The organism is Rhizobium sp. X9, assembly GCF_018873185.1.
GTDB lineage: Bacteria > Pseudomonadota > Alphaproteobacteria > Rhizobiales > Rhizobiaceae > Agrobacterium > Agrobacterium oryzihabitans.
This window is the reverse complement of the sequence record NZ_CP071312.1, coordinates 1368035-1483377: the sequence shown is the minus strand read 5'-3', so window position 1 is coordinate 1483377 and position 115343 is coordinate 1368035. Positions and strand designations below refer to the sequence as shown.

The following is a 115343-nucleotide window of genomic DNA, read 5'->3' as shown; positions in this document are numbered from 1 at the left end:
TACGTTCGGCAAGCGCCATGTCGCGACATTTTCCAGCGACCGGGCGGGCGGCTTTACGGAAGCGGAAATCCTCGCCTTGAAAAACCTGCTGCCGGCGCTTGCGCTGGTGAGCGAAATACGCCTGAAGAACCGCATGACTCGCACGCTGCTGGAGACCTATGTGGGTCCCCATGCGGGCGAAAAAATCCTCAATGGCGCAACGACGCGGGGCAGCGGCATGACGGTGGGCGCGGCGATCCTGATCTGCGACCTGCGCAACTTTACCCATATTTCCGACCTCTGGCCGCGCGACGACGTCATCGAACTTCTGAACGGCTATTTCGACGCCATGTGCGATCCGATCGAGGAGTTCGGCGGGGAAATCCTGAAATTCATGGGCGACGGGCTGCTGGCGGTTTTTCCGCTCAGCGATCCGCAGGCCTGTGAAAACCTGCTGAAAGCCATTGCCAGCGCCCAGAAAAGCCTCGTCGCGCTTAACGAAATCAATTGCCAGAAGGGCCACGATCCTCTGGGCTACGGCATCGGCGTCCATGTCGGCGATGTCATGTACGGCAATATCGGTTCCAAAACCCGTCTCGATTTCACCGTCATCGGCCCCGCCGTGAACATCGCCTCGCGGCTTGAAACCCTGACGAAGGAAACCGGCCGCAGCGTGCTTTTTTCCGAGGACTTCGTCCGTATGGCCGGATATCGGGACAAGCTGGAAAATCTGGGGCCATGGCTGCTGCGCGGCCTCGAAACCCCGGTCGAGGTTTATGCGCTTCCCCAAAATACGGTTACGGCGTCTACCACCGACTGATTGCCCCACCGCCTTCAACGCCTCGCGTTTTGTTTTTTCACCGCGACAGACCACCGTGGCGAGTGGCCCGTCGCGGAATGATTCCGGTCGTCTCGACCATCGTCAAAACGCTTGACACGCCTCCGATGTCGATCTAGCAAAATAGAACATATATTCCATATCGAAACATTGTTTGCGTTCATATTCTGCCTTTCTGGGAGTGGAAGGCGGGTGTGAGGAACCGGAGGAAAGATGGTTACGAAATTGGCACTGCTCGGCGCTGGACGGATCGGCAAGGTCCACGCCAAGGCGATTACCACCGACAGCCGCGCGAAGCTGGTTGCCGTCGTGGACGCCATGGCCGGTGCTGCGGAAGCAATCGCCCGCGAAGCGCAGTGCAAGGTCAGCACGATCGACGAGGTTCTGGCCGACAAGACGATCGATGCCGTCATCATCTGCACGCCGACAAACACCCATGCCGATCTGATCGAGCGCTTCGCCCGCGCCGGCAAGGCCATCTTCTGCGAAAAGCCCGTTGATCTGGATGTTGCCCGCGCGGAAGCCTGTGCCAAGGTGGTTGAAGAAACCGGCGCGAAGGTGATGCTCGGTTTCAACCGGCGTTTCGATCCGCATTTCCAGGCCGTGCACAAGGCAATAGAGGATGGCCGCATCGGCAAGGTTGAAATGGTGACCATTACCAGCCGCGATCCCGGCCCGCCGCCTGCCGAATATATCAAGGTTTCCGGCGGCATTTTCCGTGACATGACAATTCATGATTTCGACATGGCCCGTTTCCTGCTCGGTGAAGAAGTGGAAAGCGTGTTTGCGACAGGCTCCGTTCTGGTCAACCCGGAAATCGGCGCGCTTGGCGATTTCGACAGCGCCAGCATCATCCTGACGACGAAGAGCGGCAGGCAGGCGATCATCTCGAATTCGCGGCGCGCGACCTATGGTTACGACCAGCGTATCGAAGTGCATGGTTCGCTCGGTTCGGCAGCGGCCGAAAACCAGCGGCCTGTCTCCATCGAAATCGCCAATGCCGAAGGCTACACCCGTCCGCCGCTGCATGATTTCTTCATGACGCGTTATACGGCAGCCTATGCTGCGGAAATCACCGCTTTCATCGATAGCATCGAAAACAATGTCACACCGGCCCCCTCCATCAAGGATGGCTTGATCGCATTGAAACTGGCTGACGCCGCGCTGAAATCCGCGACTTCGAAGACGGCCGTGACGATCGGCTGAAGTCAGAACCGAGACGCTTTGGCGTCTTGCTGAACCCTCTGTCCGCCGCGCAATTGTTAACGGCGGACAGCCGCGCTTTTGTCCCAAGGCACCCCGGCAACAGGCCCACATCGTCTAGGCTTCAAGTCGACCTCAAGCGCGTCGCACCTTTCAGATTTCACCATAGGTCAGCGCCCCCACCACCTTCATTCCTGTGCTTGTCACAGGAATCCAGCCGACGCGCGTCTGCGCGGCGAGAAGAGTCCTTTCAGCCCAAGGGCTTGGGCTGGCTGGATCCCTGTGACAAGCACAGGGATGAGGAAGGAGAGCACACCACGCAAAAACACGCTTCAGAAATCTGCCTATCAAAAAGGCAGCCTCCGCACTTGCATAGCAGCCATTCGGAAAATAAGGTTGTCTGACAAGATGCGGCCGTAACATATGGCGGCTATCACCTCATTCACGCCGATTTCGCCGGCAACATCCCGACGGTTTCTTATGCCATCTCACAAGACCGGTTATCTTTATGCGCTTGTCGCCTTCACGATCTTTGCGGCGCAGGATGGCATATCGAAACACCTGGGCACCTTCTATCCGCCCGTCTTCGTCGCCATGCTGCGGTATTGGGCCTTCGCCGTCTTCGTTCTGCTGATGGCTGCAAGATCTTCTGGCGGCATCCGTGGCGCCGTCATGGCCAACCGTCCGTGGCTGCAAATAAGCCGCGGCGTCCTGCTTGCCGTTCAGATCGTTTTTTCCATCTTCACCTTTGCCGTAGTCGGGCTGGCGCACAGCCATTCCATCCTCGCCTCCGCCCCGCTGATCGTTGCGGCTCTTTCCGTGCCATTGCTGGGAGAACATGTGGGCTGGCGGCGCTGGTGCGCCATTTTTGTCGGCTTCATCGGCGTTCTCGTTATCCTGAAGCCGGATGGCGAGGGTTTCGACAACAGCCTGCTGATCACCTTTGTTGCCGTCTTCATGCTTGCGCTTTATAGCGTCCTGACCCGCCTCGGCAGCAAGAGCGACTCAGCGATGACGAGCTTTTTTTATACCGGCGTGGCCGGTGCGGCAGCACTGACGCTGGTCGGCCCGTTTTACTGGGTAAGCATCGCACCGCAGGATTGGGGATGGATGCTGGCGCTCTGCATTACCGGCATGAGCGGCCATTATTGCCTGATCAAGGCATTCGAACTGGCGGATGCGGCCTCGGTACAGCCCTTTTCCTATTACCAGCTGGTGCTTGTCTCCATCATCGGCGTCACCGTCTATGGCGAGGTCGTGACGTCGAATATGGTTCTGGGCGCAGCGATCGTGATTGCCGCCGGTCTCTTCACCATCTGGCGCGAACATGTGGTCGGCCGGAAGGAACGCCGGCAGGCGGACTAACGTCGTCCGCGCCGGACACCCCCTTAGACGAGAGCCGCCTCGCAACGCAGCAGCATTCCGAACAGGTCGCGCGGCTCGTCCGGATCGGCCAGCAAGTCAAGCTCGGTATAAAGCCCGGTCGCTGCCAGTTTCGAGCGCACATAACGCAGCGCCGAAAAATCCTCGGTCGCAAAACCGACGCTGTCGAAGAGCGTGATCTGCCTGTCGCTTACCCGCCCCTGTTTTTCCCCGGTCATGACCTGCCAAAGCTCGGTAACGGGATAGTCCGCCGGCAATTGCTGGATTTCGCCTTCGATGCGCGTCTGCGGCGGGTATTCGACGAAAATATCCGATCGCAGCAGAATATCCCGGTGTAATTCCGTCTTGCCGGGACAATCGCCGCCGACGGCATTGATGTGAATGCCGGGACCAACCATGTTGTCGGTGAGGATCGTTGCATATTGCTTGTCGGCCGTGACGGTGGTGATGATATCGGCACCTTCCACCGCGCTTTGCGCGCTATCGCAAATCTCGATGGTGAAGCCCCGCCCGGCAAGATTGCGGGCGCATTTTTCACTGGCGGAGCAGTCGATATCGAAAAGCCGCACCGTATCGATGCCAAGAATGGCCTTGAAGGCGCGCGCCTGAAACTCGCTCTGCGCACCATTGCCGATAATGGCCATCGAGCGGGCATTTTTACGGGCGAGATGTTTTGCAGCGACGGCGGAGGTGGCGGCGGTGCGCAGCGCCGTCAGGATCGTCATTTCGGTCAGAAGCAGCGGATAACCGTTGCCGACATCGGAAAGCACGCCGAATGCCGTCACCGTCTGGCGGCCTTCCTTCATGTTTTTTGGATGGCCGTTGACATATTTGAAGCCGTAAAGCGTCCCGTCACTGGTGGGCATCAACTCGATGACGCCCTCCTTGGAATGCGAGGCGATACGTGGCGTCTTGTCGAAGCTTTCCCAGCGGCGGAAATCTTCCTCCACCACATCCGCGAGCTCACGCAGGAACGTATCTATCCCCACCCGAAGCACGAGTTTCATCATATGATCGACGCTGACGAAAGGCACGATATTGAGGTTCGGTATTGCCGTCATCGGATCATCCCTTTCAGCCGGCCCGCGTGGGGCGGTCCATGACCCGCTTGCCCATGAGGCTGGCCGCGAGATCGACCATCAGGGTTGCGGTCCTGCCGCGCTCGTCGAGGAACGGATTGAGCTCCACCAGATCAAGACTGCACACCAGCCCGCTATCATGCAGCATTTCCATCACCAGATGCGCCTCACGGAATGTCGCGCCCCCCGGAACCGTGGTGCCGACCGCAGGGGCAATCGAAGGCTCAAGGAAATCGACATCGAGACTGACATGCAGCAGGCCGTTTGCCGCCTGCACCTTCGCCAGGAATGCGCGCAACAGCACGGCCACGCCATGTTCGTCTATGGATCGCATATCGTGAACGGTGATGCCGCTTTTTTCCAGCGCGGCCCTCTCGGCCGGATCAACGCTGCGGATACCGATCATGCCGATATTTTCTTCGGGAACCGCATGGGACAAAGGCGGGAAATAACCCGCAAACCCGTCGCGGCCGCTGAAATAGGCGACCGGCGTACCATGCAGATTGCCGCTGCGCGTCGTTTCCAGCGTGTGATAATCGGTATGGGCATCGAGCCAGAGCACGAAAAGCGGGCGGCCGGTTTCGGCCACCCGACGCGCCATGCCGGCAACCGTTCCGGCCGAAATCGCATGGTCGCCACCAAGAAAGATCGGCACGGCCGAAGCGCTCTCGCGATAGGCCGCGTCCGTCAGCGCCTCGGTCCAGGCCACAGTCTCAGCGAGGTGATGCACCGCTGGATTGGGGTGGGAAAATTCCTTGAGCGGCGCTGGCGTCACATTGCCGGTATCGACCACGCGATGGCCCAGATCTTCGAGAGCGCGTGTGAGACCGGCGATGCGATAGGCACTCGGCCCCATCTCACATCCCAGTTGCCCGGCACCGATTTGCAACGGCGCACCGATCAGCCTGATATCCATTTGAACCCTCGCTTTTCAATCGAACCTCAATAGACCACAGAGACATGGCGGAATGAACATCAAATATTGGCAATCTTATCGAAAAAGGCTATCAATTTGATAAAATCTATTTCTCAGAATGGCTATGTATGGATATTCTCGACGAACGGCTCGTGACCCTTTTGCGCCACAATGGCAGACGCAGCATTTCCGATCTGGCGATCGAGACGGAGACTTCGCGCGCGACGGTGCGGTCGCATATCGAAAAAATGGAAAATGACGGCACCATCATCGGTTACACCGTCATTCTGCGCGCCGATGCCGTGGAGGCAGCAATCCGCGGCATCATGATGATCGAGATTGAAGGCCATGTGACGGACCGCGTCATCCGCACGCTTGGCGGCTTCCCGGAAATATCCGAGATCCACACCACCAATGGGCGCTGGGATCTGATCGTGGAACTCAACGCCGCGACGCTCAGCGATTTCGACGCGGTGCTGCGCCGCATCCGCCTCGTGCCCGGCATCACCGGCAGCGAGACAAGCATTCTGCTCTCCACCCCGCGCTCCACCCGTGCGCGGCTGTAATCAACAGACGCAACACAAAAGAGCGGGTGAAAACGCATTTTTCGATTTTTTCGACTTGCGCGGCGCAATAAATCATCTATATGACGACCCACCAAAGCGAACGCGGCAACGCGCTTCGGGCTTTTGGGGAATAGTTCAATGGTAGAACGACGGACTCTGACTCCGTTAATCTTGGTTCGAATCCAGGTTCCCCAGCCAATTCTCCCTAAAAGCCCTTAATTCATTGTTTTTCCAGTCGTTCCGGATAGTGTTTTGGCATCATTGGCGACCTGATGCCCAAAACTGGTGCCCAGAGGTGATGCCCACGCCGTTCAAGCGCGAGGGACAAAGCTCCGGGCAAAGACAGGGCATTCGTCATGGCCGTGCGCCACGAAGTCGAGAATCTGATCCGCCGCGGAAACATCTTCTATTGGCGGCCACGCGTCCCGGCCGCTCTCATCAACTGCGGTCCCGGTAGCCGCCTTTCACTCAGCCTTCATTGTTCCGACCATAGAAGGGCTCAGATCATTGGCCGGAAGCTCAACACGCGACTGGCCGAATTGAAGTTGAACTCGAAGGAAACGATGTCCAAGCAACAGCTTCAGAAACTGTTCGAGCATGAGCGCGACAAAGAACTCGAGCGACTCGACGAGATCAATACGCTTGCCCGGCGCAACGGCCGTGGCGGGAATGTCGAGGAGATGGAACTCGATCTCGAGGCCGGTTGGGCCTGTCAGCTCGTCGCGAAGTTCGGGAGCCGGACGGAGCTGACGCTGGAGAGCGGTTGCGCGGGCCTAACCTATCTCCTCAACAACCGTGTCCCGATCTCGCACATCGACGCCATCAGGGCGAACTACCGGGGCGAACTGGCGATCGCGCGCAGCCCGGGGTTTGAAGACGGCATCCGGCGACTGATCTACAATTTCGAAATCGACGACACTGTCGCTAATCGTCAGCGCGCCATGTCGAAGATCTTTGAGGGTCGCGCTACTGCCCTCCTCGACATTGATGAGCGGCACGAGCTTGTTGACAGAAGCCAGAGCGAGTTCACGGGCGGCGAAAGAGCCATCATGCCGATTGCCGAGGTTCTCGTTCCTGAAACTGCAGCGCCTGAGCCGCCGACGCGGCACGATGAACAATCGTCCTTATCGGCTTTACAGATCATTTCAGGAGAGCCGGGCGTCGCTTATCTGGATCTCACACCGCGCCCAGAGAAAATCACGGCACAGCCGAAAGCTCCCAGTGCCGAGCAGAGGGTCGTTCCTATTGCCGACTTCGAGCAGGAGTGTGAGAAGCTCATCGACAACATGGGCGAGGATTGGACAACTGAAACCGGGCGGGATGCCATGGCGCTGGTTCGGATGTTCAAGTCGGTGCTTATCGAGCATGGGGTAGAGCATTCCGGGCAGATCGAACAATACCACATTGGGCAGTTGCGCCAGCACTTCAATCACATTCCGACGGATTGGGGCAGAAGCAGCAGGATGCGCGTCATGTCAGCGCCGGAACTTCGTGCGGAAGGCGACAGACTGCGTAAGGCTGCGGAGATTTCAGGAACCGAGGCGAAGGTTGGTCTGGCTCCGGGAACGATCCGAAAGCACTTCGGAAATCTACAGCACTTCCTGAAGCATCTGAAAGGCCACGGGTTCGAAATCGAAAACTGGACCTTTGAAGGCCTGCGTCCACGAAAGCCCAAAGCAGGAGACATCCGTCACCAGCAATACAAACCGAAACCGGAAGACATCGCTCCGATTTTCTCGAGCCCCGTCTACACTGGCTCTCTGGATCATCTGCGAGGAAAACGAAGAAAACCGGGCAGCCAAGTTTTCCACGATTCGCTTTATTATCTGCCGATCCTGTTCACTTACCTGGGGCCGCGACGCAAAGAGTTCGCAGGACTTTCCGTTGACGACATTGCAAAGGATGAGGACGGATATGTCATCCTCCTTCGCACCAATGGCATCAGGCGATTGAAGACCGCGCAATCAAAACGGCTGCTGCCCATGCCCGACGAATTGATCCGATTGGGCTTCCTCGATTACTATCAGGCGATCAAGGGACTAGGCTACGAAGCTCTCTTCCCAGACCTGTTCTCGGATAAGACGGATAACGATCCAGGAGACCGTTTCTACGACACTTTCATCCCTGTCATGCGGGGCGCGCTTGGCGAAAAAATGTGGGAGCGAGCCATTCATGCCCTTCGTCACGGGATGGCGGACACCCTGAAGCAGGCCGGAGTCTCATCTGAAGTGATCGATGACATCTCGGGGCGATTGAGCGAAGGCAGTGAAACGAATACCCGATACACGAACCCGGCCGGCCTTCCGCTGATGCGCAGCGCCCTCAAGCACTACCCAATCATTACGTCGACCGTCGAATCGAAGCCGCTGCAACTTCTTCCGTGGATCGAGAACAAGCAGCCGCCGCCATGGGCGCGAGAAGGCAAGAAATGAAGCCCGAGCGGAAATGATTTCCGGTCGGACTTTGTTCGGCTGGTAGTGCGACATCGGGCTGAGCTCGGTTTCGAACTCTGGAAATCCGATTCAGAATCAAACGGCGTTTTAAGAAGTAATGGGGGGAGCAGGTATCCAAAGAGCAAACGCCGTTTGGCGTGAGACCGTGGGAAGACGACGGTGGAGGGAGTCGCCGGGCCGATAGAGTGACGGCTCACGTCTCCCGTTCGTTTCGGTCCGGAAAGAGCAGATGGAGCTTCCTGCGGAAGGGAAGCCCACCGGATCGGTATTTGGCGACGAGGTCATCGAAGACGGCATCGCATTCGCGCTCATCAAAGCCCTGCTCGGTCAGCATGGAGACGATCACGCCCTGGAACGTCTCAAGCTCGGCCTCCTGGCCCTTGTCCACGGCGCGGCGGATCAACCAGAACAACGCCACCCTTGCCACGTCGTCCCGGTCAGGACGTCGTGCCTGCCTGTTGGCATCCCGAAGCGCCTTCTGCCGCTGCCTTGCCATCTTCATGCTCATGATCTCAACCCTCCCGCTCCTCGGCCTCCTTCATGGTCGAGGGACCGGCCGACCGGCGCAAGCGCCGTTTGGCGGAATCGGAATTCCAGAGTTGAGAATCGGCGGCCTGGAACCTTGAATCAAAAGAGCGCAATTTGGCTCAACGTGCGGGCACGTCATGTCGCATCGACACAAGTTACCCCGAGGCAAACGCCGTTGCTGAATCAGCGTCCTTGACCTTTGAATCAAAAATTCAGACCACGGAATCAAATGAGCGCAATTTGTCTCAGATTGCGGGCGACCTGAGACAAGTCGTCCGCAATTCAAGCCAACTCAAGCCAGATCAGGTCACATCATTGCCCTAGCACCGGGCGCCAGGCGCCGTTTGGTCGGACGGCATGCTGTCAGTTTCCAGCCGTCCGATCACCCTGCCTGAGAAGCTGCTTGACGGCACCGCCATCCAAAGCCTGGGCATCGAACAGGGCCTTGATGAGGGCATTGAGCTTGTCCCTGTTCTCGCCCAAAACCTCGACTGCCCGCGACAGCGCCTTTTCCAATCGTGCATGAATGCGCGCCGCGAGATCCGGATTGCTGTCGAGCACAGCGGTCGGGTCACGGTCTTCGCGATAAAGCAGTGGCTGGACGGCGCCGAAGCCGAGGGAGCGCTCCATGGCAAGCGCCAGCCTGGTTGCCCGGGCGAGATCGCTATCCTCGGTGCCGCCGGATCCTGCCGAGACCGCACCGACCACAATCTGTTCGGCTGCCCGTCCGGCCATCAACATCGCAAGCATATCCTCGCGATAGCCGAGCGTATCGCTCCCCGATGCCGTGAATCCGAGCTGGCTATAGCCACCGCCTCCGGATGTGTCGATGTTCAGGCCGTGGATCGTGCCGAGCCGCAGCGCATGATGGACGACCGCATGTCCGGCTTCGTGGATCGCGAAGCGCCAGCGCAGATCGTAAGGCACCTGCGGCCGATCCATCCGGATACCTTCCTCGAGATCTTCATAGCGGATCGGCCGCTTTTCCCGTCGGGCTTTCAGGCGCGCCTGGCGAACGATCCGCTCGATGTCGGCGCCAGTCAGGCCCATCGCCCTCGTTGCCAGCCGCTTTAGCACCAAAGCGGCAGCGTCAGGAGTGCCCGGTTCGATATGCTTCGATGTCGTTGTCATGTCGTCCTTCCTTTCCGGGTTTCACCTGAGCCGTGTGCATCGCTGGCTGTGTCAGCATCATTTTCTGGTGGCGGCGGGCCTTCCACATGCGTTCCCGCGGCGTCCGCCTCCACCTCGTCGTGAGCCTCGCCGTTCGGTTTTCCAGCATCGCCAACCAGCACCGCCATATCGTCACCGAGATGATGCATGAAGATGGCCGCAAGCGTTGCGACATCAGGCATGGGGATTTCGATATGGGTCTCCAGCCGCCCGGAGCGTTTGATCGCATCATCAATCTCCTGGGGCCTGTTCGTCGCACCGACGATGATCACGCCCGCGCTTTTCGCCGCCCCGTCCAACAGCTCCAGCGCCTTGTTGACGATCGTATTCCAATAGTCGGCATATTCCCGCTCTGCCGGCTGCCGCTTGCCGATGCCATCGATCTCGTCGATGAACAGAATGGACGGGGCAATCGCGCGGGCTTCGGCGAACGTCTTGGTCATCTTGGCGATGACATCGTTGAGGTGGCCGCCCTGCAGCCAGGTAGAAACAGAGGTCACGACCAGCGGCACTTGCAGGCTGTTGCACAGCGCCCGCGCAAACGTCGTCTTGCCGGTCCCGGGTGGACCGTGCAGCAATAGTTTGGTGCTCATGTCCGACCAGGCGAGAGCCCCTGCCCTGTGATCGGCCAGATCAGCCTTGAGATCCAGCGCCCAGGTCTTGGCCTTGCCGTATCCGGAGAGCGTCTCGACCATCAGCGACGGGTGGTCGTCTTCCCCCGGCCCCCAGAGCTCCGGCTGGATGATCTCGGCACCCGACGGCTTGTCACGTTTCCATCCGCCGCCACTGTCTTTTCCGGAGGAAGATTTCTCCGGCGACGTCCTATCCTGTTTCGACTTCGAGGATTTTCCGGTGGCCTTGGATGCTGGCTCGTCGTCGTCATCATCACCATCGCGAGCGGCCACACGATTGCGCTCGGTCAGTGAAGCCAGCACGTCGAGCACCTCGGACGCGCCGCGACCCGGCCGGAACGCCAGCACAACGTCATCGATGGTCAGATAATGCGCGTCATAGGCATTGGTCCATCGCGTGAGCGCCGCCAGACCGGTGTCACCATACATGGCTTCGAACATCATGCTGATGAAGGGGTAGTCGAGGAACCCGCCGACCAGGGCGACATCGGCAGCGATGCTGATTTCGGATGGGATGTGCTGCGCCGTCTCCGAGATGGCCACGACCGGATAATCCCGCGTCAGCGCATTGACCAGTCGCCGCTGCAGCGTGGCGCCTGTCAGGCGATGGACCGACTCGCCGATGAACTGAATGTACGGACGCCCCGTGCCTTCGGCGACCGCGAAGCTGCCATCGTCATAGACATAGTCACCGTCGATGCCGTTCGGAACAGCCCCGGGAAGAAAGCCCGGCAATTCGATCAACCGCCGCATGGCACGCTCGAAGCCGGGCACGGGTGCGTGCAGGCTGACCACGGGCGCCGCCATGGCAATCGTCTGGACGATCCTGGCAAGCGGCATGCGCGTATTCTCGATCGCGCGGGCCAGCACCAGAGCCGCCACGACGTTACTGACCAGCGGTGCCCGGCCCGCCCGGCCAACAAGACCGACGGCATAGGCACGGCGTCTGTGATCGGCTGCTGCGGCATGATCATCGGCTGTGGCTTGACCTGGCCGGTAGAGCGACGGCAGCAACGCTGTCGACGCCTTCCCCTCAGTCACCACAATGTCGGACTGCTGAGCCGGCGGCAAAAGATAGGCCGCGAAGGTGCGGCGGATCCAGGCGAGGTCACGATCCCGATCACCGCTCATGCGATCGGTATCGAATGCGGGACTGTAGCGGCGGAGAACATGACCATCGACCTCGACGATCTTCATGGCGAGAAGCCCATTGGCATGGGCGTTGCGCTGGGCGTCCCGACGGGCGACACGGTCGAGACGGCGCAGCAAAAGACGGGCGAGTTTATTCATCGATCCGGCCCTCCGTCATCGCGGCAATAATTGCCGTTTTGGGATCGGACGCCCCCGCCTTCTTTGATGTGTGTTTCTTCAAGCTCCCCGGCCCAGCGCGGCGACGCTCCCGGATCCGGCGACGAAGGGGACGGGGCTCGGCTGGACTCGGATCGCCCGCATCCGACTGTGGCTGAGCCACGAGATTGCCGTTGCGGTTACCGAGCCAGTCGAGCAGCAGGCGGCAGGCGGGATTGCCACGCCCGGCCTGCGCCTGCAGTCGGTTGATGACCGTGTCCGGCACGGTGCCGGTCAGACCATCGCCCTGCCGGACATGACCAAGCGCCAGTCCGATCAGGAAGGCCGGATCGTCAGCGGGCGGATCATGACGAGCAGGTCCGGGATAGCGGAGGACAGTGCCATGCGAACGATGGCAGGTAGGGTTCGGTGACGTCGAGGACGATGCGATCGGCTCGCAGCGGATGCGCGGCGGCACATCCGGGGTGATGTCGGAAGACATGGAAACTCCTTCGCCGAACCGCGCTCGGGTCCAGCGTCATTGGGAGATGGAAATGGAAAGCCGCAGCCTTGAGGACTGATGGGCACGCATGGCGGTCGACATCCGGCGCCTGACGGCAAGCGTCAGGGCGCGGCGGTCAGGCCATCAGGCAATAGGCATCAACGACAGTCGGATGACGTGCTCGATCAGTGCCGAGGGCGCCGGGCAAAGCCAACCCGAACAAACATGGGGACCGGCTCATCATCCTCGGTTTCATCGACGTCCCTGAAGCCGTCATCATCGATGCGATCGCACAGATCGTCGTCGTCGCAAGACCGGGCAGCCAGATCTTCTTCGTAACTCCGGCTCGGTCCATTGAGGTTGATCCGCGGATGGAGGACCGCAGTCGCGGCCGTTGTCATCACTGCCAGATCCATGACGGGCATCTTGTCCAAACCAAGCGCCTTGCGCGCCTCGGTTTCGAGAAGCTGCTGCACGCGGATGCCGAAGCGCAGGCGCAGTTCGGCCATGCAGTCGGCGACACCATCGATCTCCAGGAGGTCGTCGAGTTCGGAGAGCGCCCAGATGCCAGTGGCATGATCGCTCGGTCGGCTGGCTCCATCAACGATTGCCACCTCGACCGCATCGACCATCAGCCGCTTCTGGTTCTTGTAGAGCCAATCCGGCAGAACCATCGCCGACGCCATCATCTTCAGCTTCAACTCTTCGAGCCGGCTTGTGTCGCCATAGGACGCCAACGACCGCTTCAAGTCGAGGATATAGGCCGTGTGCCGGGCGCGGTTCACGACGATGAGGTCGGGCGTGTAGCTGCCCTTGGCCGGCGCCTCACAATCCAGCTTGATGCCGTCGAGGCTCGACCAGTTGTTTCCGGTCACCGCTTCCATCGCCGCCTTGACCAGTGGCAGCTTCAACGACTGGGTCAGGACGAGGATGTTCGGATTGGCTTTCGCCAGCCGTTCGACCGCCTGCTCCAGCAGCTTGCCTTCCCGGAACGAGACGGCCCGCACCAGCGAGGCGATGTGGACATAGTGGCCGAGGATCGCGTCCTCGATCGGTTCGCCGTCGGCAATGGCGGCAATGGCGCGATCGATCAGCAAATCGAGATCGGCTTCGACATCGGCGAAGCGCACCAGATGCGGATGGCGGCGCAGCACCGCCGGTTCGCGAACCGCAGTCGGAGCCGCGTTGCGGCCAAGGCCGAACGGGCGCAGGCGGGATCCGGACGCCGCAGCGGCATCAGCCGCGTTGATCGTGGAACGGAGAACTTCCCCATAGGGAACAGAAACGGTATTCGTGCTCATAGCCCGATTCCTTCTAACCAAGGTTGACGGTCAGGCCCTTTTCGATGTGTCCAGCATCGGCTTGGGCCGCTTTGTCCCGGCTGTCCGGAACAGCCGCAACCTGGCAGGACCCGAGACCGGGCTCAAGGTCCCGGACTGGAAAAAGAGAACAGGACCGGAACAAGGTTAACGCAGGGCTCACGGCTACTTCCAAACCGAGACCGACTGAGCGCCTGCGACAAGTACGAGGCAACCGCCTCGGCGATCATCGTGTCCGATCGACGCCACCAATGAGAAAGGGCCGACAAGCGGCCCTCTCGATGTTGATGGAAAGGCCGGACATCCGGCCCTCCAGTTCTCGTTGCCGCTTCATGCCGCGGTCGTCGGTGGCGAAGTCGGCTTGATCCTGTCGATGAACGCCGGGCGCTGAAAGCGCTTCTCAGGCTTGGCAAGCGCCTCGGCCACCGAAGGGATGGCGTCATCGTCAGATGCAGGCACCTTGAAGTCACCGGTCATGATGGCGGTCAATCCATCCGTGAGCCTCGCCAGGTTCTCCTCCAACGACGGCCTGCTCGGTGCCTTTGCCTTAGGCGAGGCCGAACTCTTGGCCGGGGTCGGAGTGTCCGCGACACCCTTGGCAGAAGCGACCACGCCCTTTGCAACATCAGCCTTGGCCTCCGGCCTGACCGGGTCGCCCTTTTCGGGAACCACCCAGTTCAGCAGCGGCACGACCTCGGTTTCCAGCCAGGTCCGAAGCTCGGCCTTGTCAGGCCAAGAAGTCTCGCTGCCCATCTTGTAGAGCAACCGGCTGACCTTTTCCCAACCAGATTTCGCCGGCAATTCGGTCGAGGTCATGGTGTGCCTGTCGTTCGGATGCGGCCGGACGAACTGCACCAGGCTTTCCAACTCGCGGTTTGCGAGGCGTGCCGTGAGGTGGATTTTCGCGGCGAGATCCTTCTTGACGATGTTGTTTTTCGGCAAGGCCTCCAGCACGTGGTTGCGGATCTCCTCGATATGCCCAACGAAAGATCTCATGCCGTCCCGTACCTTGATGGCGATGAGCGCCTTAAGCCCATCAGGTCCACCGACATCATAGGGATCAATTTCGGGCTTCTCCTCAACGTCCTGCTTCGATCCGGCGATGATCGCCGTGACGTCCTGAACGCGCAGCCGATCATGCGTGCTGGCAAAGCCGATGATCTGTTCGACCTGCTCGGGTGTGGCCGCACTCATCTTTCCAAGCACGGTCGGACCCACGGCAAGCGCAACCAGGATCTCCTTATAGGCCTGAAGGTTGCGGTGGACCGCACGCTTGGTGCGCACGTGCCGCGCGGTGTAGCCGCAACATTCTACCGCCCATTTCTCCAAGGTCCCTTCGGGCAGAAGCGTGGCGATCCTATCGAAACGCTCCCCCTCTTCGAATGCATCCTCCGTCGATCGGCGCCGCGCGCCGACAAGGTGCTTGGCCTCCTCCTCGAGCACGCTCTTCAGCTCATCGCTGATTTCGTGCTCCTCATAAAAGGGGCGGGCGCGGTGGGCCGATGCGGCCGCTTTGCTGATGATACCCATAGTCTATCTCCTTGTTTTCTTGAGATCGTAAGATTCAACGACCTTACAGAGAATATTATCGCACGCCGATCAAGCATTTCAACCAACCGGGAGTTTTGCAATAATTGCTAACCAAGAGATATGCTTCAAAATATACTATAAATACTTCCGAATCGACCGGTTTGCCTCCTCTGCGCCGGAATCTTGCTTTTCGTTGAAGCAAGTAAAATCCACACTTAATGCGTGTGTTATCCGGGGCGATTTCCGGCCTCTCACGGCCGCACTGGGGACGAGATCTGTCCCTCGACGACAACGCCATCCGATCTCGTTGAAGACGCACTCGCGCGGAAATAACTTCCGGATCGACGACGTCACCTCGGCACCCGTGGCGGGCTACCCGGATCAATCTTGCAATTTTGCGATGCGTGATGAATGTATCCTGCGACAGGGGGATGCATATGACAAAATCGTGGATGGTTCGCGCCGAACGCAACGGCCGCTTGTTCGATGCGTTCAAGGAAAAGTCGGTCGTTGCCATTGGTTGGCCGGCGCTGGGCGACCTGTCTGACGCCAAGAGCCGCAAAGCCATCGGCGAAGCGCTGGCAAAGGTCTACGCTGGCGCCAAGCCGCAGAGCCAGGCAATGGCAGCCGGGCAGCTCCATCGATTCGTCAATGAAATGACCATCGGCGATATGGTCGTGACCTACGATCCGTCGAGCCGGGTCTATCTGGTGGGGGAGATCGCCAGCGCCTATCGCCACGATGCTTCGATAGACCCGGAAGACACACAGGTTCGCTCGGTGCGATGGGATGGCGAAGTCAGCCGCGACCTGCTCTCTGTCGAAAGCCGCAATAGCCTAGGCTCCATATCGACCCTGTTCCGGCTATCCAACGATGTCGCGGCAGAACTGAAGAAAGCTTTATCCGGCAACATCACGACACCCGCCGAACTGTCTGCCCCAGTGGCCGAGGCTGCCGAGGAGGATCTTTTCGAATCCATGGCCAGCCGAGCCCATGAGTTCATCAAGGACAAAGTGAATGCTTGAGCTGGTCGGAAATGCAGGATCTCGTTGCGGGTCTGCTCCGCTCCCTCGGCTACAAGACACGCATTTCAGATGCCGGACCCGATCAAGGCAAGGATATCGTCGCCTCGCCAGATGGGTTCGGCTTCGAAGCACCCCGCATCGTGGTGGAAGTGAAGCATCGCAAAGGCGCCATGGGCGCGCCGGATCTGCGCAATTTCATCGCCGGACGACATGACCTCGACAAAGGCCTTTACGTCAGCACCGGCGGCTTTACCCGTGAGGCTCGCTATGAGGCCGAACGCGCCCGTATCCCGACTGCCCTTATGGATCTCGATGATCTGGTGAAAAGCCTGCTGGAGCAGTACGATAAGCTCGATCTCGAGACCCAGCAGCTCATTCCCCTGAAGCGCATTTTCATTCCGGCCTGGGCCTGACCGCACCGCCTGCAACGATAAGAAGAAGCCTGAACTTTCATGATGAACCCCACCGAAATTGCCGACGCCCTCGATGCCATCGCCAAGGCCAAGTTTGACCCCACCGAGTTTGGCTATGCCTTTGCGCAGGCAACCGATAATGCGCAGGCAACCGTCGCCAAGCTGCGGGCGGGCAGCACCAACAAGTCGGATATTGCGGGTGGCGTTCTGCTGACCGGCAAGTTTCACTATGCGCCCGCCCTTCCCGGCATGGCGGCTGACATGCTGGATGCGCTGAACACGACGACATCCCGGACTCGCTCGATGACATCTTTGCCGATGACGGTCTGGATGTTCAGCCGGACCTTGTTCAGCTCAAACACGTGACGCCGGCAGCGGAACGTCAGATGCCTGACCATCGGGCGGACGTCATCCCCTGCAAGGATTTCGATCAATTTGCGGGCCTGTTCGAGACCATGCAACAGGCTCTCGATAGCCGCGCACGCGAAGCCACGCTCATTGAGAAATGGGCCATTATCGAGCCTGTCGAAGGCGACTTTTTCATTCGCAATGGCCTTCTCGCATATATCGCGGAAAAGAGTGAAAGCACGCAGCGCGGTGGCGCGCGCGACCATCGCCTGCGGGTGATCTTTTCGAACGGCACCGAGAGCGACCCGCTGATGTCGTCGTTCCGCAAGTCCCTTAACGACGACAAAACCGCTCGGGTCATTCAGCGCCTCGGCCTCGGCCGCTCGACCCGGACAGGGAGACCGATAAGGTTGCGCTTTCCGGTACGATCTACGTGGCGCGCAGCCTCTCCGAAGACCCGGCAATCAAACCGCAACGCGACATCCTCTACCAGATCGGCGTAACCTCGCAAGACGTCCGGCGTCGCGTAGCTGACGCTCGGAATGATCCGACCTTCCTTCTAGCACCCGTCGAGATTGTCGCCACTTACGAGCTGCAGAACCTGTCGTGTTCCAAGGTCGAGAACTTGCTCTATCGGTTCTTTGACGCCGCCAGACCGGGTGAGCTTTTCATCATTGACCGCTTTGGCAAGAGAATTCGGCCGCGCGAGTGGTTCTATGTGCTGCCGGAACACGTCGCCCAGGCAGCCCAGCTCATCAGGGACGGGCAGCTACATCTGTACCGATATGACCGCGAGACGCAGACGATCGTTGGGAGATCGTAGGGCTGGGCCGCGGAAATTATTTCCTATTCCGGCAAGATATTCTGGCCAAAGGGTCGCTGTTTTCAATTTTGACTGCGGCACGATAACGCCAGCCGGAAGTCGTGATTGCTCGCTGAGCGTAATGACGGCCGCGTCTCCATTTTCGCCCGACGTCGGCTTTGGTACAGCAGCATCTGACGAAACGATGATGGAGGCACCGCCTCTGGCCGGCTTCACACGAATGGAGTTTTTGGCCAGTTTCTCAAAAGACATCCCCTCCAACCCTCAGCGAGAACTGCGCACAGGGGCGATGGCCCTATGGGCGAAGATCGCTCGGGCATGAACGGTTGGATGCGGCTGGCGTCGCACCTTTGCTTCTCGGTCGTTAACTTTACAATGCCCCATCGCCTGCCAGATTTCTTCGAAGGGCGTGAAGCGGTTGACGTGATGCATCTGGTAGAGGTCGATGTGAACCGTCCTGGCTTTACCGGAGACCGTTTGGCTTAAGTTATGCGGCCATGGCTGGTGCGTCCAGCATGGCGTAGTATCGTTCTTCGGCCTCGGCTGGCGGTATGTTGCCGATGGGCTCCAGAAGGCGGCGGTTGTTGAACCAATCGACCCATTCGAGCGTGGCGAACTCCACGGCTTCGAAGTTGCGCCATGGTCCCCGGCGATGGATGACCTCGGCTTTGTAAAGGCCGTTGATCGTTTCGGCGAGAGCGTTGTCATAGGAATCACCGACGCTCCCGACAGACGGCTCGATGCCCGCCTCCGCCAGCCGCTCAGAATAGCGAATGGACACATATGCGATCCGCGGACGCCCTTCTAAGAGTCAAGCCGCCATTTGGGTTTGGTTGATTTCCTTGTGCCGCCGCATAAGGATAGCGAATACTTCGTGGGCGATGTAGCGTTTGAGGCAGCGAATTGCCTCGAGCTTCGAGTTTCCGGCTGCGATCCCTCGGGCGAGGTAATCCTGTGTGCGTGCATCCAGTCGAAGCCTCCCGATAGCGATGATGTGGATGGCACTGTGTTGATTGCCACTGAGAAGTGACCCGGTAGCACAGGATATTTCCCATCGAGAATTGGCTCTGACTCATATCAGGCCGGACATATGACTGCACCGTCCGACGGAGATTCATGCTGCCAACGCCTTGCTAACCGGGCCGTTCCACATATGAGTCAGAGCCCCGTTACGACGCCGATTGACACGACGACCTGGCTATGAGGCCGACCCCCACATGCCTGGTGACGAAGCGAGCTGCGGTCCAAGATTCTGGCAGATCTTGCTACGCTCCAGGTTCGCTGCGCGTGCGCGGTCGGTCTTTGTGCTCCGGTCGTAGTCAGTATTTCCCAATTCGGGCCTGCGTCACCGAATAGTCCATGTTTTTGAGGTCAGTGAGCAAGCTGGGACCACCCGGCTGCCAACCTAGCTTCTGCCGCGTCAGCGCGCTCGAAGCCGTAATGTCCGCCGCTGCGATCATGGCGAACCATCCGAAATGGATCTCTGCTTCTTCTTTTTTGCTGTTCCGGCGTGGTTCTCAAGCTTCCATGCGCAACAAAGAAACGAGATCTCCGGAACCTCTTGCGCGCGAAATCCGGTATGCTGAGGTGTCAGACATGGTACGTTGGGTCACGGTGAAGACGCCGGCGGGCGCCCGTCGGGTACTAACGTTCTGGGCAAGCCTGAAGCAGTCGCCGCTGACATACAAGGCGGGCAGCAATCTCCAAGCCCGTCAATCGCTGGGCTACATGTCGGCCGCCCAGCGAGTGGTTGCAGGAAAGAGTAAACCGCGAAGGGTCTACGGTCGCGTTGAGAACCTGGGCGTTTTGGGACCGCTGTTTCCTGATCAGCGGAAATGAGGCCTGCCGCCTCCATTTTCCTGTTGCTCCAGAGAGTAAAAAACGTCCGCGACATTTTATATGCCGACCTCTCGCGGCGAGCATTTTCTCACAGATCAAGCACCCCACAGCGTGTCAGCGCTATCCGGCAAAGATATATATCAGAGCTTCGAAACCTGCTGCTCGGATGGAATGGTCCCATCTGGCGTCAGTTCATCGACAGCTTGCGGTAGATCCTTGCTAAGACGCGCCAATATCTCTTCCCGCGACAGACGTGTCTTCGCGGCCAATTCATCGAGAACCTCCGGCCCGATCGCCTCTGAGAGTTCGTCGGCGTTGATGTCGTCATTTGCCCCCGGCTTGATCCAGGACTCCGCCTTCTGCCCGAAGCCGTTTTGTTGGAACGTCTTGAGAAGGTCGCTCAGACCACCGCTTAAAGTTCCTCCTGAGGTGAGCCCGTCAAAAATAGATCCGATGCCTCCCGACTCCCTGCCGCCACCGAGCTTGCCGGGCAGGTCGCCACCGCTTGTCTGGTTGGAGGACGCTTCTTCATCCCGGTTAGCTCCGGAGGTCTGCTGCGTGTTCAACCCCCGCAGAAAATCCGCGATTTTCTCCCTGTTCTGATAGCCTGCTACCGCAAGTACACCCAGCAATGCTTTCAGTTGGCCGCTCACCATGATTTTTCTCCTTGTTTTCCTGGGCCCCGAGAAAACATGGCGACGTGGCCCTTTCGCGAGAACAAAACGATTGGTCGGCAATGAGGTTCCATGAGGTCAATGGATGGAGACTGGCTGCCGCTTCTTCTGATAAACGCGCTAATGAACGGGGTGAGAGAAGAGAGAGAACGGATGTCCGATAGCGGCACCATGCAGGTGGCGTCCCTAAGAGCAAGCTACCTTCCGCTCATGTCGTTCACTTCGTTCGGCGAGGTCGGGACGCCGTAAGATTGTCACCCAACTTGGATCATCCGGCAATGACGGCAGTCCTGCACCATGCCCGGGTTGAGCGGAGCTCTGGAAATCTTAAATGCAGGCGCGGGGAAATTTTTCATCATCGACAGGAGAGCGGCAGCGCGAAAATTAGTGGCGTTTTAGGCCGCGGCTGGCCTGGTGCGGTTTTGAGGATGTACCCGCATTCGGCGCGTCATGATGAACCCATTTGAAGAACGCGTAGACGGGATAAAAATGACAATCAGGGTGAGGATTGAGTCGAGCATCTGCATTCGACCTTCGCGAGACGGCAATGTCGCGATCGCAGTTAGAGCTTATAAGCTGTGCCAGGGGCGAGCGTTATTTTGCTGTCCCAACTCGCGATCCAATTTGTCTCTGCTGCAATCACTGCGATCAGCATGGCCGCGAATATTGTAGACAAGGTGACGATCAGGAAAAGTAAAATCTTTCGGAAAATGCGAGTGTCTCCGACGGGAACGCGCGGACGCTATACAAGCCGCGCCATATTATAATTGACGGCAATGGTTAAAACTTGGTTTGCGATATTCCCTGCGTGGACGGACGGTGCCGAAACGGGGCCCGCGCGGAGTTGCAAGCTTTTGCATGCCGATAGATTTCAGGCTTCAAACGGCTGACGAAGGGGCGAGGGGCTCTTACGGCCGGCTGGCTGTCCCGCTTACGAATTCTGCATACTAATTTGAGCGGGTGGAATGAAATCTATGTCGCAGACCGTTAAATTAATCGCGGCAATTGTCTTACAAACGAGATCTTTATCAAAGGCGGTATCGGGCGTCACTGAAGGGGCGCCACCGTGGCGCCCCTCCTGAAACTCTCACATACCATTGCGGCGATAGCGAAGCCGTTCCTGCTCGATCTGGTTGGCCTCGTAGGGCGAGAGCGTTTCGTCGAAATGCGTCCATCCTTGCTTTTCGTAGGCGGCGCGACGTTCTGTCGGATCGACCCAATTCGAGCGTTTGAGAATGGCTTCAGCCTCCGGCGCCAAGGCGTCATCCACTTTTGCGGTGACGAGGGTGCCACCCCGGCGGACGCCTTCGGCGTAGAAGTGGGCATCTCGTTCCGGGACGCCGGAGCTCGTCAGTGCGCCAATAATCCCACCAGCGGCCCCACCTGCAACCGCACCGGCTGCCGCGCCGGCTGCAGTCGCAGCAAGCCAGCCGGCTGCAACGACCGGACCGACGCCCGGAATGGCCATCAAGCCAAGGCCGGTGAGCAGGCCGCCCGCGCCGCCGACGACCGCACCGATCCCCGCGCCAGTTCCGGCCCCTTCTGCGGCATTCGACTCTTCGTGCCGCCGATCGGCGTTATTGGAAACGATACTGATATCGCTGGATGGTACGCCCAGAGTTTCGAGTTCACTGACGGCGGAACTTGCGTCTGCGTAATCGTCAAAAAGTCCGGTAACAGTTCTCATAACATCCTCCTAGGGGTTACTTGGCAACAACATTGCCCTGATAATCGAGAGCGATCGAAACAGTTTTGCCGTCCTTCATGCCGGTAGCATTCCAAACGCCCCTGTCGTCTTTCTTGAGATCCTTCAACCCCGTATAACCCGCTTTTTCGATCCGATCCTTTGCCTGGTCCTCAGTAAAACTGTTGGCGCCCTCTACCGGGGCCGTCGGGTTTTTCGTGTCGGGGGTCGCAATTGCCGGCGTGTTTCCGTCGCTGTTGGCCGCGGGCGCACCCTGGGCATGTGCTGTAAGGGCCGAGACACAAATGAAGGCGGCTGTGAGAATAGTGTTTTTCATGGTTTTCTCCCTAGCTCGGATCTGCGTAGATTGATCCGCCTGATTAACCCTTTTATGTTCTTTTGGTTCCAGCAGCGGAGGCAAGGTGCTCAACAAGCATGGCGGCGCGTCGGGCATACGAGTGACCATGCAAGGGTCTGGACAGTGGCGCAGGCGAACGGCCGAATAAGAGGGAGGTAGCAACTGAAGCGGTGGAGCGCCCGGAAAGCTACACGAGGCGATTGGCATCGGTAGTCAGGAAACCATAGAGATCGTCGATCGTGATCCCGTTGCGAACCTTCCGGACCTTTTTCATTTTGGCACGTGGATAGGGCAGAATATCGGCGATTTCGTCTCATCGCGGGCAAACCAGGCGTTAGGCACAGAGCCGCGTTCCTGTTTGTTCGTCGGATCCCGTTCGGCAGAGCTGATAACCGGACCACGAAAAGCACGGATACCTGGTTCTTCCAAAACCACGACGGAAAGACAGGCACTGCTGGTGCGACCAACGGCGATGTCTCAGGGTCGCCATCTGCGGCGACAAAAGAGCAGAAGGCCGGTTCGCAAGTGAACGTCGATGTCACGATCGAGCAGCGCACCGAAATCCGAAATGTCATTATCGAAAACAAGGTAGAACCCGTCCGCCCGATATTCAGCATTTTCGTTGGAACCGCGGTTCCAAGAACCGTTAGGCTTCACAGGCTCCCAGCGCGCGTGATCCAGATCGTTCCGCAGTACCGTAATTACGAATATATCGTTCTTGCTGACGAACGGATCGTCGTCATCGATCGTGCGACCTACGAGATCGTCTACGTTCTCACGATCTGATGACCCTCGTTGCCATTTGTCCTGTTGGTTGCACCGTGCAGTGCCGTTTCGCGCGCCGATGACAGCCACTGATCTTACAGGGTTCAATGACCCCCGCCTCGAATAACCGCGTCCGCGGTGTCCGGCCAGGGCGCCATACAGCTCCTGCACCACCTGACAACACCAAGGAGAAGAAGGCGGAGGGTACCAGACCGAGGTCGGGCCGGGAGCGGATTACTCGCTGATCGCCTGGAGTGTAATCTTCTGAAGGGCGATGAGACATCCTTGTTTGGATTATAGGCGTTCGCGGAGGATTTCGTAAGGTGCCTTTCCATTGAAAGCGCCATGCGGCCTTGCAAGGTTGTCGAACCTCTCCCACTCGCTGAGCTTTTGAACGAGGTCGGTGTCGTCTGTATATGACAAAAGCTGGTAGAACTCTTGATCATCAGTGCGGTGTGACCGTTCGACTTTTCCATCTAGTTGGGGCGACGCTGGCTTGATATAGGCGTGCCGGATGCCCTGGTCTTCGACGTGCCAGTGGAATTTGGCCTGGAACTCGTGCCCATTATCGGTTCGAATTTCGCGAATGCGGAACGGGAATTTGGCGACTACGGTGTCGATGAAGTCTATAGCGTTGGCCTGGGTGTGGCGATCATAGACCTTCAAGGCTCGGATGCGGGTGGCATCGTCGATTGCCGTGTATTGGAAACGCTTGACGATCTTACCGCTAACGTCTTCGAATTTAAGGAATTTTACGTCGACCTGTATCTGATGCCCCGGCACCCGCTGCTCGTATCTCTGAGTATGGATTTTCCTAACACGCGTACCGCCGGGAAGCCGACTGAGGCCATTTCGTTTCAGGATTCGATAGATGCAGGCATCGGAGATGGTGACGGCATGGTACCTGCTCATATACCAGGAAATGCGCATCGGACCGAGATGATATCTGGTGCGCAAATGCAAGACTTTCTCGATGACTTCTGCAGGCTTCTGGTTAGCGGGATTTTTTGGTGCGGAGGATCGGTTCTCAAGCCCGGCCTCGCCATAGCGCTCGAAAGCCGATTTCCATCGATAGAAACTGGCTCTGCCAATACCGAAATAGCGGCAGGTTTGCGATACGTCACCGTGACGCTCGGCATGTTGAAGAACGCGCAGCTTATGTGAAACTTCCCGTCGGAATGTCATCATCGCGATTAGCCTTGCATGAGGCTATCAAATAGCTTTTCTATTTGCTCGGGTTTCCAGACGAATTCGCGCTGGATGGCCGGTAGTACGTAGCTCTTACTCTGGATGCGCCCCAATGCATCCGCGATTGTTCCCCCAGGCTTATACAACTCCTACCCCTCCGAATCGATTCGCGCTAAACTTTTGCGATTTCATACCAACGACGCGTTCACTGGCCAATCGAAAGCAACGAAATATAGGGAGTTGCGGCAAGAAATGGGTTCCCCCAACATCGGCTTAAAGCAGGCGTCCCGACTAACTCAAATGAACGACGCCGACAGGCTGAATTTTCTTGCTGAGGGACTTCCCCATCTATTGGCATCTGCACAAAGTTTCTCAAAGGCTTCCGAACGTTTGCCCGAGGGCAGCCGCGAAGCTGACGTGCTTACGAGCCTCGCGATGGAGGAGGCCGCGAAGATCTTGGTAATATTAGATATCGTCCGCTGCCCCCCGAAACGTAGGGCACAACAAATCGGAAGGTTGTTGAAGCCCTTTTACAGCCATCTCGCTCGACTGATTTATGCTGAGGCGGCGGGATGGAATGCCGTAGATCTCTTCGAACTTCGGCGCTACGTCGATTTCGAGCGGCGGGCTCACTATGTCGATGGCCCTGTCAGCGAGTACATCTTTCCAAACTCGATTCTTCATAAAAGAGAGAGCCGGATGTACGTCGATATCGAGACGTATGAGGACGGTAAGCCTTTCTGGAGCTTCCCTACCGATACCGAATTCCACTTCTCGCCATCGCAGATAGCTTCACTGCAGGTCGCCGAGGCACTCGGCGCAGTTGGCGTCTTTTCAGAGTTGGGGCTGAATATTGTTTCCGACGTATGGGCTACCAAAGATTTCTGTGTCGAAGAGCCCTCGTTCAACGAAAGCCCACTGCAGCATCATGAAGCACAACGCCTAGTTAGACTAATGCTGGATCGACTTGAAGCCGTTGGATTGGTGCAACAGCACGCAACACACGGGCACGTAGCCTCTCTGCTCAGGAACTGGCAGTTGCCCATGTACGATCTGGACTTTGAACTTATCAAGGTCTCTCAGGAAGATCTCGACGCGGAACGCGACGCTGCCCACTGGTCTGAGGTTGGAATGGGTTGGGGCGATTATTGAGGCGCATGCTTTTTCAAAGTGATACCTGCGCGTACTTTGTCGAGCGCAAGTTGCGGAAATAATTTCCGCTCAGAACTGCTGCCGCCAACTGCGACCGCCGTAATGAGCTTGCGGAAATCCGTCACGGCAATCCCGTCCGCGCTTTCACTCCCGACGGGCGTCACGTAAAATTGTAATCTTCTGAAGGGCGATGAGACATCCTTATCTGGATTATAAGCGTTCTCGGAGGATTTCGTAAGGTGCCTTTCCATTGAAAGCGCCATGCGGCCTTGCAAGATTGTAGAACCTCTCCCACTCGCTGAGTTTTTGAATGAGGTCGATGTCATCTGTATAGGACAAAAGCTGATAGAACTCTTGATCATCGGTACGGTGTGACCGTTCGACTTTTCCATCTAGTTGGGGCGACGCTGGCTTGATATAGGCGTGCCGAATGCCCTGGTCTTCGACGTGCCAGTGGAACTTGGCCTGAAACTCGTGCCCATTATCGGTTCGAATTTCGCGAATGCGGAACGGGAATTTGGCGACTACGGTGTCGATGAATAGCGTTGGCCTGGGTGTGGCGATCATAGACCTTCAAGGCTCGGATGCGGGTGGCATCGTCGATTGCCGTGTATTGGAAACGCTTGACGATCTTACCGCTAACGTCTTCGAATTTAAGGAATTTTACGTCGACCTGTATCTGATGCCCCGGCACCCGCTGCTCGTATCTCTGAGTATGGATTTTCCTAACACGCGTACCGCCGGGAAGCCGACTGACGCCATTTCGTTTCAGGATTCGATAGATGCAGGCATCGGAGATGGTGACGGCATGGTACCTGCTCATATACCAAGAAATGCGCATCGGACCGAGATGATATCTGGTGCGCAAATGCAAGACTTTCTCGATGATTTCTGCAGGCTTCTGGTTAGCGGGATTTTTTGGTGCGGAGGATCGGTTCTCCAGCCCGGCTTCGCCATAGCGCTCGAAAGCCGATTTCCATCGATAGAAACTGGCTCTGCCAATACCGAAATAGCGGCAGGTTTGCGATACGTCACCGTGACGCTCGGCATGTTGAGAGCGGCGGTGGAAAAGTCGGCCACGGTAGCGGCGGAATAGTCCGTCCGCGGGCGGAGTAAAATCCGGCCACCTATTTCCTTTCTGCAATGATCGCAGGAGGGACAGGGGATCTACACCGTGGAACTTTATTTGAGGGTTCGCCTGGCTGTTTCCGAAGGGATGACGCAGCGTCAGGCAGCAAAGCATTTCAACGTATCGCGCGACAGCGTGGCCAAGATGCTGTCGTATTCGACACCGCCCGGCTATCAGCGACGTTCGCCGATCCGGCGTCCGAAGCTGGATGCATTCGTTTCGACGATCGAGCAGTGGCTGGAAGCTGACATGGTGATGCCGCGCAAGCAGCGGCATACTGCCAAACGGGTGTTCGACCGGCTTCGTGACGAGTGCGGCTTCACCGGCGGCTACACGATCATCAAGGATTATATGCGCGAGCGGGATCAACGCCGCCAGGAGGTGTTTGTGCCGCTGTCGCATCCACCGGGCCATGCGCAGGCCGATTTCGGCGAGGCGACGGTGGTGATCGGCGGCGTCGAGCAGAAAGCTCGCTTCTTTGTGCTGGATCTTCCTCATAGCGACGGATGTTATGTGCGTGCCTATCCGGCGGCAGTGGCCGAAGCCTGGGTGGATGGTCATGTCCACGCCTTTGCGTTCTTCGGGGCCGTGCCGCAGTCGATCGTCTATGACAACGACCGTTGCCTTGTCGCAAAGATCCTGCCCGACGGCACACGCAAGCGGGCAGCGCTGTTCAGCGGCTTCCTGTCCCACTACCTGATCCGGGATCGCTATGGGCGGCCGGGAAAGGGCAACGACAAGGGGAATGTCGAGGGTCTTGTCGGATATGCCCGACGCAACTTCATGGTGCCGATCCCGCGGTTTGCGACATGGGATGCGTTCAATGCTTTTCTGGAAGAGCAGTGCCGCAAACGCCAGCGCGACAAGCTGCGGGGCGAGAGCGAGACGATTGGCGAACGGCTGCAGCGCGATCTTGCGGCCATGCGTCCCTTGCCGGCGTCGCCGTTTGATGCCTGCGACCAGGCCAGCGCTGTTGTGACAGCCCAGTCGCTGGTGCGCTACAAGACGAACGACTATTCCGTACCGGTCGCCTACGGCCATCAGGACGTCTGGGTCCGGGGCTATGTCGATCAGGTGGTGATCGGCTGCCGCGGCGAGATCATCGCGCGTCATCCGCGATGCTGGGAACGGGAAGACGTCGTCTTCGATCCCGTCCATTACCTGCCGCTGATCGAGCGGAAGATCAATTCTCTGGATCAGGCGGCTCCATTGCAGGGCTGGGATCTGCCAGACGAGTTCGCGACGCTGCGCCGGCTGATGGAAGGCCGCATGGCCAAACATGGGCGGCGAGAATACGTGCAGGTTCTGCGCCTGCTGGAAAGCTTCGACCTTGCCGATCTACATGCAGCGGTGAAGCAGGCGATACAGCTCGGCGCGATCGGCTTCGATGCGGTCAAGCATCTGATCCTGTGCCGGGTCGAGCGCCGGCCGCCGCGGTTGGATCTGGCGATCTATCCCTACCTGCCGACGGCGACTGTCGAGAAGACGTCAGCAAAGGCGTATATGCGCCTCCTGTCATCTGATGCGGGAGAAGCGGCATGAGCAGCGACGCGCCAGAGATCCTGCTTGGCCACTATCTCAAAACCCTCAAGCTGCCGACCTTCCAGCGCGAGCACCAGAAGCTGGCCCGGCTATGCGCCACCGAAGGCGTCGATCATGTCGGCTACCTGTTCCGGCTTGCTGAACGGGAGATGATCGAGCGGGACCGCCGCAAGGTCGAACGTCGGATCAAGGCGGCCAAGTTCCCGGTCGTCAAAAGCCTCGACAGCTTCGACTTCACAGCCATCCCCAAGCTGAACAAGATGCAGGTGCTAGAGCTTTCCCGTTGCGAATGGATCGAGCGCCGCGAGAACGTCATTGCGCTGGGCCCGAGCGGCACGGGAAAGACGCATGTCGCACTCGGTCTCGGCCTGGCCGCCTGCCAGAAGGGCCTGTCCGTCGGCTTCACCACGGCGGCGGCCCTGGTCAGCGAGATGATGGAGGCGCGTGACGAGCGGCGTCTGCTCCGGTTCCAGAAGCAGATGGCCGCCTACAAGCTGCTGATCATCGATGAGCTGGGATTTGTGCCACTATCAAAGACCGGGGCGGAATTGCTGTTCGAGCTGATCTCGCAACGCTACGAGCGTGGTGCCACCCTGATCACCAGCAATCTGCCTTTCGACGAATGGACGGAAACACTGGGGTCCGAACGTCTCACCGGCGCACTGCTCGATCGCATCACCCACCACGTCAACATCCTCGAGATGAACGGCGAAAGCTATCGTCTCGCTCAAAGTCGCGCCCGAAAGGCCTGCTAAAACTCCCCTCAAAAAATCGCCGCGCCGGCCTAAGACCCCCGCTCGGGCTACGCCCTCCCGGCCGTCTCAGGCCGGCGCCATAGTGGCCGACTTTTGCTCCGCCCCATGGCCGGTTTTTACTCCGCCGTTGACACATTGCCGGTGCCGGTCCGGTCGGCCTGTTTCTCGCCTGCGAGCTGCGTCTCGCAAACCTCTCGGTGCTGGTGCTGGAGCAGGCGTCGGACCCTTACTCGCCGCTAAAGCAACTTCCCTTCGGCATGCGCGGTCTTTCCGCACCCACGATCGAAAGCTTTGACCGGCGCGGCCTGCTGGATGAGCTTACCGAACGGCAGCGCGCGAAAGAGCAATCCAGCACCGGCCAATCGGCCGCACACTGGATGCATCAGCAGCGCCGGCCGGGCGGCCACTTCGCCGGCATTCAGTTCTTCCACGACAATATCGACATTTCGAAATGGGCCTATCGCCTTGCGGATTCGACACCCGTCACCCTGGCTTCCAGCATGGAAGAAATCGAAGCCGTTCTGGAAAAACGAGCAACCGCCATGGGAGCCGAGATCAGGCGTGGCGCCGGTGTTGAGGGCTTCGGGCCGTCGGATGAGGCCGTGACCATTCGCGCCGGCGGCGAGACATTTCATGGGCGGTGGCTCGTTGGCTGCGATGGCGGCCGCAGCACCGTGCGCAAGGCTGGCGGTTTCGATTTCGTTGGCACCGATCCCGAATTCACGGGCTATTCCGCCGAGGTCGACATCGCGGATGCGGAAAAACTCACTTCCGGCCGCCACTACACGCCGACCGGCATGTACACCTATCAAAAACCCGGAACCATCGCGATGGTCGATTTTGATGGCGGCCGGTTTCACCGAACCCAGCCGATCACGCGTGAGCATGTGCAGGCCGTGCTGCGGCATGTTTCCGGCACCGACGTCACGGTCTCAAGCCTTCACATCGCAACCACCTGGACGGACCGAGCCTATCAGGCCACCGCATACCGCAAGGGCCGGGTATTGCTGGCGGGCGATGCCGCGCATATCCACTCTCCGCTCGGTGGGCAGGGGCTCAATCTCGGGCTGGGCGATGCGATCAATCTCGGCTGGAAGCTTGCAGCGACGATCCGTGGCGATGCACCGGACGGATTGCTGGACAGCTATACGAGCGAACGGCACCCATTGGGCGCACAGATCCTTGACTGGTCGCGTGCCCAGGTTGCACTCATGCGCCCAAGCCGGAGCACTCGAGCGCTCGCAGCCATCATTCGCGATCTCATAGAGACCCGTGATGGCGCGACATACTTCGCCGAACGCGTATGGGGCGTTTCCATCCGCTATGAGCTTGGCGGCGAACATCCGCTTGTCGGCCGCAGCGTTCCTGATTTCAAACTGGCAGACGGGAGGAGGACCGGAGAACTTCTAAGGGAAGGAAGCGGTCTGCTTTTGAACTTTGCCGCGGACGCATCGCTTGAAGCGCTGGCGCATCGCTGGAATGGACGGATCGCCTATGTCGCAGGCGATATCGAAGACCGGGTGGGATTGAGCGCTGTCCTGGTGCGACCCGACGGCATCGTCGCCTGGGCCACGGAGTCCATTCCTGACGAGGCGGAAATCGCGGAGGTAGCGGCCCGATGGTTCGGTGAAATTTGACGTTCAGCTGAAGCAGGAACTGGCTTTTGCGTAGCGATGCGAAATCGACAGGGATTTTGCATCGCTACATTTTCCGCGCCGGCAATTTGATCAATTTTTCCAGCGACTTGTCGATCCTGAGCTGAAACCGTCTACTGCCTCATCACTCGATCACTTCCCCTCGCATCAGAAACTTTGCGAGCGCGACTGTCGAAACGAAGCCGAGAACTGCAAGGATGAGAATAAAGGGGAGATAGAGGGCGTTTCCGGTTTTGATCGCCAGCACCAAGGCCTGCAATATTGCCAGATTGTAGATCGTGTCGACAGCCATGACGCGATCCTGCGCCCGTGGCCCCTTGATCAGGCGATATGTGACGAGTGCCATGGAAAGCAGAAGCATTCCCTGCGCAAAGGTGGTCGACCAGTAAATAATATCCGAACCCAACATCGCGAAACCGCTCAATGCGGTCGCGCGGGAGAAAAAAGGCAAATCTGCTCAGGGTAATTGCAGGGGATCATGGCTTTGCTCCTCGTGTTCTTTACACACGGGGCCGTCCCCTCTTGATCCGGATGGCGCAGGTCGTCCTGCACGGAAGTGTGCTATCATCAGCGGCACAGATCTTCAAGGCAGGCATTCCAGCACCATTGCCTTCAAGAACCCTGTCATGATATCGCTAGCGTAACTGCTTGACGAAGCTTCGTTCGGGACGACCCGAATGCGACAGATTGCCGGGGACGACCCCAGATGAGGTCGCCTGCAATGTCAGATACAAAATCTCCATCATTTATCCGGGGCGCCTGGCCCAAACTCGTCGTGGCCTGGCTGGTCGTCGTGGTCTTTCAGTTCGCCGGGACGTCGTGGCTTTCGCCGGATATGACCCCGACAGTTGCAATATCCTGCTTTCTCGTTCTCTTCGCCACCATTCTGATGGCGGCTTTCGGGGTTGTGAAAGAGGCCGATGAACTGGCCCATCAGTTGGGCGAACCCTACGGAACGCTCATTCTCACCCTCTCGATCGTTGCAATCGAGGTGATCCTGATTGCCGCCGTGATGCTCGGGCCAAACGAGGCCCCGACGATCGGAAGAGATTCCATATTCGCCGTGATGATGATCATCCTCAACCTCGTGACGGGTATCTGCCTGCTTGCGGGCGCGATACGGTATGGCGAGCAGGAATATAACGCGCCGGGTGCCGTCTCCTTCATCGCCATGACGGTCGTATTGGCCGGTGTCGCGCTTCTGGTTCCGAATACGCTGCCGGCTGGCGACGGCACGTTCACCGCTCTCCAGGCCGTCGTGGTTTCGGTCGTAACCGTGATTGTCTACGGCGGTTTCCTCGTGCTTCAGATGGGCCGTTACCGCAGCCATTTCATGCAGCCCGCGCCGGGTCGGATGTCGATCCGGCTGGCGGAGCCAATTGCTCGCCCGGCCCCGGAGGCCGATATTGCGGCGGGTGGCGGAGCCCGCAAAAAGAACATCGTTCACTCGGCGATGCTGATCGGGTTGATGTTGCCAATCGTGCTGCTCGCGCACGACCTTGCCATCGTCATCGATTTTGGCGTCGCCCGGGCCGGTGCTCCCGTTGCGGTTGGCGGCGTGCTCATCGCGATCATCGTCTTCACGCCGGAATCGATCACGGCCGTGAAGGCTGCGCTGAAAAACGAGACGCAACGGGCAATCAACCTGTGCCTTGGGGCATTTGTCTCCACTGTCGGGCTGACCGTGCCGGCGGTTCTGACGGTCGGCCTCCTGTCTGGCAAAATGGTGATCTTCGGAATTTCGCCCACGGAAACCATCCTCTTTGCGCTGACCATCGCGCTGACGACCCTGACATATCTGGGCAGGCGGACATCTGCGATGCAGGGGCTGCTGCATCTGATGCTGTTTGCGATCTTTGGGCTGCTCTTGTTTACAGCCTGAGAACGTCCGGCATCGCGGGACGACCTGCGCTCTGCAAACCCACACGGGGACGACCCCACAATCGTGAGATTCATGATGTGGAAAACGCAGCAGACGCTTTATCGAGACATTTCGAATACGGCCATGCGAAGTGCACACGAGCGCACTGCAAGCTGGAAAACGCTGATCTCATCGGCCGTGATCTTCATTCTTGTCGCCAACCACGCGGTCAGACTTTCCCGCGCCGATGCATTTGCCCGAAAGCCATTGCTACCCGCCGACGATTTGGCTAGAAAGCGCTCGCGCGGGACGACCCGCGCCTTGAAACGTTCCGGGGACGGCCCTGATTCTCAAACTTGGGATCAGGATGACCGACATAGCGAACACCCTCCTCATTTCTGATGCTCCACCACACACGCGGTCTTCCTGCGTCCGGCACAGCCGCGACCTGGAGCATCAGCATATCCCTGTCATTGCCGCAATTTACTGAAGGACCCTCCATGGCCGGCCCTATCGAGCAATTCGAAGTCAAACCTCTCGTTGAAATTACCATCGGTGATATCGATCTCAGCTTCACCAATGCCTCGGCATACATGTTCCTCACCGTCACCCTGGCGAGTTCGTTCCTGCTGCTTGCCACGAGCAGGGCGCGCCTCGTGCCCGGCCGGTGGCAATCCAGCGCGGAAATGCTTTACCTGTTCGTCGCCAAGACCCTGCGTGACAATGCCGGTGAACAGGGAATGCGGTTCTTCCCCTTCGTCTTCTCGCTTTTCATGTTCATTCTGTTTGCCAACATGATCGGCATGTTTCCTTACGCGTTCACGGTTACGAGCCAGATCATCGTCACATTTGGCTTGGCGATGATGGTGTTCGGCACCGTCACGCTGTATGGCATCTTCAAACACGGCATCCGTTTTCTCGGCCTGTTCAAACCGGCGGGAATACCGGCAATTCTCGCACCCATCATCGTGCCGATTGAAATCATCTCCTATATTTCGCGACCGGTCAGCCACTCCGTCCGCCTGTTCGCCGTCATGCTTGCCGGTCACATCACCCTGAAGGTCTTTGCCGGTTTTGTCGTGTCGCTGGCGAGCGTCAATGCTCTCGGCATGATCGGCGCCATCGCGCCGCTTTTCATGACGGTCGCAATCACGGCGCTGGAGTTTCTGATGGCCGCTATTCAGGCCTATGTGTTCACCATGCTGACCTGCATGTACCTCAATGACGCCCTGCATCCGGGGCACTAGAGCATCGATCTGGAAAACGGCCATCTCCTTGTCGACAATTCCGGGTGGAAAATTTAGCATTGCGTGACAACCAGACGACAGACGTATCTTTCGGCCCTCGCCGCGCGGAGCAAGCATGTCCCTTCCCCAAAAGATCGGTTTTATCGGAACCGGAGCGATCACCGATGCCATGGTAAGGGGCCTGCTCGGCAAGCCCGCCGCCGTGCCGCATGTCATGGTGTCCCAGCGCAGCGCAGATATCTCCGCCAAGCTTGCTGGCGATTTCCCGCAGGTGATCGTGTCCGGCGATAATCAGGTTATCATCGACGGCTGCGACACCGTCATGCTGGCGATCCGTCCGCAGATCGCCGAAGAGGTCATCCGCGCCTTGCGATTCCGGGAAGGGCAAAAGGTCATAAGCGTCGTTGCGGCGACAGACCGGCAGGCCCTTCTCGACTGGATCGACGCGGATGTGCGCCTCACGCAGGCGATCCCCCTGCCCTTCGTTGCCCGGCGCAAAGGCGTCACTGCCCTATATCCGCCCGATATGGACACGGCGGCGATCTTCAACGTGCTCGGCAATGCGGTGGAATGCGAAACCAAGGCGGAATACGACCTTCTCGCCGCCGCAAGCGCCCTGATGGCCACCTATTTCGGCATCATGCAGCACGCGACGGAGTGGCTCGTTGAAAACGGCCTTCCGGAAGAAAAGGGTCGCGCCTATCTTGCACCTCTCTTCGCCGGCCTCTCCGAAGTGGCGCTGAATGCCGGCAGGGACGCCGACTTCATCGATTTCAGCCGCGAATTCGCCACCAAAGGCGGGCTCAACGAGCAGGTCTTGAACGATTTCAACGACAATGGCGGTTCGGACGCGCTGAAGCAGGCTTTGAGCCGCGTTCTGGACCGAATTACGCAATAGGCGCAATTCGACGCCTACAGCGCCTTTGCCCACTCGTGGTCCGGGTGGAAGCGTCCGAGACAATCCCGCAGCCACCGACGCTCCGCCGCGGGCAACTTCGGCGCGGCGTATGCGAAATCTTCCTCGTCCTTGGGCCGGCGGTACTTTGCCTTGAACAGCAGCACGGCGGCGGGGTTGAGGTAAGGAATCCCGCCCGCGGTCCGCGCGACCATTTCGGTGCGGGGTCGGCTAATCTGCGGCTCCCTCTTATAGACCCAGCTTTCATCCGTTCCCGGCTCGATCATCATATCAACCCGCCAGCGGAGGGCGGCACGATCAAAACACCATATCTGGAAAATCTCCGTCGCCGGTTCCCGGTCGGCGGCCAACAGTTCAAGCACGCCGTCATTGACGGTATAAAATTCCATATCGTTCAATTCGCGCCGGAAAATGCCCAGATCCGCACGAAGGATCGTGAATTCCAGATCCTCGTGCTCGCGTGTCTTCTTCCCGTGCCAGAGATCGAGCGCCCAGCCGCCAACCACGCACCAGGGTCGCGATACACTGCTCAATCGCCGGAAAAGCTCGGCAGGGCTCCAGGCCTCCCAGGCATCCTGGTCCGGGACGGAGGTTTGATTATTCATGCTGGCAGGTCTCTTTATGCGGTTGTCATGGTGGTGAGTTTAGTCCCGGCGGCCGCCGGGATGTTATATGCATCGGGATGTGAGACAAGTTCGTTCGCACCGACGAAAGAAGCGGCTCGGGGCGGTCGCACCGCTGGATCGACTGCGGCGACGTCGCGATATCAAGACGATTATTCTGCTGCAGCATTTCGCTCTTCGGCTTTTACAGGAAAACGAGGGATCTGCAGACAATAAAAAGGGGCCTGTCGGCCCCTTTCCAATTCAAGCTTTCCCTGGACGATTGATTGTCAGGAAATGCCGCACGACCGGTCTTTCCAGCCCCGAGTGATAGGCGAGTACCTTGCCCTGGAGATCCGCATCGGCATTGGAGACCCGCTTGTGCTGGCGCAGGTGCTCCGCCCAGGATTCGACCATGAACCATTCAACGATCTTCTGCGGATCGGCGGAGTCTTCGGTCACACCCCACCCATAGGCGCCATCACGCCGACGCTCCTGGGAGAGTTCGTCAAGCGCATGCAGGAATGCGCTGCGGTGATGTTTTTCGACATTGTATTCGATCAATATCAGAACCGGGCCGCGGTCATGGGCCACCGGCTCGGCAATGAGCGGCTCCGGCCAATGGTTGGAAGGCACCATATCCGCATCACCGGTGGGCAACTTCAGGCGATGCATGACGAGACCGGCGACGAACAGACCGGCCGCGCCGATCAGCAAGGTTCCCGGCACGCCCGCCGCTTCGCCAACCGCACCCCAGCCGAGGCTGCCCGCCGTCATCGCGCCGTTAAAGACGGTGAGATAGACCGCAAGGCCACGGCCGCGGACCCAGTTGGGCAGGACGGCCTGCGCAGTGCCATTCAGCGTCGTTAGCGCCGTGATCCAAGCGCCACCGAGGAAGAGCAGGATGATGAGGGCCAGCCATTGGGGCGGAGCGAACGACAGCCCGGCCATGACGAGCGCAGTGATGAGGGCAGCCCCTAGAAGCAGGGCGTCGGCATCAAAACGTGCGCGCAGTTTCGGCATGATCAGCGCGCCGCCGATGGCGCCGGCACCGACGGCACCCAGCAATATGCCATAAAAGCTCGCATCTCCACCCAGCAACTGGCGGGCAACCAGAGGCAAAAGCGCCCAGACGGCACTGGCAAAAGCGAAGAAGATCGCGGCCCGCAGCAGGACGACATGCAGCGGACGGCTGGCACGTGTATAACGAAGGCCTGCCCGGAACGCGCCGAAGAAACCTTCGGCGAGCGCATCATTGGCATTCTTCGCCCTTGGCCACCACAGGAGCGCCGCGATAACGATGAAGTAACTTGCGACATCGGCACCATATGTGACGGCCGCACCGAAGGCTGCGAGCAGGATGCCGCCGACCGCAGGACCGATGGAACGGGCGATATTGATACCCAGCGAATTCAGAGCGACTGCGCTTTTAATGTCCTCACGTTTCACCAGTTCCGGCACGATGGCCTGCCATGTCGGCCCCATCAGCGCCGCACCGATACCGCCGAGGAATGTAAGCCCGATCAAGGCGCTGACTGACAGCATTCCAGTGTGCGCAAGAACCATGAGACTGACGCTTACCGAGGCCAGCAGCAGCTGGATGGCGATCAGGAACTTGCGGCGATCGAGAATATCGGTCAGCACACCGGCTGGGATGGCCAGCAGAAAGATCGGCAGGGTTCCGGCAGCCTGAACCATGGCGACCGCCGCCGGCGAGGCCGAGAGATCGGTCATCAGCCAGGAACTGGCGACATCGCGCATGAAACTGCCGGTATTTCCCAAAACCGTCGCCGCCCAAAGGACGGCGAAGACCGGCTGTGCAAGAGGAGCAAAGCTGCTGGTTGAGGATTTTGCGGCACTCATTTGCCCGTCCCTTTCGTGAGATCGATTGCGGCGACGACAATGAAGGCGCCGGCCAGGCCGAGATGTTCGAAGAAGGCATTGGTGGCCATCATGCGCTCCATGCCGGGCGCCATTTCCCAGAAACGAAGCGCGATGAAAGTGGCCAGAAGCGTGAAGCCTGCCAATGCCAGAGCACCGGCCCAGCGCAGGAACCCTGACACCACCATTGCGGAAGCGGTGAGCTCAAAGACGATGACGACGATAGCAAACGCGGCCGCCGGATGAAGGCCGAAGTGGTTCATCTCGGCGATCGCGCCGGGGAAGTCGAAGATCTTGGTGAGCGGGCCCTGAATATAGGCCGAACAAAGCGCCAGAAGCGCCAGCGTTTTTGTAGCAGGCGCGGCGACGATATCCGCAAGAAACCCGCGAAGGCGAAGCGTTGAAGATGGATCGGTCATTTTTTGCTCCCGTGATTCTGGCCGGTCGTTTCGAGCGGCGCTGCGTTCATCTGATGGAGCGATATTGGTCGAAACTATTATCGCCAACAATTGCATCAATAGTTTCTATATAATTGCGATATATGCAATATTAGAGACCTTCAGGTGGTCTGTCCGTTGCACCGCAGAAAACGGGCAGCGAAAAGCCGCTGCCCGCCGGATTTTGTATTCGTGGCGTAAACTCAGACCGCCCAGCAGGAGCAACCCAGCGCTCCGAAGAAACCCTTCAAGTCGGCGATCGGCAGTTTGGATGTCCAGGCGCCGGCATGATCGTGGCCATGGACACCGCAATCACTGGCACAGCCGCACGTCGAAATCGCCGTCCGGCGCAGCGAGCGAGCGCCGGCCCCTTGCGGCTCGCCCCAGGCGGCGTAACCACCGAAAGCGCGCACGGGAGACCAGTCGGGCATGGCCGGCGGAACGTCGTTTTCATCCAGCGACTTGAAGTCCCCGGCGCCATAGACGATTCTGCCGCCAACCATGGTCAGATCGGATGTGAGGAAGGAAATTTCATCCTCGGCGCAGGAGAAATAATCCTTGTCCGGCACAACGAGATCGGCGAACTGGCCCTTTTCAATGCGGCCCTTTTTGCCTTCCTCGTTCGAGAACCACGTGACCTTCTCCGTCCACATGCGCAGCGCCGTCTCGCGGTCGAGGCAATTGGCGCGCGGATAGAGCTGCATGCCGCCCACTGTCTTGCCCGTCACCATCCAGAACAGCGAAACCCATGGATTATAGGAGGCGACGCGCGTCGCATCCGTGCCGGCCGAAACATTGACGCCCTTCTCAAGCATGCGTTTGATCGGTGGGGTCGCTTCGGCAACGCCATGACCATAACGCTCAACAAAATATTCGCCCTGATAGGCCATGCGGTGCTGGGTCGCGATGCCGCCGCCCAGAGCCGCGATGCGGTCGATTGACCGTTCAGAGATCGTCTCGGCATGATCGAAGAACCAGTTCAGCCCTTCGAGCGGAATGTCCCGGTTGACCTTTTCGAAGACATCGAGAGCACGGGAGATCGTCTCGTCGTAGGTGGCGTGCAGACGCCAGGGCCAGCGGTTTTCCGCCAGAACCCGGACAACCTCTTCGAGTTCGCCCTCCATTTCCGGTGGCATGTCCGGTCGCGGCTGACGGAAATCCTCGAAATCGGCAGCGGAAAAGACCAGCATTTCGCCTGCGCCATTGTGCCGGAAATAGTCGTTGCCCTGTTTGTATTTCACCGACGAGGTCCAGTTGAGGAAGTCCTCCTTTTCCTGCTTGGGCTTCTGCGTGAAGAGGTTGTAGGCAAGACGCACGGTCATCTGGCCTTCGTCGGAAAGCTTCTGGATCACCTCGTAATCGTCAGGGTAGTTCTGGAAGCCGCCGCCCGCATCGATGACGCCGGTGACGCCCAGCCGGTTCAGCTCACGCATGAAATGGCGGGTGGAATTGACCTGATAGTCGAAGGGCAGCTTCGGCCCCTTGGCGAGCGTCGAATAGAGGATGCCAGCATTCGGCTTGGCCAGCAGCATTCCCGTGGGATTGCCGTTCACATCGCGAGTGATCTCACCGCCGGGTGGGTTCGGCGTATCCCTTGTGTAGCCGACGGCCCGAAGGGCTGCGCCATTCAGCAGCGCCCGGTCGTAAAGATGCAGCAGGAAGACCGGCGTGTCGGGCGCCACCGCATTGATTTCCTCGATGGTCGGCAGTCTTTTTTCGACAAATTGATGCTCGGTAAAACCACCGACGACGCGCACCCATTGCGGGGCGGGTGTGATCGCCACCTGGCGTTTCAGCATGTCCATGGCATCTGCGAGCGAACGCACGCCATCCCAGCGCAGTTCCATGTTGAAGTTCAAGCCGCCGCGAACGACGTGGGTATGGTTGTCGATCAGGCCCGGCAATACGCGCTTACCCTTCAGGTCGATGATCTTTGTCTCCGGTCCGGCGAGCGCCATGACATCGGTGTCCGTTCCCACCTCCATGAACAGGCCATCCTTGATGGCGACTGCGGTTGCATTCGGGTTGGCGCGATCGAGTGTCGTCAGGCGGCCATTATGAAGGATGGTATCGGGATACATGGAACGGGCTCCTGTCTGAATGGGGTCAGCCGCACTTGCGGGTGAAAACAGATGGGGGAAGGCGAGGCTCGATGCCGCGCCGAGAAAGGTGCGTCGCGTCGGCATCAGCTTCTCTCCCTGTCTGCAGGCCGTTCAGCCTTGGCGAGATCTGTGCGCTCTTCGCTACCCTTCGGCAAATGGCCGAACATATGCGGCTTGATCTGGTTGATCCACGAAACGACGGCCGGCTCCTTGCCGATGATCGTCCTTGCAAAGGGAATAATCTGTTCTCCAACCAATATGCCGAGCAGGCCGACCAGAGCAATGACGGGCGGTGCGGGCGAACGCACATTGAGCAGGCTGTAAACAATGCCGACCAGCAGACCGGCACCAAGGGACAGAAGATAGACTTTCATGGAAACCTCCTCGATCAATGAAGGCCGCACCGGACTGGATGTCATCCAGCCGGCACGGCACGGTTGAAAGCTTATTTGTTGGCCGGGTTCGGGCCGATGCGCTTGCCATGCTTGACGCGTTCCTCACCGCCATGGACATGGGTGACGGCGTAGTCGATGCCCATGCCGTAGGCGCCTGAATGTTCCTTCACGAGCGAGGTGACGGCATCGTAGGTTTCCTTGCGCGCCCAGTCGCGCTGCCATTCAAGCAGAACCTGCTGCCAGGTGACGGGAATGATGCCGGCCTGCACCATGCGGTCCATGGCATATTTGTGTGCATCGACAGAGGTGCCGCCGGAGGCGTCCGCCACCATGTAGATCTCGTAGTCCGCGACATCATGGAGCGCCGAGAGCGCGAAGGTGGTGTTGCACACTTCCGTCCAGAGGCCGGAGACGACGATCTTCTTGCGGCCGGCCGCGGCATTCTTCGCCAGCGCGTCGCGAACATTCTGGTCATCCCAGGAATTCATCGAGGTGCGCTCGAGAATGTCGTTCTCCGGGAAGACCGCGAGCAGTTCCGGAAAGGTGTTGCCAGAAAAGCTTTCCGTTTCAACCGTGGTGATGGTCGTCGGGATATTGAAAATCTTTGCCGCCTTTGCGAGGCCGACGACATTGTTCTTCAGTGTCTGCCGGTCTATCGACTGCACACCGAAAGCCATCTGCGGCTGCTGGTCGATGAAGATGAGCTGGCTGTTGGCGGGGGTAAGGACTTCGAGTTTGGACATTTTCAGTTCTCCGTTCAGGTGGTGATTGCCGATCTGCGGCGGTGGAAATTGAGAAGACTTCGCCTGTCGGCTGCCCGGCAGGGGCAGCCGTCTTGAAAAGCGCAAATCTGTTTCGGTCAGTGGATGCGGGTCAGCGGCCCGGTCTATGCCGCAAGGGGAGCGAGGTTCGCCTCGATCTGGTTGCGAAAAGGCTCGTAGCGGTTCGGAAGCTTGAGCGCTTCACCCAGATGCGCGGTATCCTCGTCCCGGTCGAAGCCGGGTTCGTTGGTTGCGATCTCGAACAGGACACCGCCCGGCGTGCGGAAATAGATCGCCCAGAAATAATCGCGGTCGATGACGGGGGTGACCTGATAGCCGGTATCCATCAGCGCCTTGCGCACTTCGAGCTGCTTTTCGCGGTTTTCGACTGCGAAAGCGATATGGTGGACCGAGCCTGCTCCCGGACGGGCAAAGGGGGTCTTCGGCAGGGCCGCAAGATCGATCGTATCTGCCCCGTTACCGCCGGGAATGACGAAACGCGTTACATTGCCTTCAACCTCAGTCCGCTCATATCCCATGAAACGCAGGAGTTCTTCGGTCGCAGCCGTATCATGCAGATTGAAGCGTGCGCCGGTGAAACCGCGTATGGCGTTGTCTTCGGAAATGCCTTCGGCGAGCCAGCCTTCACGGGCGTCATCGCCTGTTTCGATCAGTGCAAGGCCATCGCCGTCAGGACCGGTGAAGCGCAGGCGATTGGCGCCAAAGACCGTGTCGGCCTGAATGCCGGTGGCGCCTTTGGCAATGAGACGCTCTTTCCAGAAGCCAATTGCACCCTTGGGAATGGAGAACTGGGTCTCGCCCACTTCGCCGACGCCTGGACGGCCGGTCATCATTTGAGCGAAGGGAAAATAGGTCATCACCGTGCCCGGCGTTCCCTTTTCGTCACCGTAATAGAGGTGATAGACGCTGGGTTCGTCGAAGTTGACGGTCTTCTTTACCCGGCGAAGCCCAAGCGTTTCGGTGAAAAATCTGTTGTTCTGCCGCGCATCCGACGCCATTGACGTGACGTGGTGCAGACCCTTGATATCCTTGATCATGGCCGGAGCCTTTCTACTGGTTGTCCGTTTCGCTGGACAAAGATTTAACCCGCTTGATTGCATCGCGGAATTGCAATATTTTTCTCGAATGAATTGCGGATTTTGAAATAATCGAATGAACGACCACAAAGCTCTCAAAACGTTTCTGATGGCGGCCGAAAAGCGCAACTTCGCGCAGGTCGCACGCGAACTGGGCATGACGGCGGCTGCCGTTACCCGGGCCATCGCCGCGCTCGAAGATGACCTGGGTGTGCAACTGTTTGTCCGCACCACGCGTCAGGTGTCGCTGACAACGGACGGCGCCGTCTTTGCCGCCCAGATTCAACCGGCGGTCGAGGCACTCGAAAATGCGCGGCGCGATGTCCGCAATGCCCACAAGGCCGATGAAGGGCGGCTGAGGATCAGTGCGCCGACATGGCTCGGCAAGACGGTGCTGCCGCCGATCCTCTCCGGCTTCCGTGAATTATATCCGAAAATGTGCTTCGAGATTTCCCTTTCGGACGGCCTCGTCAACATCGTTGATGACGACTACGATCTCGCGATCCGCATCTCGTCCGCCCCCTCCGACAAATTCACCATCTGGCGCAAGATCAGGGCCGTGCCGCGAATATTGGTCGCGGCACCGGGCAGCCGGTTTGCGCAGATGGAGCATCCAGGCGAACTAACCCCTGACGATTGCCTTGCCTATAGCGGTGACAGCCGGCGGGAAAACTGGGCGCTCTCGGACGGCGGATCGAGCATCAGCATCGCGGCCGGCCGCGCATTCAGCGCCAATAATGGCGAGGTTCTGGCTGATATGGCTGCGGATGGTGCGGGTGTGGCCATGCTGCCGGGATTTCACATTGCCGAACATCTCCGCAGCGGCCGGCTCGTTCACGTTTTGCGCGGCTGGGCGCCGCCGGAACTCTGGCTGACGCTCTATTATCCGCCCTACCAGGCCCTGCCACCCCGCATCGCCACTTTCTCGAAATTCTTCGAGGAGCAGCTGCCGGCCTATATGGTTGCGCTCGAATAGGCCGCGCGCTGTCGCATGATCGTCGCACGTTACCAAAGGCCCGAGCAATAAATCGCGTTAGCACGGCGCCTAAGCCTCCACCCTTTTGATTGCAAAGCCGCATCTCGCCCCGAAATTGCTCGGGCGAGAGTTGGCTCACAATTGCAAGTTAAAGCCTTACGCTCCCCGCATTGCAGACCTCTCAAGCTGCATGAGAGCGCCGGCTCTTCGACAAAGACATCCACTGCTCCAGCGCTTGAGGCGAGGTCATTGCCCGTTCGCACAGATCGGCAGCAACTGCCACTTGACTCACCAAAACACAACAGATATATCATAACCATATCTGATATCTCAGTTTGGTAATTGATATGTCTAGCCCCATCGAATTTCCATCGCTGCCGCTGTCCGAACTCGTCACCCCGCAAGACCTGCCGGCTGAGGGGAACATGACCAATCGGATCCATGCCTTGCTTCGCAAACTGATTGTCGAGGTGAAGCTGCTTCCGGGGCGGGCGCTGTCGGAAAAGGAAATCGCGGCACTGCTGCATGTCAGCAAGACGCCCGTGCGCGAAGCGATCATTCGCCTTTCCGAAGAAGGTTTTGTGACCGTCGTGCCGCAGGGTGGCACTTACATCTCGCCGATCGACGTGCAGCGTTACATGGAAGCCTGCTTCATCCGGTTCAAGCTGGAAGAGGGCGCCGTCATCGAGGCGACCAAGCGGCATTCGCTGGAAGATATCGCCCGTCTGAAAACCTGCATTTCCCAGCAGCGCACCGCCGCCGAAGACGAGGAATTCACGGATTTCTTCCTGCTGGACGAAGAGTTCCACCGCACCATCTTTGCGGCCGCCCGCCTTCCCGGCGCCTGGAGCGTCGTCAATCAGGCGAAGGGCGAAATGGACCGGATGCGCCACCTGAAGCGCGTTTTTGCAGTGCGACGCACCGAAAAGGTGATCGAAGAGCACGAAGCGATCGTGAATGCCATCGAGTCGGGCGATGTCGAGGCCGCACGCGAGGCCGTCCAGCGCCATCTCGGATCCCTCGAAACCAAAATCGCAGAACTCTCCAAGAACCCGAAGATCTGGACCTTCATCGAGCAGGTCAACACGCGTGTCACGAGGAAGCGCGTTTCACGGGGGGCGAAGACGCCTGACTGAACATTCAAGGCTTTTGAGGAGGGGCCTTTCATGTCCGCAGTTCAAATCAACGATGTCGTCAAGCGCTACGGTGCTCTCGAAGTCGTCCATGGTATCAATCTTTCCATACAGCCGCAGGAATTCGTTGTCCTCGTTGGTCCTTCGGGATGCGGAAAATCCACCACGCTGCGCATGCTTGCAGGTCTGGAAGACATCTCGGACGGCACGGTTTCGATGGACGGCCGGGTGGTCAACAAGATCGCCCCTAAAGACCGCGATGTCGCCATGGTGTTCCAGAACTATGCGCTTTACCCGCATCTGAGTGTGGCCGATAACATCGCCTTCGGCCTGCGCGTCAGGGGCGAGAAACGAGCCGCCATCGACAAGGCGGTTGCGGAAGCTGCCCAGATTCTCGGGCTCACAGAATATCTGGCCCGCAAGCCGGCTGATCTTTCCGGTGGCCAGCGTCAGCGCGTCGCCATGGGCCGCGCCATCGTGCGCAGGCCGAAAATCTTCCTGTTCGATGAACCGCTCTCGAACCTCGACGCCAAGCTGCGCACCCATATGCGCGCCGAGATAAAGCTTCTCCACAAGCGGATGCATGCCACCAGCATCTACGTTACCCATGATCAGGTCGAAGCGATGACGCTCGCCGACCGCATCGTCATCATGAATGGCGGCCATATCGAACAGGTCGGCTCGCCGATGGAGGTCTTCCTCGAACCGGCAAATACGTTTGTCGCAAGCTTCATAGGCTCGCCGCCGATGAACCTTCTCGATGGGATCATCGAGAAGCGGGATGGCAGCGTGAAGGTTACGCTTACGGGCGGTTCCGGCCAGCACTTCAGCATTCCCGAAGCCTTCGCAAAGAACGCCACGGAAGGGCAGCCGGTCAAACTTGGCCTGCGACCGGAAATCATGTCGGTAGAGACCGAAGAGGGTCGTGAGGCATTAAATTGCAGCATCGACCTCGTGGAGCCGCTGGGTGCGGAAGCGCTCCTGCATGGCACCGCCGATGGCCAGCCATTTATCGCCAAGGCCGAAACGCTCTATGGCGATCATACACTCAACGGCGTCAGCCAGCTTAGCATCGATACCACCCGCGTCCACGTCTTCGATGCAGCGACCGGCAGGTCGCTGAAAGCCAAAGGCGGAGCGCGGGCATGAAACAGGGTTTTCAGGAACGTCTTGATGATCTCCAGGAAGATGTGCGCCGCGACTGGCAGCTCTACCTGCTGCTGGCGCCGATGATCATCTGGTTTGCGGTCTTCCTCTACAAACCCATGTACGGGCTGGTCATCGCATTCCAGGATTTCTCGATTTTTCGCGGCATCGGAAAAAGCCCCTGGGTCGGTTTTGCGAATTTCGTCGAACTCTTCCACAATGACATGTTCGTGCGCTCCTTCTGGAACACCATCAAGATCAGCGGCCTTGGTCTGATCTTCGCCTTTCCGGTCCCCATCATTCTGGCCCTGATGTTCAACGAGGTTCAAAATGGTGTCGCACGCCGCTGGGCTCAGACGGTCGTTTACCTGCCGCACTTTATTTCGGTGGTGATCGTTGCCGGCATCGTCATCAATTTCCTCTCGCCATCGATCGGCATCGTCAATCTTCTGCTGAAAGGCCTTGGATTCGAACCGATCTATTTTCTGACCCAGCCAGAATGGTTCCGTCCCATTTACATCGGCTCGTCCGTCTGGAAAGAGGCAGGCTTCGAATCCATCGTCTATCTCGCCGCCATCGCAGGCGTGAGCCCGACGCTTTACGAATCCGCCCGGGTGGACGGCGCGTCGCGCTGGCAGATGATGTGGCGCATTACCCTGCCCTGCATCCTGCCGACAATCGTGATCATGCTGATCATCCGCATCGGCAATCTGGTCGAGGTCGGGTTCGAATATATCATTCTGCTCTATCGCCCATCCACCTACGAGACGGCGGACGTCGTTTCCACCTTCATCTACCGCACCGGCCTGCAGGGCACCCAATATGACCTGGCCACGGCCGCCGGACTGTTCAACGCCGTCATCGCTTTCGTTCTCGTCTATTCGGCCAATCGCATCAGCCGAAAAGTCTCGTCGACATCGCTGTGGTGAGGAGCTGAAACATGGCAAACTTCAATCTGTATTCCCGCGGCGACCGGATTTTTGGCTGGGCAAACGCCATTCTTCTGGGCCTCTTCGTCCTGTCGACGCTTTATCCCTTTATCTATGTGCTGTCGGTCTCGCTGTCTTCGGGTGCCGCCGTCACCGCTGGCCGCGTCACCTTCTGGCCGGTCGATGTCACGCTTGCCGCTTACGACAGGGTATTGTCCGACAGGATGTTCTGGGTCGCCTATGGCAACACCTTCATCTACACCTTCGGCGGCACGCTGATGAGCCTGCTGATCATGATCCCCGGTGCATACGCCCTCTCGCGCAAGCGCCTGCGCGGCCGCACCTTCTTCAACATCGCCATCGCATTTACGCTCTGGTTCAACGCCGGCATGATCCCCTTCTTTCTGAACATGCGCGATCTTGGACTTCTCGACAGCCGTTTCGGCATCATCCTCGGCTTTGCTGCTAACGCCTTCAACGTCATTCTGCTGCGCAATTTCTTCGAGGCCGTTCCGAAGTCCTTCGAAGAAGCCGCCAAGATGGATGGCGCCAGCGAGTTGCAGCTGCTGTGGAAGGTGTTCATTCCGCTTTCCAAACCCGCCATCGTCACCGTCGCGCTGTTCTGCATCGTGTCGCGCTGGAACGGTTATTTCTGGGCCATGGTGCTGCTGCGCGGCGAGGAAAAGATCCCGCTTCAGGTCTATCTGAAGCGTGTGATCGTCGATCTGAATTCGAACGACGAATTCGCCTCGAGCCTGCTCACCGCCCACTATTCGTTCGAGACGGTGACGTCAGCGATCATGATCGCTTCCATCATTCCCGTCCTCATCATTTACCCCTACGCGCAGAAGTATTTCACCAAAGGAATTCTGCTGGGCGGAGTGAAAGAGTAGCAGCACAAGGGAGGAGAACCTGTGAGAGCACTACGAAAAGGCGCGCCCCTACTGGCGTTGATAACAGCCGCGACCCTGGCCTTGCCGGCATCGGCACAGGATTCAGGCAAGATCACCGAAGACCCGCTGGAACTGACGATCCATTTCCATTTCCGTGACAAATACGTCTATTCGGAAAAATGGCCGGTGGAGCAGAAGGCGGCGGAAATCACCAACATCCATGTCCGCAACGTGGCGTCGCTGGCAACCACCAGCAGCCGCGATGCCTTCAACCTTCTGATCGCCTCGGGCAACCTTCCCGACATCGTCGGCGGCGACGCCACAGGCGGGCTGAAGGAAGACTTCATTCGTTACGGGCTGGAGGGCGCATTCATTCCACTCGATGACCTGATCGAGGAAAACGCCCCCAACCTCAAGGCCTTCTTCGACAGCCACAAGGAAATCCGCAACGCGATCTCCGGACCGGACGGCAAGCTTTATTTCATTCCCTATGTGCCCGATGGCAAGTTCTCGCGCGGCTGGTTCATCCGCCAGGATTGGCTCGACAAGCTTGGCCTGAAGCAGCCGGAAACGCCGGAAGAAGTCTATGAGGTTCTCAAAGCCTTCCGCGACAAGGACCCGAACGGCAACGGCCTCAAGGATGAAGTTCCTTATTTTGCCCGTGAGGAAATCGATGCCGTCCGCCTCATCAATCTGTGGGATGCGCGCGTGTCCGGATCCGAACGTTATGGTGACTTTGCCGTCTATGACGGACAGCTGCGTCACCCCTGGGCGGAGGAAAACTACAAGACCGGCATTTCCAATGTGGCCAAGTGGTACAAGGAAGGCCTGATCGACAAGGAGATTTTCACCCGCGGCGCCCGCTCGCGTGAATATCTTCTGGGCAACAATCTCGGCGGCATGACGCATGACTGGTTCGCCAGTACCTCGACCTATAACGACGCCCTGTCGCCGAAGATCGACGGCTTCGCGCTGAAGCCGATGCTGCCGCCAAAGACGGTCTCCGGCCAGCGCTTCGAAGATTCCCGCCGCCTGCGTGTCCAGCCCGTCGGCTGGGCCATTTCGGCGACCAATGAGCACCCGGTCGAAACCATCAAATATTTCGATTTCTGGTTCTCGCAGCAGGGCCGCATCCTGTCGAATTTCGGCGTCGAAGGCCTGACCTACGAGATGGTCGACGGCAAGCCGCAGTTCAAGAAGGAAATCCTCGACAACAAGGATCCGGTCAATGCCCAGCTGTGGGCGGTCGGTGCGGCGATCCCGCGCGGATACTGGATGGACTACGAATATGAACGCCAGTGGACGAACAAGATCGCGCTCGAAGGCATCGACATGTACGAGAAGTGCAATTGCCTCAAGGACGAGTTCATGGGCGTTTCCCTGAACGCCGAGGAGAAGGCGACCTTCGACCGCTACTGGCCGAGCATCCTCACCTACATGACCGAGATGCAGCAGACCTGGATTCTCGGCGCGCAGGACGTCGATACCGGTTGGGACGCCTACAAAAAGCGCCTCACCGCCCTCGGTTACGACGAGGTCATCAAGATGATGCAATCGGCCTATGACCGCCAGTACAAGGCCGCGCAATAAACCCTTCGACCGTGATGGCGGCCTTGTCGCCGCCATCCTTTCCCCTCTGTTTTCATAGGAGTTAGAGCGCAATGCGTCCCTCTGCCCCGGCCATCTCCAGACAGACACTTCTCGATGAACCCCGGCCGGGTTCATTGACCATTGGCTACGAGCCGAGCGAAGAAGCACCACCAACGGAGAACCCCCCGCGCTTTTCATGGCTGCCCGACATCGACGACGGCGCGCGTTACGTGCTGCGCATTTCCACCGATCCCGGTTTCGCCGACAAAAAAACACTCGTTTTCGAAGATCTCGCCTGGAATTTCTTCACGCCGGATGAGGCCTTGCCGGAAGGCCGTTATCACTGGTGTTATGCGCTGTGGGACCAGACGTCCGCAACGCCGGAGTCCAACTGGAGCACCGTGCGCAGCTTCGAGATCGACGCTTCGCTGCCGAAAACGCCGCTGCCCGGCAGGCAGGCCCGTCATACAGCCTCCCATGCCAGCCATCCAAGGCTGTGGCTCAATCCCGAGCAGTTGAGCTCCTTCGCAGACACCGTGGCAAGGGACCCCAACCATTGCGGCTGGTCCGAATTCTACGAAAAATCGGTAAAGCCCTGGCTGGAGCGGCCGGTCATGCCGGAGCCACAGCCCTACCCCAATAATATGCGCGTCGCGTCGCTCTGGCGGCAAATGTATATCGACTGCCAGGAAGTGATCTATGCGATCCGGCACCTGGCGATTGCCGGCCGTGTGCTTGGGCGCGACGATCTGCTCGATGCATCCCGCAAGTGGCTGCTGGCCGTCGCCGGCTGGGATCCGAAAGGCGCGACCTCCCGGGCCTATAATGACGAGGCGGGGTTCCGTGTCGTCGTCGCACTCGCTTGGGGTTATGACTGGCTCTACGACCATCTGAGCGAGGACGAGCGCGAAACCGTGCGGTCGGTTCTTCTCGAACGAACGCGGGAGGTTGCCGACCACGTCATCGCGCATGCCCGCATCCACGTATTTCCCTATGACAGCCACGCGGTGCGTTCGCTTTCGGCAGTCCTGACACCGGCCTGTATCGCGCTTCAGGGCGAAAGCGACGAGGCGGGCGAATGGCTCGATTATACCGTTGAATTCCTTGCCACCCTCTATTCTCCCTGGGCTGGAACCGATGGCGGCTGGGCGGAAGGGCCGCATTACTGGATGACCGGCATGGCCTATCTCATCGAGGCCGCCAATCTTATCCGCTCCTATATCGGCTACGACCTCTATCAGCGGCCGTTTTTCCAGAGCACCGGGCGCTTCCCGCTTTACACCAAGGCGCCGGGAACCCGCCGCGCCAACTTTGGCGACGATTCCACGCTTGGCGATCTTCCCGGCCTGAAGCTGGGTTACAATGTTCGGCAATTTGCCGGCGTTACCGGCAACGGCCATTACCAATGGTATTTCGATCACATCAAGGCCGATGCGACGGGCACGGAAATGGCCTTCTATAATTACGGCTGGTGGGACCTGAACTTCGATGATCTCGTCTACCGCCACGATTATCAGCAGGTGGAAGCCGTCTCGCCTGCCGACCTGCCGGCACTCGCCGTTTTCGATGATATCGGCTGGGCGACCATCCAGAAACATATGGAAGACCCGGACCGGCATCTGCAATTCGTCTTCAAATCCAGCCCTTACGGTTCGCTGAGCCACAGCCATGGCGACCAGAATGCCTTTGTCCTCTATGCCCATGGTGAGGATCTGGCGATCCAGTCCGGTTATTACGTGGCGTTCAATTCGCAGATGCATCTGAACTGGCGCCGCCAGACACGGTCGAAGAACGCCATCCTGATCGGCGGCAAGGGGCAATATGCGGAAAAGGACAAGGCGCTCGCACGCCGCGCCGCCGGCCGCATCGTCGCGGTTGAGGAAAAGCCCGGACATATCCGGATCCTCGGCGATGCGACAGCCGCCTATCAGGTCGCGAACCCACTGGTCCTAAAGGCAGAGCGCGAAATTCACTTTGTCAACGACAGCTACTTCGTGATTGTCGATGAGGTGGAATGCTCCGAGCCCCAGGAACTGCAATGGCTTTGCCACACGACGGGGGCACCGCAGACCGGCAGGTCGAGCTTTCGCTACAATGGCCAAAAGGCGGGCTTTTACGGCCAGTTTGTCTTCTCGTCAGCCGGCACACCGCAGATCGCGGCCGTCGAGGGTTTTCCCGATATCGATCCCAAGGAATTCGAGGGTCTTGATATCCACCATCACGTCTGCGCCACGGTTCCGGCAGCCACCCGGCATCGGCTGGTCACCCTTCTCGTGCCTTACAGTTTGAAGGAGCCGAAGCGCATCTTCAGCTTCATCGACGACCAGGGTTTTTCGACCGACATCTATTTCAGCGATGTCGACGACGAGCGTTTCAAGCTCTCCCTTCCCAAGCAATTCTAACCATACGAGGTTTTTCAAATGCAGCGTTTTACCAACAGGACCGTTGTTGTCGCCGGTGCAGGCCGGGATATCGGCCGCGCATGCGCCATACGTTTTGCGCAGGAGGGCGCCAATGTCGTTCTCACCTATAATGGTGCGGCCGAGGGTGCAGCCACGGCGGTTGCCGAAATCGAAAAGCTTGGCCGTCCGGCTCTGGCAATCAAGGCGGATCTGACAAATGCAAGCGAAGTCGAGGCCGCGATTTCTGCTGCCGCAGACAAATTCGGCGAGATCCATGGCCTCGTCCATGTTGCCGGTGGCCTTATCGCCCGCAAGACAATCGCGGATATGGACGAAGCCTTCTGGCATCAGGTCCTCGACGTCAACCTGACGTCGCTGTTCCTGACAGCCAAGGCCGCACTGCCCAAAATGGCAAAGGGCGGGGCGATCGTTACCTTCTCGTCGCAGGCGGGCCGTGACGGCGGCGGTCCGGGTGCGCTTGCCTATGCCACCTCCAAAGGTGCCGTGATGACCTTCACCCGCGGACTTGCCAAGGAAGCCGGCCCGAATATCCGCGTCAATGCCGTCTGCCCGGGCATGATCTCGACCACCTTCCACGACACCTTCACCAAACCGGAAGTGCGTGAAAGGGTGGCAGGCGCCACATCGCTGAAGCGGGAAGGATCGAGCGAAGACGTTGCCGGTCTGGTGGCTTTCCTCGCGTCCGACGATGCCGCTTATATCACCGGCGCCTGCTACGACATCAATGGCGGCGTCCTGTTCTCCTGATATCCTGGTGAAAACCATGTCCGTATCGTTACCAAGGGCGAGCCGGATTGCCGTTCTCGGCACTTCGCTCGTCCAGCAGAACCATATTGGCGACGCAACCTCGCTTGCCACATCGGCACGCGGCTGGATGAGCTGGGCCGAGGTCCTGTCGCATGGCAGGCTTTGCTGCCCTGTCCACCACGATCCAGGCGTGCCGCCCGGCTGGGAGCCGAGCAATCGGCCGGGTGTCAGCCGGTTCTTTTCCGGCCTCAATTTCGGGGTTTCCGGCCAGAAGGCAATCGAGATCGAACGGCGGCTGCCGCGACTGCTGCAATCGGATTTCGACCTGATCATCGTCGATGCCGGCACCAACGACATGCTGGTGGAAACACGCCAGACGATTGCCGATACCCGGGCGCGGATCGTTTCGGTTCTGCTCGACGCGGGCAAGACCGTCATCCTGCTTCCGATCCTCGCCCGTGGCATCGGGAAATGGCCGGCTGGCGGTGCGGAGCGGGCAAAGGCGCATTGGATCAACCGGCAAAGCATCGAATTTGCCGCAGATCACGCCAATTGCCATGTCTTCGACTGGAACTCGGCTTGGGTCGATCCCGAAGGTGAATTCGGCGAGCCCTATCCGGGTTATTCGGACGACGGCACCCATTTTGCGGTGACCGGCGCCTTTGCTGTCGGAAAGCTGCTTGCGAACTATCTGCAGACGATCGTGCCGCGTGCGCCAGCCCGTATCCTTGCGAGAGACGATCGTTTTGACAAGGTGAACAATCCAGCCGGCAATCTGGCATCGGATTTTTCAGCCCTGACAGTCACGGAAATGCGTGAGCAGAGCCACCGTCTCGGCGGGCAGCTTGTCCATCCGGGCACAGGCTCCTGGGTGGAGGCCATATGCGATGTAGAGGTGCCGGCGCATAGCGACGTGCTCGGAATATCGCTCCGCCTGAAAGATGCTGCAGCCGAAGGGCAGGAGGCAGTCGCACTTGCGCCTTTCCGTGGAGAGGACGGCACATTTTTTCCTTTCCCAGCCACCCAATGGAGCGGCGCGCTTAGAACTCCCTCCCTGAAACTCAGGGCAGGTGAAGCCCCTCCCGAGCTTTTTCTCGATGTGATCCTGCGGCCCGGTTCTCGACCGATCGAAATCGACGTCACCCGTATCGAGCTTCGCCCCCTTTCAAGTCCGGTGCGCCCATGAGACAATATCAAGACAAGCCACGGCTGTTGATCGCCATGCGCAACGAGCTTCCCGAAGGTTTTTTCGGTTCGCGCGAATGGGCACGGTTGAATGCCGTAACCGACATTATCCCCGATTTCCCCTATACGGATTTCGACACGGAAGCGGGCGCCGAGGCGCTGGCCGAGGCGGATATTCTGCTGGCCGCCTGGGGCACGCCGTCCCTGACGCGCGCGCGCCTCGCCCGTGCGCCAAAGCTCAGGATGGTTGCCTATGCCGCATCCTCGGTGCGCACCGTCGCACCCGCCGAATTCTGGGACACATCCGATATCCTCATCACCACGGCGGCATCCGCCATGGCCGTTCCGGTTGCCGAATTTACCTATGCGGCAATCATCATGTGCGGCAAGGATGTGTTTCGTCTGCGAGACGAACATCGGGCAGAGCGCGGCACGGGCGGTTTTGGCAGCAGGCGTGGGATGAGCCTGCCCTATCTCGGCAATTATTCGCGCAAAGTCGGCATTGTCGGCGCATCAAGGATTGGCCGGCTGGTCATGGAGATGCTGGCGCGCGGAAAATTCGAGATCGCCGTCTACGACCCCTTTCTTTCGGCGGGGGACGCGGCCGCACTTGGTGCTACGAAAATGGAGCTCGACAAGCTTCTCGCCTGGTCCGATGTGGTCTCCCTGCACGCGCCGATCCTGCCCGAAACCCGTCACATGATTGGCGCCCGCGAACTGGCGCTGATGGCCGATCATGCAATCTTCATCAACACGGCACGCGGCTGGCTGGTCGATCACGACGCATTGTTCGCCGAGGCGCTTTCCGGACGGCTGCGTATTCTGATCGATACGCCGGAGCCGGAACCCTTGCCGACGGATAGCCCGTTCTACGATTTGCCCAATGTCGTGCTCACCCCCCACATTGCCGGGGCGCTGGGCAATGAATTGCGGGCACTTTCGGATCTCGCCATTACCGAGATCGAACGTTTCGTCGCGGGGCTTGCCCCACTTCACCCAGTCCATAAACGGGATATGGAGCGCATGGCATGAGCGCTTTCGATTATTGTTTTTCAACGCTTGGCTGCTCCGAACTCAGTCTGCATGAAACCGCCGATCTGGCACAGCGACACGGCATCGCGCATGTGGAGTTGCGCACGCTGTCCGGTACGGTCGACCTGATCCCGGCGCTCACGGCCGAGTTTGCCACTCCTTCCAGATTTGCAGCCTTTCTGGCCGAACGCGGTCTCAAGGTCGCCGCTCTCAACACGTCCATTCGGCTGTTCGGCAGCACCGATCTTTCCGCCGTCGAGCCCTTCATCGACTGGGCGGAAGCGGCAGACATTTCCTATCTGCGCATCTTCGACGGCGGCAAACAGGTGGGACTGGACGAGATGACACAGGCAGCGCGCCTGTTGGACGACTGGCGGGCGCTGCGACAATCACGCGGGCTGAATGTCGACCTGATGATCGAGACACACGACGCGCTGGCGGACCTCGAGCAGCTTCTCGCCTTCGTCACGCGCGTGCCGGCAGCCAGGATTTTGTGGGACACCCACCACACCTGGGCCAAAGGCAGCGATCTCAAAACCCTTTGGCAGCATATCGCACAAAATGTCGCGCATCTGCACGTCAAGGACAGCACCACGGACAGCGATGGCCGACGACGCTACGTTTTGCCGGGCCATGGTGATTTTCCCATGGCGCAACTGCTTTCGATTTTACAGTCGGATGAACGACAAATCCCCCTCAGTCTGGAATGGGAGCGCCACTGGCGTCCCGAACTGCCCCCGCTGGACGATGCGCTGAAGGCTGCGCGCGGCTGGTGGCGACAAGGAGCTTTTTGATGCGCATAGCCGAAATTCATCTCACGCCGGTCGCTATTCCCGACAGGCCGCTGCTGAACTGTAAAGGCGTGCATCAGCCCCACGCGCTGCGCACCGTCATCGAGGTCATAGGTGACGACGGCACGGTCGGCCTCGGGGAAAGTTACGGAAGCATCAAGGCGCTGGATGGGTTGCGACGCGCAGCCCCCGCTCTGATCGGGCTCGATCCGTTTCATCTTCACGAGCTAAAATCGCGCGTCCTCACCGCATTGCCCGGCAGCGGCGGCATCAATGCCAAATCGGCGGTGGCCGATCACAAGCTGACGGACGTGGTCGCCTCGGCCTTCGAAGTCCCCTGCCTCGACATTCAGGGCAAGCTTCTCGGGCGGCCGGTCTCAGACCTGCTTGGCGGTGCGGTCCGCGCCAGCGTTCCCTTCAGTGCCTATCTGTTTTTCAAATTCGCGGCCCATATGGGGGAAACCCCGGATGAATGGGGAGAGGTTCTAACACCCGATCAGATGGTTGGCGAAGCCCGCAGGATGGTCGATACATACGGCTTCCAGTCGCTGAAGCTGAAGGGAGGCGTGCTGCATCCCGATCTCGAAATCGAGACCATGCTGAAGCTTCGGGAAGCCTTTCCCAATCATCCGCTGCGGATCGATCCCAATGGCGGCTGGACCGTGGAAACTGCGATCTACATCGCCAGCAAGCTCGAAAACATTCTCGAATATCTCGAGGATCCGGTCATCGGCATGGACCAGATGGCGCAGGTCGCAGCCGCGACGTCGATCCCGCTCGCCACGAACATGATCGTTCTGGAATTCGACCAGATCGCCGCTGCCTTCCGCAAAAACGCGGTGCAGATCGTGCTGTCGGATCACCATTACTGGGGCGGGCTGCGCGCCTCGACCCATCTCGGAAAGATCTGCGAGACACTGGGGCTCGGCGTCTCCATGCATTCCAACTCGCATCTCGGCATCACCCTTGCGGCAATGATCCATGTGGCCGCCGCAACGCCGAACCTGAGCTTCGACTGCGACACACATTACCCCTGGACCGGCGTCGACGTGATCGAGGGCACGCCATTCACGTTCCGTGGCGGTCGCCTGGATGTACCCGAAGGGCCGGGACTTGGCGTTACGCTCGACCGGCGGAAACTCGCTGAACTCGCGGCTCTTTATGATCAGACCGCGATGAAAGAGCGGGATGATACAGCCTATATGAAGCTCTTCGATCCAGCCTATGAAAGGCAGGTGCCGCGCTGGTAACGAGAAGCCGTAGCCTATGTCCCACATCTGCGACCGGCTGCCTTCTTCTTATCCGCCGATTTGCAGAACGATCTTGCCGCGGGTCCGCCCACCTTCGGACAATTCCAGCGCCTCCTTAATGCTGGCAAGCGGCAGAACGGTCGCTACACAGGGCTTCACCTTCTCTTCTTCAACCAGTTTGCGGATGAATGCGAGCTGGTCCACATCGGGCTTGCACTGCACGCGCGCGACGCGGATGCCACGCTGCTTGTCCTCTTCCGTGGGAAAGGCGACGGCCGTTACCAGGAAGCCGCCCTCTTTGAGAACAGCAAATGCCCGCTTGAAAGTGTCGCCCCCGACTGTGTCGAACACGACGTCCATGCCGTCAGCGACCAGCTCGAAGGGCTGCTTCGTGTAGTCGATAAACTCGTCCGCGCCCAGGCTGCGGACGTAGGCCTCGTTCCGGCTGGACGCCATTGCGGTAACATGCACACCCCTCGCCTTGGCAAGCTGAACCGCAAGAGAACCGACACCGCCCGCACTGTTGGTGACAAGCAGCCGCTGGCCGCTTGAAAGCCCGGCCACGTCGAACATCGCCTGCCATGCCGTCAGGGCTCCGAGCGGTACCGCAGCCGTTTCGAGGAAGCCCAGATTGGATGGTTTGTGGGCAATATCCATCACCTTGGCGATCGCATATTCCGCAAACCCTCCAGCCTTGATGATACCGTAAACACCGTCGCCCGGATTGAATTCGCTGACGCCCGGCCCAAGCTTTTCGACAATGCCCGCGATCTCGCCGCCAAGATGGATCGGCAGGGTCATACCCATGCGCTGGCCGGCACCGCTGCGGATCTTCCAGTCGATGGGATTTACGCCCGCCGCATGGACCTTGACCAGCACCTCGCCGGCTCCCGGCTCCGGACGTTCAATGTCCGCCAATGTGAGCACGGCATTGTCGCCATATTCGTTAATGACTACTGATTTCATATCTTCACTCATGTTCGTTCGGGTTCCGATGATCCCTCGACCATCGACATCTCCCATGCTACTCAAACGCCTTGTCGATGTGTCGCCAATCCACATCGCGGAGATGCCAATCATGCCCGAACGTCCATTTACGTTCCAACGAGGTTTCAAGCAGCGTGGCGGCGGCTTGCCGATCCATGCCCATGACGAGGCGCAGCTAACCTTTGCCGCTTCCGGCATGGTGCGGGTCCATACCGAAGAGGGCCGGTGGTTGGTGCCCTCCCAGCTCGCTGTCTGGATTCCGGCCCGCGTTCCCCATCGCGTCGATGTCTTGACGGACGCCGAATTATGGATGGTTCACTGGGAGCCATCGGCGGCGCAGGCATGGGCGCCGCCTTTGCCTCTTGACCACACATTCGCCCTGCGTGTCACCCCGCTCATGCAATCTCTGCTCGACGCGGCTTTCGCAGCCGATATCGAAAATGAAAGGGCCGAACTCATCGCAAGGCTGATGCTGCACGAACTGATGTCGACCGCCCATGCACCCACATTCCTGCCGCTGCCAACGAGTACGATCGGGATACGTGTCGCCAACATGGCTCTCGACGACCACAAAAACAGATTGAGTATCGAGGAACTGGCTTCGAGGGCCGCGACATCCGTTAGGACCCTAAGCCGGTTGTTTCCGTCAGAGACAGGTCTGACGTTTAAAGCCTGGCGACAACGGGCCCGTATCGTGCAGGCCATGGATCGCCTTGCGAGAGGAAACGCGATCGCTGACGTCGCCGCCGAATTCGGCTTTTCCAGTACCGCCTCGTTCTCGCACGCTTTTCGGCAGGTTACGAATATGACGCCGACGAGCTTTCTTGGCATGGAAGATCAGCTGGCTTGAGGGCCGGATCGTTTCAGAACCACCTCCTGCAAACCGCTGTCTCTCCTTGCAGCCGACCAAAAAGCACCGGCTGCAACCGCAAACCTAGAATGAGCCTGCGAAGATTTCCGCCAGTCGTTCCATGCCGGCCTGATCGTCAGCATCAAACCGTGAAGGCAGCGGGCTATCGAGATCGATGACGCCGATCGTCTCACTACCTCGAAAAATCGGGACGACCAGTTCCGAGCGCGAGGCTGCGTCACAAGCGATGTGGCCAAGGAAGGCGTGGACATCCTCAACCAGGATTGATGACTTCCGCTCGACGGCGGCGCCGCAAACGCCACGGCCGACGGGGATGCGAACACAAGCAGGTTTGCCCTGGAACGGTCCGAGAACCAATTGGTCGCCCTTCAACAGGTAGACGCCCGCCCAATTGAGGTCAGGCATCGTCTGATAGATCAGCGCCGACATGTTGGCGGCATTGGCGATCATGTCCGTCTCTCCCTCTAACAAACCTTGCAGCTGCTGGGCGAGCGCGCGGTAAAACCCGGTCTTGTCGGCAATGTCGATCGACGCCGCTTCAAACATGTCTGTCACCTTCCTCAAATCGTCCCGGCTGACGGCTGATATCAAATACCGTTCTTGGCGACCAGCACGGGCTTCTCGCGAAAATCCCTTGCAAACAGCTTGCGCAGGTTTTCGAGCTTCGGCAGGTCGTTATAGACGATGTAAGGATAGGTCGGATTGTTCGTCAGGAAATCCTGGTGGTAGGCCTCGGCGGGATAAAATGCATGGCCGGGCTCGATGGTCGTCACGATCGCCGCGTCGTAAAGACGTGCCTTGTTGAGCTGGGCGATGTAAGCTTTCGCGACACGGCCCTGATCCTCGTTTTCGGGAAAGATGGCGGAGCGATATTGCGTGCCGATATCGGGCCCCTGCCGGTTCAGTTCGGTCGGATCGTGGGCCACGGAAAAATAGATCTGCAGCAGATGGCCATAGGTCACCTGCTTCGGATCGTAGGTTACCTTCACCGCCTCCGCATGGCCGGTCTTGCCGCTACCGACCGACTCGTAATTCGCCGTCTGCTTTGCGCCACCCGCATAACCGGAGACAGCGTTTTTGACGCCGCTCACATGCTGGAAGACGCCCTGCACGCCCCAGAAACAGCCGCCTGCAAAGACCGCCGTTTCGGTGGCTGCAGTACCTGGGGAAACATCTGCCGCAGGCGCCGGAAGGGCTATGCCTTCCTGTGCCGATGCGACATTCAGACCTGCCAATATTATCGCGGATCCGATGGCCAGCCTGGCCGTTACCGCTTTCCAGGCAAACATGCGTCTCATGACCTTTTCCTCTCAACCGAAGGTGAATGCATAGGCTTCGGGACCAGCGTCCAGAAAGCGGATTGCGAATGTGTGATCCTCGACCGGACCGTTCTGGCGGACGAGTTGATAAAGGCGCTGTTCGGTAATGGTGCCGTTTCCTTCAGCGTCGATATCCATGCCATGATCGCCACGCGGCGGTTTGCCATCAATCGTGACCTGGAAGCGAACCGGCTTGCCGTCTGCACCCGGACCAAGAACCAGATGCAGGTCCCGAGCCCGAAACCGATAATAGATGCCGCCACCGCTGGTATTCAGCGCCGCATGTTCGGCGCCGACGGTCCAGTTGCCCGTCAGGCCCCATTCGTTGCGCCGGGGCTTTTCCTCGATATAGGCATGGGCCTCGTCGTTGACGATACCGCCTGCACCGATGAAGTTCTGCGCCCGTTCGTAACCGACATAGGTTTCCGGCGATTGCACGTCGGCCGTGTCGGAGGCCGCCTGCGCACCGCCCGCATTGACGGCAACGATATCCGAGCCGACATCCGTCTTTCCCGCTTCTGCGAGAAGCTGCTGGATGACGCGCTCCGACCGGTCATAGTCTCCCTCACCGAAATGATGGTAACGGACTTGCCCCTTTGCGTCGATGAAGTAATGCGCCGGCCAATATTGATTATTGAATGCCCGCCAGATCGCATAATCATTATCGACGGCCACGGGGTAACCGATGTCGAGATCGGCAATTGCCTTTTTGACATTGTCGATGCGCTTTTCAAAAGCGAATTCCGGCGCATGCACGCCGATCACGACAAGTCCCTGATCCTTGTATTTCTCGGCCCAGGCGCGGACATAGGGGATTGCCCGCAGGCAGTTGATGCAGGAATAGGTCCAGAAGTCGACAAGCACGACCTTGCCCTTCAACTGCTCCATGCTGAGAGGTTGCGAGTTCAGCCATTCAACTGCGCCCGCAAGCGACGGAACGGTTTCTTCTACCGGAAGCTGTTCTGCGGTGGATGTCGACGGCTTGCCCTGCATCATCGCGTTCGAGCCGCTCATCGCGGCCGGATTGCCGGACATCATTGCCGGGCTGTTTGCCTGCATGGCAGGATTGCCCTGCATCGCGCCGCCTTGCATCGTGCCATTCTGCGCGGCATCCTTCGGCATAACCGTCGACGGCTTCATCGCGCCGCCTTCGGCCATATCCTGGCCGGGCCTGCCGCCCAATCCGTCAATCAGTTTCTGTTCGAGCACGGATGTGCTGGCAAGCGACGCCTGCGTCAGGAAGCCGGTATCAAGGCCGAGCCCGATTGCGGCGACCGCGACAAGCACGGCAACGCCCAGACCACGCCGGATCCATTCCCCCGCCCCGATCGAACGTTTCATTGCCTGGAAAACCCGTCCGCCGATCAAAAGCGCAAGCATCAAAGATGTCGCCGCGCCAAGCGCGTAGGCAAGCAACAGAACCGAGGTTCCGACATTGGCGCCCTGCAGTGCCGCTCCGGTGAGAATGAGGCCGAGAACCGGTCCTGCGCAGGGGGCCCAGAGGAGGCCAGTGGCAACACCAAGGATCAACGATCCGACAATCGCCGAGCCGCGACTTGTTTCCCGGTCTGCTGATTGCGAAAGTCTCGCGCCCAGCGCCACCAGCGGCCGCGTCAGACGCTCCGACAATGACGGGAACAGCAGGAATAGGCCAAAGACCGCCAGCAGGGTGATGGCGGCCATCCGTCCATATTCATTGGCTTCGACCGCCCAGCCACCCCCAACTGCGGCGAGCGTCGCCACACCGGCAAAGGTCGCCGCCATGCCAACCAGCATGGGAAGAATGCTGGTCATGAACGGGCGGCCGGCGCGCGCAAAAACAAACGGCAAAACCGGCAGGATGCAGGGGCTGACGATCGTCAGCACACCGCCGACATAGGCGAGAAGAAAGAGTAACATCGCAATATTCCCTGTCGGTCAGGCCGACGCCGGATGGAAATTCAGCGCCACGCCGTTCAGGCAATAGCGAAGGCCCGTGGGCTTGGGACCATCATCGAAAACGTGACCGAGATGGCCGCCGCAACGCGCGCAATGGACCTCCGTTCGCACCATTCCAAGAGAGGCGTCCTGCGTGGTGCCAACCGCGTTTTCCAGTGGGGCCCAGAAGCTGGGCCACCCGGTTCCGCTTTCGAATTTGGTGGTCGAGGAAAACGCCTCCTGATCGCAACCCGCACAGGCGAAGTTGCCGCGGCGCTTTTCATGCAGCAATGGGCTGGATCCCGGATATTCCGTGCCCTCTTTCCGCAAAACCTCATATTGATCCGGGGTGAGGCGTTTACGCCATTCCTCATCGGTCAACGTTATGGGAAAAGAACCATTCGCGGCAAACGCCCGCCCACCACCGAGCTGAAGTCCAATCGCTACGAATGCTGCGCCTTTGAGAAGCTCTCGTCTATTCACCATTGCTCGATCCTCCCGTTGAGCCAGTCTCAGAGTATTTACGAGGGCGAAGCCGAGGAAGTTACAGCCCTCGGAGCACATGTTCGTGATCAGAAAACAAGCGCCACTTCGAGGTTTAACGCGACCATCCCGTTTCGACCTGAGATCAAGCCGCCCGCGAAAATTTGGCAGCACTGACAAATCAACCTTGCACCGATGATCGCCGATGTATTCGCAAAAATATATTGGTAGTCGCTTAAATACGCATCGACAAGTGGCCTACGAATGAGCCAACGGCAAAGCGCGTATAGTGATCGCGGCAGTCGCAGGCGAAATACCTTGGCCGCCCGCGGCCTCAGGATGATCGAAATGCTCGTGTGGTCCGTCCGAGAGCGGAATTCGCACGGTCACCCGTCACCGCGGAAATCATCACGACATCGAGTTGTGGAAGGAGCGGCAAGCGGCCCCTCACCTCCCGCACACCAGCGGGAGCGGCACTTCGCGCCAGAAGCGCGATGCCGATCCCGGCTTCGGCAGCCGCTCCCACCGCCGTTGCCCCGGTTCCGACGAACGCCTCGCGCCAGGCAATGTCCGCGCCATCCAGCGCCCGAAGGGCCATGGCGCGCAGATTGCAGGGCTCCGGCTGCAGCACCAGCGGCACCGGGCCATTCGAAGGCAGATCGAAGTCCGCGCTGCAGTACCAGCCAAAGCTTTCCTGAAACAGAGGTTCGCAATCTCTTCGGATATCGTCATGCCGCAACACGACGATCGCGTCGAGTTCTCCGGCATCGTAGAGTTCAAGCAGTGTTCTTGTGCCGGCAGTGCGAAGGTGAAGCGTAACGCTCGTCTCCAGTTCGCTGATCACGCGAAGGATCCGCGGCAGGTCGGCTCCGATCAAATGATGCGTGACCCCGATCGCCAGACGCGTCGGCTCCTGTCCAAAGACATCGCTCGCGCGACGGCCGGCAGCGACATAGGCTCGCGCAGGCTCCAGAAAACGTTCGCCCGCAGCCGTCAATCGGACCCGGCGCGGTGTCCGCTCCACCAGACGATGCCCCAACATCTCTTCGAGCCGACGCAGGCGCAGGGATATGGCGGCCTGTGTCGTATTCATCACGCCGGCAACCTGCGTGAACGACTGCAATTCGGCAACAAGAAGAAAAGCCTCGACGGCCGCGGGATCCAATGAGCGCATGGTTTGCATAACAAACTGTTATCACTGAAATGTGCAAGCCCTTAATTCTGTCGGCTCTTCGGGAAGGCTATTGCACGAAAACTCTTGATAGGAGCTTTTCCGTGTCGTCACAGATTTCTTCGACTCCGCCTGCACCCGTTTCCGTCACCGATCCCAGGATCTGGGCCGTGCTTGTCGTGGCAGTCGGCACGCAGACCGCCGGCTCGTTCGTATCGCAGGGGATCTACATTCTCGTGCCCTTCTGGCGGGAAGCATTCGGCGTTTCTCTCGCATCCGCATCACTTGCAGTGACCGTCATGAACGCTATCCAGATCGTGACCATGTTCACGCTCGGCCGAGCCATCGACATTCATGGCGAACGCCGCATCGTCGGCATTGCCATGCTCGGCATGGCGATCGCGATGGCATGCGCTGCGGCATTCGCAAACAGCCTGCCGGCGCTGCTCGTTTGCATCGCTTTTCTCGGCGGCACTTATGCAGCCGTCCAACCGGGCGGCACGCGGGCGATCATGCGCTGGTTCCCACCCGCCAAACGCGGCATCGCGACAGGGTTTCGGCAGGCCGCGGTTCCCCTCGGAACGATGATCGCAGCCGCTCTCCTTCCCTTCATGGCGGTTCGTTACGGGTGGCATGCAGCTGCATGGCTCTGTGCCGGTGTTTCCGGAGCGGGTGCTGCACTCTTCTGGGGACTTTATCGCGAGGGAAGCGATGTGGCTGCGAAAACCGAACGGCCGCTTCCTCTGGCAAAACTCGTCCGCATCGTCGGTCAGAATCATAGTTTCTGGCCCGTATTACGGCTTGGCATTGCCATGTCGGCGTTTCAATTTACGCTGACGGCGCACGTCATCGGGTTCATGGCGGACGGACTGGGGCTTGGGCTCTTTGTCGCATCCTCGATGTTCGCTGCAACCCAGCTTGCGGGCATTCCGGGCCGCATTCTGCTGCCGTGGATCAGCGATCGCTTCCGGTCCGGTCTCCGCGGTCAATCATTCGGCCGCGTATCCATCATTGCCGCAGGCGCTGCCGCAATCCTGGCGGTTCTGCCCGTCAGCACTCCATCAGCAGTGATCCTGTTCGTGCTTGTCATCCTGGGGATATTCGGCATCGGATGGTTTCCGCTTTACCTCCTGGAAATCGCGGAAAGCGCTCCGAAAGGTTCGATAGCATCGACGATCGCCTTCGCTTCGACGATTTGTCTGGGGGTCATGGCAATCGGGCCCTACATATTCGGTCTTCTGGTCGACCATTTTGGCTATGGGGCAGCATGGTCGGCACTGATCGTGCCGGTAGTGGTGACGGCGTTGCCTCTGGCAATCTCATCGTCGCGCCTCCCCATATCTCAAACGGGTTCGTAACGTGTGATCAAGGTCCCGGCTAAGGCTTCACTTTCGCTTGACCATTCGGCGCAGCAGGGAGCCTGCCCTTGCCTTGCGGGGGATGAGATCGATATCGCTCACAAGCTTTGCGCCGCCTTCCCGGCGTTCCAGTGTGATCTTGCGGCTATGAAATGCTTCCAGTTCGGGACGGTGCGCCACGCTTATGATGGTGGCGTCGGGAAGCTCGTCGATCACCGTCTGCATCATCTTGTCCTGACTTTTTTCATCAAGCGCTGCCGTCGCCTCGTCCATGACGATAATGTCGGGGGCGTTCAGCAACAGGCGCGCGAAGGTCAGCCTTTGTTTTTCGCCGCCCGACAACGTCTGGTCCCATGGTGCCTCATCTTCGATCCTGCCCTTGAGCTGGCCGAGGCCGACCTTGTCGAGCGCGGCCCCGATCTCTTCAGATGTCCAGCTCTCGGCCGCTTGCGGATAGCAGACCGCCCGACGTAGCGTACCCGCGGGAATGTAAGACCGTTGCGGAAGCATGAATAATCGGCTGCCGGCGCGGAAATTCACGCTGCCTCCACCCCACGGCCATAGGCCGGAGATGGCCCGAACCAGCGTGCTCTTGCCGGATCCGGATTCCCCCGCGACCAATACTCTCTCGCCTGCGCCGATTTCGACATCCGTCTCTTTGACGACAGCCGTTCCGTCACCCAGCGAAACGGAAACATCCTTAAGGCTGAGCACTGTTTCGCCTTCCGTTTCACCGCGCACGATCCGACCGAGAGTATCGCTCTTTTCGGCCCGCTCGAGGCCGTTGAGCGACATCATCAGGGAGGCGACGCGCCGCGCGCAGGCATTCCAGTCGGCCAGACGAGGGTAATTGTCGACCAGCCAGCCAAATGCGGACTGGACGATGGTGAAGGCGGACGCAGACTGCATCACCTCGCCAAGCGACATGCTTCCGTCAAGAAACTTCGGCGCACAGAGCAGAACGGGTACGACAGGGGCAATCAACATTGATCCATTCGACACAACCGTGGTGCGCATATATTGCTGCGCCATCAGTCGCCACTGCCGCCGGACATTGCCAAACCTCTTGTCGAGATCGCTTCGCTCCTCCTCTTCGCCGCCGAGCAGGGCGATGCTCTCCCCATTTTCCCTGACGCGCGTGAGCGTGTAGCGGAATTCCGCCTCGACCTGGTTCTTGACTTCGGAAACCTTGACGAAGTTTCGGGCAATGAAGGCGATGGAACTGGACGTGATAACCGCATAGATCACGGCTGCGACGACGAGAAAGCCGGGGATCGTGATCCAGACACCCCCGATCGAGACCGTCAGAGCGCCGCCGATTGTCCACAGAACAACGATAAAGGTGGAGGCAGACACAAAGGCCGCGATGACACCGGAAATGAAATCCACGGGCGCCTCGGTGGCAATCCGCATATCTTCCGAGAGCCTCGCCTCTGGATTCTGGTGGTCGCCATCGATCAGGTTGAGCTGATAGTAGCGGCCATTTGCGATCCATCTCCCAACGAGCGACTTTGTTAGCCAGGAGCGCCAGCGTCGCTGAATACGCATCCTGACATAAACTTGTGAGGTGACGATAAAGACGCTTCCCAAAACGAGCGGCGGAAAGACGGAGCCGAGAAAATAGACGGTCGATGCGTCCCGTTTCTCGATCGCATCAAAAATCCCGCGATTCCAGACATTAATGCCGTACTGGAAGCCGACATTTATGCCGATCATGGCTAAGAGCCCAAGCGAGAAAGGCCATGCCAGCCGATCGCCGCGACGGCTCCAGAAACCTCGCGCGCTGATCCAGAAGCGCTTCAGCAGATATCTCCTGCGTGCTTCCTCCGCCTCCTCAGGCGTCAAGCCCAAAACAGGTTGCATCTCCTCTGGCGGGAGGGGATCATCGATATCGTGAGCATCCTTCGCGGATGCGGTTTCGGTACCATTCTGGTCGGCACCATCGACCGGTTTCGGTCCTGCGTCAGTGTCGGTCATGGGCGCTTAACGGATGATCGCTTTAAAGGTTTCACGACGTGTTGAGAGAACGTGATGCGTCACACGATTTTTTCTGAAGCTGCCCAAAGCCCTTTAGAAGAAAGAGCGATGTGACCCCGCTTTAGACATCGAATGGCGGCTTCTCGAAGAGATCGTCTTTTATCAAGAGACGATCTCCGCGGAGCGACAGGGATCCACCCTGCGCTGCCGAGTTTTATTAGGCGCCGCTGATAATGTTGCAGATGCCCTTGCGAACGATGTTCTTGTCGGTGATCTGACCTGCTTGAATATTGAACATAACGTCAATCCGCACGCCGGCGCCTTTCTGACGTGCAACGACGCGAAGGGTTTGAATTCTCCCGCTGCCGGTCGTCTCCTGGTGCGCATCAACCGATGAGAGAGCTTTGTTAACCTGGATACCGGAGAAACCCTCCGCTGCCACGGCCTGAGCGAGCTTCTGGAGAACCGTTGATGCTTTTGCTTTCGGCAACTCCCGCCAGGATTTATAAGAAACGGCCGTCACCATTGGAACACCGGAAACGGTGAAGTTTTTCTCGCAGGAGGCAGCGAAAGCAGAGCTCGAAAGGGCTACAAGGCCAAGGGCGGCAATTACAGTTCTCATGTCAATGTCCAGTTTCGGTGATGTTTGTCTTCGCGGGCCGCGTCAGAGTGCTGCCTGATCCATGCCGAAGCTCACCTACTCTTAAACGAGAGTCAATCTCAGACAACAACTTTTGGTACGTCGTCGACATGCCAGATGGCTGCAGCCCCCATTCTGCTTGCTCGACCGCGAACTCCACTTTACGACGCCGGCATCGGCGCAAGCAGTCACTTCGATTATCCAGCATGTTGACTTCCCGTTTGACGAGATGGCCTAAAATAAGCAGACTCTGAAATTGTACCCGCCGCACGCGGTTATCACACCTTGCGGCAAGCAGACGGCGCCCATCATGCGACTTAGTACCATCACGAACCTGGCTTACGCCGTAACCCTCGTGCTCACGACAATATCGGCGACCACTTTCATTCTGTCCGCCAGAAGCGCTTCTCAGGAGCGGGTGGCCATCCAAGATCACCTCGAACTGACAGATCTGGCCGAGGAACTGGCGATCATTGCGGATGAGCGTACAGAGGAGGCGCGTCTTTACGTCATGCGTGGCGACGAGCAGCACCTGGCAAAATTCTACGTTGATGAAGATCAGGAAAAGCACCTCGAAAACACCCTGAACAAACTGTCCAATCTTGGTGTTTCACCGGAAGAGTCCGGATCATTTCAGGATATACGAAAGAGCGCTGATACTCTGGATAGGATGGAGCGCGAGGCCATCAGCTTTTATCGCTCCGGCCGACAGAGCGACGCACAACAGATTTTGTTTGGCGATGAGTACTATCGACTGCATACCGGCCTGCTCAACACCGTCTCAACGCTGAGAGCAGCCATTGCAACCCGCTCGCAGGCAGCGGTTGACCAAGCCAAAAGCCGAAGCGATTTCTACGGATCGATCGCCAAGGTAATGCTCGCCCTGACCGCCATGATGTTTGTGGCAGTGCTCTATTTCGTCCTCAGCAGACGCGTTGCCGTGCCTCTCATCAAGATGAGCAATATCGTCATGCGCCTTGCCCGGCAGGACTACAGTATCGACGTACCGGACGAGGGACGGCGTGACGAAATTGGGGAAATGAACCAGGCCATTCGAATCTTCCGCAGCAACGGGCTGGAAAGGGAACGTCTTGACGCGGAGCACCGCAAGAACCAACGCATAAAGGACCTGATCCTGCAGATGATGCATCGGATTCAGGCCTGTCAGAATGAGAACGAATTATCCGACGTCGTCTCGAAATTCATGCCGCAGATTTTTCCCACCATCGCCGGCCGCCTGCTTGTGCTCAAAGAACACAGTTCGGTTCTCCAATCGACCGGACAATGGTCCGATCCTTCGTTTTCCGCCCCGGAGTTTTCGATCGATGATTGCTGGGCGCTCCGTCGTGGGCGCCCACACGCCAGCAAACCGGATGGAGACGACGTTGTCTGCCACCACCTCCTGGGCGGCTTCGGAACCGGCTTGTGCATCCCGCTTACGGCGTTGGGCGACACCGTCGGCTTATTGTATCTTGAAATTCCGCAGAGCAGTGAAACTCTGGAGGCAGAGCGCCTATATCTGGAACTTCTCGCCGAAAATATCGGCCTTGCCGTAGCAAACCTCCAGCTTCGGCAGCGGCTGGTTGGCATGGCAAGGCAGGATGCCTTGACCGGTCTTTTGAACCGCCGGTCACTCGATGAGGCGCTGAACAGGCATATTGAAAAGCCAACCAATGCACTTGCCTGTCTGATGCTCGACATCGACCATTTCAAGCGCTTCAATGACCGCTTCGGCCATGATGCCGGAGACGCAGTGATGCAATATGTCGCCCAGGTGCTTTCGGAAGCCGTCAGCGATCAGGGTGAATTATTCCGTTTCGGCGGCGAGGAATTCACCGTGCTGATGCCGGCTGCGGGCATTGAAGATGCCATCAAGGTTGCAGAGAAACTCCGCTACGCAGTTGAGCGCGCACCTCTCACCTATCGCGGTCGCCTGCTTGACCCGATCACCGTATCGGTCGGTATCGCAACTTCACCCGGAGCGGGGACCGTGAGTAGCGTATTGGAACGAGCAGACGCTGCGCTTCTAAGCGCCAAACAGACGGGGCGAAACAGATGGGTGTCGTCCGACGCCCTGTGAATGGAGGAAACACCAGTCACCGCAGGGTTCACTCCGGCCAGCACGGTCGTGGCAATAGACATTACTCCCGCTAGCATGAAATTCGCAAAAAACGCTGCGTCAACTGCCCCGCCAACCCCTTGCATTGTCTATGGCACGCGCAAAGCGAGCGTGGTCTGCGGCTTCCACCGATCCATTGGGTGTGAATGTCTCGGCATCGTTTCGCATGGCGGCGACATCGATGTCGCATAGTTCCGCCAGACCAAGCGCGGTCAATTCGCGCATGGCCGGCACGCAAATGGTTCGGCCACTGGCAGCGGCAAGGAAACGGGCGAAATAACGACTGTTCGACAAGCCACCATCGATGGAAATCGTATCGCCGATGGGAACGACAGTCTGCGCCGCTTCGATCAACCTAACCGTCAGCAAGGCAATGCCTTCAAGCAGCGCACGCACCATATCACTCCGCTCGGTGGCATGGTCCATGCCGATGAAGAGCGGCACGGCCTGTCTGTCCCAATATGGCGCGGCAAGGCCCGAAAGTGCCGGCACGAATACAAGGCCGCGACGAATGGCCGACGGCCCGTCGAAACCGTCAAGTTCGGCATTGTCGGCATAGAGGCCGATCTTCCGCGCCCATTCGAGTGCGGCACCGGCATCATAAACCCCGCCTTCGATGGCGAAAACGGCGGGGACGCCTTGCTTCTGCCAGCCAATGGTCGGCAGAAGCTCCCCCATAAGCGGGCGTTCATGACCAGCGATGGCCAACAGGAAAGCTCCCGTGCCGAAGGTTATCTTGCAATCGCCAGCGTTGCGGCAACCGTGCCCATAAAGCGCCGCCTGCTGATCAACGATGGAAACGCGGATGGGCGTTCCATCGATGGAACCGAAGCCGCCATCAACAGGACCGATTGAGGGCAGACAATCCAGCGGCACGGCGTGAAGTGCACAGAGTTCCGGGCTCCAGGCGCCGGTTGACAGATCAAGCAGCCCCGTGCGCGAGGCCGTTGCAAGGTCGGTGCGGAAACAGCCTGCCAACCGATCCAGAAAGAAGGCATCGGTGGTGCCCAGGCGCAACCGCCCTTGCGCCCTTGCTCGCGCCACGGCCGGATTGTGCCTTAGCAGCCACGACAGTTTGCTCGCCGAGAAATAAGGATCGAGCGGCAACCCGCAAATCTCTTTCGATCGTTCCGCGGCCGATTGGGGCAAAGCGGCCAGGGCTTCGGCGGTGCGGGCATCCTGCCAGACGATGACCGTCGAAAGCGCTTCGCCACTCTCCGCATCCCACGCCAGGCAACTCTCGCCTTGGTTGGCGATGGCGATCGCATCCACCGGCCCGGCAGCCGCCAGCACCGCGCGGATGTTGCGCAACAGCTCTTCCGGATCATGCTCCACATGGCCGGGGTTTGGATAGAACTGCATATGACGCAGGCTTGAGACGAGTTGCGCCGTGCCGCCGTCGCTTATCACAAGGCATCGGGTCGACGTCGTTCCCTGATCGATCGCTGCAATGCGCATTCAATTCCCCTCCCGAAAGTGAAAGGCAATCTGGCTCGCTTCAAATGCAGCGCGGGGAATGGGCACAAGCACACGGCGTTCCGGCAGCCAAAGACCGGACTTGCTCCATACCTCCGTTCCATCAAGATGAAGCGAAAGCCGGCCTTGAACGCGTCTGGTAAAGCGGAGTTGAAAATCGCGAAAAGCCGGTCGGTCAAGTCCCTCCGGCCGCACCATGGTGGGTACCGCGAGTTTGAGCGGGTCGGCGAAAGTGACAGGCACCGCCTTTGCGTTGCAGGGGTCGCGGGCGAGATCGTCGGCAATGGCAGCACCCACGCGGCGGCCTTCGCGAAACGACCAGCCGCCCGTTTCCACGGCCCGCAATACGTTCCCTCCGGCGAAAAAGATCGCGTTGGCCATTCTGCCATCCTGATCGATCATCGGGCCATCGCTGCCTGCCGCCACATCTACCGGGGACGCGTTCAGAAGCGCTGCCTCCGGTGTGAACCGCCCGGTGAGAAGAACACCATCACACGTGACGGTGAGGATGCGGCCATCTGCCAGCCGGATGTCGGCCTCCTCGACACGGCCGCTCCCACGAATGTCCACAAGTGTGGCACGGCAATGAAAGGGCACCCCGACCAATCGCGGAAACCACCGGAAAAACGACCGCGCCAGCGGTTCCGGCTCGGGCTCGATCATCGCCACCGGCCGCGCGCCATGCGTCAGACACGTGAGGAGCGCGGAAAAGGAGACCAGTTCCGAACCAACGATGAGCGGGCGGCGAAAGGGCATGATGCCGTGAAAGGCGACATAAGATTGCAGCGTGCCGGTGGTGATAACACCCACCGGCCGGTCGCCCGGCAGAAGCCGCGCTGAGCGTGGTTTTTCCCGCGCGCCGGTCGCCAGTACAATGCGCCGGGCCTTCAACGTCTCCACGCCGCGCGCCGATGTCACCTGAAGCGTACCGTCCTGTCCGAGTTCCACCACGGAATGACCGGTGCGGATATCAACGTCTGCATCCTTCGCTTGCCGCTGCAGACGTCGCGCATAGGCCGGGCCGAAATAAACGCGACCGAATTCGCGCATGCCGAAAGGCGAATGGGCGCAATGACGGGGTGCGCCGCCAAGGGCCGGCTCACGCTCGAGGATCGTCACATGCGCGACGCCGCGTGCTTTCAGCTCCAGCGCCGCCGCCACGCCCGCGGGCCCGCCCCCGACCACGATTACGTCTGCATCCGGAACGGTTTCGTGCATCTGCTGAAAAGGCTTCCACGTGCTCATCTTTCGTCTCCCGGACGGACTGCAAGCGGTACAGCCAGACGGTCGCCCGTCATCGCGGCCAGCCGGGCATTGCAGTAAAACCCCTGACAGCGCCCCATGCCCGCGCGGGTGCGCCGCCGCAGACCTCCGAAATCACCCGGCGGCACCGGACTGGAGAATGTCGCGTCGATCTCACGGCGGGTGACAAGCTCGCAATGGCAGACGATTTCGCCATGATCGGTGCGCTGCCAGTCCCGCTCGCAGGTTTCGGTCAGGTTCGGCATCGTCACATCAGGCACCGTGGGAGGGGGCACAAAACGCGTGCCAAAATTTTCGTGAAGCGCCAGAGCATGCTGCGCCAGACCAAGTGCCGCACTGAGACCCGTGGACCGCACGCCGCCGAGCGTGATCGCGCGCCGGTCCGGCCGTGCGGAAATCCGGTAATGTTTCTTCTCAGAGGCCGGGCGCAAACCGGCATAGACAGCGGTCACGGGAACGGAGGCCAGTGCCGGAACAATCTCGCTGCCGCGTTTCAGCAGCGCTTCCAGCGCCGCCGTTTCTACAGTCGCACGCTCGCGGTCATCCTGTTCTTCCGCCGTCGGGCCGATGAGAACGTTGCTGAAGGCGGTTGGACACACAACGATGCCCTTGGTGATTTCGGTGGGAACAGGCAGGACGATGCGCGGCACGTACCGGCGGGCGGCTTTGTCGAGAACGACGAATTGTCCCTTGCGAGGCTTGATGGTGAAGTCCGGGATAAGACCCAGCCGCGCATCGACGATATCGCCGAACAACCCGGCCGCATTGACAACGCTCGCCGCAAGGATCGGACCCGCCGTCGTCTCTATTCGCCATGCGCCATCAAACGCACCGGACAGGACTTCGGCGTTGCGCACTAGCTGCGCGCCGAGCCCCACCGCTTGCGTGAGATAGCCCAGCGGCGCGGACCACGGATCGATGACATGTTCACCAGGAACGTCGAGTGCCGCGACAAGATGGCCGGACAAACCGGGCATGGATTCCCGAGCCTGCCGGGCCGTGAGCAGACCAAGCTCGGCAATGCCGTTGCGCCTCCCCTGCTCGGCGATCGCCTCCAGACTTTGCGCCTCGTCGGGATTCCAAGCACAGACCAACGCGCCGGTTTCAACGAGACCAAGGCCCATCTGCCTGTGGATGGACAGATATTCTGCCCGACCCGCCTTCACCAATTCCAGTTCCAGACTGCCTTCGGGCGCATCGAAGCCGGTATGCAGAATAGCGCTGTTAGCTTTCGATGCCCCGGAAAGAATATCGGAACCCTTCTCGATGACCACGACCTTCGCACCGGCCAGCGCGAAACGGCGGGCAACCGCGCAACCGACCACCCCGGCACCGATGACGGCGACGTCGAATTCTGTGAAGGGGCTCTGGACCATGGGCTTGCCTCTATTTTCGTGGTTCGAAAGCGAAATCAACAGGCGCAACGGATCAGGCCCGATGCACCTTGCCGGTTCGTGGTGGCTATGGACGAGATTTGCTTCGTTTCTAGTCGGACAAAGCCGTCACCGGCTTTTCGAATTCAACCAGCGTCACACCGCTTGTCTCCTGCTGGCACATGGCGCTGATCAGGGTCATGATCTTCCCGGCCGCTTCGACGGGTGGCACGCCACCATCACGAATATTGGAAATGCAGTTGCGTCGGGAATCCGGCAAGCCGGTCTCCGGCCCGAAGGTGACATAGGCGCCAAGACTGTCGGCTGCCGAAAGGCCGGGCCGCTCGCCGATCAGGATCACCGCCACCTTTGCGCCGAGCGCCGTACCCACATCATCCGCCAGCGCAACCCTTGCCTGCGTCGCAAGCGTGATCGGGCCGACCGTCAATCCGGTGCTCGCAAGCGCCTTGAGCAACTCCGTTGCCAACGGCACGGCATTCATCTCCACAGCCGTTGCCGAAAGCCCGTCGGCGATCACCAATGCGACATCGGCTCCCTTGGCCTGCCCGTCAAGCGCGCGACGGCTATCGTCTGAAAGGGCACGGCCGAGATCGGGTCGGCGCAGGTAATCTGCACGACCCTGCGCGCGGCTCGCGACATGCACGACATCCGCACCCGAGGCGCGCAAATCACGTTCCACTTTGTCGATATCGAGCGGACGCCACACGGCCTGACGCGCCTGCGCATGATCCAACAGAAATGTCTGTACCGCGCGCGTGGGCGGGCTTGCACCTGCGCGGCCGAGCGCCACGCGTGCATCGGTTGCCACCCGCAGGGCCTTGAGACGTTCCGGCGGACTGGAGATGAGGGAGGGCCGGCGGTCACGCATCAGGCGGCTTCCCTTCCAAGAAAATCGAGTTCGCGAAGCCCGCGGTTCATCAGCCCCGGGTTCTCGATCATACGGCCGGCGGCATCCGTCACGCCCATATTCACCAGCCACTCCTCAAATTCCGGCGCAGGCCGCCGCTTCAGCGTTTCGCGGGCATAGATTGAATCGTGATGGGAAAGCGTCTGGTAGTTCAGCATGACGTCGTCCGAGCCTGGCACGGTAATGACGAAGTTCACATTAGCGGCGCACAGCATGGTCAGCAGCACGTCCATGTCTTCCTGGTCGGCATCGGCGTGGTTGGTGTAGCAGACGTCGACACCCATCGGCAGGCCAAGCAGCTTTCCGCAGAAATGATCTTCAAGGCCGGCGCGAATGATCTGCTTGCCATTATAGAGATATTCCGGACCGATGAAGCCAACGACGGTATTCACCAGAAGTGGCGAGAATTCGCGCGCCACGGCGTAAGCACGCGCCTCCATCGTTTGCTGATCGACACCAAAATGCGCATCGGCCGACAGGGCAGCCCCCTGCCCCGTCTCGAAATACATGAGGTCGCTGCCGATAGTCCCGCGCTTCAGCGACAAACCAGCCTCATGAGCCTCTCGCAGAACGGCGAGATCAATGCCGAAGCCCGCATTGGCCTTCTGGGAACCCGCAATCGACTGGAACACCAGATCGACGGGTGCAGCCCGCTCCATCGCCCGGATCGCCGTCGTCACATGGCCAAGGCAGCAGGTCTGGGTTGGAATGTCGAGCCATTGCCGCAGATCGTCAAGCAACTGCACGACGCGGATATAGTCCGGCACGGCACTGGTGGCCGGGTTGACGCCAATCACCGCATCGCCGCTTCCCAGCAGCAATCCGTCAATGGCCGAGATGGCGATGCCACGGGAACTGTCAGTCGGATGATTTGGCTGGTTGCGGGTGGACAGGCGGCCGGAAAGACCAATCGTGTTGCGAAACCGGGTCACGACTTCCCGCTTGGCCGATACCGTCACGAGATCCTGCAGACGCATGATCTTGGAGACTGCCGCCACCATTTCCGGCGTCAGACCCCAGGTCACCGCTTCGAGTTCCGCGTACCCGACCTTGGAATTGAGCAGCCACTCGCGAAATTCGCCAACCGTCAGAGAAGACACCGGCGCGAAGGCCAGTGCGTCATGCTGGCGGGCGATCAGTGCCGAAATCTCGTCACCGTCCGAGGCGATCAATTCCTGTGCAAGAAAGGTGGAAAGCGGCAGATCGGCAAGCGCCATCTGCGCCGCCAGTCTCTCCACCGGCCCTTCCGCCGCAATGCCGGCCAGCTGGTCACCGGACCTTTCCGGCGTCGCCTTCGCCATCAGGGTCTTCAAATCGTCGAAACGATAGGTCGTGCCAGCGGCGATCTGTCGATATGCCATTCTTCCGGCCCTTATTTCACGAAAGTCTTCGTCAGGCCCACCGTGCGGTCTACGATCAGGACGACGGCAAGCGTGAGTACGATCAGAAGAACGGAGATGGCGGCAACAAGCGGATCAGCCTGGGTTTCGACGTGCTGATACATGGCAACGGGAAGCGTTGTGATGCGCGGGCCGGTGAGGAACAGCGAAATCACCGCTTCGTCAAACGAGACGAGAAAGGAAAGCGCGGCCGTTGCAACGATACCAGGCGCGATCATCGGCATGGTGACGCGGCTAAAGACGGTGAGCGGTGATGCCCCAAGCGTGGAGGCGGCCTCCTCGTAGATCAGCGGCAGGCCCGCAAGCGATGTGGTGAGTACACGCAGCGCATAGGGCAACACGATGATCAGATGCGCGATCACCAGACCCGTGAATGTACCGAGCAGGCCCGCACCGGCAAAAACGATCAGGATCGCAAGGCCGAGAACGATGGTCGGCAGAAGCAGCGGCGCGGTGAAGAAGGCGAGCAATGTATCCGCGCCAATCACCCGCATCCGCACGATGGCATAGGAGGCGGGCAGCGCAATCAGCATGGACAGCACGGTGACGATGACGGCGAGGAGCGTGCTTGTGCCAAGAGCGCCGATCATCTTGGAATTGTGCATGAGGTCAACATACCAGCGCAGGCTCCAGCCGGAAGGCGGGAAGGTCATGTAGCTGTCGGCCGAAAACGAGATCGGCACGACGAGCACCACAGGCGCAAGCAGGAAAAGAAACATGATGAACGCGACGATTTTCAGCGCCAGCGGAGCGGGACGTTCTTCCATCTTCGATCTCCTTTACAGAATGGCCCGCAGAAGCCGGGAATAGACCACCAGAGCGGCACCGAAGATCACGAGGATGATCATCGAAAGCGTAGCGGCGAGAGGCCAGTTGAGCGTCACGATGGCCTGGTCGTAGATTTCCGTTGCCAGAAGGAAGACACGGCCGCCGCCGAGCAGTTTGGGGGTGATGAACGAGCTGACGGCCAGAACGAAAGAGAGCAGGCACCCCAGCGCCACGCCGGGCATGGTGAGCGGCACGATGATCCGCCAGAACACTTTCCAGGGCGATGCGCCGAGCGTTTCCGCAGCTTCCTCGACGCGTGGATCGAGCCTGCCGAAACCGGCAAGCAGCGCCAGGATCATATAGGGCATTAGGATTTCGGTAAGCCCGATGACGACGCCGATCTTGTTGAACAACAGACGAACGCCGCTTTCAGCGCCCAGTGCGAAGAGGATGTTGTTGATGAGCCCATCATCCGCCAGGATCGCGATCCAGCCATAGGTGCGCACCACCGCCGACGTGAGTAGCGGTGAAATGACTAGCACCAGCAGCAGCGTCTTCCAGCGGCCCTGTGCCCGGTGAAGATAAAGCGCGATGGGATAGGAAGCGACAAGCGTCAGGACGGTGATCAGAAGACTGGTGAGAATGCTCTGACCGATCAGTTCGATATAGAAACCGTCGGTGAGTGTTGACGACCAGTTTTCGAGTGTGTGCGCCTCCCCGAGACCGCCGCCGCCGAGGCTTTCGCGGAAGGAAAGCAGGAGCAGATTGAAAACGGGCATGACGAAGGCCAGACCGTTGACCGCAATGATCGGCCCAAGAAGAAGGGTCGCGAGAAAAACGATGGAAGAGGTGCGGCCGCCGGGAGCCGTGATCATGACCGCCGCTGTCATCGGTTCGCTCCGAAGACCAGAGTATCTTCGACGCGCCACACAAGACTGACTGCGCTACCTGCCGAAACCGGCGTCTCGCCGCCCGAAGTCGCACGCTCCACGGATAGGGTCTGTCCGCCGGCGGCAATCTCGTAATGCAGGATGTCACCCGCATAATAGACATCGCGGACCTCCCCGGCGATGCGATTGACGGGCGCGCCGTCGAAATCGGGCGCGGCATCGCCGGCGACCGTCATGGCCATACGATGCGGCCGCACCATCAGGTCGATTTCGCCACTATGCGCGCCGGGCGCACGCAGCACCGCATCACCAACCGTGATGCGGTCGCCGGCCGCATTGCCGACCAGCCTGTTGGTACGGCCGACAAAGGAGGCGACGAAAGCGGTCGCCGGGCGCTCATAGAGATCGTGCGGTGTGCCGAGCTGTTCCAGGCGGCCGCCGTTGAGCACCGCGACCTTGTCACACATGCTTAGCGCCTCGACCTGATCATGCGTGACGAAGATGGATGTGATGCCGAGCTGTTTCTGGATGCGACGGATTTCAGCGCGCATCTCGTCACGCAGCTTGGCATCGAGATTGGAAAGGGGTTCGTCGAACAAAAGGATGGATGGCTGGATGACGAGGGCGCGCGCGAGGGCGACGCGCTGCTGCTGGCCCCCGGAAAGCTGGGCTGGGCGGCGGTCTTCGCGCCCCTCCAGACGGACCATGGCAATGGCTTCACGGGCACGCCGTTCCGCTTCGGCAGCCGGCACCTTGCGCATTTCAAGACCGAACATGACGTTCTTGAGGACCGTCATATGGGGAAAGAGCGCGTAGCTCTGGAAAACGAGGCCAATGTCCCGCTTGTAGGGCGCAAGCTTCGTCACGTCCTTGCCGTCGATCAGGATCGAACCCGAGGAGACGGGAGAGAGGCCTGCAATCATCCGCAGCGACGTCGACTTGCCGCAGCCCGAAGGTCCGAGGAAGGCAACCAGCTCACCCTTGGGAATCTCGAGATTGAGATTATCCACGGCGACGATGGTCTCGTAGCGCTTGGTCAGTGAACGAATCGAGAGGAATCCTGGCTGCATGATATCTGAAGTTCCCATTATGGCTTCTTGCCTTTCTCCAGAACACGTCCAGCCCGCAGGGGAGCGGAAATGCCCTGTCCCTTGATCTAAGCAGGCGCCGCGAAAATTCGCGGCGCTGTTTCGCGGCGCCTCCCTTTCTGCAGGCCTGTCGGCCCGCTCGGAATGCATCGCCGCGTCAGTTCACTCCTTCCGTCGCCCCAGCGCCGACAGAAGAAATGAGCCGAGGGGGTTTGATATGCTGTTTCCGCAACCACTGTGGAGGTCGCGGAAATCCTTTCATTTTGCGCTCGGCGCAAAGTCTCAACGGCTGAGCGGAATGACCTTGCGGCGCCAGTCCTGCGTAATCTGGTCGCGGACCTTGGAGAGGCCAATCCAGTCCACGGGGATGACCTTGTCCATCGCCTTGACGACCGTGCGCTCGCTCACATCGGCAGCAACCGTGGATTTGGAATTGGTCGGCGCATAATACATGGCGGCGGTAAAGGCGGCCTGGGCTTCCGGGCTCAGCGCATAATCAACGAACTTGCGCGCGGCCTCGGACGACGGACCACCCTTGACGAGATTGAGCGTGTTGATCTGGAGGATCGTGCCTTCCTTCGGAAGAACGACCTTCATCTTGCCTTTGGAACCATCGGCATTCACCTGGCTGCGGGCGTTCCAGCCCACGCCCAGCGACACCTGGCCGTTGACGACATTCGGATAGACTTCCGGCTTCGGCTCCCAGGTCTGGACGTTTGGAGCAACTTCAGCCATGGCATTGATGCCGGCATCGATGTTCTTGATGAAGTCGGTGCCGCCATTCATGTGATTCATGATGATGGTCGTACCGATACCGACGATATCAGGGGCGCTCAGCATGGCGACTTTGCCCTTGAGGGCGCTATCCTTCAGGGCATTCCAGCTGTCAGGCGCCGTCTTGATGGCGTCGGTATTGTAAATGAGTACGAGATTGTCGAACGTTACGCCAACACCAGCCACGCCTTCGAAACGCGCATTGGGATAGAGGTCGGCGACATTCTTGGTGACGCTTTCATCGATCTTGTCGAACAGACCTTCATCCGTGCCGGTCTTGGCCACGGAGACATCCATCAGCGCGATATCCGATTGCGGAGCAGCTTTCTGCGCGCGCAGCGAGCCAAGCATGGCGGCAGAGCCCTGCTGCGGGAAATATTCGACCTTGATGTCAGGGTTGGCGGCCATGAAAGGCTCGATGACGGCCTTGGTATAACGCTCCTGGAAAAGGCCGCTATAGCCGAGGAACGTTACCGTCTGCTGGGCATGCGCCGGAAGGGCGGCCGCTCCAAGCATGAGAATCCCACTCAGAAGTATCGATTTCTTCATTGTCCTGTTCTCCTCTATTGTTATTGGGAGTGGCGAACGGATCCGCCACCCGTAAGATTGTGTCAGGCGCTCAGCTTGGCCTGGACGAATTTGTTGGCACCTGAAATATCCGGCAGCTTTTCGCCGTTGCGCAGGCGTTCCAGAAGCACGATCTCGGCCTCCTGCATGCTGATGGCGCGTTCCGCCATGGCGCGGGCCTGGCTCGGATGAAGGGCGACAACGCCGCTTTCATCGCACAGGATCGCATCACCCGGATTGATCATCTGGCCGCCGACGCTGATCGGAACATTGATCGCGCCTTCCAGCCCGAGGATCTTGGTGGTGATGGGCGACGGGCCGCGGCACCACATGGGCATGTCGACCTTGGTGAACTCCGAGAAGTCGGTCGCCGGGCCATCGACGACACCGGCCTTAACGCCAGCCATCTTCATGGTGTTGGTAATGACACCGCCCCAGCAGGCGTGACGGGTATCACCACAACGGTCGATCAGAACAATATCGCCCGGACGCACGAGCTGCGTCAGATAGTGGAGCATGGTCGAATCCGCGTTCGGGATACGCAGCGTGACGGCGGTGCCAGCCACCCGCTTGCCCGGAAGAACCGCCCGGATTTCAGGATCGACGAAGCCGGAATGAAGCACATGACCGATCGTTGCGACTTCGACCTTTTCAAGAAGCTCGATGATGTCGGCGCCGATCTGGTCCGGCATTGGGTTGACGATAAACATTGGGTCTTTCTCCGATCAGAGAACGTGGTGGTTCGCCACCGGTACGTTGGCGCGCACCTTGGCCGAATAGTCGAAGTCGAGGGCGGCCCCGGCGGTTCCGACGCTGTCGGAGCATTGCGCAACGATGTGACCCCAAGGATCGATGACCATGGAATGCCCCCAGCAGGCCTTCTTGCCACCCGCATGGGTGCCGATCTGGCCGACAGCCAGAAAGTAGGTCTGGGTTTCGACGGCGCGGGCGCGGGCCAGCACTTCCCAATGGTCCTTGCCTGTCATCAGGGTGAAGGCGGCTGGCAGAACGATGACGTCTGCACCTTTATCCCGCAGGGCGCGGAACAGTTCGGGGAAACGAATATCGTAGCAAATGCCACAACCAACCGTCTTGTCACCCACCTTGTAGGTCACGACATCTTCGCCACGGGCGACTGAATCGGATTCGCGATAGCTGATGCCGTTCGGCGTGTCGACGTCGAACAGATGAATTTTGCGGTAGCGGGCGATCTGATTACCGTCCGGACCAAAAACGAGTGTCGAATTGTAAAAGCGATTGCCTTCCTTCTCGACGATGGAACCGGCATGCAGCGTGATCGCGTGCTTCTTGGCCAGTCCCGACAGCAGCGCGTAGATTTCGCCGCCGGGGAATTCTTCCCCACTTTCATGCATCTCTTGAGGATTATCTCCAAGAAATGCGAAGTATTCCGGAAGAACAACAAGGTCAGGATTATCCGCCTTAACTGCTTTCTCAATTAGATCGACAGCAACCTTCAGGTTTTCTGCCTTGTCATTCTGGGTATTCATTTGAACAAGTGAGACTTTCACGTTGCTCTCCTCTCATGTTGCGAGGAGAATTAAGAACGGGAACCGTTTTCATTACAAACGGAAAAACTCTATCGAAACCCATAAGGTAAGCTTATAGATTAATCATTTTGCGCTGCAGCGCAAAATTTAGGCGGCTGACGTCATCCATTGCGTGGTGGTTTCACTGACGATTTCCGTCGCCATATCGGCAATGGCTCGGGCAATCGCGTTGTCGCCACGCTCCTGATAGACGGTATGAAAGGTAAGAGGAGGGACCGCGGGGCTGATATCGAGAATACGCGCTTCGCCGGATTTGATGATGCCGTCCACCAGCACGCGTGGCAAAGCGCCCACCCCAACGGCCGCCGCCACAAGGCGGGTCATGATCGACAGCGAATTGGAATTATAGATGCGGCTGTCGGACAGTCCGTGAGAATCCAGCAATGCGCGTAGCGCCTGATGTGGCTGCGAACCGGTCGAGAAGGTAAGTAACGGAAAATGCGCGATATCTTCGAGTGTGACACCCGTTTCGGGCAGCGGCAATTCGACCGCGCCGACCCAACAGGACTCGAACGTACAGAGCGGCGAATTGTAAATATTGGCGGCCATGATCGGCCCCATTATGAAGCCGACATCCACCTCACCATTTTGAATGCGCTGGGATAGTTTCAGGCTGGTGTCGATGGTCAGATCCAGGCTGACACCGGGGTATCGCTCGTTCATGCGGCGGATGAGCAGCGGCAACCAGGCATAGACAATCGTATCGGCGGCACCGATGCGCACGGTGCCTCTCAGAGCCTCCCGGCTACTCACGATCTGTCGGAACTCGCCGGTCAGGTTGACGATCTTTTCGGCATGCTGCAGCGCCAGACGACCAGCAGGTGTTAAGTTGACGCAGCGCACATCGCGCGTGAAAAGCACGACGCCTAGCTCCCTTTCCAGGGCGGCAATTCGGTTGGAAACCGACGCCTGGGTGGTGTGCAACCGCTCCGCAGCCGCCGAAAAGCTGTTCAGCCTTGCAGCCCAGAGGAAGGTTTCGAGAAATCGCGTATTCATGAGCTAAAATCTTCTCGCATGGCTCCGCGATCCAGCACTGCGTCTCTGGCTTCGTCTCGCCCTTGGCCCTTGTGGTTCGAGAGCAAGTATGTCCGATGCAAGCACCCATAAGCAAGGGATCAACGCCGATGGCTTGGCGCCTCTTTTCCACAAAGGCTCGCGTCGGCTTCGTTTCTTCGTTTGTTTCCGTCTTCGATTTGAGAACTGGGAATCAGGCCGACATCGGGTGTCAAATGATGCTGCCGGCTTTACGCTAACGTTGTGCTGGCCCAAACCGCCGCGACGGATGTGGATTAAATAGTTTCCTGCGGTGTTCTCCTGGGTACGACGACGTACGTATAAGGAGGTAGCGCCGTGAAATTCCCCTGCTCCATCATATTCCTGATTGTGACACTTGCTTATACGCCAGTGCCTGCCAGTCCGTTCTCCGCCGCTGCCGGACATTATCGGATCGATCCCGCGTCCCACATCGGGTTTTCAATTGCACAGGTTGCCGGCCCCGGAATCAATGGCACAATTCCCGATATATCCGGCCGCTTCGACATCGACCCGGACCAGCCTTCCAGGTCCTTCGTGGAAATCAAATTGAACCCTTCCAGCGTCCGGACAGGACAGGAACGGGTGGAAAATTTCCTGCGATCCAGCGCGGTTTTCAATATCGCCGCCTATCCGCAAATCGTGTTTCGCTCCAGCCGCGTTACCCAGGACGGGCCGCGCAGCGCGGTGGTCGAAGGTATTCTGACGGCGAGAGGCGTATCCAGATCCGAAACCTTCCACGCAACATTCGTCGAGCAGCAAAAGGGATCGGTCACCTTCCATGTCACCGGCAACGTCCCCCGGATGCCCTATGGAATGGGTGTCGGCGTCCCGCTCTATTCGAATACGGTCGCGTTCGACATAGATTTGAAGGGCGTCAGATAAAAACCAGCGGGACCGGGATTAAATGCCGCTGGCCGGTGTTCTGTCCAGTATCGGACATGGTGTCCGATCCGTTATTCTCAAAGGACTATCTCATGCGTGTAGATCATTTCGTTCTGGTCGGCACTCTGGCGCTCATCTCCACCGTTGCCCTTGCCGAACCCTACGCCGGTGGCGCAGTGGTTGAAACGGCAACGGCCAAGGGCACAATCCTGACTGACGCCAAAGGCATGACCCTTTATACCTTCGACAAGGATGCCGATGGTTCGTCGGCCTGCTATGATGCCTGTGCGAAGAAATGGCCGCCGCTCGCCGCATCGAAAACCGATAAGGCGGATGGCGACTACAAACCAATCGCCCGCAAGGACGGGACGATGCAATGGTCTCATGACGGAAAGCCGCTCTATCGCTGGCAGATGGACAAGAAGCCCGGAGACGTCACAGGCGATGGCGTCGGCGGTGTCTGGCACGTTGCCAAGGAATAGCACTCATGCCGGATTTTCTGGACGAGATAACGAGTTGCATACCAGCGCTTCGACGTTATGCGAACGCGCTCACGCACGATCGCGACACCGCTGACGATCTCGTTCAGGACTGTCTGGAAAGGGCTATCCGTAAAAAGGCGTTGTGGCGGCCGCAGGGTCCGTTGCGTCCATGGCTGTACCGGGTGCTTGTCAATGTCTACCGCAACAATCTGCGCGGCCGAAATCGACGGCCGTCGCAAATCCCGATTGACGATGTCGCGGAACAGCTGTTTGTACCGGCCGCGCAGACAGGCCGGATAGCGCTTGCCGAAATGGCCCGCGCTATTGAAAACCTGTCCGGCGAACACCGCGAAGCACTCCTCCTCGTCGTCATCGAGGGTCTGAGTTACGCGGAAGCGGCAAAGGTTCTTGAAATTCCGCTGGGTACCCTGATGTCCCGTCTGGGGCGAGCCCGAACAGCCTTGGCCCGAATGACACAGGAAGACCAGCCAAATCTCAAGGTGATAAAATGACTGGCAGCCAGCCCCGGATAACCGAAACCGATCTTATCTCTTATGTCGACGGGCAGCTTGAGGACGAGCAGCGGCGTGACGCCGTTCGTGCCCATCTTGCCTCCAATCCGGTCGATGCACGCAAGGTCGAGATGTGGCAGCAGCAAAATGCCACGCTGGCAGCTCTCTATAACCCTGTTGATGTCGATGTCTTGCCCGCGCGCCTCGATGTTTATCGGATGGAGCGGCGCTTGCGATCAAAGCGGGCCGATTGGCGCAACATGGCGGCGGCTTCCATCCTTATCCTGGCTGTTGGACTGACGGGCGGCTGGTTTGCGCGCGGGCTTCTCTCACAGGTCGCGGAGCCTGCCCATTCCATCGTGGCGGATGCGACGCAGGCACATAAATTGTTCGCGAGCGATATTCTCCATCCGGTGGAGCTTCGCGCCGATGCCGAGAACGCTTCCAGTCTGCCAAAATGGCTGTCGAAACGGCTGGACCGCAAACTGAATATCCCGGACCTCACCCGCCACGGTCTGTCCCTTCTCGGCGGACGGATACTTCCGAGCTCGCAAGGAGCCGCAGCTCAACTGATGTACGAAGACAAAAGTGGACAGCGCCTCACTCTTTATATCGTGGCCGCGACTGACTCGAGCGACACCGCCATGCGGCGCTCCAGTGTCGGCTCGCTCGAAACCGTGTCCTGGGACGATGAAACGATCCGCTGCGCTCTGGTCGGCAACCTGCCGGGCGACCGCATGGACGCCATCGCCAAAGACACCTATCAACAGCTGAGTTGACCGATGCAACATTTTCAGGAGCATTTCGATGGCGCACCGGCGGCTGAACGGAGGTGGCGAAATACGGCCGCCTCCTTTGGACTGGTGACGATCGCTTTCCACTGGGCGATCGCGGTCCTTTTCCTCGCGCAGCTTGGGCTGGGATATTGGATGAGCCGCGACAACATCGACCCGGTGCTCCAGTTCGACCTTTTTCAATATCACAAATCGATAGGGTTTCTGGTGCTGACCTTGGCCGTGCCCCGTTTGCTATGGTCGCTTTTCAGCAGGAGGCCGCGGGCATTTGAGGGCGAAGGTCTCGTTTCCCGGCTGGCCGCGCGGGCCGCTCATGCTGCGCTGCTGTTTCTTACCCTTGCCGTTCCGCTTGCCGGTTGGGCAGTCGCGTCGACATCTCCTCTGCAGATCCCCAGCTATGTCTTCGATCTCATCGTCGTGCCAGCGCTGCCCATGGCGATCTCGGACCAGGCCGAAGCCTTCTGGACGGAGGTTCACGCTACTCTGGCCTATCTCGCAGCAATTATCGTCTTCTTTCATGTGATAGCGGCATTGTGGCACCATTTCATCCGAAGAGACCCGACCCTTCGGCGCATGATCCCTTATCTGGCACCCGCGGATAACGAGAGTGAAGCAGCATCCCCTCAAAAATAGAGCGCTCCCAACGATCCGTTTACCCGCGACCCAAAAAGCCCGTTTGAAGCCGGCTCCTTCGGACTACAGGAATATTTGGTTGCGGACCTGCAACCAACTCAAGTTGCAATTCTCAACCAAAAAGCGTAATCGACTGCCAAAAGCTCTCTGGATCGCATCAAATCGGATTGTTTCACGCGGTCGCGTAATGTGCGGCGCAGCAAGCGCCGAAATGCGGCCTCGTGAAGGTGTTTCTTCTCCGCTCTCGATGAGCTGATCGAAACGCCTGCCGTTGGGGGCCCCCAGAGAATGGGATGCATACCCAAACAAGGATGAAAGCAAAGGGCCTAAACCTATTAAACAACGGAATTTGCACGCGCCATCGAAAGCGAGACCACCAGTCCCGGCTGGTTGTCGGCCAGCGTAATATCTACGCCATGCAGGTCGGCGATGGCGCGGACGAGGCTGAGGCCGAGGCCGCTTCCGGGTGTCGAGCGGCTCTTGTCGAGTCGGTAGAGGCGGCGGAAGACCTTGTCGCGCTCGGCTTCTGGAATACCCGGCCCCGTGTCACGGACGGTCGCGAGCAGTCTGTTTCCCGTGGCCGCAAGCGAAAGGTCGATGCGGGTACCCGGCCGGCAATGATTGATCGCATTCTCGACGAGATTGACGAGGAGCTGCATCAGCAATTCGCGATCGCCGGATACCAGCCAAACACCGGGCGATGGTGCGGCAAAACTTAGGAACTGGCCATTGTCTTCGGCGACATCGGCATAAATTTCCACGATGTCGTTCATCAGGCCGAGAAGATCGACAGGGCGGAAACGAACCTTGCGGCCACCCGCCTCGATCTGTGAAATTCGCAGCAACGCCTCAAAAGTGGCGTTGATCTGGTCGCTTTCGCCAAGCGCATCGGCGAGAAGATCCTCGATCGGCTCGCGACGCTCGTTGCGGCCCATGGCATCCTGGATCGTCATTTTCAGGCGGTTGAGCGGCGTCTTGAGATCGTGAGCGATGTCGGCACTGACCTGGCGCATGCTCTCCACCAGCCGCGAGAGGCGCTCCAGCGCGTCGTTGATCTGGATTGACAGGAGATCAATGTCATCGCGCCTGCCACTCAACGGAATGCGCGCCTGCATCCGGCCATTGGAAATATCCACCATGGTCTCGACCACACCGTCAAGGCGCCTCTGTGCCCGCTTCGCCAGGATGACCCCGCCCACCGCGGCAAAGGCAATGGTCAGCACCGCCACCCAGGCGAAGCTGAAAAGGGCGATATCCTCGAAATCATCGGTTTCCGAGAGGCTGCGTCCGACAGTCAGGCGGTTCTGGCCGACCGGCCCGGAGACAACACGGAAGACCGTGTCATCCGGCAGACCGATTTCCCTCGCCGTAATGCTCGCGAGACCATCCTGAAGGCGCGGAACGGTGGCGTTGCCGGCGATGCGCCGACCGTTGGGATCAACCAGTGAAAAGACCCGCTCGTCCGACGTCGGGTGCCTGCCATAGGCTTCGATCGCTGCAACGAGGTCTTCCATGTCGTTGGGTGCATAGTTCGATGTGGTAACCGCATACATTTCAGTGACGGATGTATCCAAGGCACCCATCAATTCCCGCTTCAGGTACTGATAGGTGATGAGACCGGAAATCAGGAAGCCGAGGATGAACAGCAGGCCGAAGGCCAGCGCCAGCCGGAAGGGCGTGCTGCGATACAGCCTAGCGCGGTGCATGCAGGCTATAACCGATATTGCGGATCGTATGGAGAAGCTGGACCGTGAAAGGCTTGTCTATCTTGGCACGCAGGCGGCTGATATGCGTCTCGACGACGCTTGTCTTCGGATCGAAATGAAAGTCCCAGACGCGTTCCAGAAGCATGGTTCGGGTGAGCACCCTGCCCTCGCCGCGCATTAATGTTTCGAGCAACGTGAATTCACGGGGCTGCAGGTCGATGGTCTGATCGCTCCTGCGCACCACCCGCCTGATCAGGTCGATCTCGAGATCGGCCACACGCAGCACCGTCGTCTGCTCCTGGGGCGGCGGGCGGCGGCCAAGTGCGTTGACCCGCGCGAGCAGTTCGGAAAAGGCGAAGGGCTTGACGAGATAGTCGTCTCCGCCGGCTTCCAACCCCTCCACCCGATCGTCGACGCCGCCGACGGAGGTCAGGAAGAGCACCGGCGTCTTGACCTGCGCCGCCCGGATTGCCTTGACGACTGAAAGACCGTCAAGACCCGGAAGCATCCGGTCGACGATGAGAACATCATAGGCTTCACGGGTCGCCTGGAACAGGCCATCACGCCCGTCATCAATCGGATCGCAGACATGCCCCGCCTCCGTCAGGCCCCTGACGATATACTCGATGGTTTTTCGATCATCCTCGATCAGAAGGATACGCATTGAAATCTCGCTTGTTCCGTCAGGCGTCTCATTAGCAGGAAACGGGCCGCCGGTCTTCACCGGATCAGCCCTCTGACACAGGGGAGCGGCCGCTCCGGCCAAGGCTGTTGCGCGGGCCGGAACCTTCATTGGGTGTCAAGCAGCCGCCTCTAGTGCGCCACGGGATCGTCGAGCACGTTCAGCAGCCCGGTAACGGCCTGCTCCGCTTCGGTCGCATCCGGATTGCTCCGGCGCAGGGAGCGAATTGCCGCATCCGCAGCGTCATCGATGACACCCCATTCGGTCTTGTTCATCGGGTAGAGTGTCGGCTCATTCTTATCCCAGGCGGTTTCGAAATCCGTTATCCGCTTTTTTGCCGTGGCGAGATCACCCTTGGCAACAAGCGCCAGCGTGTCCTTGGCGATCGTCTTGAAAGTGGACAGATCGCCGAGATCGCTGACTATCGTCGCCGCAACCGCCGCATTCGTGAAATTCGTCACCGTGACGGACGCCATGAAGAGTGTAGCGACTAGGAGTATTTTTTTCATCGTTGTCTCCGTTCGAGGGCGGACCTCTCGTCCGACCCGGCAACCATGAATGCACGATTTTACCGCAGCTTCGCACCGGGATTACGGATTTGTAAGTTCCGGTGGAGGTGCGCCTTTTTCATCGGCAGACGGGCCGCCTGCTCAAGCATATGCGGCATTCCGACCACGAATTGCGAAGTTGGCTGAGGCATGTTCGTGCTCACCTTACGAAACCGTATCCTTACGGCAAAGCGAGCGTATGGGCGCGCCGGTAGAGAATGTTCGTCCGTCACGGCTCGACGGTCCGAATTCGGGCAATCACGCCCAGCATTTAAGGATAGATCCAATGAAAAAAGTCTTTTTCGCCACTGCGCTCCTCACCAGCATCGCCGGCGTATCGCTTTCCGTTTCCAGCGCGCAGGCAGCCAATGTCCCCTGCGAGGAAATGCTGAAGGACATGCGTGCAGCCAAGGCGACAGCAACGCTGAGCGAAGCAGACATGGCCAAGGTCAACGAGCTGGAAACAAAAGCCGTCGAACGCTGCAACGCCGATGACGATGCCCGTTCCGACGGCTTCCTGAAAGAAGCCATGACCATCATGGGCAAGTAACCCGTCCACGTCTGATCGGAGTACGACGATGACACAAACCGCTTCCCCTTCCCTTCCGGAAAACCGGGTTCCCGAAGTCACCGTGGAATTCTGGCTCATCAAGCTCATGGCCGTCACCATGGGCGAAACCGCTGCGGACTATCTGGCGGTCAACCTGGGTTTCGGCCTGACGGTCACCTCCATTTTGATGACGGCCATCCTCATTGTCGCGCTCCGGTTCCAGTTTGCGCAGAAACGTTATGTGCCGGGCGTCTATTGGACGGCGGTGGTTCTGATCAGCATTGTCGGCACGCTTGTGACGGACAACCTCGTCGATAATTTCGGCGTCGCACTGGAAACCACCGCGATCGGCTTCACGCTGGCCCTGGCCGCAACCTTTGCCATCTGGTACGGGGCGGAAAAGACGCTGTCGATCCACTCAATCTTCACGGCACGCCGGGAAGGATTCTACTGGCTCGCCATCCTTTTCACCTTCGCGCTCGGAACGGCCGCCGGCGACCTTGTGGCCGAGGTTTTCGCACTTGGCTACCTGACGACCGGTATCCTGTTCGGGGCCGTCATCGCCGCGATCGCGGCGGCCTATTACTTCCTGAAGATGGATGCGATCCTGGCGTTCTGGCTGGCCTATATCTTCACCCGCCCGCTCGGCGCATCCTTCGGCGACCTGTTGTCGCAGCCAGTCGATTATGGCGGCCTCGGTTTCGGCACCATCGTGACCAGCTTCATCTTCCTCGCCGTCATCATCGCTCTGGTCTGCTACCTGACGCTCAAGCCGACCCCGAGCCCGGTGGCGTTGCAAGGTGAGCAAAATTAACGACGATTGATACGCCGCCATTACGTTCAACCGCGACGACACTTTTGGAAGGCCTTCCCGGAAACACCGAGGAGGCCTTTTCCATGACCGGTACATAACCGGGAACGGTCCACGCCGCCCAACAAAAGGCCTCCGCAATTTCTTGCGGAGGCTTTTTTTGAATTCAGGTGGAATACCGTCAGGTCACCGGCGACTATTCAACGTCGTTTTCGCCGCCGTTCTCGCCCTTGGCATCATCCGCGACCGGATTGACCTTGCCAGTCATCGCATCGACCGAAACGCTCTTCGATCCATCGGCCGTCATCAGTTCGACTTCAAAAACGGCATCAGCCTGTTCGTTGTCGAGTGCGGCGTTGACCGCCTTGCCACCAATGGACTTTTCGGCCGCGCCGATGGCGTCCGCAAGGTTAAGTTTCGCGCCGTTCAACTTGGCAAATTCGGCGGAATCATCCGCCCCGTTCTGGTGTTCTGCAGCCATCGCGGCAGGAAGAACGGTCAATGGCGCGAAGGTACCTACGGCGATGATGGCAGCCATTGCCGTGACGAGGGATTTGTATCTGGTCATGATCTACTCCAATCGGGCGAACCGGAATGGTTCACCTGGCGGGAATATGAGCGCCCCAGCTTACAACGGTCTCGGCCGGAACTTACACTTCGGTAAAGGGCGCATGGCGCAGGACCGAAACAGGGGTATCGGCTGTCAATCCACGAGTTTTTTGACACTATCGGCAATAGCCAGCGATGGTCAGAACGGATGGCCACGACGCAAGCGGCTTCCCTTTGTAAGCACGACAGATCGGATCAGAGCGGGCACGGTGATTGCGAATTAACTGATTGAGATCAATCATGATCGTCTGGAACGAGCCGATTGCGCCCGTCTCCCCGTCCGCAACCGCACTTCCCCGGAACCGCCGACTCAAGCTTGGGATGCCGGGCACGTCCGCCAAACTGAAAGTCATGGTTGCGCATGAACTCACAATTTATTGTGGTTGCACTTCGGAGCAATTTGGCCTTGTTTGTGGACTCAAAATACTCACGGGGAGAGAAAACAATGTCGATAACAGCAACAACTCGCGCCACCCTGCTGGTGGGATCGCTTCTGATTGGCGCCAGTTCCGCATTTGCAGAAACAGTTCTGCATCGTGGCAATGCCGGGGAACCGCAGACGCTCGATCAGGCGCAGACCTCCATCAACATCGAAGCTTTTATCCTGAAAGACCTTTATGAAGGTCTCACCATTTACGATGCCGCCGGCAAGATCATTCCCGGGACGGCAGAAAGCTGGACGCTTTCTGAGGATGGCACCGTTTACACGTTCAAACTGCGTGCGGATGCAAAGTGGTCGGATGGCACGCCGGTAACGGCTGGAGATTTTGTTTTCTCCTACCAGCGCGTCGAAGACCCGAAGACCGCAGCCAAATATGCGAATATTCTCTACCCGATCAAGAACGCCGAAAAGATCAACAAGGGCGAAACGCCGGTTGACCAGCTTGGCGTCAAGGCGGTGGATGACAAGACCCTTGAGATTACGCTTGAGCGCCCGACACCTTTCTTCGTTGAGCTCCTCGCTCACCAGGCGGCTCTGCCAATTTCGAAGGCGAGCTACGAAAAGAACGGCACCGACTTCGTAAAGCCGGGCGTCATGGTCTCGAACGGTGCTTACAAGCTCGAAGCGCATGTTCCCAATGACAGCTTGACGGTCGTCAAGAACACCAGCTTCTGGGACGCATCGAATACCAAGATCGACAAGGTGATTTTCTACCCGATCGATGATCAGGCCGCATCCGTCCGTCGTTTCGAAGCCAAGGAAATGGACCTCGCGTATAATTTTTCCGCGGACCAGATCGACCGTCTGCGCAAGTCCTATGGCGAACAGGTTCACGTTTCGCCGACGCTTGCGACCTATTATTACACCTTCGACACACGCGAAGCGCCGTATGACGATGTCCGTGTCCGCCAGGCCCTGTCCATGGCAGTCGACCGCGATTTCCTTGCCAAGGAAATCTACAGCGGTTCGCAGGTTCCCGCCTATTCCATGGTTCCCCCGGGCATGGACTCCTACGGTGAACCCGCAAAAGCCGATTTTGCCACGCTGTCGCAGCTTGATCGTGAAGACGAGGCCCTCAAGCTGATGAAGGAAGCCGGTTACGGTGAGGGCGGCAAGCCGCTTTCCATCGAAATCCGCTACAACACCAACCCGAACCACGAACGCGTCGCAACGGCTATCGCGGATATGTGGAAGAACACCTTTGGCGCGAAGGTATCGCTGGTGAACCTCGACGTCGCCTCGCACTATGGCTATCTCCAGGAAGGCGGCAAATTCAACGTGGCGCGTGCCGGGTGGGTTGCCGACTATGCGGATGCGGAAAACTTCCTCGCCCTTTCCATATCCTCCAATAAGACCTTCAACTATTCGAAGTTCAACAATGCCGAATATGACGCGCTGATGCAGAAGTCATATGACGAAAAGGATCCGGCAGCTCGCTCCAAGCTGCTGCATGAGGCAGAAACCATCCTCATGAAAGAACAGCCGGTCGCTCCGCTTCTGACGCAGGCAGACCTGTGGCTGGTTTCCAATCGCGTGAAGGGTTGGGAAGACAATGCTGCTAACGAACACCTCAGCCGCTTCCTGAGCGTTTCCGAATAAGCAGTGCTGGCACGGTGGCTGACACCACCGTGCCATGCGGGGAGCCTGAAAAATCATGATCTCGTTTATCCTGCGCCGTTTGGCGAGCGCCGTGCCGACGTTGTTTATCGTCGTCACGATTTCGTTTTTCCTGATGCGTTTTGCACCGGGCGGTCCGTTCAACCTCGAACGTCCCCTGCCGCCGCAGACCATGGAAAACCTGATGAGAACCTATCATCTGGATGAGCCATTATGGCGCCAGTATCTCATCTATCTCGGCAATGCCGTCACCGGCGATTTCGGCCCGAGCTACATCTACAAGGACAACACCGTCGCGCAATTGATCGGCAAGGGTCTGCCTTATTCGCTGGAGCTTGGTTGTTATGCTCTTCTGCTGGCGCTGGTCGGCGGCGTTCTTGCCGGCACCCTTGCCGCACTCAGGCAGAATAGCGCCTTCGATTTCTCGATCATGTCCATCTCGACCGTCGGCATCACCGTGCCGAACTTCGTTGTCGCGCCTGTTCTCACGCTGATCTTCGCCGTGTTGCTCGGGCTTCTGCCGGCGGGCAGCTGGGGTGATGGATCGCTGCGATATCTCATTCTTCCGATGATCGCGCTCGCTTTGCCACAGCTCGCCGTCATCGCGCGCCTGACACGCGGCGCAATGATCGAGGCCCTGCGGATGGACCATATTCGCACCGCCAGGGCTTACGGCCTTCCAGCCCGCAGCGTGGTGGTGTTTCACGCCATGCGCGCGGCAATGCTGCCGGTCGTTTCCTATCTCGCGCCTTGTGCAGCAGCTCTGTTGACGGGTTCGGCGGTCATCGAGACGATCTTCACTATCCCGGGTGTCGGTCGCTACTTCGTTCTTGGCGCCATCAATCGTGACTACACGCTGGTCATGGGAACGGTCGTTCTCATCGCCATTTTTGTCATCCTGTTCAATCTCGTGGTCGATATTCTCTACGGCCTGCTCGATCCGAGGGTCAGACATGACTGATATCTCCGGCAATATCGCCCCTCAACCATCGGTGAAAAGCCGAAGCCTGTTCCAGCTTGCCGCCATGCGTTTCAGACGAAACAAAGCCGCCATGGCTGGCTCCATCATGCTCGTGCTGATCACGCTTTTCTCGTTTATCGGCCCGCATTTCCTTTCACACACCTATGATCAGGTGTTTTCGTCCTATGTCTCCGTCGCACCAAGCCTCGAGCCGCGGCCGGACGTCAACAACCTCCAGAGCGTCATGGAAGGTGTGGCAGGCCGCGCCCGCGTGGAGCTGAAGGAGTTTTCCGTCGAAGGCCAGACCTTCACGGCAACCGTCACATCCAGCGGCCCGATCGACCCGCGCACGACACGGTATTTCGACCGCGCCAACGAATTCGAAAACACGAAGGTCGTTGCAACGGAAGATGATGGTCGAACGCTGAAGCTGGAAGGCGATGTCAATCGCGAATACTTCTTCTTCGGCACGGATTCCAACGGTCGCGATATGCTGGCTCGCGTCATGCTGGGCGGTCAGATCTCCATCGCCGTCGGCGTTCTCGCCAGTCTCGTTTCGCTCGGCATCGGCGTTCTTTACGGTGCAACGGCGGGCTACATCGGTGGGCGCGTCGACAATGTGATGATGCGTTTCGTCGAAATCCTCTATTCGCTCCCCTTCGTCTTCCTGGTCGTCGTTCTCGTGGTCTTTTTCGGGCGCAGCTTCATCCTGATCTTCCTTGTGATCGGCGCGGTGGAGTGGCTGGATATGGCCCGTATCGTCCGTGGCCAGACGCTTGCCCTGAAACGGCGCGAATTCGTGGGTGCGGCCCAGGCTTTGGGCCTGACCGACTGGCAGATCATCCGCCGCCACATCATTCCGAATACGATCGGGCCGGTCGTCGTGTTCGTCACGGTTGTCGTACCCAAAGTCATTCTTCTGGAAAGCTTCCTCTCCTTCCTCGGTCTTGGCGTGCAGGCGCCGCTGACGAGCTGGGGAGCGTTGATTTCCGAAGGCGCGAACAATATCCAATCAGCCCCGTGGCTATTGATATTTCCGGCAATTTTCTTCGTGCTGACCCTGTTTTCGCTCAATTTTGTGGGCGACGGGTTGCGTGATGCACTCGATCCCAAGGATCGTTGACATGAATACGACATCTGAAACCATTCTCACTGTCCGCAATCTCAAGGTCGATTTCACGACGCCGGACGGCACGGTGAACGCCGTCAAAGGCATCGATCTCGATGTCAAACAGGGGGAAACGCTTGCCGTTGTCGGAGAATCCGGATCCGGCAAAAGCCAGACCATGATGGGCATCATGGGACTGCTATCCTCCAACGGCATCATCCAGGGTTCTGCCAAATATCGTGGACGCGAGTTGATAAACCTGCCGGTCAACGAGCTGAACAATATCCGTGGCGCGAAAATCACCATGATTTTCCAGGAGCCTATGACCTCGCTCGATCCGCTCTACAGGATCGGCGCGCAGATCGCCGAACCCATCGTCCACCACCGGGGCGGCAGCAAGAAGGAAGCGCGGGCACGCGTTCTCGAACTCCTGAAGCTCGTGGGGATTCCGGAGCCGGAGCGGCGCATCGACAGCTATCCGCATGAGCTTTCCGGCGGGCAGCGCCAGCGCGTCATGATCGCCATGGCGCTGGCAAACGAGCCGGATATTCTGATCGCGGATGAGCCAACCACCGCGCTCGACGTGACAATCCAGGCGCAGATTCTCGATCTTCTGAAGTCGTTGCAGCAGCGCTTCGGCATGGCCGTGGTGCTGATCACGCACGATCTGGGTGTGGTCAGACATTTTGCTGATCGTGTTGCGGTCATGCGCCGTGGCGAGATCGTTGAAGCCGGTACAACGGAAGATATCTTCGAGCGCCCGCAGGCGGACTATACGAAGATGCTTCTCGATGCCGAGCCCAGCGGACACAAGCCGCCTGTCGGTGAAGGAGCGCCGGTCGTTCTCGCCGGCCAGAACGTGACGATTGATTATGTGATTCCGGGCGGATTCCTGTCGAAGTCGCGGGAGTTTCGCGCCGTGGACGGCGTCAATGTCAGCCTTCATCAAGGGCAGACCATCGGCATCGTCGGTGAATCCGGATCAGGCAAATCCACGCTCGGTCGTGCACTTCTTCGCCTGGCACCGTCAAAAGGCCAGATTTTCTTCGGCAAGACGGAAATCACCGGACTTGATCGTAAGGCAATGAGGCCCTTGCGGCGGCAGCTGCAGCTTGTGTTTCAGGATCCCTATGGATCTCTTTCGCCAAGACAGACTGTTGGAGAGATCATCACCGAGGGCCTTTTTGTGCACGAGCCGCAGCTCAGCCGCGCAGAGAGAGACGAACGGGCAATCGCAGCGCTGAAAGAAGTCGGTCTCGACCCCGCCGCCCGCAACCGCTACCCGCACGAGTTTTCAGGCGGACAACGTCAGCGTATCGCAATTGCCCGCGCGATCATCCTCAAGCCGGATGTCGTCATTCTCGACGAACCCACATCTGCACTGGACCGATCCGTTCAAGGACAAGTCATCGACCTGCTGCGTGGTTTGCAGAAGACACATGGCCTTTCCTACATCTTCATCAGCCACGACCTTTCCGTGATCAAGGCCATTTCGGATTACGTCATCGTCATGAAAAACGGGAAGATCGTGGAGGAGGGAGAAACCGACGCGATATTCGACAGGCCGACGGCTGAATATACCAAAACACTGATCAAATCCGCGTTTTCGGCAGAGGTGGCAGGATAGAGTATCGCCCGGTCGTGCCGGGCGTTCGAGCGCGACAGAACAATCACGATCACTCGGCCAGCGCGTTCAAAATGAACCGCACCGGGTTTGCCGGAGGCCATTTGGTTTGAGTTATGCGGCCATGGCTGGTTCGTCCAGCATGGCGTAGTAGCGTTCTTCAGCTTCGGCTGGCGGTATGTTTCCGATGGCCTCCAGAAGCCGTCGGTGGTTGAACCAATCGACCCATTCCAGAGTGGCGAATTCCGCCGCTTCGAAGTTCCTCCATGGCCCGCGCCGGTGAATGACCTCGGCCTTGTAGAGACCGTTGATCGTTTCGGCGAGGGCATTGTCATAACTGTTGCCGACACTTCCGACAGAAGGCTCTATGCCAGCTTCTGCCGGCCGCTCGGAGTACCGGATGGACACGTATTGAACGCCTCTGTCCGAATGGTGCACGAGCCCGCCGCCGTAAACGGGACGCTGATCATGAAGCGCCTGTTCAACGGCATCGAGGACAAAGCTCGCATGTGCCGTCCGGCTAGCCCGCCAGCCAACGATGCGCCGGGCAAAGACGTCGATCACAAAGGCCACGTAGACGAAACCCTGCCAGGTCGCGACATAGGTGAAGTCCGAAACCCACAGCCTGTTTGGTGCTGGGGCTTTGAACTGGCGGTTTACCCGGTCAAGCGGGCTCGGAGCTGCCTTGTCCGAGAATGTCGTGCGGACCGGCTTTCCTCGAATAATCCCCTGCAGGCTCGTCGACCTCATAAGCCGAGCGACCGTGCAGCGGGCGATGTCGTAGCCTTCTCGTTGCAACTGCCGCCAGACTTGACGCACGCCGTAGACCTGGAAGTTCTCATTGAACACCCGGCGTATCTCGATCTTCATGCCGATATCGCTGCGGGCGCGAACCGAGAGGCGGTCCACATCGAAGCGCTTGGCTACGTTCTCGCAGTAGGTTGATGGGGCAATCGGCAAAAGCCTGCAGATCGGCTTGACCCCGAACGCGCTACGGTGTTCGTCAATGAACGAGATCATCGTTTGAAGGGGCGGTCGAGCTCCACCATCGCGAAATAAGCAGACGCCTTGCGCAAAATCTCGTTGGCCTGACGAAGCTCGCGGTTTTCCCGCTCAAGAGCCTTCATCTTCTCGGCCGCGTCGCTCGGCAAGCCTGCTCGTTTGCCGCTGTCGACCTCGGTCTTCTTCACCCATTCATGCAGCGTGGCTGGCGAGCAACCGATCTTGCCCGCAATAGATGAGACGGCTGCCCACCGCGACGGGCGCTCTGCCTCGTGATCCAGCACCATACGGATGGCACGTTCGCGGACTTCAGGTGAAAACTTGTTCGTTGTTTTGCTCATATCGGCTCCACTCTCTCAGAAGTTGGAGCCTCCGGCAAACCCGGTGCGGTTCTAGGCTTTCAACACAAGTTAACCTGAGATCACTCGAAAATATATCTGAAACGCGTGGCAGTAATCGCCTGACGATTGGCCGAATATGTCGGCTGTATTGCCTATTATCGGACCGCTATACCCGTCTAGAATATAATTCTTGGCGGCTGGGTTTTGTACGGTCAAGTTTTGTTTACGGGAATTGCTTAGCCGCCGTGACTGCCGCGGGTCTGCCAGTATACGCCTTACGACACCGACGTGGGTCTATGTTCACGAGTAGCAAGCGGTCTGGTTTTGGCCAGAATGCCTCGCGTCTTAGTTGACCGGACTGATAAATCTAGACTTTGCTCGTAGGCCTAGATCGGTTTCCGGATCGACGCGTGTCCTGACAGTGGTCACGTGGCTATCAAAGTTCAAACAGGTGGCGCACATGGATCTAGCAAATTTTCTTTATCTCGCTGACTTTGCTCGACATTAGAGGATGCTAAAATGTCAACTAGAGATGATGAACGTTCTGTCCAGACAACGCCGGTGTTTTACCTCGGGTTAATATTCTCGATCTCTGGGTTGCTGGTGGGTTTTCTTTTTGCGGGATATGTGACGATTTCGGCCGCGGCGTTTGTCGGCCTTTTCTTGGGCATCCTGATTGGCTGGCATGCGAGAGGCCTCCTATGATAACGGTGACTGTTGGAGTTGATGAGCGACCCTCAGACCGAATTCCACTGCCCATTCCACGACGGTGTGAAACGTGACGGAAATGTCGCGCTCGTAAACCTCTAGAAGGGGTGATTCAGAACTTCGCGCCGACGGCAACGCCCACTTCTACATAGTGTCAGCCAAGAGACGACTCGATGTAACGCTAATCGGGCTGGTAGAAAATACGACATGGTCTGAGTTATGGTAAGGCTACTCCGGCCAGGTCCTTTTGAAGCGCGAGTGCCCTGAGGAATTACAGGTCGAAGTGGATGGCTGTGTTCTTCAAAGGGTTGGGACGAAGAGATTTCTGATCTCGGAGCAGGCGTCGACAAAACCTTGAGGCGCGCCTACCAAATGAAACTTGCGTCACCCGTCCAGAATGAAGCCTACCCACATAAAGGGGTAAGTCACGGAGAAGTCACCGAGCAATCCATGGCTGGATTGGCCGTCCATTTGGCAAAAAATGACTGCCTCACATCTTTGTGCCGTGAGTGCGTTGGCCATATTGTCCGGCGACGGAGTGGTTTATCGATAGAATAAGTGGCTTGGTATGTTCAGGAATCTCTGGAGGTGAATTGGTCGATGTTTTGGCGTGGACGTCACTAGTTGTTGCTATCATCACCGCACTCTGGTTGCCGGGCCGCGAGCGCCGACACTGCAATAGCCAGATAGCATTTAGTGCTGCTCTCCTCGCTGTGGCTTCTACGCTGTTTATTTTGGTATACCCAAACGATCGACGCGTTGTAGCGATGTTTATGGTGCTTGGCGTAGTAATACTGGAGTTGATCAAATTGTTTATTTCACCTCGGCGGGCAACAGTAACGGTTTTATTGCTGAAGGTTGTCGCCGCATTAATCGGTACTCTCCTCGGAGCGATCTTGGTTCTCGCAGCACAATAGAAATCGGTCGGAATCAATTTTTGGTGTTGGAATTCCTCAACGCGAAGCGGCTCCCTTTGTCTCGCGGGCAATTGCAATACTGCAGCGCGACAGGAGCAAGCGGGCAGGATTGCGCAGTTTTAAAACGTATTGGTCGATGGACGGCACCAAGTGCAACCAAATTAGGACACTGTTTTCTTGGCGTATATAACCTTCATGCGCGTGTTAGCTTCACTCGTTCTAGCTCTCATCACACTGTCCTCGTGCGCACGCAGACCGGGCTCAGACGTTTTGCAACCGATGGATACAAAAGCATATGGTGCGAAAACGGTAACCGCCTATGTGGCAAGTACACGCCAAGAAAGCGATCGGGGTAAAGGCTTCGGAACGGATCGCGCAGCGAGAGCTAACTATGCCCAATTCGATATTTCCATTCCACCTACACACCAAAAGGGGAAAATCGAGTGGGCGAGCGGCAAGCCAAATCCCAAGACAGACTTTGTCGTGACAGGCGCCAACATGCTCAGCGAGGAAACATTCAATACCGATCTTGGCCGGATCGCCAAGTCAGGCAGGCAGATAGGCCTTTTTGTGCACGGCTACAATCACAGCTACCAGGAAGCCTTATTCCGGGGAGCACAAATGGCCGCCGATGCGGATATCGATGGCATACCGGTGGTGTTTTCGTGGCCCTCGCAGGCAAAAGTCACGGGCTACATTGCAGACAAGCAGTCCGCGACTTATTCACGCGATGCACTCGCGAAGGTCATAGCTAACCTCGCCCTACAATCCCCGAAGCGAAAGATTATTGTGTTTGGTCACAGTATGGGGGGATGGCTTATCATGGAAGCCTTGCGCCAATTGCGGTTCCAGGGACGAAACGACGTCATTGCCAAACTTCAGGTCGTTCTGGCGGCTCCAGATATCGACGCCGACGTGTTTCGTAAACAGGTCGAGGTCGTTGGGCGGCTTGAGCCGCCCCTAACGGTCATGGTTTCAAAAGATGACCGTGCTCTCAAGGTTTCATCCATACTGGGCGCTGATGTTAAACGGATTGGGGCACTGGATGTCAAGAACCCTTCCGTCCAGCTAGTTGCCTTGCGCTACGGCGTACAATTCATTGATATTTCTGACGTGGAAGCGTCGGGCCTGCTCAACCATGATCGCTACACGGCACTAGCGGCGCTGCTGCCGCAGTTGGAAGAAAGTACCCGCGGGCAAAGGTCGGAGTTTGGGCGAGCGGGAGCATTCGTATTTGATACAATTGGAGCGACCCTTTCTAGCCCATTTCATCTCGCGAGCAAAATTGTTAATCCTGAGCATTGATTTCAGTTTTTTGGCGTTTTCACTCGGGAAAACGTCAGCGGACACGGTCAATGATCTTTTATGACCCTTGATCTCTCCATCAATCGCTGTCGTATGCGTTGATGTACCGATCCGTAAGCGGCACGCTTTCTTTTCTCGCAGGCGAGTTTTTGGGGTGCGACGGCTCGGCGTTTTTGTCTCCGCTAGACGGTGCTGCCAAGAGCAAACGCGTGATCTCTTTATGACGAGGACCTCCGGCAGATTTCTCTGCTCTCCCTCATAAGAACTCTCGCACTCGCCGTCCCAGTCTGTTGTCAAGCTGCCGCGGGACTCGTGCCATCCTGGCTATCTCTTTCACCAACAAGGTTTGATCGTGAAAGAGGGTAGGCGAACAGGTCCAAATTTAAAAAACTCACTTTTGGATCCCCTTCCGTCCGTTCGCAAAGAAGTGTGGCCGCTAGGAACCGGCATCGTCGATCGATCGGTCACACTCACTAAAGGCGACGCACTCCACTCAGCGCGTGAGGCATGGAACAGGGCTATTTGAGATAGTTCTCTTCAGAATCGCCTGAAAAATATTGCTGGCTCATTAGCACGTATGTTTGGCGAGAAACACAGTATCGAGCGCGTTGCGGGTCACCAACGCGCCCGCTACCAGCAACACAGCGATTATCAAGATTTCTGTCAACCTAGAGAATCTCGACCTGACGAGGATTCGGGACGCAGGACGCAATGGACCAATGTGTGCCCTGTGATCAGAAAGGAAATGCCTGTGAAGAGAATGTCAGCATGTAAGTCGATTTCTACGCTCTTGCTCAGTACCACTATCCTTACGGGAATGAGCGTCACCGCTTTTTCCCAACAAGCCGAGTTTGTCGGACCGGGATTCAATTGGTCTGATCCAGAAAACTGGAGTACTCGAACAGTCCCAGATTCAGCCACGGATGTGGTGATCGACAAGTTAGACGCTGTTATTGATTTTCCAGGAGCTAATGCCAAAACGGTTGTTGTGAAGAATGGCAACCATTTAGGCATCGTTGGCCCCTCCAGCACCCTGAATACAAAAGTAATTGACTTGTCGTTGAACGGACAGGTTGGCTTTAGCGACGGGGTGACTGCAAACAACGAAGCGATCTTTTCAAAACTACAAGCTGGAGACGTCGAAGTAATAACAAGTGAAGTGCGGAAGAAAATACTTAGTGGAAGCCTTCAACCTCTGCATCATTCTGTTATTTTTAATAATGGCTCAAATGCCGGAAACGGCAAGATTTCGCTGAATGGCCGTTCTGTTTTGTTCGCCAATAGGGCATCGGCCGATCATGCCGAAATTGAGTTGTCTCAGGGCGGAGCGATGACCCTAGAAAGCGGTTCGAAGGCAGGATCCGCAGTAGTCCGCAACTCCGCAAGTCTAATCTCCTTGCAAACAGGATCAACCTTGGAGAATGCTTCGGTCAACAATGTGGATGACGGTCTGATCCTGTTTTACAAGGATAGCAGCGGCGGTGCGGCTGAGATTTATAACTCGCGTAGTCAAATTCTTTTGGCTGACCAGTCAACGTTAGGCACTGCGACTGTCACAAATGACGCGGACAGCTTGGTCCTGTTCGGAAACCAGAGCCATGGTGCATCGGCCACTGTTATCAACAAGAACGGCGCAACCATTCAGGCCGGTCCAACGAAAACGTCTCCTATGGAGATAGGCTCGCTTTCGGGAGCAGGCGATGTCTATCTCGGTGACCAAAGTCTGGTGACCGGTGGTCTCGGCAAGAACGACACTATTTCAGGTTCAATACGCGATGGTTTCTCGGAGGCATACCGTAGACACCAGCTTGAGTCCGGCGTTTCGACTGGTACCGGACCGCTGTCGTCAAATGGCCTTCGCAAGGTTGGCGCCGGCACGCTTACATTGACGGGCACGAACACGTTTTCTGGCGGTACGACGGTTGAGGCTGGTACGCTTAAGCTCGGCGATGGCGGCACGTCCGGCAGTATTCTGGGAGATATAAATAACGAGGCGATACTGGTTTTTGATCGATCCGACGATGTGACATCGGCAAATTCCATTAGCGGGACCGGGGAGATTATTCAGGCCGGGTCTGGATCACTTCTTCTGACAGGTGACAGTTCTGACTTTGCGGGCCAAACGACCGTCAGGAATGGAGCTCTGCTCGTCGGAAAGCCGGGCTCAGACGGAGCGCTCGGCGGTAACCTGAGCGTGCTGGAAGGGGCAAGACTGGGTGGTTCGGGGATTGTTGGTTCGGGTACCGGGTCGCTGACCAGTATTTTGTCTGGGGGCACGCTTGCCGCAGGCAACTCGATCGGGACACTGACCATCGACGGTGATCTGAAGATGGCTTCCGGTTCCAACTTCGAAACGGAAATTACAAGCGACGGTCGCTCCGATCTGGTCAACGTGACAGGGAAAGCCAATCTCGCCGGCAGCAATATCCGCATTGTTTCTGTCGATGCCGATACCAGTTACCAGACCGAACGGAGCTATCGCATTTTGAACGCAGATAGCGGCGTCAATGGCCTGTTTTCCGACACCTTGTCGAGCTCGGCATTTTTGAATGCCGAATTGGTTTACGCGCCCAAAAGCGTCGATCTAAAAATAGCCCTCGCAAACGACCCTGGTTATCTCTTCCCAACCGTAGCGGAGACATCGAACCAACTTGCGACAGCGAGAGGTCTGGATACATTGGCCCAGTCCGGTTCTTCCCTTGCACTCTATAATGATCTCCTGATGTTGAATGCGGACGAAGCGCGGGCAAGTTTCGATCGCCTTTCCGGTGAGGCCTATGCCACAGCCGCCGGTGTTTTGGTGGATCAGTCCCATTTCGTCCGGGGCGCCATGAACGGTCGCATGCAGCAGGCGTTTGGTCAAAGTGCAACCACTCCAGCTCAGGAATCCAATCCCTATTTTGCATGGACCACCTCATATGGTTCCTGGGGAAGCTATGATGGCAACAGTCTATTCGGAGACGTGAGTTCTTCGATCGGCGGTTTCGCTAGCGGGATTGACGTAGACCTATTCGATACATGGCGTGTGGGTATCATGGCGGGTTACGGCCACTCGAGCTTTGATGTGAACGAACGCTCGTCGTCGGGAGACAGCAAGAACTACACGCTCGGAACTTACGCGGCGTCGCAGTGGACGCTGTCTGAAAGTTCCGCGCTCAACTTTCGGTCCGGATTGGCGCACACATGGCACGATCTTTCGATGAACCGTAACGTCGCTTTTCCTGGCTTCTCCGATCGCCTGTCCAGTGAGTATGACGCCTCTGCACTGCAGCTCTTCGGAGAAGTGGGGTATGAGTTGAACATGGATCGCACCATTTTCGAACCCTATGCTAACGCCGGTTTTGTGCGTTTCAACAGCGACGAGTTTGGTGAAGCCGGTCGTACCGCGGCATCGTTGTCGGTAACCTCAGCAACGATGAACACCTGGTTCACTACAATTGGTTTGCGTGCCGCGACCGAACTCGACATCGGTGAGACATTGGTGACGGCGCGCGGCGATATCGGCTGGCGGCATAGCTATGGCGACGTCACCCCCACGTCAACAGCAAGCTTTGTCGGATCTGAGACGTTCACTGTTTCAGGGGCACCGATTGCCAGGGACGTCGCTCTGATCGAGGCGGGCTTCGATATTCACTTTACCAAATCCGCAAAACTGGGCGTCTCCTACAACGGACAGTTCGGATCGGGCACAATCAACAACGGCGTCAATGCGAAGTTTAGTGTGAAATTCTAAGCCTATATTGAACAGTTAGAGGTGGGACTGCGACCATGACGGGGCGGAAATAGGTCAGCGGCGAGGAGCATGAGATTTATCCTCGCTGGAGGCCCCGCCCGGTCGCCCAAAGTACTTACTGGGTGAATCCAACGGCAGCGAATCGATGCACACAGACGATTATAGCCTCCACTGATCCAAGTACGATTTTGTGCTGATCGTCATTGTCATTAAGCAGAGCCTCATCCTTTAGGTTTGAACGAAAACCCATTTCCAAAAGTATACTTGGAATATTTCCTGTGCGCAGTAATAGAAAATTCCCGTGGCGCTCCGGGTTCTTCAGGAGCGGCACGCGGCGCCCAAGCGCTGTGACCATCGAGCGCTGAATTTCGAAAGAGAAGACCTGTTTCTCCCGGAAAATCAGATCTTCCATGATCGCGCTCACGCCAAGGGGAAGTTCGTGGGTATCAATGGAGCCCGCCGAAACGACCAGATTATTATTAGTAGCGAATTCCTCCGCCTGCGCGTCCGAAGATTTGGGAGATGGCCAATAGACGCTCGCCCCCCTCACCGATCGGTTATTTAAGACATCAGCATGCAGCGAGACGAGCAGATGCGCTCGCATCGTTTGCGCCAGCTTCACGCGTTGGTGGCGGCAAAGATTGTGGTTCAATGGTAGCCTTAAGCCAGCCTTAAGGTGGTGAGGGAAATTTGCGCTCATGGACACTTGATCGGAAAGGCCCGGATAACTTTGCGCAAGAAGATGATTTCAATGCCTCGCTCCAAGTCTCAAAATTTGGCCTTTCATGTTATGTTATTTAATAACGTTGGCCAACTCCACGCTTCGGTACGAGCTTACTTTGTACAAGTAAACCTAAAGCTAGCACCGAATGACCTGAACGTACCCATTTGCCTGGACGCCGTCTGTGCAGCTTTTGATACTTTTCTCGACGCTTTTGGCCGTGAGCACGGTCGAATCAGCTTCGCCGGTGAAGGTGAAATCTGATGTGCGCTCAACGGACCGTTATTATGGCCTTTAGTCCAGACTCTACTGCATTAGACTTGGATGGACCGATGGATGTGTTTGCAGAAGCCAACACGTTGCTTGGGCCACAAGACGGATATCGGTTTTTGCTCGTGTCGGCCCAGCCCGGGCCCGTTCGACTGTGTAACGGGTCGCACGTCCTTCCCGATCTCTGCTGTGAAGAGGCCATTGGTAACTATGACGTCGTTCTTGTTGCAAGCTCACCTACGTACACTCACGATCCTACGCTTTGCGCTTGGTTGCGGGAGGTTTGCGGGCGAGCGAATATTTATGGCTCCATCTGCACTGGTGCTTTCGCGCTGGGTGATGCTGGTTTGTTAGACGGCCACACCGTGACAACGCACTGGGAATCGGCCCAGGAACTTGGCGCGCGCTTTCCTTCCAGCCGAGTTGAAGCTGACCGCATCGTTATGCGAAGTGGGACTCTCATTACGTCAGCTGGGGTAGCCGCGGCAATCAACCTCGCATTGACGCTTGTAGCTGACCATCACGGCGCCGAACTATCGCTACGGATCGCGCAGCAACTGGTAGTGGTGGCCAAACGCCGAGCGGAACATACGCAATATCTGCCCCAACTGAGTGCACCACCCGATGGCGATATGTCCATTTTTCGCGTGAAAGCACATGTGATGGAGAATGCGGGCGACGACTACAATCTGAGCAAACTCGCGGCAATCGCCGGAATGAGTTCGCGAAGCTTCTCGCGTCACTTCACACGCGTGACAGGTGTGACCCCCCGCGTATTCGTCGAGCAGGCCCGGCTAGACACCGCAAGGCATCTACTGGAAGAAACCTGCCAGCCTTTGAAGGCAATTGCTTACAATTCTGGTTTTGGAAGTGCGGACAATATGCGTCGGGTATTCCAACGGCGACTTCGGGTCTCACCGGCAGACTACCGGGAACAGTTCAATCGTAAAAGTTAGAGGTCTCAAGCATTCGTCTTAACCGGCGGCACATTCTTACATTGTCCGGAAGGTGCGATCTCAAAGGGTCTCATTACACTGGTACGTAATGTTCGGATGTGAACGTGCACTTGGTCCTTACACCCACGCATGATGCTCATGGCAAATGCCACCCCCCTTGCAACGGCACGGGAAGCCTCGTCCCACCGAGATGGCTCCCTTTACATTGGCGGCTCCTTCTTTTGCGACCTGAGAAATCGAAGGCGCCGATGAAGAAGCATAGGAAGCTTGTCGGGCAGCGGTGCATTGTTTGCGCGAGGCAATTAAAGACGTGTTTTTGGCCAAATCGGACTGAGCAACAGCCTCGCAAGACGAGTTAACGGGAGTGTAAATCTGCAGATGGTCGGAGCAGGTTGCGTTGTTCAACAAACATCGACAACGTCGCGCGGCGAAAGTCAGCGATCCTTAGCGACTAAATCGCTTATCCAACGGACTGGCATATTACGCAAGGCATTGGTCTGTGACGCTGAGATGAATGGCGAAGCCGCGATCGCCCCCTGATCGATACGTAACGCAATAATGAGTGAGGAGTTCGGGAGGATCAATGACAATTGAAAAACCAAAAAGTGCGCGGTTACGCCGTGTACAATGGATCGCTGTTGGCTTTTTGATGACGGCCGGCATCATCAATTATGTCGATCGGAGTGCGCTTTCGATCGCCAACACCGCTATTAGAAACGAAATGGCACTCTCTCCAAGTGAGATGGGTATGGTGCTGTCTGCCTTTTCACTCGCATACGCATTCGCGCAGCTTCCGACAGGTGCACTTCTGGACAAGTTAGGGTCCCGCATCATGCTGGGCGCTGGAATGTTGTTCTGGTCAGTGGCGCAAATCCTCTGCGGGTTGGTCAACAACGCCACGCAATTGATTGTCGCACGAGCAGTACTCGGTGTTGGCGAAGCTCCACAATTTCCAGCTGGCGCTAAGGTGGTCAGTGAATGGTTCAATATTGGTGAGCGAGGAAAGCCAACAGGTATGATTGTTGCCTCGTCCTGCATTGGACCCTGCATTGCCCCTCCTTTGCTAACGGCGATGATGGTCGCATTTGGTTGGCGCTGGATGTTCATCATTACTGGGGCTCTTGGAATTATCGTCGCGGCCGGATGGTATTTAATGTATCGGAATCGCAATGAAGTGGCACTTACGCCAGCCGAAGCGGCCTTCATTGACGAGGGATCGGACAAGCAGACTGATCAACCACTGACAGTTAAAGAGTGGAAATCGTTGTTCGCGCACCGTACCGCGTGGGGAATTATTCTAGGCTTCATGGGCGTCGTGTATATGGTCTGGCTCTATTTGACCTGGCTCCCCAGTTATCTTGAACATTCTCGTGGCTTTACGGTCGAGAATACTGGATGGGTCGTTGCTATACCTTATCTCTTTGGAACCGCCGGAATGCTCGTTTCAGGGCAGGTCGTTGACAGGTTGATGCGACGCGGGATGTCTGCCATTTCGAGCCGAAAGTGGCCGGTCTGCGTCGGCCTGCTCGGAGGTGCATTTTTCACGCTACCGGCGGCATTTACGCCGAACGCGACAATGGCTGTCGCCTATATCTGCCTCGCAATGTTCTTCATAAATTTGGCCAGTGCTGCTTCGTGGATGATGATCACTATTGCCGTTTCGAAGCGCCAGGTTGGCTCTCTCGGAAGCATCATGAACTTCGGAGGTTATTTCGCAGGATCTTTTGCGCCAATCGTTACAGGCTTCATGGTCGAACATGCCGATTCTTACGTCAACGCGTTGGTTGCCGCTGCAGTAATCTCCATCCTCTCAGCACTAGCGTATTTCCTGCTTGTAAAGACCGACATGAAAAGTGTTGAGGGGCCAATGGTGACGCGATGACGTTTCTGCCTTTTTTCCCAACGATTGGCCGATATCGAAAAGGTGCGCAGTAGGATAAAGGAATGTGTTCCCGGGGAGGGTGACAAGTTGGTTGCTCGCCCCGGGATCGACTGGATATCGGCCTATAAGGCGACTGACGCTTTGGCCGACAGCCGCCAGTCTCCTACGGAGCGGTCGTCGAGGTGTCGTGCCGACCATGAGGGAGATTGTCTTGAATGCAGAAAAGTCTTTCACAGGCACTCCCCCTTCTATTTGCCAGGGGCAGACCGCACGCCGCACGTCAGCCGAGCCCAGATTCCCGTTGGATCGACACCTTCTTATTCGGTCGTGATGTGAGCAGCCCGAGGAATGGTAGAGAATGTGGTCGCCGAAGGCAGCGGAGCAGGCACTTCATTCCACGCAAAACGCACGCGCATTTAATCTGACCGCGCAAAGCTTTTTGAAGCACTTACTTATCATTGCGAGCGCAAGGAATTCGGAAGAGCCGCACGGCCGTGCTTGCCACAAAAGCGGTCACGGTGACCGCACCACTCGCTGTCGTAGTGACGGGCAGCGAGAAATCTGCGCCCGGTTTACGGGTGCAGGAAGATACGAGGCCTAGGATCAACAGAGGTGAGACCACCGGTCGACAGTTTAGATAACCGCAAACGCCATTGTCATCTTTGGCACGCCGTTCCACTACCGTAGCCCGAGAAACTCACGCCGCAGCCGAGTTTTTGCATAGCAAGGATGAAGCCAGTCATCTGTAGCCGGCTTTCCGGATCGCTCGCTTCCCTGATCTCGATGACCAAGCGTCCTGCAATAGATGGATTTCGGGTCAGCTCGTCCCGAACCGAAGTCCACCAGATATCATCAACAGCAGACAAGGCTGACACTTCACAACCGAGCTTCGTATCTGGACGAGTTTTCAGACGATCTATTGTCGCATGGACCAAGTATCGGTCGTAGGCACGCGTTAGGCGCAATCGCTCCAAGACACTCGGAATATTCTCTGTTGCTATCACCCTTGTACCACATCGGATGTTCTTTAACTGGATCCTGTGGTACGGGCATCGGGCGTTGCTCTCTACCGCATTCAACGGGTACTCCACCAAGTCGACGCGGTTACTGCTCAAAGCATCGTAGAGCACCACAGCAATCTCCATGTCTGATCTATACTGTTCGAAACAAGCGGGAACCCAATATTTGTGGTCGAAGGCGGGAAAACATTGAGTTTTGTTTACGCTAACCGCCACGCTGATTCTCGTTTGTCCAATATCAATGGGCGGCTCGCAAAGAAGCAACAGAGCCGGAAGCACTCTTGTCTGTTCAACCTCACCGTCCCAGCCCCACCCCTGGATACGCAATCCTGACGGCTCGATCGTTAGGGCACCGAATGAGTCTGGCAAAATGGATTCTATTCTGCGGCATGCAGTGTAGAGCACTCGAGCAGCAATCCCATCGCCATAGCACAACGCAATGTGACGCAGATTTTCGACTGTTATTACAAGGCTATTCCGATTCGACCGCATGCTACTGTGAGCCTGATCAACACTTAGTTTCATGCGATTGCGCCCGCCAGATACCAGCCGGTAGGGCTCCTTACCAAAAGATAAACAAACGCAGCTGCATATTGAATCAAAAATCCTGCCGCGTCGGCACGAAAAAGCGCGGTCGAACCTCGAAATGTTGGACGCACTCGGAACGCGGAAATGTCCCCGACCGTCTCTGGTTCGACACTTCCGACCGGGGAGACTACAGCGCCCGCCGCAGTTGAACGAATTGACTCATGTACGGTATTCATGTTCCTGGCATGAATCATGAATGTTACCTGCGATTTTCTTGTTGGCTAGTTCGACTCGAGTTTAAGGAAAGTCAGTGACAGTAAGGGGAGCTTGGCGGCTCTCTCCCGGAGGCCACGATTTAAGCCGGCCATCATGGTGTGCGCGGTAAACATTCGAGGCGGAGCCCGGGGCGACATTTGGGCACGTGATATCTGCAGCTTGCGTAGCGTAACTACCCCTAAATCCAGTTTTGTTCGCACTAACTGGCACCGGCAGTGAGATTCCGTAACCTTGAAGGTGTGTCGCACCACACAATGCGGCTGATTGCGCGTCTTCGATCGTCTCGACGCCTTCCATGACAACTACAGGAGAGTAGCAAGACGCGAAGCTGATAAGATGCGCCAGAGCATCAAGGTCCAAGCAAGACCGTCTTGCGGGCTGCAAGAACGACCGATCGATTTTGACGATATCAAAATCAACCAAGCGGAGTAGTTGCGGAGATGCGTAGCCTGCGCCAAAGTCATCCAGCGCAATCCGGCATCCCAACTCCCGCATCTCGTTCAGCATGCTTACCGATCGTGTCACATCGAGTAGTGGCCGCGTCTCCGTCAATTCGAGAACTAATCGAGACGCTAGTGTTGGACGAGACCGGACCTGGCCGGCAATCAGGTCCCACGTTTCGCGATTGCGCAGATTATCGGCCGATATATTGCAGCCGAGGACCGCACAGGGATCGATTTCCAGCTCGTCAAGGGCGAGGCGGACCACGTTCTCGTCAATCAACGAGCAGTATCCCAACTCCTCAAGCGTCGGAATAAATATACCCGCGCCATAATGGCAGCCGTCTGTTCCCTGCAACGTTGCTAAGCATTCGCGATAGAACACAGCATCAAATGGTTCGACCGAATGAACTGATTGGACGTTGAAACTTGCCCTTCCATCAGCGATCGCTGACTTAACAATCTCAACGACCCCTATATTCGAGATATCCGAGTGTCTATGCATCTTTGCCTCCCACTGTCCGTAAGAAAAGTCTGCGCTCATTAAGTTGCGGATCTCCATGGCCAGGAGGTTCGTCTTCTCGAGCTTTGGAGTTTAAGGGGGCATCGCGTTAAGACCAACGCTGAGTCACCGACACATTTGGCCAAAGATAATGCTAACTTCGCCATTGAGGACTTCTGTCCTGTACTCAAAGCACCCGCTTGTGCTCAAAGCTACTGCGCTTGGCAGCTTGGCTAAACAGCTTATTGGAGCATCAAGGGCTCCAACGGAGGTATTGGCCGGTTCTTGGTTTTTCCGGGCGGGCGAGAACGATTTCGCTCGAAAATGGAGCGATAACTCGCGTGTTTTTAGACTAGATGTACGTCATGAAGGCCGCGACGTTGCGCTATGACACGCTGGTAAAAAGCGCGGCAGATTTGATCCATTGGCGTCAGAAGTGGGACCCAAAACCGGTTACCGGACGGATTTTATGACCGACCCGGAAGTTATCGGAAGAGGGCAAAAAGTCGTGTTTGCAAGATAGACCCGAGTACACACCGAAGCCGTTCTTACCGGGAATGGCGCAGGGCCAATCTGCGCATTTGCGCAGTATCGAATGGGCAGATTTCATGGTTTCTGTCGCGCAGCAGACATCCGGGCCGTGGCGCTTTGCCGGTTGTCCGCCCCGATCCCGGCATAGCCCCTAGAATTCGACAGCAGAACAGCCTTGGAACAGAAAATCAATTCTCACTTGTCTCGCAGATCGCTGCTCACCTTGGCAATCAGCTCATTTCTGGCCACAGGTTGCGAGCAGGTTCCCAAGACGAAACTCGAAGTTGCCGCGGCTACCCTGCCCGAAAACAAGAATGAAACGACGTCAGCCGCAAAAACGGAGAAGGACAACAGGCCAAAGCCTGCGGGTACCGGTTTCGCTTACGACGAAATTTATGCTGCGCTGGCGGATGGCGGCTTTGACGTTCCAGCAGTCAATTACCGCGCCATTGACCCACAATACCTCCGACAGGAGGTCGAATACATCACCGCAGAGCCTGCCTATTCAATTGTCGTGGATACAAATGAGAGGTTCCTCTACTGGGTTCTTCCCCGTGGCCGAGCCATACGTTACGGCGTCGGGCTTGGAACTCAGGGCCGATCATGGAAAGGGCGCGCCGTCGTTCAATGGAAGCAGAAATGGCCAAGGTGGAAGGCGCCGGACGATATGATCGCCCGCAATCCTGAACTCAAGCCATATGGTGTTGAAGCAGGCGGAATGGCCCCCGGCCCCCGGAATCCTCTCGGCGCGCGCGCCATGTACATTTTCCAGAACGGCAAGGATACGCTCTATCGTATTCACGGGTCACCGAGCTGGAGAACCATAGGTAAAAATTCTTCCTCGGGTTGCGTCAGGATGCTGATGCAGGATGCGATCGATCTTTATGATCGCGTGAAAGGAAAGACGCCCCTTTTGGTCATCTGATAGCGTTATTCTGAGCGCGCAATGATTAAGAATAACGCTGCGGGTCAAATTTATGCCATAAACGGCACCATATCTCGCGCCGTTCGGTTTAGCGGATCCAGGGCCTTTCGCTCTTGGAAACGGCAGATCACAGTGCTTCAAACCTCGTGACAGAAGCATGGGACAACACATATCGAGCAGCGGGAGAGACCGATATCTCCCGACATCGGCGCCGACGGAGCAACCACCCCGGAAACTCTCAGGCAAAAGGACCGCTGCAAGATCATACAAACTCTGAAAAGCGAGCTGATGCTCGCGCCGATGGTGTAAGTTCGCCGAAACAAGGTGAGCGAATCTCTCAGGCCAATGACAGAGGGGGTGCCAAAAAGCCCAAGAAAGCGGGCAAGGAGCACCTATGGCTGGAAGTCACCCTTCCCTATCGACAGTCAATTGCGTTGACGCAGTTTCAAGACCATTTTCATTGACAATGGCGGCAATTCCATTTGCCGCACACGACCTTGTCAAGCGTTGCGGATTCCCGCGCGCCGGCGCTCATGCCAGCAGGCGTCAGCGGCGGCATTTCACCCCAGTCACCTTCAAAATTTGAACGGCTTTACGCGGTTTCACCGGGCAATGGCGCTCGACAGGTGTGGCGCAAGCACCTCGCGATCCGCCTTCTCGCGATGATACCGCTACGCGGTTCTTGTAGGAACACTACCTAATTCAGGAAATTTAAAATGGTCGATTGGGAAGATTTGCGATTTTTCTCCGCCTTTGCTCACCACGGTTCGATCACGGCAACCGCCAAGGCGCTACGCGTCGATCATACGACCGTCAGTCGGCGCATCACATCGCTGGAAACCTCGCTTTCCGTGAAGCTCGTTGATCGCAGGCCGAGATCATATGTACTGACCGATATGGGACGCGACGTCGCGAACTTCGCCGAGGACATGAGCAGATCGGCATTTGCTCTGAGCCGTTGCGCCGGTTCCGGCCAGAACGGTATCGAAGGTGATATCGTGGTATCCGCGCCGCCATCGCTGCTCTACAGCTTCATTGCGCCGCAAATCTCCGCGCTGCAATCTCAGCATCCTGACGTAAGGCTCCGTCTTGTCGGTACCATGGAAGCGATGTCCCTCTCCAAGGGAGAAGCGGATATTGCCATCAGCCTCAAGCGGCCGAGCGAAGCCACGCTGGTTGCGCGTCGCCTCGGACAATTGCCCTATTTCCTCTATGCCGACCCTGCCTACCCGACGAGAAACGGCCCTCCTCTCTATATCAGTTACGATGATACCATGCGGGAGTCGGATCACTATCGCTGGCTTGATGACAGGCTTTCCGCCGACGAGGTGTTCATGTGCAGCAACGACCTGCGCATACAGGCGGCGGCCGCCGCCGGCGGCTGTGGGGTGGCACTGCTGCCCGCCTACCTCGCCGCGGAACACGGTCTTGTGAGGTTCGATCCACTCGATCCCGGCGTCAGGATCGACGTTTGGCTGGTAATCCACGAAGACGTGCGCGACACGCCGCGGATACGTGTTGCCATGGACTTCATCAGTGAAAGCCTCAAGCCCTTGTGGTGTTCCTGATTATGCGCAGATCAAGCCTGCGCCATTGCCGAATTTTCCGGGATTTGGCGCGGTGTAAAATGCCGCGTGACAGGGTCTGTCCTGCGCGCGTGCAGTGACCGGTTGTACCTGCCCGCATTCCCACCCTATTCCCGATACCTGAGCGTGGAGTATTTTCATGTCTTTGATTGCTCGTTACAGGAGAGGTACCGTCGGATACCTTGTTCTCCCTGCCAAAAAACGCAGCGCAAAAACATCCGCTCGAAATCGTCAGCGGGTGGGCCTGCTAATCGTGGCATTTGCGATCGGTTATGCCGCGATCGCAGTTCGCCTTCTGCAATATGGCTATTTTTCCGAGAGTGACGCGACGGCGAGTATTCCACGATCTCCCAATATAATCGCCTCCCGCCCCGACATTCTGGACCGCAACGGCCAGCTTATCGCAACGGATATCAATCTCATCTCGCTTTATGCAGAGCCTCGCCGCGTTGTTGATGCAAATGAGGCCATCGAAAAGCTCGCCTCTGTTGTTCCCGACCTGGATTGGGCTGACCTGCACAGAAAACTAACGTCTGACTCCGGTTTCCAGTGGATCAGGAGACAGCTTACGCCCCGCCAGGAAGCTGAGATCATGCGCCTTGGAATCCCGGGCATCGGATTCAGACCCGAAAAGCGGCGGTTTTATCCTGGCGGGCCAGTGGCATCTCACATTGTCGGGCATGTCAACATCGATAATCAGGGGCTGGCGGGCATTGAGCGCTATCTCGACAGGCAAGGCCTGGCAGACCTGCGTGGAGTTGGCCTTACCGACCCCACCCAGCTTGAACCGGTCCGGCTGTCCATCGATTTGCGCGTTCAGAGCATCGTGCATAACGTCGTTAGCGATGCCTTGAGGAACTATCGGGCGGAAGCGGCAGGTGCCGTCGTAATCGATGTCGACACAGGCGAGGTTCTCGCGATGGCGTCCGTCCCCGACTATGACCCGAATGAACCTTCGCGGCGCCTTGCCGATGGCACGATCGACAGGGATTACGAAAAGGGATGGTTCAACCGCATGAGCAATTCAGCGGTTGAAATGGGCTCGACCTTCAAGGCGTTCACCCTTGCCATGGGGATTGATGCAGGCGTCGTCAATCTGAACTCGGTCGTTGATGCCTCCCGCCCGCTGAAGATGGGTGGTTTCATCATCAGGGATTTTCACGGCCGAGGACGGCCGCTGACAATCCGGGAAGTCTTTCGCTACTCATCAAACATCGGCACGGCAAAGGTCGCTGATCTCGTTGGCCTGGAAAGTCACCAGCAATTTCTCTTCAGACTGGGCCTGTTGTCAAAGATGCAGACGGAGTTACCGGAAATTGCCTCGCCCGCAGCGCCAAGGAACTGGAAAAAGATCAATTCCGCAACGATTTCGTTCGGTCACGGTCTGGCCACGACACCGTTACAGACGGCTGCGGCTGCGGCGGCCCTCGTAAACGGTGGCATATTTCGGCACCCGACCTTCATCGCCGACAGTGGGAGGCGTCACCAAATCACCGGCAGGCGTGTCCTGCAGGCCTCGACCAGCGCAAAGGTCCGCGAGCTGTTCTGGTACAACGGCACCCAAGGTTCGGGCCGAAACGCCCAGGTGGCCGGTTTTGATGTAGGTGGGAAAACCGGGACAGCGGAAAAGGTTATCAAT

The 115343-nt window shown here is 58.2% G+C and carries 103 protein-coding genes, 1 tRNA gene, 6 pseudogenes, 1 riboswitch and 1 other annotated feature (2 of these 112 running past the window's edge); of the genes and pseudogenes, 56 read left to right on the top strand and 54 right to left on the bottom strand.

Going from position 1 to position 115343, the window contains the following annotated elements; all coding sequences use genetic code 11:
- The 3 genes from JZY08_RS21720 to JZY08_RS21710 all read left to right on the top strand — a co-directional run.
- Nucleotides 1-799, top strand: partial view of an adenylate/guanylate cyclase domain-containing protein gene (locus JZY08_RS21720; protein WP_216331673.1) — the 3' portion only. Its footprint begins 452 nt before the window's first position; only the last 799 of its 1251 coding nucleotides appear in the window; the start codon falls outside the window, past its left edge; its stop codon occupies nt 797-799.
- Nucleotides 800-1030: 231 nt separating this feature from the next.
- Nucleotides 1031-2023 (top strand): inositol 2-dehydrogenase, encoded by a 993-nt coding sequence (gene iolG, locus JZY08_RS21715; RefSeq protein ID WP_216331672.1) that lies wholly within the window; start codon nt 1031-1033, stop codon nt 2021-2023.
- A gap of 477 nt (nt 2024-2500) precedes the next feature.
- The gene (locus JZY08_RS21710) at nt 2501-3385 is read left to right on the top strand and encodes a DMT family transporter (RefSeq protein WP_137039375.1); all 885 of its coding nucleotides are present in this window, start codon (nt 2501-2503) and stop codon (nt 3383-3385) included.
- 23 nt (nt 3386-3408) lie between these two features.
- Here JZY08_RS21710 and JZY08_RS21705 read toward each other — a convergent pair whose 3' ends face one another.
- Nucleotides 3409-4464 carry an ornithine cyclodeaminase gene (locus JZY08_RS21705; RefSeq protein ID WP_216331671.1) on the bottom strand — a complete coding sequence of 352 codons (1056 nt, stop codon included), beginning with the start codon at nt 4462-4464 and terminating at the stop codon, nt 3409-3411.
- Between the two features lie 13 nt (nt 4465-4477).
- A complete protein-coding gene (gene rocF, locus JZY08_RS21700; RefSeq protein ID WP_216331670.1) occupies nt 4478-5398 on the bottom strand; it encodes an arginase in 921 nt (306 codons plus the stop codon).
- A gap of 128 nt (nt 5399-5526) precedes the next feature.
- Between rocF and JZY08_RS21695 the strand changes: the two genes are divergently transcribed.
- The 3 genes from JZY08_RS21695 to JZY08_RS21685 all read left to right on the top strand — a co-directional run bounded on the left by JZY08_RS21695 (nt 5527) and on the right by JZY08_RS21685 (nt 8396).
- Complete coding sequence (locus tag JZY08_RS21695) at nt 5527-5964, top strand: Lrp/AsnC family transcriptional regulator (protein ID WP_137039372.1); 438 nt, start codon at nt 5527-5529, stop codon at nt 5962-5964.
- A 124-nt stretch (nt 5965-6088) separates the two neighbouring features.
- Nucleotides 6089-6162: transfer RNA gene (locus JZY08_RS21690), tRNA-Gln, on the top strand.
- A 158-nt stretch (nt 6163-6320) separates the two neighbouring features.
- Entirely contained in the window at nt 6321-8396 is a 2076-nt protein-coding gene (locus tag JZY08_RS21685; protein WP_216331669.1) for a DUF6538 domain-containing protein, read from the top strand.
- A gap of 214 nt (nt 8397-8610) precedes the next feature.
- Here JZY08_RS21685 and JZY08_RS21680 read toward each other — a convergent pair whose 3' ends face one another.
- From JZY08_RS21680 to JZY08_RS21655, 6 genes are all read right to left on the bottom strand, one after another.
- Nucleotides 8611-8925, bottom strand: a complete 315-nt coding sequence (locus tag JZY08_RS21680) for a hypothetical protein (RefSeq protein WP_216331668.1) — start codon at nt 8923-8925, stop codon at nt 8611-8613.
- Between the two features lie 383 nt (nt 8926-9308).
- Nucleotides 9309-10076 (bottom strand): ATP-dependent Zn protease, encoded by a 768-nt coding sequence (locus JZY08_RS21675; RefSeq protein ID WP_216331667.1) that lies wholly within the window; start codon nt 10074-10076, stop codon nt 9309-9311.
- Nucleotides 10073-12037 carry an ATP-binding protein gene (locus JZY08_RS21670; RefSeq protein WP_216331666.1) on the bottom strand — a complete coding sequence of 655 codons (1965 nt, stop codon included), beginning with the start codon at nt 12035-12037 and terminating at the stop codon, nt 10073-10075. The genes JZY08_RS21675 and JZY08_RS21670 overlap by 4 nt, the downstream gene beginning before the upstream one ends.
- Nucleotides 12030-12536 (bottom strand): hypothetical protein, encoded by a 507-nt coding sequence (locus JZY08_RS21665; protein WP_216331665.1) that lies wholly within the window; start codon nt 12534-12536, stop codon nt 12030-12032. The genes JZY08_RS21670 and JZY08_RS21665 overlap by 8 nt, the downstream gene beginning before the upstream one ends.
- A gap of 185 nt (nt 12537-12721) precedes the next feature.
- A complete protein-coding gene (locus tag JZY08_RS21660) occupies nt 12722-13837 on the bottom strand; it encodes a hypothetical protein (RefSeq protein WP_216331664.1) in 1116 nt (371 codons plus the stop codon).
- A gap of 348 nt (nt 13838-14185) precedes the next feature.
- Nucleotides 14186-15385, bottom strand: coding sequence for a hypothetical protein (locus JZY08_RS21655; RefSeq protein ID WP_216331663.1), 1200 nt, complete (start codon nt 15383-15385; stop codon nt 14186-14188).
- Nucleotides 15386-15837: 452 nt separating this feature from the next.
- On the opposite strand from JZY08_RS21655, the gene JZY08_RS27630 reads away from it, so the two are divergent.
- The 6 genes from JZY08_RS27630 (at nt 15838) to JZY08_RS21630 (ending at nt 18480) form a co-directional block, all read left to right on the top strand.
- Nucleotides 15838-16410 carry a restriction endonuclease gene (locus JZY08_RS27630; protein ID WP_253204089.1) on the top strand — a complete coding sequence of 191 codons (573 nt, stop codon included), beginning with the start codon at nt 15838-15840 and terminating at the stop codon, nt 16408-16410.
- The gene (locus JZY08_RS27625) at nt 16407-16823 is read left to right on the top strand and encodes a restriction endonuclease (RefSeq protein WP_253204088.1); all 417 of its coding nucleotides are present in this window, start codon (nt 16407-16409) and stop codon (nt 16821-16823) included. The genes JZY08_RS27630 and JZY08_RS27625 overlap by 4 nt, the downstream gene beginning before the upstream one ends.
- Before the next feature lie 39 nt (nt 16824-16862).
- Complete coding sequence (locus JZY08_RS21645; protein ID WP_216331662.1) at nt 16863-17189, top strand: hypothetical protein; 327 nt, start codon at nt 16863-16865, stop codon at nt 17187-17189.
- Between the two features lie 20 nt (nt 17190-17209).
- Nucleotides 17210-17674: a hypothetical protein gene (locus JZY08_RS21640; RefSeq protein WP_216331661.1), complete on the top strand. Its 465-nt coding sequence runs from the start codon at nt 17210-17212 to the stop codon at nt 17672-17674.
- Nucleotides 17605-17994 carry a GIY-YIG nuclease family protein gene (locus JZY08_RS27795; RefSeq protein WP_216331660.1) on the top strand — a complete coding sequence of 130 codons (390 nt, stop codon included), beginning with the start codon at nt 17605-17607 and terminating at the stop codon, nt 17992-17994. The genes JZY08_RS21640 and JZY08_RS27795 overlap by 70 nt, the downstream gene beginning before the upstream one ends.
- A 297-nt stretch (nt 17995-18291) precedes the next feature.
- Complete coding sequence (locus JZY08_RS21630; protein ID WP_216331659.1) at nt 18292-18480, top strand: hypothetical protein; 189 nt, start codon at nt 18292-18294, stop codon at nt 18478-18480.
- Nucleotide 18481: 1 nt separating this feature from the next.
- Here the strand turns inward: JZY08_RS21630 and JZY08_RS21625 are convergent.
- Both JZY08_RS21625 and JZY08_RS21620 read right to left on the bottom strand, forming a co-directional pair.
- Nucleotides 18482-18778: pseudogene (locus tag JZY08_RS21625) on the bottom strand (integrase core domain-containing protein); the annotation flags it as partial.
- A 27-nt stretch (nt 18779-18805) separates the two neighbouring features.
- Nucleotides 18806-19003, bottom strand: a pseudogene (locus JZY08_RS21620) (IS110 family transposase); the annotation flags it as partial.
- Between the two features lie 492 nt (nt 19004-19495).
- On the opposite strand from JZY08_RS21620, the pseudogene JZY08_RS21615 reads away from it, so the two are divergent.
- Nucleotides 19496-19683, top strand: a pseudogene (locus JZY08_RS21615) (gamma-glutamylcyclotransferase); the annotation flags it as partial.
- Nucleotides 19684-19973: 290 nt separating this feature from the next.
- On the opposite strand, the gene JZY08_RS21610 reads toward JZY08_RS21615, so the two are convergent.
- The 4 genes and pseudogenes from JZY08_RS21610 to JZY08_RS27620 form a co-directional block, all read right to left on the bottom strand.
- Entirely contained in the window at nt 19974-20489 is a 516-nt protein-coding gene (locus tag JZY08_RS21610; RefSeq protein ID WP_052114369.1) for a YidB family protein, read from the bottom strand.
- A 1105-nt stretch (nt 20490-21594) separates the two neighbouring features.
- Nucleotides 21595-22194, bottom strand: a complete 600-nt coding sequence (locus JZY08_RS21605) for a general stress protein (protein ID WP_216331658.1) — start codon at nt 22192-22194, stop codon at nt 21595-21597.
- A 16-nt stretch (nt 22195-22210) separates the two neighbouring features.
- Entirely contained in the window at nt 22211-22528 is a 318-nt protein-coding gene (locus tag JZY08_RS21600) for a PepSY domain-containing protein (RefSeq protein WP_072495350.1), read from the bottom strand.
- A gap of 211 nt (nt 22529-22739) precedes the next feature.
- Nucleotides 22740-22945, bottom strand: a pseudogene (locus JZY08_RS27620) (SOS response-associated peptidase); the annotation flags it as partial.
- A 129-nt stretch (nt 22946-23074) separates the two neighbouring features.
- Between JZY08_RS27620 and JZY08_RS21595 the strand changes: the two are divergent.
- Nucleotides 23075-23335, top strand: coding sequence for a DUF1236 domain-containing protein (locus JZY08_RS21595; protein WP_216331657.1), 261 nt, complete (start codon nt 23075-23077; stop codon nt 23333-23335).
- Between the two features lie 273 nt (nt 23336-23608).
- Here the strand turns inward: JZY08_RS21595 and JZY08_RS21590 are convergent, their stop codons facing one another.
- Both JZY08_RS21590 and JZY08_RS21585 read right to left on the bottom strand, forming a co-directional pair.
- On the bottom strand, nt 23609-24502 hold the full coding sequence (locus JZY08_RS21590; protein ID WP_216331656.1) for an IS481 family transposase: 894 nt from the start codon (nt 24500-24502) through the stop codon (nt 23609-23611).
- 8 nt (nt 24503-24510) lie between these two features.
- A pseudogene (locus JZY08_RS21585) lies at nt 24511-24648 on the bottom strand (DUF262 domain-containing protein); the annotation flags it as partial.
- A gap of 154 nt (nt 24649-24802) precedes the next feature.
- On the opposite strand from JZY08_RS21585, the gene JZY08_RS21580 reads away from it, so the two are divergent.
- Nucleotides 24803-25654 carry a hypothetical protein gene (locus JZY08_RS21580; protein ID WP_216331654.1) on the top strand — a complete coding sequence of 284 codons (852 nt, stop codon included), beginning with the start codon at nt 24803-24805 and terminating at the stop codon, nt 25652-25654.
- On the opposite strand, the gene JZY08_RS21575 is transcribed toward JZY08_RS21580, so the two are convergent.
- The gene (locus tag JZY08_RS21575) at nt 25648-25917 is read right to left on the bottom strand and encodes a hypothetical protein (protein ID WP_216333523.1); all 270 of its coding nucleotides are present in this window, start codon (nt 25915-25917) and stop codon (nt 25648-25650) included. The genes JZY08_RS21580 and JZY08_RS21575 overlap by 7 nt on opposite strands.
- A pseudogene (locus JZY08_RS21570) lies at nt 25865-26708 on the bottom strand (IS481 family transposase); the annotation flags it as partial. The gene JZY08_RS21575 and the pseudogene JZY08_RS21570, both read right to left, overlap by 53 nt.
- Before the next feature lie 120 nt (nt 26709-26828).
- Between JZY08_RS21570 and istA the strand changes: the two are divergent.
- From istA to JZY08_RS21550, 3 genes are all read left to right on the top strand, one after another.
- A complete protein-coding gene (gene istA / locus JZY08_RS21560) occupies nt 26829-28325 on the top strand; it encodes an IS21 family transposase (protein WP_035226019.1) in 1497 nt (498 codons plus the stop codon).
- A complete protein-coding gene (istB, locus tag JZY08_RS21555; protein ID WP_035226016.1) occupies nt 28322-29080 on the top strand; it encodes an IS21-like element helper ATPase IstB in 759 nt (252 codons plus the stop codon). The genes istA and istB overlap by 4 nt, the downstream gene beginning before the upstream one ends.
- Nucleotides 29081-29214: 134 nt before the next feature.
- Complete coding sequence (locus JZY08_RS21550) at nt 29215-30717, top strand: FAD-dependent monooxygenase (protein WP_216333492.1); 1503 nt, start codon at nt 29215-29217, stop codon at nt 30715-30717.
- A 142-nt stretch (nt 30718-30859) separates the two neighbouring features.
- Here the strand turns inward: JZY08_RS21550 and JZY08_RS21545 are convergent, their stop codons facing one another.
- Nucleotides 30860-31141 carry a K+/H+ antiporter subunit F gene (locus tag JZY08_RS21545; RefSeq protein ID WP_216333491.1) on the bottom strand — a complete coding sequence of 94 codons (282 nt, stop codon included), beginning with the start codon at nt 31139-31141 and terminating at the stop codon, nt 30860-30862.
- Between the two features lie 315 nt (nt 31142-31456).
- Here JZY08_RS21545 and JZY08_RS21540 point away from each other — a divergent pair, with 315 nt between their 5' ends.
- The 4 genes from JZY08_RS21540 (at nt 31457) to JZY08_RS21525 (ending at nt 34741) form a co-directional block, all read left to right on the top strand.
- Nucleotides 31457-32617, top strand: coding sequence for a calcium:proton antiporter (locus JZY08_RS21540; protein WP_253204087.1), 1161 nt, complete (start codon nt 31457-31459; stop codon nt 32615-32617).
- Nucleotides 32618-32689: 72 nt separating this feature from the next.
- Nucleotides 32690-32998 carry a hypothetical protein gene (locus JZY08_RS21535; protein WP_216331653.1) on the top strand — a complete coding sequence of 103 codons (309 nt, stop codon included), beginning with the start codon at nt 32690-32692 and terminating at the stop codon, nt 32996-32998.
- A gap of 98 nt (nt 32999-33096) precedes the next feature.
- Nucleotides 33097-33843: a F0F1 ATP synthase subunit A gene (locus tag JZY08_RS21530; RefSeq protein ID WP_082185155.1), complete on the top strand. Its 747-nt coding sequence runs from the start codon at nt 33097-33099 to the stop codon at nt 33841-33843.
- A 115-nt stretch (nt 33844-33958) separates the two neighbouring features.
- Nucleotides 33959-34741, top strand: coding sequence for a pyrroline-5-carboxylate reductase (locus JZY08_RS21525; RefSeq protein ID WP_216331652.1), 783 nt, complete (start codon nt 33959-33961; stop codon nt 34739-34741).
- Nucleotides 34742-34755: 14 nt separating this feature from the next.
- Here the strand turns inward: JZY08_RS21525 and JZY08_RS21520 are convergent, their stop codons facing one another.
- From JZY08_RS21520 to JZY08_RS21490, 7 genes are all read right to left on the bottom strand, one after another.
- Complete coding sequence (locus tag JZY08_RS21520) at nt 34756-35364, bottom strand: amino acid transporter (protein ID WP_216331651.1); 609 nt, start codon at nt 35362-35364, stop codon at nt 34756-34758.
- A 261-nt stretch (nt 35365-35625) separates the two neighbouring features.
- Nucleotides 35626-37224, bottom strand: a complete 1599-nt coding sequence (locus tag JZY08_RS21515) for an MFS transporter (RefSeq protein WP_082185158.1) — start codon at nt 37222-37224, stop codon at nt 35626-35628.
- Complete coding sequence (locus tag JZY08_RS21510) at nt 37221-37661, bottom strand: DoxX family protein (protein ID WP_216331650.1); 441 nt, start codon at nt 37659-37661, stop codon at nt 37221-37223. The genes JZY08_RS21515 and JZY08_RS21510 overlap by 4 nt, the downstream gene beginning before the upstream one ends.
- Before the next feature lie 221 nt (nt 37662-37882).
- Nucleotides 37883-39865: an amidohydrolase gene (locus JZY08_RS21505; RefSeq protein WP_082185159.1), complete on the bottom strand. Its 1983-nt coding sequence runs from the start codon at nt 39863-39865 to the stop codon at nt 37883-37885.
- Nucleotides 39865-40155 carry a XapX domain-containing protein gene (locus JZY08_RS21500; protein ID WP_082185160.1) on the bottom strand — a complete coding sequence of 97 codons (291 nt, stop codon included), beginning with the start codon at nt 40153-40155 and terminating at the stop codon, nt 39865-39867. The genes JZY08_RS21505 and JZY08_RS21500 overlap by 1 nt, the downstream gene beginning before the upstream one ends.
- A gap of 71 nt (nt 40156-40226) precedes the next feature.
- On the bottom strand, nt 40227-40919 hold the full coding sequence (locus JZY08_RS21495) for a hydrolase (RefSeq protein WP_035242974.1): 693 nt from the start codon (nt 40917-40919) through the stop codon (nt 40227-40229).
- Between the two features lie 143 nt (nt 40920-41062).
- Nucleotides 41063-41995, bottom strand: coding sequence for a VOC family protein (locus tag JZY08_RS21490; protein ID WP_082185162.1), 933 nt, complete (start codon nt 41993-41995; stop codon nt 41063-41065).
- A 115-nt stretch (nt 41996-42110) separates the two neighbouring features.
- On the opposite strand from JZY08_RS21490, the gene JZY08_RS21485 reads away from it, so the two are divergent.
- From JZY08_RS21485 to JZY08_RS21430, 12 genes are all read left to right on the top strand, one after another.
- Nucleotides 42111-43010, top strand: a complete 900-nt coding sequence (locus JZY08_RS21485; protein ID WP_137039350.1) for a LysR family transcriptional regulator — start codon at nt 42111-42113, stop codon at nt 43008-43010.
- A gap of 347 nt (nt 43011-43357) precedes the next feature.
- Nucleotides 43358-44146 (top strand): GntR family transcriptional regulator, encoded by a 789-nt coding sequence (locus tag JZY08_RS21480; protein WP_253204086.1) that lies wholly within the window; start codon nt 43358-43360, stop codon nt 44144-44146.
- A gap of 30 nt (nt 44147-44176) precedes the next feature.
- A complete protein-coding gene (locus tag JZY08_RS21475) occupies nt 44177-45292 on the top strand; it encodes an ABC transporter ATP-binding protein (protein ID WP_216331649.1) in 1116 nt (371 codons plus the stop codon).
- Complete coding sequence (locus JZY08_RS21470) at nt 45289-46218, top strand: sugar ABC transporter permease (protein WP_137039348.1); 930 nt, start codon at nt 45289-45291, stop codon at nt 46216-46218. The genes JZY08_RS21475 and JZY08_RS21470 overlap by 4 nt, the downstream gene beginning before the upstream one ends.
- A gap of 11 nt (nt 46219-46229) precedes the next feature.
- Complete coding sequence (locus tag JZY08_RS21465; RefSeq protein ID WP_003498185.1) at nt 46230-47111, top strand: carbohydrate ABC transporter permease; 882 nt, start codon at nt 46230-46232, stop codon at nt 47109-47111.
- A 21-nt stretch (nt 47112-47132) separates the two neighbouring features.
- A complete protein-coding gene (locus JZY08_RS21460) occupies nt 47133-48701 on the top strand; it encodes an extracellular solute-binding protein (protein WP_253204085.1) in 1569 nt (522 codons plus the stop codon).
- Nucleotides 48702-48772: 71 nt separating this feature from the next.
- On the top strand, nt 48773-51103 hold the full coding sequence (locus JZY08_RS21455) for an alginate lyase (protein ID WP_216331648.1): 2331 nt from the start codon (nt 48773-48775) through the stop codon (nt 51101-51103).
- Between the two features lie 18 nt (nt 51104-51121).
- Nucleotides 51122-51871, top strand: a complete 750-nt coding sequence (locus tag JZY08_RS21450; protein ID WP_216331647.1) for an SDR family NAD(P)-dependent oxidoreductase — start codon at nt 51122-51124, stop codon at nt 51869-51871.
- A gap of 16 nt (nt 51872-51887) precedes the next feature.
- On the top strand, nt 51888-53057 hold the full coding sequence (locus JZY08_RS21445; protein WP_216331646.1) for an SGNH/GDSL hydrolase family protein: 1170 nt from the start codon (nt 51888-51890) through the stop codon (nt 53055-53057).
- Complete coding sequence (locus JZY08_RS21440; protein WP_216331645.1) at nt 53054-54088, top strand: hydroxyacid dehydrogenase; 1035 nt, start codon at nt 53054-53056, stop codon at nt 54086-54088. The genes JZY08_RS21445 and JZY08_RS21440 overlap by 4 nt, the downstream gene beginning before the upstream one ends.
- Nucleotides 54085-54882 carry a TIM barrel protein gene (locus tag JZY08_RS21435; protein WP_216331644.1) on the top strand — a complete coding sequence of 266 codons (798 nt, stop codon included), beginning with the start codon at nt 54085-54087 and terminating at the stop codon, nt 54880-54882. The genes JZY08_RS21440 and JZY08_RS21435 overlap by 4 nt, the downstream gene beginning before the upstream one ends.
- Nucleotides 54882-56129 carry a glucarate dehydratase family protein gene (locus JZY08_RS21430; protein ID WP_216331643.1) on the top strand — a complete coding sequence of 416 codons (1248 nt, stop codon included), beginning with the start codon at nt 54882-54884 and terminating at the stop codon, nt 56127-56129. The genes JZY08_RS21435 and JZY08_RS21430 overlap by 1 nt, the downstream gene beginning before the upstream one ends.
- Before the next feature lie 48 nt (nt 56130-56177).
- Here JZY08_RS21430 and JZY08_RS21425 read toward each other — a convergent pair whose 3' ends face one another.
- The gene (locus JZY08_RS21425) at nt 56178-57095 is read right to left on the bottom strand and encodes an NADP-dependent oxidoreductase (protein WP_216331642.1); all 918 of its coding nucleotides are present in this window, start codon (nt 57093-57095) and stop codon (nt 56178-56180) included.
- A gap of 112 nt (nt 57096-57207) precedes the next feature.
- Here JZY08_RS21425 and JZY08_RS21420 point away from each other — a divergent pair, with 112 nt between their 5' ends.
- Entirely contained in the window at nt 57208-57966 is a 759-nt protein-coding gene (locus JZY08_RS21420) for a helix-turn-helix transcriptional regulator (RefSeq protein ID WP_216331641.1), read from the top strand.
- Between the two features lie 84 nt (nt 57967-58050).
- On the opposite strand, the gene JZY08_RS21415 is transcribed toward JZY08_RS21420, so the two are convergent.
- From JZY08_RS21415 to JZY08_RS21395, 5 genes are all read right to left on the bottom strand, one after another.
- On the bottom strand, nt 58051-58533 hold the full coding sequence (locus JZY08_RS21415; protein ID WP_216331640.1) for a GAF domain-containing protein: 483 nt from the start codon (nt 58531-58533) through the stop codon (nt 58051-58053).
- Between the two features lie 41 nt (nt 58534-58574).
- On the bottom strand, nt 58575-59285 hold the full coding sequence (gene msrA, locus JZY08_RS21410; RefSeq protein WP_199777871.1) for a peptide-methionine (S)-S-oxide reductase MsrA: 711 nt from the start codon (nt 59283-59285) through the stop codon (nt 58575-58577).
- 12 nt (nt 59286-59297) lie between these two features.
- On the bottom strand, nt 59298-61205 hold the full coding sequence (locus tag JZY08_RS21405; RefSeq protein ID WP_216331639.1) for a cytochrome c biogenesis protein DipZ: 1908 nt from the start codon (nt 61203-61205) through the stop codon (nt 59298-59300).
- Between the two features lie 18 nt (nt 61206-61223).
- Entirely contained in the window at nt 61224-61709 is a 486-nt protein-coding gene (gene msrB, locus JZY08_RS21400) for a peptide-methionine (R)-S-oxide reductase MsrB (RefSeq protein ID WP_216331638.1), read from the bottom strand.
- Between the two features lie 331 nt (nt 61710-62040).
- Entirely contained in the window at nt 62041-62889 is an 849-nt protein-coding gene (locus JZY08_RS21395; protein ID WP_216331637.1) for a LysR family transcriptional regulator, read from the bottom strand.
- Nucleotides 62890-62981: 92 nt separating this feature from the next.
- Between JZY08_RS21395 and JZY08_RS21390 the strand changes: the two genes are divergently transcribed.
- A complete protein-coding gene (locus JZY08_RS21390; protein ID WP_216331636.1) occupies nt 62982-64235 on the top strand; it encodes an MFS transporter in 1254 nt (417 codons plus the stop codon).
- Between the two features lie 27 nt (nt 64236-64262).
- Here JZY08_RS21390 and JZY08_RS21385 read toward each other — a convergent pair whose 3' ends face one another.
- The gene (locus JZY08_RS21385) at nt 64263-66212 is read right to left on the bottom strand and encodes an ABC transporter ATP-binding protein/permease (protein WP_216331635.1); all 1950 of its coding nucleotides are present in this window, start codon (nt 66210-66212) and stop codon (nt 64263-64265) included.
- 217 nt (nt 66213-66429) lie between these two features.
- Nucleotides 66430-66834 carry a hypothetical protein gene (locus JZY08_RS21380; protein ID WP_216331634.1) on the bottom strand — a complete coding sequence of 135 codons (405 nt, stop codon included), beginning with the start codon at nt 66832-66834 and terminating at the stop codon, nt 66430-66432.
- 328 nt (nt 66835-67162) lie between these two features.
- On the opposite strand from JZY08_RS21380, the gene JZY08_RS21375 reads away from it, so the two are divergent.
- Complete coding sequence (locus JZY08_RS21375) at nt 67163-68932, top strand: diguanylate cyclase (protein ID WP_216331633.1); 1770 nt, start codon at nt 67163-67165, stop codon at nt 68930-68932.
- Between the two features lie 99 nt (nt 68933-69031).
- On the opposite strand, the gene JZY08_RS21370 is transcribed toward JZY08_RS21375, so the two are convergent.
- The 12 genes from JZY08_RS21370 to JZY08_RS21315 form a co-directional block, all read right to left on the bottom strand.
- Nucleotides 69032-70429, bottom strand: a complete 1398-nt coding sequence (locus JZY08_RS21370) for an FGGY family carbohydrate kinase (RefSeq protein ID WP_216331632.1) — start codon at nt 70427-70429, stop codon at nt 69032-69034.
- Nucleotides 70430-71692, bottom strand: coding sequence for an NAD(P)/FAD-dependent oxidoreductase (locus JZY08_RS21365; protein WP_216331631.1), 1263 nt, complete (start codon nt 71690-71692; stop codon nt 70430-70432).
- A complete protein-coding gene (locus tag JZY08_RS21360) occupies nt 71689-73086 on the bottom strand; it encodes an NAD(P)/FAD-dependent oxidoreductase (RefSeq protein WP_216331630.1) in 1398 nt (465 codons plus the stop codon). The genes JZY08_RS21365 and JZY08_RS21360 overlap by 4 nt, the downstream gene beginning before the upstream one ends.
- Before the next feature lie 109 nt (nt 73087-73195).
- Nucleotides 73196-73972 carry an ethanolamine ammonia-lyase subunit EutC gene (gene eutC, locus JZY08_RS21355; protein ID WP_216331629.1) on the bottom strand — a complete coding sequence of 259 codons (777 nt, stop codon included), beginning with the start codon at nt 73970-73972 and terminating at the stop codon, nt 73196-73198.
- A complete protein-coding gene (locus JZY08_RS21350) occupies nt 73972-75372 on the bottom strand; it encodes an ethanolamine ammonia-lyase subunit EutB (protein ID WP_216331628.1) in 1401 nt (466 codons plus the stop codon). Before JZY08_RS21350 ends, eutC begins: the two co-directional genes overlap by 1 nt.
- 11 nt (nt 75373-75383) lie before the next feature.
- Nucleotides 75384-76178 carry an ABC transporter permease gene (locus tag JZY08_RS21345; RefSeq protein WP_216331627.1) on the bottom strand — a complete coding sequence of 265 codons (795 nt, stop codon included), beginning with the start codon at nt 76176-76178 and terminating at the stop codon, nt 75384-75386.
- 12 nt (nt 76179-76190) lie between these two features.
- Nucleotides 76191-77069 (bottom strand): ABC transporter permease, encoded by an 879-nt coding sequence (locus JZY08_RS21340; RefSeq protein WP_216331626.1) that lies wholly within the window; start codon nt 77067-77069, stop codon nt 76191-76193.
- Complete coding sequence (locus JZY08_RS21335; RefSeq protein ID WP_035228489.1) at nt 77066-78139, bottom strand: ABC transporter ATP-binding protein; 1074 nt, start codon at nt 78137-78139, stop codon at nt 77066-77068. Before JZY08_RS21335 ends, JZY08_RS21340 begins: the two co-directional genes overlap by 4 nt.
- 300 nt (nt 78140-78439) lie before the next feature.
- Nucleotides 78440-79480, bottom strand: coding sequence for an ABC transporter substrate-binding protein (locus tag JZY08_RS21330; protein ID WP_035228476.1), 1041 nt, complete (start codon nt 79478-79480; stop codon nt 78440-78442).
- A gap of 62 nt (nt 79481-79542) precedes the next feature.
- Nucleotides 79543-80208, bottom strand: coding sequence for an RraA family protein (locus JZY08_RS21325; RefSeq protein WP_216331625.1), 666 nt, complete (start codon nt 80206-80208; stop codon nt 79543-79545).
- Nucleotides 80209-80223: 15 nt separating this feature from the next.
- The gene (locus JZY08_RS21320; protein WP_216331624.1) at nt 80224-81027 is read right to left on the bottom strand and encodes a carbon-nitrogen hydrolase family protein; all 804 of its coding nucleotides are present in this window, start codon (nt 81025-81027) and stop codon (nt 80224-80226) included.
- Nucleotides 81028-81153: 126 nt separating this feature from the next.
- A complete protein-coding gene (locus JZY08_RS21315; protein WP_216331623.1) occupies nt 81154-82062 on the bottom strand; it encodes a LysR family transcriptional regulator in 909 nt (302 codons plus the stop codon).
- 354 nt (nt 82063-82416) lie between these two features.
- On the opposite strand from JZY08_RS21315, the gene JZY08_RS21310 reads away from it, so the two are divergent.
- The 5 genes from JZY08_RS21310 to JZY08_RS21290 all read left to right on the top strand — a co-directional run bounded on the left by JZY08_RS21310 (nt 82417) and on the right by JZY08_RS21290 (nt 85404).
- On the top strand, nt 82417-82983 hold the full coding sequence (locus tag JZY08_RS21310) for a YceI family protein (protein ID WP_216331622.1): 567 nt from the start codon (nt 82417-82419) through the stop codon (nt 82981-82983).
- A gap of 92 nt (nt 82984-83075) precedes the next feature.
- The gene (locus JZY08_RS21305) at nt 83076-83465 is read left to right on the top strand and encodes a hypothetical protein (RefSeq protein ID WP_082185187.1); all 390 of its coding nucleotides are present in this window, start codon (nt 83076-83078) and stop codon (nt 83463-83465) included.
- Between the two features lie 5 nt (nt 83466-83470).
- The gene (locus JZY08_RS21300; protein ID WP_216331621.1) at nt 83471-83977 is read left to right on the top strand and encodes a sigma-70 family RNA polymerase sigma factor; all 507 of its coding nucleotides are present in this window, start codon (nt 83471-83473) and stop codon (nt 83975-83977) included.
- Nucleotides 83974-84756 (top strand): anti-sigma factor, encoded by a 783-nt coding sequence (locus JZY08_RS21295; protein ID WP_216331620.1) that lies wholly within the window; start codon nt 83974-83976, stop codon nt 84754-84756. Before JZY08_RS21300 ends, JZY08_RS21295 begins: the two co-directional genes overlap by 4 nt.
- Nucleotides 84757-84759: 3 nt before the next feature.
- On the top strand, nt 84760-85404 hold the full coding sequence (locus JZY08_RS21290; RefSeq protein ID WP_216331619.1) for a cytochrome b: 645 nt from the start codon (nt 84760-84762) through the stop codon (nt 85402-85404).
- Between the two features lie 335 nt (nt 85405-85739).
- Here the strand turns inward: JZY08_RS21290 and JZY08_RS21285 are convergent, their stop codons facing one another.
- The 3 genes from JZY08_RS21285 to JZY08_RS21275 all read right to left on the bottom strand — a co-directional run bounded on the left by JZY08_RS21285 (nt 85740) and on the right by JZY08_RS21275 (nt 88301).
- Nucleotides 85740-87110, bottom strand: coding sequence for a HAMP domain-containing sensor histidine kinase (locus JZY08_RS21285; RefSeq protein ID WP_216331618.1), 1371 nt, complete (start codon nt 87108-87110; stop codon nt 85740-85742).
- On the bottom strand, nt 87097-87774 hold the full coding sequence (locus JZY08_RS21280) for a response regulator (RefSeq protein WP_082185199.1): 678 nt from the start codon (nt 87772-87774) through the stop codon (nt 87097-87099). The genes JZY08_RS21285 and JZY08_RS21280 overlap by 14 nt, the downstream gene beginning before the upstream one ends.
- 149 nt (nt 87775-87923) lie before the next feature.
- Nucleotides 87924-88301 (bottom strand): hypothetical protein, encoded by a 378-nt coding sequence (locus JZY08_RS21275; RefSeq protein WP_253204084.1) that lies wholly within the window; start codon nt 88299-88301, stop codon nt 87924-87926.
- Between the two features lie 325 nt (nt 88302-88626).
- Between JZY08_RS21275 and JZY08_RS21270 the strand changes: the two genes are divergently transcribed.
- Nucleotides 88627-88890 carry a hypothetical protein gene (locus JZY08_RS21270; protein WP_216331617.1) on the top strand — a complete coding sequence of 88 codons (264 nt, stop codon included), beginning with the start codon at nt 88627-88629 and terminating at the stop codon, nt 88888-88890.
- 28 nt (nt 88891-88918) lie between these two features.
- On the top strand, nt 88919-89704 hold the full coding sequence (locus JZY08_RS21265) for a hypothetical protein (RefSeq protein ID WP_216331616.1): 786 nt from the start codon (nt 88919-88921) through the stop codon (nt 89702-89704).
- Nucleotides 89705-89897: 193 nt separating this feature from the next.
- Here JZY08_RS21265 and JZY08_RS21260 read toward each other — a convergent pair whose 3' ends face one another.
- On the bottom strand, nt 89898-90269 hold the full coding sequence (locus JZY08_RS21260) for a PepSY domain-containing protein (RefSeq protein ID WP_082185200.1): 372 nt from the start codon (nt 90267-90269) through the stop codon (nt 89898-89900).
- Between the two features lie 486 nt (nt 90270-90755).
- Between JZY08_RS21260 and JZY08_RS21255 the strand changes: the two genes are divergently transcribed.
- The 4 genes from JZY08_RS21255 to JZY08_RS21240 are packed head-to-tail and all read left to right on the top strand — an operon-like array spanning nt 90756 to nt 96065.
- Nucleotides 90756-92351 (top strand): peptide ABC transporter substrate-binding protein, encoded by a 1596-nt coding sequence (locus JZY08_RS21255; protein ID WP_003498069.1) that lies wholly within the window; start codon nt 90756-90758, stop codon nt 92349-92351.
- Between the two features lie 55 nt (nt 92352-92406).
- Entirely contained in the window at nt 92407-93330 is a 924-nt protein-coding gene (gene oppB / locus JZY08_RS21250; protein ID WP_216331615.1) for an oligopeptide ABC transporter permease OppB, read from the top strand.
- Complete coding sequence (locus JZY08_RS21245; protein ID WP_003498066.1) at nt 93323-94453, top strand: ABC transporter permease; 1131 nt, start codon at nt 93323-93325, stop codon at nt 94451-94453. The genes oppB and JZY08_RS21245 overlap by 8 nt, the downstream gene beginning before the upstream one ends.
- A 1-nt stretch (nt 94454) precedes the next feature.
- Nucleotides 94455-96065 (top strand): ABC transporter ATP-binding protein, encoded by a 1611-nt coding sequence (locus JZY08_RS21240; protein WP_003498064.1) that lies wholly within the window; start codon nt 94455-94457, stop codon nt 96063-96065.
- A 111-nt stretch (nt 96066-96176) separates the two neighbouring features.
- Here JZY08_RS21240 and JZY08_RS21235 read toward each other — a convergent pair.
- Nucleotides 96177-97405 (bottom strand): IS3 family transposase gene (locus JZY08_RS21235; protein WP_216331614.1). Its coding sequence is split into 2 segments (ribosomal slippage): nt 96177-97111 and nt 97111-97405, totalling 1230 coding nucleotides; the frame shifts between segments, so codons are not numbered across the junction.
- Nucleotides 97008-97124: a sequence feature (AL1L pseudoknot), on the bottom strand. It overlaps the preceding gene by 117 nt.
- A gap of 1301 nt (nt 97406-98706) precedes the next feature.
- On the opposite strand from JZY08_RS21235, the gene JZY08_RS21230 reads away from it, so the two are divergent.
- The 3 genes from JZY08_RS21230 (at nt 98707) to JZY08_RS21220 (ending at nt 104068) form a co-directional block, all read left to right on the top strand.
- Nucleotides 98707-99030, top strand: coding sequence for a hypothetical protein (locus JZY08_RS21230; RefSeq protein WP_216331613.1), 324 nt, complete (start codon nt 98707-98709; stop codon nt 99028-99030).
- A 195-nt stretch (nt 99031-99225) separates the two neighbouring features.
- Nucleotides 99226-100335, top strand: a complete 1110-nt coding sequence (locus tag JZY08_RS21225; protein ID WP_216333483.1) for an alpha/beta hydrolase — start codon at nt 99226-99228, stop codon at nt 100333-100335.
- Nucleotides 100336-101152: 817 nt separating this feature from the next.
- Nucleotides 101153-104068 carry an autotransporter domain-containing protein gene (locus JZY08_RS21220; protein ID WP_253204083.1) on the top strand — a complete coding sequence of 972 codons (2916 nt, stop codon included), beginning with the start codon at nt 101153-101155 and terminating at the stop codon, nt 104066-104068.
- Nucleotides 104069-104183: 115 nt separating this feature from the next.
- Here JZY08_RS21220 and JZY08_RS21215 read toward each other — a convergent pair whose 3' ends face one another.
- Nucleotides 104184-104768, bottom strand: a complete 585-nt coding sequence (locus JZY08_RS21215) for an N-acetylmuramoyl-L-alanine amidase (protein ID WP_216331612.1) — start codon at nt 104766-104768, stop codon at nt 104184-104186.
- A gap of 284 nt (nt 104769-105052) precedes the next feature.
- On the opposite strand from JZY08_RS21215, the gene JZY08_RS21210 reads away from it, so the two are divergent.
- Complete coding sequence (locus JZY08_RS21210) at nt 105053-106015, top strand: GlxA family transcriptional regulator (protein ID WP_367303909.1); 963 nt, start codon at nt 105053-105055, stop codon at nt 106013-106015.
- Nucleotides 106016-106598: 583 nt separating this feature from the next.
- Nucleotides 106599-107897: an MFS transporter gene (locus JZY08_RS21205; protein ID WP_137039489.1), complete on the top strand. Its 1299-nt coding sequence runs from the start codon at nt 106599-106601 to the stop codon at nt 107895-107897.
- A 656-nt stretch (nt 107898-108553) separates the two neighbouring features.
- Here the strand turns inward: JZY08_RS21205 and JZY08_RS21200 are convergent.
- Complete coding sequence (locus JZY08_RS21200; protein WP_216331611.1) at nt 108554-109321, bottom strand: EAL domain-containing protein; 768 nt, start codon at nt 109319-109321, stop codon at nt 108554-108556.
- Nucleotides 109322-109741: 420 nt separating this feature from the next.
- Entirely contained in the window at nt 109742-110722 is a 981-nt protein-coding gene (locus tag JZY08_RS21195; protein WP_216331610.1) for an EAL domain-containing protein, read from the bottom strand.
- Nucleotides 110723-111368: 646 nt separating this feature from the next.
- Between JZY08_RS21195 and JZY08_RS21190 the strand changes: the two genes are divergently transcribed.
- From JZY08_RS21190 to JZY08_RS21180, 3 genes are all read left to right on the top strand, one after another.
- Entirely contained in the window at nt 111369-112118 is a 750-nt protein-coding gene (locus JZY08_RS21190) for a L,D-transpeptidase (RefSeq protein ID WP_253204081.1), read from the top strand.
- 170 nt (nt 112119-112288) lie between these two features.
- A riboswitch (glycine riboswitch) is annotated at nt 112289-112382 on the top strand.
- Nucleotides 112383-112834: 452 nt separating this feature from the next.
- A complete protein-coding gene (locus tag JZY08_RS21185) occupies nt 112835-113686 on the top strand; it encodes a LysR family transcriptional regulator (protein WP_216331609.1) in 852 nt (283 codons plus the stop codon).
- Nucleotides 113687-113843: 157 nt separating this feature from the next.
- A protein-coding gene (locus JZY08_RS21180; RefSeq protein ID WP_253204080.1) for a penicillin-binding protein 2 crosses the window boundary here: on the top strand, nt 113844-115343 show its 5' portion. Its footprint extends 237 nt past the window's final position; the window shows 1500 of its 1737 coding nt (coding positions 1-1500); it begins with the start codon at nt 113844-113846; its stop codon lies off the right edge, out of view.

Coding starts and splice junctions, on each gene's coding strand:
- JZY08_RS21685 (WP_216331669.1), top strand. CDS start 6,321: ATGGCCGTGCGCCACGAAGTCGAGAATCTGATCCGCCGCGGAAACATC.
- JZY08_RS21655 (WP_216331663.1), bottom strand. CDS start 15,385: ATGGGTATCATCAGCAAAGCGGCCGCATCGGCCCACCGCGCCCGCCCC.
- JZY08_RS21380 (WP_216331634.1), bottom strand. CDS start 66,834: ATGAGAACTGTAATTGCCGCCCTTGGCCTTGTAGCCCTTTCGAGCTCT.
- JZY08_RS21540 (WP_253204087.1), top strand. CDS start 31,457: ATGTCAGATACAAAATCTCCATCATTTATCCGGGGCGCCTGGCCCAAA.
- eutC (WP_216331629.1), bottom strand. CDS start 73,972: ATGCGTGACCGCCGGCCCTCCCTCATCTCCAGTCCGCCGGAACGTCTC.
- JZY08_RS21205 (WP_137039489.1), top strand. CDS start 106,599: ATGACAATTGAAAAACCAAAAAGTGCGCGGTTACGCCGTGTACAATGG.
- JZY08_RS21335 (WP_035228489.1), bottom strand. CDS start 78,139: ATGCAGCCAGGATTCCTCTCGATTCGTTCACTGACCAAGCGCTACGAG.
- JZY08_RS21365 (WP_216331631.1), bottom strand. CDS start 71,692: ATGAGCACGTGGAAGCCTTTTCAGCAGATGCACGAAACCGTTCCGGAT.
- JZY08_RS21640 (WP_216331661.1), top strand. CDS start 17,210: ATGCCTGACCATCGGGCGGACGTCATCCCCTGCAAGGATTTCGATCAA.
- JZY08_RS21480 (WP_253204086.1), top strand. CDS start 43,358: ATGTCTAGCCCCATCGAATTTCCATCGCTGCCGCTGTCCGAACTCGTC.
- JZY08_RS21290 (WP_216331619.1), top strand. CDS start 84,760: ATGCAACATTTTCAGGAGCATTTCGATGGCGCACCGGCGGCTGAACGG.
- JZY08_RS21360 (WP_216331630.1), bottom strand. CDS start 73,086: ATGGTCCAGAGCCCCTTCACAGAATTCGACGTCGCCGTCATCGGTGCC.
- JZY08_RS21435 (WP_216331644.1), top strand. CDS start 54,085: ATGAGCGCTTTCGATTATTGTTTTTCAACGCTTGGCTGCTCCGAACTC.
- JZY08_RS21645 (WP_216331662.1), top strand. CDS start 16,863: ATGATGAACCCCACCGAAATTGCCGACGCCCTCGATGCCATCGCCAAG.
- JZY08_RS21285 (WP_216331618.1), bottom strand. CDS start 87,110: ATGCACCGCGCTAGGCTGTATCGCAGCACGCCCTTCCGGCTGGCGCTG.
- JZY08_RS21505 (WP_082185159.1), bottom strand. CDS start 39,865: ATGCCGACGCGACGCACCTTTCTCGGCGCGGCATCGAGCCTCGCCTTC.
- JZY08_RS21440 (WP_216331645.1), top strand. CDS start 53,054: ATGAGACAATATCAAGACAAGCCACGGCTGTTGATCGCCATGCGCAAC.
- JZY08_RS21485 (WP_137039350.1), top strand. CDS start 42,111: ATGAACGACCACAAAGCTCTCAAAACGTTTCTGATGGCGGCCGAAAAG.
- JZY08_RS21530 (WP_082185155.1), top strand. CDS start 33,097: ATGGCCGGCCCTATCGAGCAATTCGAAGTCAAACCTCTCGTTGAAATT.
- JZY08_RS21395 (WP_216331637.1), bottom strand. CDS start 62,889: ATGCAAACCATGCGCTCATTGGATCCCGCGGCCGTCGAGGCTTTTCTT.
- JZY08_RS21475 (WP_216331649.1), top strand. CDS start 44,177: ATGTCCGCAGTTCAAATCAACGATGTCGTCAAGCGCTACGGTGCTCTC.
- JZY08_RS21600 (WP_072495350.1), bottom strand. CDS start 22,528: ATGAAAAACACTATTCTCACAGCCGCCTTCATTTGTGTCTCGGCCCTT.
- JZY08_RS21425 (WP_216331642.1), bottom strand. CDS start 57,095: ATGAAATCAGTAGTCATTAACGAATATGGCGACAATGCCGTGCTCACA.
- JZY08_RS21270 (WP_216331617.1), top strand. CDS start 88,627: ATGAAAAAAGTCTTTTTCGCCACTGCGCTCCTCACCAGCATCGCCGGC.
- JZY08_RS21345 (WP_216331627.1), bottom strand. CDS start 76,178: ATGGAAGAACGTCCCGCTCCGCTGGCGCTGAAAATCGTCGCGTTCATC.
- JZY08_RS21220 (WP_253204083.1), top strand. CDS start 101,153: ATGAGCGTCACCGCTTTTTCCCAACAAGCCGAGTTTGTCGGACCGGGA.
- JZY08_RS21185 (WP_216331609.1), top strand. CDS start 112,835: ATGGTCGATTGGGAAGATTTGCGATTTTTCTCCGCCTTTGCTCACCAC.
- JZY08_RS21680 (WP_216331668.1), bottom strand. CDS start 8,925: ATGAGCATGAAGATGGCAAGGCAGCGGCAGAAGGCGCTTCGGGATGCC.
- JZY08_RS21710 (WP_137039375.1), top strand. CDS start 2,501: ATGCCATCTCACAAGACCGGTTATCTTTATGCGCTTGTCGCCTTCACG.
- msrA (WP_199777871.1), bottom strand. CDS start 59,285: ATGAGACGCATGTTTGCCTGGAAAGCGGTAACGGCCAGGCTGGCCATC.
- JZY08_RS21590 (WP_216331656.1), bottom strand. CDS start 24,502: ATGATGACATTCCGACGGGAAGTTTCACATAAGCTGCGCGTTCTTCAA.
- JZY08_RS21575 (WP_216333523.1), bottom strand. CDS start 25,917: ATGGCGCTTTCAATGGAAAGGCACCTTACGAAATCCTCCGAGAACGCT.
- msrB (WP_216331638.1), bottom strand. CDS start 61,709: ATGGTGAATAGACGAGAGCTTCTCAAAGGCGCAGCATTCGTAGCGATT.
- JZY08_RS21520 (WP_216331651.1), bottom strand. CDS start 35,364: ATGAATAATCAAACCTCCGTCCCGGACCAGGATGCCTGGGAGGCCTGG.
- JZY08_RS21525 (WP_216331652.1), top strand. CDS start 33,959: ATGTCCCTTCCCCAAAAGATCGGTTTTATCGGAACCGGAGCGATCACC.
- JZY08_RS21450 (WP_216331647.1), top strand. CDS start 51,122: ATGCAGCGTTTTACCAACAGGACCGTTGTTGTCGCCGGTGCAGGCCGG.
- JZY08_RS21300 (WP_216331621.1), top strand. CDS start 83,471: ATGCCGGATTTTCTGGACGAGATAACGAGTTGCATACCAGCGCTTCGA.
- JZY08_RS21580 (WP_216331654.1), top strand. CDS start 24,803: ATGAACGACGCCGACAGGCTGAATTTTCTTGCTGAGGGACTTCCCCAT.
- JZY08_RS21325 (WP_216331625.1), bottom strand. CDS start 80,208: ATGTTTATCGTCAACCCAATGCCGGACCAGATCGGCGCCGACATCATC.
- JZY08_RS21260 (WP_082185200.1), bottom strand. CDS start 90,269: ATGACCAGATACAAATCCCTCGTCACGGCAATGGCTGCCATCATCGCC.
- JZY08_RS21340 (WP_216331626.1), bottom strand. CDS start 77,069: ATGACAGCGGCGGTCATGATCACGGCTCCCGGCGGCCGCACCTCTTCC.
- JZY08_RS21470 (WP_137039348.1), top strand. CDS start 45,289: ATGAAACAGGGTTTTCAGGAACGTCTTGATGATCTCCAGGAAGATGTG.
- JZY08_RS21350 (WP_216331628.1), bottom strand. CDS start 75,372: ATGGCATATCGACAGATCGCCGCTGGCACGACCTATCGTTTCGACGAT.
- JZY08_RS21510 (WP_216331650.1), bottom strand. CDS start 37,661: ATGACCGATCCATCTTCAACGCTTCGCCTTCGCGGGTTTCTTGCGGAT.
- rocF (WP_216331670.1), bottom strand. CDS start 5,398: ATGGATATCAGGCTGATCGGTGCGCCGTTGCAAATCGGTGCCGGGCAA.
- JZY08_RS21660 (WP_216331664.1), bottom strand. CDS start 13,837: ATGAGCACGAATACCGTTTCTGTTCCCTATGGGGAAGTTCTCCGTTCC.
- JZY08_RS21430 (WP_216331643.1), top strand. CDS start 54,882: ATGCGCATAGCCGAAATTCATCTCACGCCGGTCGCTATTCCCGACAGG.
- JZY08_RS21405 (WP_216331639.1), bottom strand. CDS start 61,205: ATGTTACTCTTTCTTCTCGCCTATGTCGGCGGTGTGCTGACGATCGTC.
- JZY08_RS21265 (WP_216331616.1), top strand. CDS start 88,919: ATGACACAAACCGCTTCCCCTTCCCTTCCGGAAAACCGGGTTCCCGAA.
- JZY08_RS21210 (WP_367303909.1), top strand. CDS start 105,053: ATGTGCGCTCAACGGACCGTTATTATGGCCTTTAGTCCAGACTCTACT.
- JZY08_RS21215 (WP_216331612.1), bottom strand. CDS start 104,768: ATGAGCGCAAATTTCCCTCACCACCTTAAGGCTGGCTTAAGGCTACCA.
- JZY08_RS21675 (WP_216331667.1), bottom strand. CDS start 10,076: ATGACAACGACATCGAAGCATATCGAACCGGGCACTCCTGACGCTGCC.
- JZY08_RS21445 (WP_216331646.1), top strand. CDS start 51,888: ATGTCCGTATCGTTACCAAGGGCGAGCCGGATTGCCGTTCTCGGCACT.
- JZY08_RS21695 (WP_137039372.1), top strand. CDS start 5,527: ATGGATATTCTCGACGAACGGCTCGTGACCCTTTTGCGCCACAATGGC.
- JZY08_RS21195 (WP_216331610.1), bottom strand. CDS start 110,722: ATGGAGATCCGCAACTTAATGAGCGCAGACTTTTCTTACGGACAGTGG.
- JZY08_RS21535 (WP_216331653.1), top strand. CDS start 32,690: ATGATGTGGAAAACGCAGCAGACGCTTTATCGAGACATTTCGAATACG.
- JZY08_RS21515 (WP_082185158.1), bottom strand. CDS start 37,224: ATGAGTGCCGCAAAATCCTCAACCAGCAGCTTTGCTCCTCTTGCACAG.
- istB (WP_035226016.1), top strand. CDS start 28,322: ATGAGCAGCGACGCGCCAGAGATCCTGCTTGGCCACTATCTCAAAACC.
- JZY08_RS21275 (WP_253204084.1), bottom strand. CDS start 88,301: ATGAAAAAAATACTCCTAGTCGCTACACTCTTCATGGCGTCCGTCACG.
- JZY08_RS21225 (WP_216333483.1), top strand. CDS start 99,226: ATGCGCGTGTTAGCTTCACTCGTTCTAGCTCTCATCACACTGTCCTCG.
- JZY08_RS21665 (WP_216331665.1), bottom strand. CDS start 12,536: ATGTCTTCCGACATCACCCCGGATGTGCCGCCGCGCATCCGCTGCGAG.
- JZY08_RS21630 (WP_216331659.1), top strand. CDS start 18,292: ATGGGCGAAGATCGCTCGGGCATGAACGGTTGGATGCGGCTGGCGTCG.
- JZY08_RS21495 (WP_035242974.1), bottom strand. CDS start 40,919: ATGTCCAAACTCGAAGTCCTTACCCCCGCCAACAGCCAGCTCATCTTC.
- JZY08_RS21465 (WP_003498185.1), top strand. CDS start 46,230: ATGGCAAACTTCAATCTGTATTCCCGCGGCGACCGGATTTTTGGCTGG.
- JZY08_RS21385 (WP_216331635.1), bottom strand. CDS start 66,212: ATGACCGACACTGACGCAGGACCGAAACCGGTCGATGGTGCCGACCAG.
- JZY08_RS21280 (WP_082185199.1), bottom strand. CDS start 87,774: ATGCGTATCCTTCTGATCGAGGATGATCGAAAAACCATCGAGTATATC.
- JZY08_RS21490 (WP_082185162.1), bottom strand. CDS start 41,995: ATGATCAAGGATATCAAGGGTCTGCACCACGTCACGTCAATGGCGTCG.
- JZY08_RS21500 (WP_082185160.1), bottom strand. CDS start 40,155: ATGAAAGTCTATCTTCTGTCCCTTGGTGCCGGTCTGCTGGTCGGCATT.
- JZY08_RS21375 (WP_216331633.1), top strand. CDS start 67,163: ATGCGACTTAGTACCATCACGAACCTGGCTTACGCCGTAACCCTCGTG.
- JZY08_RS21295 (WP_216331620.1), top strand. CDS start 83,974: ATGACTGGCAGCCAGCCCCGGATAACCGAAACCGATCTTATCTCTTAT.
- JZY08_RS21420 (WP_216331641.1), top strand. CDS start 57,208: ATGCCCGAACGTCCATTTACGTTCCAACGAGGTTTCAAGCAGCGTGGC.
- JZY08_RS21670 (WP_216331666.1), bottom strand. CDS start 12,037: ATGAATAAACTCGCCCGTCTTTTGCTGCGCCGTCTCGACCGTGTCGCC.
- JZY08_RS21255 (WP_003498069.1), top strand. CDS start 90,756: ATGTCGATAACAGCAACAACTCGCGCCACCCTGCTGGTGGGATCGCTT.
- JZY08_RS21605 (WP_216331658.1), bottom strand. CDS start 22,194: ATGAGAACTGTTACCGGACTTTTTGACGATTACGCAGACGCAAGTTCC.
- JZY08_RS21455 (WP_216331648.1), top strand. CDS start 48,773: ATGCGTCCCTCTGCCCCGGCCATCTCCAGACAGACACTTCTCGATGAA.
- iolG (WP_216331672.1), top strand. CDS start 1,031: ATGGTTACGAAATTGGCACTGCTCGGCGCTGGACGGATCGGCAAGGTC.
- JZY08_RS27630 (WP_253204089.1), top strand. CDS start 15,838: ATGGTTCGCGCCGAACGCAACGGCCGCTTGTTCGATGCGTTCAAGGAA.
- JZY08_RS21370 (WP_216331632.1), bottom strand. CDS start 70,429: ATGCGCATTGCAGCGATCGATCAGGGAACGACGTCGACCCGATGCCTT.
- JZY08_RS21415 (WP_216331640.1), bottom strand. CDS start 58,533: ATGTTTGAAGCGGCGTCGATCGACATTGCCGACAAGACCGGGTTTTAC.
- JZY08_RS21610 (WP_052114369.1), bottom strand. CDS start 20,489: ATGGTGAGCGGCCAACTGAAAGCATTGCTGGGTGTACTTGCGGTAGCA.
- JZY08_RS21245 (WP_003498066.1), top strand. CDS start 93,323: ATGACTGATATCTCCGGCAATATCGCCCCTCAACCATCGGTGAAAAGC.
- JZY08_RS21330 (WP_035228476.1), bottom strand. CDS start 79,480: ATGAAGAAATCGATACTTCTGAGTGGGATTCTCATGCTTGGAGCGGCC.
- JZY08_RS21705 (WP_216331671.1), bottom strand. CDS start 4,464: ATGACGGCAATACCGAACCTCAATATCGTGCCTTTCGTCAGCGTCGAT.
- oppB (WP_216331615.1), top strand. CDS start 92,407: ATGATCTCGTTTATCCTGCGCCGTTTGGCGAGCGCCGTGCCGACGTTG.
- JZY08_RS21305 (WP_082185187.1), top strand. CDS start 83,076: ATGCGTGTAGATCATTTCGTTCTGGTCGGCACTCTGGCGCTCATCTCC.
- JZY08_RS21240 (WP_003498064.1), top strand. CDS start 94,455: ATGAATACGACATCTGAAACCATTCTCACTGTCCGCAATCTCAAGGTC.
- JZY08_RS21315 (WP_216331623.1), bottom strand. CDS start 82,062: ATGAATACGCGATTTCTCGAAACCTTCCTCTGGGCTGCAAGGCTGAAC.